Annotated in this window: 107 protein-coding genes (2 of these 107 cut by a window edge); 68 read left to right on the forward strand and 39 right to left on the reverse strand. The window is 45.9% G+C overall.

Going from position 1 to position 115,343, the window contains the following annotated elements:
* A protein-coding gene (locus AC1DE7_RS22110) for a hypothetical protein (protein ID WP_477535173.1) crosses the window boundary here: on the forward strand, positions 1–18 show its 3' portion. 681 nt of this gene lie to the left of the window's left edge; 18 of the gene's 699 nt are visible here — the last part of the coding sequence; its start codon lies off the left edge, out of view; its stop codon occupies positions 16–18.
* 162 nt (positions 19–180) lie between these two features.
* On the opposite strand, the gene AC1DE7_RS22115 is transcribed toward AC1DE7_RS22110, so the two are convergent.
* From AC1DE7_RS22115 to AC1DE7_RS22125, 3 genes are all read right to left on the reverse strand, one after another.
* Positions 181–699, reverse strand: coding sequence for a hypothetical protein (locus AC1DE7_RS22115; protein WP_076252018.1), 519 nt, complete (start codon positions 697–699; stop codon positions 181–183).
* 50 nt (positions 700–749) lie between these two features.
* Positions 750–1,523, reverse strand: coding sequence for an isocitrate lyase/PEP mutase family protein (locus tag AC1DE7_RS22120; protein ID WP_477535174.1), 774 nt, complete (start codon positions 1,521–1,523; stop codon positions 750–752).
* A 78-nt stretch (positions 1,524–1,601) separates the two neighbouring features.
* Positions 1,602–2,654 carry a bifunctional transcriptional activator/DNA repair enzyme AdaA gene (locus AC1DE7_RS22125; RefSeq protein ID WP_036611668.1) on the reverse strand — a complete coding sequence of 351 codons (1,053 nt, stop codon included), beginning with the start codon at positions 2,652–2,654 and terminating at the stop codon, positions 1,602–1,604.
* A gap of 304 nt (positions 2,655–2,958) precedes the next feature.
* Between AC1DE7_RS22125 and AC1DE7_RS22130 the strand changes: the two genes are divergently transcribed.
* Together AC1DE7_RS22130 and AC1DE7_RS22135 are read left to right on the forward strand one after the other, a co-directional pair.
* Positions 2,959–3,336 (forward strand): LysM peptidoglycan-binding domain-containing protein, encoded by a 378-nt coding sequence (locus AC1DE7_RS22130; protein WP_477535175.1) that lies wholly within the window; start codon positions 2,959–2,961, stop codon positions 3,334–3,336.
* 369 nt (positions 3,337–3,705) lie between these two features.
* On the forward strand, positions 3,706–4,281 hold the full coding sequence (locus AC1DE7_RS22135) for a hypothetical protein (protein ID WP_477535176.1): 576 nt from the start codon (positions 3,706–3,708) through the stop codon (positions 4,279–4,281).
* Positions 4,282–4,597: 316 nt separating this feature from the next.
* Here the strand turns inward: AC1DE7_RS22135 and AC1DE7_RS22140 are convergent, their stop codons facing one another.
* On the reverse strand, positions 4,598–5,515 hold the full coding sequence (locus AC1DE7_RS22140; protein ID WP_076252010.1) for a phosphatidate cytidylyltransferase: 918 nt from the start codon (positions 5,513–5,515) through the stop codon (positions 4,598–4,600).
* 96 nt (positions 5,516–5,611) lie between these two features.
* On the opposite strand from AC1DE7_RS22140, the gene AC1DE7_RS22145 reads away from it, so the two are divergent.
* Entirely contained in the window at positions 5,612–6,166 is a 555-nt protein-coding gene (locus AC1DE7_RS22145) for a hypothetical protein (protein ID WP_036671746.1), read from the forward strand.
* A gap of 91 nt (positions 6,167–6,257) precedes the next feature.
* Here the strand turns inward: AC1DE7_RS22145 and AC1DE7_RS22150 are convergent, their stop codons facing one another.
* Positions 6,258–6,719 (reverse strand): VOC family protein, encoded by a 462-nt coding sequence (locus AC1DE7_RS22150; RefSeq protein WP_477535177.1) that lies wholly within the window; start codon positions 6,717–6,719, stop codon positions 6,258–6,260.
* Positions 6,720–6,880: 161 nt separating this feature from the next.
* On the opposite strand from AC1DE7_RS22150, the gene AC1DE7_RS22155 reads away from it, so the two are divergent.
* From AC1DE7_RS22155 to AC1DE7_RS22165, 3 genes are all read left to right on the forward strand, one after another.
* Positions 6,881–7,315: an Lrp/AsnC family transcriptional regulator gene (locus AC1DE7_RS22155; protein ID WP_477535178.1), complete on the forward strand. Its 435-nt coding sequence runs from the start codon at positions 6,881–6,883 to the stop codon at positions 7,313–7,315.
* 3 nt (positions 7,316–7,318) lie between these two features.
* Positions 7,319–8,476 (forward strand): glycerate kinase family protein, encoded by a 1,158-nt coding sequence (locus AC1DE7_RS22160; protein ID WP_477535179.1) that lies wholly within the window; start codon positions 7,319–7,321, stop codon positions 8,474–8,476.
* A 503-nt stretch (positions 8,477–8,979) separates the two neighbouring features.
* Positions 8,980–12,579, forward strand: a complete 3,600-nt coding sequence (locus tag AC1DE7_RS22165) for an S-layer homology domain-containing protein (RefSeq protein WP_477535180.1) — start codon at positions 8,980–8,982, stop codon at positions 12,577–12,579.
* Positions 12,580–12,805: 226 nt separating this feature from the next.
* On the opposite strand, the gene AC1DE7_RS22170 is transcribed toward AC1DE7_RS22165, so the two are convergent.
* Positions 12,806–13,378: a GbsR/MarR family transcriptional regulator gene (locus tag AC1DE7_RS22170; RefSeq protein WP_076320388.1), complete on the reverse strand. Its 573-nt coding sequence runs from the start codon at positions 13,376–13,378 to the stop codon at positions 12,806–12,808.
* A 198-nt stretch (positions 13,379–13,576) separates the two neighbouring features.
* On the opposite strand from AC1DE7_RS22170, the gene AC1DE7_RS22175 reads away from it, so the two are divergent.
* The 7 genes from AC1DE7_RS22175 (at position 13,577) to AC1DE7_RS22205 (ending at position 20,801) form a co-directional block, all read left to right on the forward strand.
* On the forward strand, positions 13,577–14,452 hold the full coding sequence (locus AC1DE7_RS22175) for a carbohydrate ABC transporter permease (protein WP_477535181.1): 876 nt from the start codon (positions 13,577–13,579) through the stop codon (positions 14,450–14,452).
* A 59-nt stretch (positions 14,453–14,511) separates the two neighbouring features.
* A complete protein-coding gene (locus AC1DE7_RS22180; protein WP_223199815.1) occupies positions 14,512–15,357 on the forward strand; it encodes a carbohydrate ABC transporter permease in 846 nt (281 codons plus the stop codon).
* Positions 15,358–15,394: 37 nt separating this feature from the next.
* Complete coding sequence (locus AC1DE7_RS22185; RefSeq protein ID WP_477535182.1) at positions 15,395–16,768, forward strand: ABC transporter substrate-binding protein; 1,374 nt, start codon at positions 15,395–15,397, stop codon at positions 16,766–16,768.
* Positions 16,769–16,863: 95 nt separating this feature from the next.
* On the forward strand, positions 16,864–17,634 hold the full coding sequence (locus tag AC1DE7_RS22190) for an HAD family hydrolase (protein WP_477535183.1): 771 nt from the start codon (positions 16,864–16,866) through the stop codon (positions 17,632–17,634).
* Positions 17,631–17,969, forward strand: a complete 339-nt coding sequence (locus AC1DE7_RS22195) for a DMT family transporter (protein WP_083684565.1) — start codon at positions 17,631–17,633, stop codon at positions 17,967–17,969. Before AC1DE7_RS22190 ends, AC1DE7_RS22195 begins: the two co-directional genes overlap by 4 nt.
* On the forward strand, positions 17,969–19,063 hold the full coding sequence (locus AC1DE7_RS22200; RefSeq protein WP_477535184.1) for a metallophosphoesterase family protein: 1,095 nt from the start codon (positions 17,969–17,971) through the stop codon (positions 19,061–19,063). The genes AC1DE7_RS22195 and AC1DE7_RS22200 overlap by 1 nt, the downstream gene beginning before the upstream one ends.
* A 280-nt stretch (positions 19,064–19,343) precedes the next feature.
* Positions 19,344–20,801: a carboxylesterase/lipase family protein gene (locus AC1DE7_RS22205; protein WP_477535185.1), complete on the forward strand. Its 1,458-nt coding sequence runs from the start codon at positions 19,344–19,346 to the stop codon at positions 20,799–20,801.
* 160 nt (positions 20,802–20,961) lie between these two features.
* On the opposite strand, the gene AC1DE7_RS22210 is transcribed toward AC1DE7_RS22205, so the two are convergent.
* Positions 20,962–22,113, reverse strand: a complete 1,152-nt coding sequence (locus AC1DE7_RS22210; RefSeq protein WP_477535186.1) for a VanZ family protein — start codon at positions 22,111–22,113, stop codon at positions 20,962–20,964.
* A gap of 235 nt (positions 22,114–22,348) precedes the next feature.
* Here AC1DE7_RS22210 and AC1DE7_RS22215 point away from each other — a divergent pair, with 235 nt between their 5' ends.
* The 5 genes from AC1DE7_RS22215 (at position 22,349) to AC1DE7_RS22235 (ending at position 25,393) form a co-directional block, all read left to right on the forward strand.
* Positions 22,349–22,690, forward strand: coding sequence for a zinc ribbon domain-containing protein YjdM (locus AC1DE7_RS22215; protein WP_169482263.1), 342 nt, complete (start codon positions 22,349–22,351; stop codon positions 22,688–22,690).
* A gap of 148 nt (positions 22,691–22,838) precedes the next feature.
* The gene (locus AC1DE7_RS22220) at positions 22,839–23,651 is read left to right on the forward strand and encodes a class I SAM-dependent methyltransferase (protein WP_477535187.1); all 813 of its coding nucleotides are present in this window, start codon (positions 22,839–22,841) and stop codon (positions 23,649–23,651) included.
* A gap of 109 nt (positions 23,652–23,760) precedes the next feature.
* Positions 23,761–24,018 carry a hypothetical protein gene (locus AC1DE7_RS22225; protein WP_477535188.1) on the forward strand — a complete coding sequence of 86 codons (258 nt, stop codon included), beginning with the start codon at positions 23,761–23,763 and terminating at the stop codon, positions 24,016–24,018.
* Positions 24,015–24,176 carry a hypothetical protein gene (locus AC1DE7_RS22230; RefSeq protein ID WP_339787792.1) on the forward strand — a complete coding sequence of 54 codons (162 nt, stop codon included), beginning with the start codon at positions 24,015–24,017 and terminating at the stop codon, positions 24,174–24,176. Before AC1DE7_RS22225 ends, AC1DE7_RS22230 begins: the two co-directional genes overlap by 4 nt.
* Before the next feature lie 155 nt (positions 24,177–24,331).
* Positions 24,332–25,393, forward strand: coding sequence for an LLM class flavin-dependent oxidoreductase (locus tag AC1DE7_RS22235; RefSeq protein ID WP_017691578.1), 1,062 nt, complete (start codon positions 24,332–24,334; stop codon positions 25,391–25,393).
* 132 nt (positions 25,394–25,525) lie between these two features.
* On the opposite strand, the gene AC1DE7_RS22240 is transcribed toward AC1DE7_RS22235, so the two are convergent.
* The gene (locus AC1DE7_RS22240; RefSeq protein WP_315371551.1) at positions 25,526–26,185 is read right to left on the reverse strand and encodes a TetR/AcrR family transcriptional regulator; all 660 of its coding nucleotides are present in this window, start codon (positions 26,183–26,185) and stop codon (positions 25,526–25,528) included.
* Between the two features lie 249 nt (positions 26,186–26,434).
* Between AC1DE7_RS22240 and AC1DE7_RS22245 the strand changes: the two genes are divergently transcribed.
* Entirely contained in the window at positions 26,435–27,250 is an 816-nt protein-coding gene (locus AC1DE7_RS22245) for an SDR family NAD(P)-dependent oxidoreductase (protein ID WP_477535189.1), read from the forward strand.
* A gap of 22 nt (positions 27,251–27,272) precedes the next feature.
* Here the strand turns inward: AC1DE7_RS22245 and AC1DE7_RS22250 are convergent, their stop codons facing one another.
* Together AC1DE7_RS22250 and AC1DE7_RS22255 are read right to left on the reverse strand one after the other, a co-directional pair.
* Positions 27,273–28,580, reverse strand: coding sequence for a VWA domain-containing protein (locus AC1DE7_RS22250; RefSeq protein ID WP_477535190.1), 1,308 nt, complete (start codon positions 28,578–28,580; stop codon positions 27,273–27,275).
* A 104-nt stretch (positions 28,581–28,684) separates the two neighbouring features.
* Positions 28,685–29,149 (reverse strand): DUF4385 domain-containing protein, encoded by a 465-nt coding sequence (locus AC1DE7_RS22255; RefSeq protein ID WP_253441970.1) that lies wholly within the window; start codon positions 29,147–29,149, stop codon positions 28,685–28,687.
* Positions 29,150–29,368: 219 nt separating this feature from the next.
* Here AC1DE7_RS22255 and AC1DE7_RS22260 point away from each other — a divergent pair, with 219 nt between their 5' ends.
* The 7 genes from AC1DE7_RS22260 (at position 29,369) to AC1DE7_RS22290 (ending at position 35,993) form a co-directional block, all read left to right on the forward strand.
* Complete coding sequence (locus AC1DE7_RS22260) at positions 29,369–29,863, forward strand: XRE family transcriptional regulator (protein WP_477535191.1); 495 nt, start codon at positions 29,369–29,371, stop codon at positions 29,861–29,863.
* Positions 29,860–30,879 carry a carcinine hydrolase/isopenicillin-N N-acyltransferase family protein gene (locus AC1DE7_RS22265; protein ID WP_477535192.1) on the forward strand — a complete coding sequence of 340 codons (1,020 nt, stop codon included), beginning with the start codon at positions 29,860–29,862 and terminating at the stop codon, positions 30,877–30,879. The genes AC1DE7_RS22260 and AC1DE7_RS22265 overlap by 4 nt, the downstream gene beginning before the upstream one ends.
* A gap of 27 nt (positions 30,880–30,906) precedes the next feature.
* Positions 30,907–31,374: a YfbM family protein gene (locus AC1DE7_RS22270; RefSeq protein ID WP_477535193.1), complete on the forward strand. Its 468-nt coding sequence runs from the start codon at positions 30,907–30,909 to the stop codon at positions 31,372–31,374.
* 136 nt (positions 31,375–31,510) lie between these two features.
* On the forward strand, positions 31,511–31,639 hold the full coding sequence (locus tag AC1DE7_RS22275; protein WP_017691584.1) for a hypothetical protein: 129 nt from the start codon (positions 31,511–31,513) through the stop codon (positions 31,637–31,639).
* A gap of 208 nt (positions 31,640–31,847) precedes the next feature.
* A complete protein-coding gene (locus AC1DE7_RS22280) occupies positions 31,848–33,356 on the forward strand; it encodes a copper amine oxidase N-terminal domain-containing protein (protein ID WP_477535194.1) in 1,509 nt (502 codons plus the stop codon).
* Between the two features lie 244 nt (positions 33,357–33,600).
* Positions 33,601–35,064, forward strand: coding sequence for a GNAT family N-acetyltransferase (locus tag AC1DE7_RS22285; RefSeq protein WP_477535195.1), 1,464 nt, complete (start codon positions 33,601–33,603; stop codon positions 35,062–35,064).
* Between the two features lie 143 nt (positions 35,065–35,207).
* A complete protein-coding gene (locus AC1DE7_RS22290; RefSeq protein ID WP_076251972.1) occupies positions 35,208–35,993 on the forward strand; it encodes a glucose 1-dehydrogenase in 786 nt (261 codons plus the stop codon).
* A 130-nt stretch (positions 35,994–36,123) separates the two neighbouring features.
* On the opposite strand, the gene AC1DE7_RS22295 is transcribed toward AC1DE7_RS22290, so the two are convergent.
* The 3 genes from AC1DE7_RS22295 to pdxR are packed head-to-tail and all read right to left on the reverse strand — an operon-like array spanning position 36,124 to position 38,963.
* Entirely contained in the window at positions 36,124–36,582 is a 459-nt protein-coding gene (locus tag AC1DE7_RS22295; protein ID WP_477535196.1) for an N-acetyltransferase family protein, read from the reverse strand.
* Positions 36,579–37,499: a D-alanine--D-alanine ligase gene (locus AC1DE7_RS22300; protein WP_477535197.1), complete on the reverse strand. Its 921-nt coding sequence runs from the start codon at positions 37,497–37,499 to the stop codon at positions 36,579–36,581. Before AC1DE7_RS22300 ends, AC1DE7_RS22295 begins: the two co-directional genes overlap by 4 nt.
* 12 nt (positions 37,500–37,511) lie before the next feature.
* Positions 37,512–38,963 carry a MocR-like pyridoxine biosynthesis transcription factor PdxR gene (pdxR, locus tag AC1DE7_RS22305; RefSeq protein WP_477535198.1) on the reverse strand — a complete coding sequence of 484 codons (1,452 nt, stop codon included), beginning with the start codon at positions 38,961–38,963 and terminating at the stop codon, positions 37,512–37,514.
* Positions 38,964–39,636: 673 nt separating this feature from the next.
* On the opposite strand from pdxR, the gene AC1DE7_RS22310 reads away from it, so the two are divergent.
* Together AC1DE7_RS22310 and AC1DE7_RS22315 are read left to right on the forward strand one after the other, a co-directional pair.
* The gene (locus AC1DE7_RS22310; protein ID WP_036612270.1) at positions 39,637–39,993 is read left to right on the forward strand and encodes a nucleotide excision repair endonuclease; all 357 of its coding nucleotides are present in this window, start codon (positions 39,637–39,639) and stop codon (positions 39,991–39,993) included.
* Between the two features lie 208 nt (positions 39,994–40,201).
* Positions 40,202–40,948, forward strand: a complete 747-nt coding sequence (locus AC1DE7_RS22315; RefSeq protein WP_036612268.1) for a Bax inhibitor-1/YccA family protein — start codon at positions 40,202–40,204, stop codon at positions 40,946–40,948.
* Between the two features lie 168 nt (positions 40,949–41,116).
* Here the strand turns inward: AC1DE7_RS22315 and AC1DE7_RS22320 are convergent, their stop codons facing one another.
* Both AC1DE7_RS22320 and AC1DE7_RS22325 read right to left on the reverse strand, forming a co-directional pair.
* Positions 41,117–41,803: a 4'-phosphopantetheinyl transferase family protein gene (locus tag AC1DE7_RS22320; protein WP_477535199.1), complete on the reverse strand. Its 687-nt coding sequence runs from the start codon at positions 41,801–41,803 to the stop codon at positions 41,117–41,119.
* Between the two features lie 60 nt (positions 41,804–41,863).
* Complete coding sequence (locus tag AC1DE7_RS22325) at positions 41,864–42,736, reverse strand: arylamine N-acetyltransferase family protein (protein ID WP_477535200.1); 873 nt, start codon at positions 42,734–42,736, stop codon at positions 41,864–41,866.
* A gap of 283 nt (positions 42,737–43,019) precedes the next feature.
* On the opposite strand from AC1DE7_RS22325, the gene greA reads away from it, so the two are divergent.
* The 3 genes from greA (at position 43,020) to rlmN (ending at position 46,409) form a co-directional block, all read left to right on the forward strand.
* Complete coding sequence (gene greA, locus AC1DE7_RS22330) at positions 43,020–43,496, forward strand: transcription elongation factor GreA (protein ID WP_036612258.1); 477 nt, start codon at positions 43,020–43,022, stop codon at positions 43,494–43,496.
* A 283-nt stretch (positions 43,497–43,779) separates the two neighbouring features.
* Positions 43,780–45,135, forward strand: coding sequence for a sodium-dependent transporter (locus tag AC1DE7_RS22335; protein ID WP_076329216.1), 1,356 nt, complete (start codon positions 43,780–43,782; stop codon positions 45,133–45,135).
* Positions 45,136–45,314: 179 nt separating this feature from the next.
* Positions 45,315–46,409 carry a dual-specificity RNA methyltransferase RlmN gene (rlmN, locus tag AC1DE7_RS22340; RefSeq protein ID WP_100526739.1) on the forward strand — a complete coding sequence of 365 codons (1,095 nt, stop codon included), beginning with the start codon at positions 45,315–45,317 and terminating at the stop codon, positions 46,407–46,409.
* Positions 46,410–46,576: 167 nt separating this feature from the next.
* On the opposite strand, the gene AC1DE7_RS22345 is transcribed toward rlmN, so the two are convergent.
* A complete protein-coding gene (locus tag AC1DE7_RS22345; protein WP_127550267.1) occupies positions 46,577–47,017 on the reverse strand; it encodes a GNAT family N-acetyltransferase in 441 nt (146 codons plus the stop codon).
* A 158-nt stretch (positions 47,018–47,175) separates the two neighbouring features.
* Here AC1DE7_RS22345 and AC1DE7_RS22350 point away from each other — a divergent pair, with 158 nt between their 5' ends.
* The 6 genes from AC1DE7_RS22350 (at position 47,176) to AC1DE7_RS22375 (ending at position 52,130) form a co-directional block, all read left to right on the forward strand.
* Complete coding sequence (locus AC1DE7_RS22350; RefSeq protein WP_076252229.1) at positions 47,176–47,682, forward strand: MarR family winged helix-turn-helix transcriptional regulator; 507 nt, start codon at positions 47,176–47,178, stop codon at positions 47,680–47,682.
* 101 nt (positions 47,683–47,783) lie between these two features.
* Positions 47,784–48,893: a glycosyl hydrolase family 8 gene (locus AC1DE7_RS22355; protein WP_477535201.1), complete on the forward strand. Its 1,110-nt coding sequence runs from the start codon at positions 47,784–47,786 to the stop codon at positions 48,891–48,893.
* A gap of 24 nt (positions 48,894–48,917) precedes the next feature.
* Positions 48,918–49,793, forward strand: a complete 876-nt coding sequence (locus tag AC1DE7_RS22360) for a diguanylate cyclase domain-containing protein (RefSeq protein ID WP_127550375.1) — start codon at positions 48,918–48,920, stop codon at positions 49,791–49,793.
* 23 nt (positions 49,794–49,816) lie between these two features.
* Complete coding sequence (locus AC1DE7_RS22365) at positions 49,817–49,960, forward strand: hypothetical protein (RefSeq protein WP_477535247.1); 144 nt, start codon at positions 49,817–49,819, stop codon at positions 49,958–49,960.
* Complete coding sequence (locus AC1DE7_RS22370; RefSeq protein ID WP_477535202.1) at positions 49,953–51,248, forward strand: glycosyltransferase family 2 protein; 1,296 nt, start codon at positions 49,953–49,955, stop codon at positions 51,246–51,248. Before AC1DE7_RS22365 ends, AC1DE7_RS22370 begins: the two co-directional genes overlap by 8 nt.
* Positions 51,249–51,401: 153 nt before the next feature.
* Complete coding sequence (locus tag AC1DE7_RS22375; RefSeq protein ID WP_477535203.1) at positions 51,402–52,130, forward strand: class I SAM-dependent methyltransferase; 729 nt, start codon at positions 51,402–51,404, stop codon at positions 52,128–52,130.
* Positions 52,131–52,328: 198 nt separating this feature from the next.
* Here AC1DE7_RS22375 and AC1DE7_RS22380 read toward each other — a convergent pair whose 3' ends face one another.
* Together AC1DE7_RS22380 and AC1DE7_RS22385 are read right to left on the reverse strand one after the other, a co-directional pair.
* Entirely contained in the window at positions 52,329–53,111 is a 783-nt protein-coding gene (locus tag AC1DE7_RS22380) for an ABC transporter ATP-binding protein (RefSeq protein ID WP_074092755.1), read from the reverse strand.
* A 78-nt stretch (positions 53,112–53,189) separates the two neighbouring features.
* On the reverse strand, positions 53,190–54,413 hold the full coding sequence (locus AC1DE7_RS22385) for an MFS transporter (protein ID WP_477535204.1): 1,224 nt from the start codon (positions 54,411–54,413) through the stop codon (positions 53,190–53,192).
* A 117-nt stretch (positions 54,414–54,530) separates the two neighbouring features.
* Here AC1DE7_RS22385 and AC1DE7_RS22390 point away from each other — a divergent pair, with 117 nt between their 5' ends.
* The 9 genes from AC1DE7_RS22390 to AC1DE7_RS22430 all read left to right on the forward strand — a co-directional run bounded on the left by AC1DE7_RS22390 (position 54,531) and on the right by AC1DE7_RS22430 (position 66,499).
* Entirely contained in the window at positions 54,531–55,334 is an 804-nt protein-coding gene (locus AC1DE7_RS22390) for a helix-turn-helix domain-containing protein (RefSeq protein ID WP_477535205.1), read from the forward strand.
* 367 nt (positions 55,335–55,701) lie between these two features.
* Complete coding sequence (locus AC1DE7_RS22395; protein ID WP_047841090.1) at positions 55,702–56,607, forward strand: ABC transporter permease; 906 nt, start codon at positions 55,702–55,704, stop codon at positions 56,605–56,607.
* A gap of 29 nt (positions 56,608–56,636) precedes the next feature.
* Complete coding sequence (locus AC1DE7_RS22400; RefSeq protein WP_036612222.1) at positions 56,637–57,518, forward strand: carbohydrate ABC transporter permease; 882 nt, start codon at positions 56,637–56,639, stop codon at positions 57,516–57,518.
* A gap of 68 nt (positions 57,519–57,586) precedes the next feature.
* Entirely contained in the window at positions 57,587–59,182 is a 1,596-nt protein-coding gene (locus AC1DE7_RS22405) for an extracellular solute-binding protein (RefSeq protein WP_074092752.1), read from the forward strand.
* A 39-nt stretch (positions 59,183–59,221) separates the two neighbouring features.
* A complete protein-coding gene (locus AC1DE7_RS22410; protein WP_477535206.1) occupies positions 59,222–60,190 on the forward strand; it encodes a LacI family DNA-binding transcriptional regulator in 969 nt (322 codons plus the stop codon).
* Positions 60,191–60,278: 88 nt separating this feature from the next.
* Positions 60,279–61,391 carry a glycoside hydrolase family 88/105 protein gene (locus AC1DE7_RS22415; RefSeq protein WP_282319890.1) on the forward strand — a complete coding sequence of 371 codons (1,113 nt, stop codon included), beginning with the start codon at positions 60,279–60,281 and terminating at the stop codon, positions 61,389–61,391.
* Positions 61,388–62,452: a pectinesterase family protein gene (locus AC1DE7_RS22420; RefSeq protein ID WP_477535207.1), complete on the forward strand. Its 1,065-nt coding sequence runs from the start codon at positions 61,388–61,390 to the stop codon at positions 62,450–62,452. Before AC1DE7_RS22415 ends, AC1DE7_RS22420 begins: the two co-directional genes overlap by 4 nt.
* A 375-nt stretch (positions 62,453–62,827) precedes the next feature.
* Positions 62,828–64,399, forward strand: a complete 1,572-nt coding sequence (locus AC1DE7_RS22425; RefSeq protein ID WP_477535208.1) for a chitinase — start codon at positions 62,828–62,830, stop codon at positions 64,397–64,399.
* Complete coding sequence (locus AC1DE7_RS22430) at positions 64,400–66,499, forward strand: glycosyl hydrolase family 18 protein (protein ID WP_477535209.1); 2,100 nt, start codon at positions 64,400–64,402, stop codon at positions 66,497–66,499. It abuts the gene before it with no gap.
* A 154-nt stretch (positions 66,500–66,653) separates the two neighbouring features.
* Here AC1DE7_RS22430 and AC1DE7_RS22435 read toward each other — a convergent pair whose 3' ends face one another.
* A complete protein-coding gene (locus tag AC1DE7_RS22435) occupies positions 66,654–67,511 on the reverse strand; it encodes an aldo/keto reductase (RefSeq protein WP_477535210.1) in 858 nt (285 codons plus the stop codon).
* A gap of 191 nt (positions 67,512–67,702) precedes the next feature.
* Positions 67,703–68,917, reverse strand: a complete 1,215-nt coding sequence (locus AC1DE7_RS22440; protein WP_477535211.1) for an MFS transporter — start codon at positions 68,915–68,917, stop codon at positions 67,703–67,705.
* A 164-nt stretch (positions 68,918–69,081) separates the two neighbouring features.
* On the opposite strand from AC1DE7_RS22440, the gene AC1DE7_RS22445 reads away from it, so the two are divergent.
* The 3 genes from AC1DE7_RS22445 to AC1DE7_RS22455 all read left to right on the forward strand — a co-directional run bounded on the left by AC1DE7_RS22445 (position 69,082) and on the right by AC1DE7_RS22455 (position 70,747).
* Entirely contained in the window at positions 69,082–69,477 is a 396-nt protein-coding gene (locus AC1DE7_RS22445; RefSeq protein WP_017691613.1) for a winged helix-turn-helix transcriptional regulator, read from the forward strand.
* The gene (locus AC1DE7_RS22450) at positions 69,474–70,151 is read left to right on the forward strand and encodes a TIGR00266 family protein (protein ID WP_017691614.1); all 678 of its coding nucleotides are present in this window, start codon (positions 69,474–69,476) and stop codon (positions 70,149–70,151) included. Before AC1DE7_RS22445 ends, AC1DE7_RS22450 begins: the two co-directional genes overlap by 4 nt.
* A gap of 134 nt (positions 70,152–70,285) precedes the next feature.
* A complete protein-coding gene (locus AC1DE7_RS22455; RefSeq protein ID WP_036612197.1) occupies positions 70,286–70,747 on the forward strand; it encodes a MarR family winged helix-turn-helix transcriptional regulator in 462 nt (153 codons plus the stop codon).
* Between the two features lie 144 nt (positions 70,748–70,891).
* Here AC1DE7_RS22455 and AC1DE7_RS22460 read toward each other — a convergent pair whose 3' ends face one another.
* Complete coding sequence (locus AC1DE7_RS22460) at positions 70,892–71,866, reverse strand: aldo/keto reductase (RefSeq protein ID WP_405159435.1); 975 nt, start codon at positions 71,864–71,866, stop codon at positions 70,892–70,894.
* Positions 71,867–71,978: 112 nt separating this feature from the next.
* Between AC1DE7_RS22460 and AC1DE7_RS22465 the strand changes: the two genes are divergently transcribed.
* Both AC1DE7_RS22465 and AC1DE7_RS22470 read left to right on the forward strand, forming a co-directional pair.
* Positions 71,979–73,022 (forward strand): LCP family protein, encoded by a 1,044-nt coding sequence (locus AC1DE7_RS22465; protein WP_315370848.1) that lies wholly within the window; start codon positions 71,979–71,981, stop codon positions 73,020–73,022.
* Between the two features lie 189 nt (positions 73,023–73,211).
* Positions 73,212–75,800 (forward strand): DUF2339 domain-containing protein, encoded by a 2,589-nt coding sequence (locus AC1DE7_RS22470; protein WP_477535212.1) that lies wholly within the window; start codon positions 73,212–73,214, stop codon positions 75,798–75,800.
* Positions 75,801–76,179: 379 nt separating this feature from the next.
* On the opposite strand, the gene AC1DE7_RS22475 is transcribed toward AC1DE7_RS22470, so the two are convergent.
* Positions 76,180–76,335, reverse strand: coding sequence for a hypothetical protein (locus AC1DE7_RS22475; RefSeq protein WP_165980318.1), 156 nt, complete (start codon positions 76,333–76,335; stop codon positions 76,180–76,182).
* Between the two features lie 233 nt (positions 76,336–76,568).
* Between AC1DE7_RS22475 and AC1DE7_RS22480 the strand changes: the two genes are divergently transcribed.
* Together AC1DE7_RS22480 and AC1DE7_RS22485 are read left to right on the forward strand one after the other, a co-directional pair.
* Entirely contained in the window at positions 76,569–77,240 is a 672-nt protein-coding gene (locus tag AC1DE7_RS22480; RefSeq protein ID WP_477535213.1) for an FHA domain-containing protein, read from the forward strand.
* A 26-nt stretch (positions 77,241–77,266) separates the two neighbouring features.
* On the forward strand, positions 77,267–77,845 hold the full coding sequence (locus AC1DE7_RS22485; RefSeq protein WP_339284750.1) for a class I SAM-dependent methyltransferase: 579 nt from the start codon (positions 77,267–77,269) through the stop codon (positions 77,843–77,845).
* A gap of 137 nt (positions 77,846–77,982) precedes the next feature.
* Here AC1DE7_RS22485 and AC1DE7_RS22490 read toward each other — a convergent pair whose 3' ends face one another.
* The 4 genes from AC1DE7_RS22490 to AC1DE7_RS22505 all read right to left on the reverse strand — a co-directional run bounded on the left by AC1DE7_RS22490 (position 77,983) and on the right by AC1DE7_RS22505 (position 86,188).
* Complete coding sequence (locus AC1DE7_RS22490) at positions 77,983–82,017, reverse strand: S-layer homology domain-containing protein (RefSeq protein WP_477535214.1); 4,035 nt, start codon at positions 82,015–82,017, stop codon at positions 77,983–77,985.
* A gap of 339 nt (positions 82,018–82,356) precedes the next feature.
* Positions 82,357–84,669: a carbohydrate-binding domain-containing protein gene (locus AC1DE7_RS22495; protein WP_477535215.1), complete on the reverse strand. Its 2,313-nt coding sequence runs from the start codon at positions 84,667–84,669 to the stop codon at positions 82,357–82,359.
* A 27-nt stretch (positions 84,670–84,696) separates the two neighbouring features.
* Positions 84,697–85,377: a DUF4956 domain-containing protein gene (locus AC1DE7_RS22500; RefSeq protein ID WP_221819971.1), complete on the reverse strand. Its 681-nt coding sequence runs from the start codon at positions 85,375–85,377 to the stop codon at positions 84,697–84,699.
* The gene (locus AC1DE7_RS22505; protein WP_047841086.1) at positions 85,370–86,188 is read right to left on the reverse strand and encodes a polyphosphate polymerase domain-containing protein; all 819 of its coding nucleotides are present in this window, start codon (positions 86,186–86,188) and stop codon (positions 85,370–85,372) included. The genes AC1DE7_RS22500 and AC1DE7_RS22505 overlap by 8 nt, the downstream gene beginning before the upstream one ends.
* A gap of 253 nt (positions 86,189–86,441) precedes the next feature.
* Here AC1DE7_RS22505 and AC1DE7_RS22510 point away from each other — a divergent pair, with 253 nt between their 5' ends.
* From AC1DE7_RS22510 to AC1DE7_RS22520, 3 genes are all read left to right on the forward strand, one after another.
* On the forward strand, positions 86,442–87,119 hold the full coding sequence (locus AC1DE7_RS22510) for a response regulator transcription factor (RefSeq protein WP_339200076.1): 678 nt from the start codon (positions 86,442–86,444) through the stop codon (positions 87,117–87,119).
* Positions 87,119–88,468 (forward strand): sensor histidine kinase, encoded by a 1,350-nt coding sequence (locus tag AC1DE7_RS22515; RefSeq protein ID WP_477535216.1) that lies wholly within the window; start codon positions 87,119–87,121, stop codon positions 88,466–88,468. The genes AC1DE7_RS22510 and AC1DE7_RS22515 overlap by 1 nt, the downstream gene beginning before the upstream one ends.
* Positions 88,469–88,582: 114 nt before the next feature.
* The gene (locus AC1DE7_RS22520) at positions 88,583–88,894 is read left to right on the forward strand and encodes a hypothetical protein (protein WP_051447261.1); all 312 of its coding nucleotides are present in this window, start codon (positions 88,583–88,585) and stop codon (positions 88,892–88,894) included.
* A 132-nt stretch (positions 88,895–89,026) separates the two neighbouring features.
* Here AC1DE7_RS22520 and AC1DE7_RS22525 read toward each other — a convergent pair whose 3' ends face one another.
* Together AC1DE7_RS22525 and AC1DE7_RS22530 are read right to left on the reverse strand one after the other, a co-directional pair.
* On the reverse strand, positions 89,027–90,136 hold the full coding sequence (locus AC1DE7_RS22525; RefSeq protein ID WP_477535217.1) for a DEAD/DEAH box helicase family protein: 1,110 nt from the start codon (positions 90,134–90,136) through the stop codon (positions 89,027–89,029).
* On the reverse strand, positions 90,118–91,698 hold the full coding sequence (locus AC1DE7_RS22530) for an ATP-dependent nuclease (protein ID WP_477535218.1): 1,581 nt from the start codon (positions 91,696–91,698) through the stop codon (positions 90,118–90,120). Before AC1DE7_RS22530 ends, AC1DE7_RS22525 begins: the two co-directional genes overlap by 19 nt.
* Positions 91,699–91,954: 256 nt before the next feature.
* Here AC1DE7_RS22530 and AC1DE7_RS22535 point away from each other — a divergent pair, with 256 nt between their 5' ends.
* On the forward strand, positions 91,955–93,583 hold the full coding sequence (locus AC1DE7_RS22535; RefSeq protein ID WP_477535219.1) for an MORN repeat-containing protein: 1,629 nt from the start codon (positions 91,955–91,957) through the stop codon (positions 93,581–93,583).
* Positions 93,584–94,143: 560 nt separating this feature from the next.
* On the opposite strand, the gene AC1DE7_RS22540 is transcribed toward AC1DE7_RS22535, so the two are convergent.
* Positions 94,144–94,911 carry an SDR family NAD(P)-dependent oxidoreductase gene (locus tag AC1DE7_RS22540; protein WP_036612166.1) on the reverse strand — a complete coding sequence of 256 codons (768 nt, stop codon included), beginning with the start codon at positions 94,909–94,911 and terminating at the stop codon, positions 94,144–94,146.
* A 195-nt stretch (positions 94,912–95,106) separates the two neighbouring features.
* On the opposite strand from AC1DE7_RS22540, the gene AC1DE7_RS22545 reads away from it, so the two are divergent.
* On the forward strand, positions 95,107–95,745 hold the full coding sequence (locus tag AC1DE7_RS22545) for a TetR/AcrR family transcriptional regulator (RefSeq protein WP_036612163.1): 639 nt from the start codon (positions 95,107–95,109) through the stop codon (positions 95,743–95,745).
* 9 nt (positions 95,746–95,754) lie between these two features.
* Here the strand turns inward: AC1DE7_RS22545 and cobA are convergent, their stop codons facing one another.
* Genes cobA through nirB form a run of 4 tightly spaced genes read right to left on the reverse strand, consistent with a single transcriptional unit; the run spans position 95,755 to position 100,216 of the window.
* The gene (gene cobA / locus AC1DE7_RS22550; RefSeq protein ID WP_477535220.1) at positions 95,755–96,525 is read right to left on the reverse strand and encodes a uroporphyrinogen-III C-methyltransferase; all 771 of its coding nucleotides are present in this window, start codon (positions 96,523–96,525) and stop codon (positions 95,755–95,757) included.
* Positions 96,522–97,403: a formate/nitrite transporter family protein gene (locus tag AC1DE7_RS22555; RefSeq protein WP_477535221.1), complete on the reverse strand. Its 882-nt coding sequence runs from the start codon at positions 97,401–97,403 to the stop codon at positions 96,522–96,524. Before AC1DE7_RS22555 ends, cobA begins: the two co-directional genes overlap by 4 nt.
* A 37-nt stretch (positions 97,404–97,440) precedes the next feature.
* Positions 97,441–97,758, reverse strand: coding sequence for a nitrite reductase small subunit NirD (nirD, locus tag AC1DE7_RS22560; protein WP_036612155.1), 318 nt, complete (start codon positions 97,756–97,758; stop codon positions 97,441–97,443).
* Between the two features lie 16 nt (positions 97,759–97,774).
* Positions 97,775–100,216, reverse strand: coding sequence for a nitrite reductase large subunit NirB (gene nirB, locus AC1DE7_RS22565; RefSeq protein ID WP_477535222.1), 2,442 nt, complete (start codon positions 100,214–100,216; stop codon positions 97,775–97,777).
* Between the two features lie 591 nt (positions 100,217–100,807).
* Between nirB and AC1DE7_RS22570 the strand changes: the two genes are divergently transcribed.
* Both AC1DE7_RS22570 and AC1DE7_RS22575 read left to right on the forward strand, forming a co-directional pair.
* The gene (locus AC1DE7_RS22570; protein ID WP_339284741.1) at positions 100,808–101,401 is read left to right on the forward strand and encodes an ANTAR domain-containing response regulator; all 594 of its coding nucleotides are present in this window, start codon (positions 100,808–100,810) and stop codon (positions 101,399–101,401) included.
* Between the two features lie 18 nt (positions 101,402–101,419).
* The gene (locus tag AC1DE7_RS22575; protein ID WP_339284740.1) at positions 101,420–102,496 is read left to right on the forward strand and encodes an anthranilate phosphoribosyltransferase; all 1,077 of its coding nucleotides are present in this window, start codon (positions 101,420–101,422) and stop codon (positions 102,494–102,496) included.
* A gap of 41 nt (positions 102,497–102,537) precedes the next feature.
* On the opposite strand, the gene AC1DE7_RS22580 is transcribed toward AC1DE7_RS22575, so the two are convergent.
* Both AC1DE7_RS22580 and AC1DE7_RS22585 read right to left on the reverse strand, forming a co-directional pair.
* Complete coding sequence (locus AC1DE7_RS22580; RefSeq protein WP_026081401.1) at positions 102,538–103,050, reverse strand: acyl-CoA thioesterase; 513 nt, start codon at positions 103,048–103,050, stop codon at positions 102,538–102,540.
* 211 nt (positions 103,051–103,261) lie between these two features.
* Positions 103,262–103,885: an acetate uptake transporter gene (locus AC1DE7_RS22585; RefSeq protein WP_036671640.1), complete on the reverse strand. Its 624-nt coding sequence runs from the start codon at positions 103,883–103,885 to the stop codon at positions 103,262–103,264.
* 435 nt (positions 103,886–104,320) lie between these two features.
* Between AC1DE7_RS22585 and AC1DE7_RS22590 the strand changes: the two genes are divergently transcribed.
* Positions 104,321–104,497: an aspartyl-phosphate phosphatase Spo0E family protein gene (locus AC1DE7_RS22590; RefSeq protein ID WP_017691636.1), complete on the forward strand. Its 177-nt coding sequence runs from the start codon at positions 104,321–104,323 to the stop codon at positions 104,495–104,497.
* A 173-nt stretch (positions 104,498–104,670) separates the two neighbouring features.
* Here the strand turns inward: AC1DE7_RS22590 and AC1DE7_RS22595 are convergent, their stop codons facing one another.
* Positions 104,671–105,600, reverse strand: coding sequence for a response regulator (locus AC1DE7_RS22595; protein WP_100528198.1), 930 nt, complete (start codon positions 105,598–105,600; stop codon positions 104,671–104,673).
* Between the two features lie 329 nt (positions 105,601–105,929).
* On the opposite strand from AC1DE7_RS22595, the gene AC1DE7_RS22600 reads away from it, so the two are divergent.
* Positions 105,930–107,366: an alanine/glycine:cation symporter family protein gene (locus AC1DE7_RS22600; RefSeq protein ID WP_477535223.1), complete on the forward strand. Its 1,437-nt coding sequence runs from the start codon at positions 105,930–105,932 to the stop codon at positions 107,364–107,366.
* A gap of 146 nt (positions 107,367–107,512) precedes the next feature.
* Here AC1DE7_RS22600 and AC1DE7_RS22605 read toward each other — a convergent pair whose 3' ends face one another.
* Positions 107,513–108,352 (reverse strand): methyl-accepting chemotaxis protein, encoded by an 840-nt coding sequence (locus tag AC1DE7_RS22605; RefSeq protein WP_477535224.1) that lies wholly within the window; start codon positions 108,350–108,352, stop codon positions 107,513–107,515.
* A 283-nt stretch (positions 108,353–108,635) separates the two neighbouring features.
* Here AC1DE7_RS22605 and AC1DE7_RS22610 point away from each other — a divergent pair, with 283 nt between their 5' ends.
* Positions 108,636–109,328, forward strand: coding sequence for a Crp/Fnr family transcriptional regulator (locus AC1DE7_RS22610; protein WP_477535225.1), 693 nt, complete (start codon positions 108,636–108,638; stop codon positions 109,326–109,328).
* A 136-nt stretch (positions 109,329–109,464) separates the two neighbouring features.
* Here the strand turns inward: AC1DE7_RS22610 and pepT are convergent, their stop codons facing one another.
* Complete coding sequence (pepT, locus tag AC1DE7_RS22615) at positions 109,465–110,703, reverse strand: peptidase T (protein WP_477535226.1); 1,239 nt, start codon at positions 110,701–110,703, stop codon at positions 109,465–109,467.
* Between the two features lie 489 nt (positions 110,704–111,192).
* Here pepT and AC1DE7_RS22620 point away from each other — a divergent pair, with 489 nt between their 5' ends.
* Both AC1DE7_RS22620 and AC1DE7_RS22625 read left to right on the forward strand, forming a co-directional pair.
* The gene (locus AC1DE7_RS22620) at positions 111,193–111,384 is read left to right on the forward strand and encodes a tautomerase family protein (RefSeq protein WP_017691642.1); all 192 of its coding nucleotides are present in this window, start codon (positions 111,193–111,195) and stop codon (positions 111,382–111,384) included.
* Positions 111,385–111,444: 60 nt separating this feature from the next.
* Positions 111,445–112,479: an NADH:flavin oxidoreductase/NADH oxidase gene (locus tag AC1DE7_RS22625; RefSeq protein WP_017691643.1), complete on the forward strand. Its 1,035-nt coding sequence runs from the start codon at positions 111,445–111,447 to the stop codon at positions 112,477–112,479.
* Between the two features lie 274 nt (positions 112,480–112,753).
* Here the strand turns inward: AC1DE7_RS22625 and AC1DE7_RS22630 are convergent, their stop codons facing one another.
* Positions 112,754–113,521, reverse strand: a complete 768-nt coding sequence (locus AC1DE7_RS22630) for a class I SAM-dependent methyltransferase (RefSeq protein WP_036612131.1) — start codon at positions 113,519–113,521, stop codon at positions 112,754–112,756.
* A gap of 227 nt (positions 113,522–113,748) precedes the next feature.
* Here AC1DE7_RS22630 and AC1DE7_RS22635 point away from each other — a divergent pair, with 227 nt between their 5' ends.
* A complete protein-coding gene (locus AC1DE7_RS22635; protein ID WP_477535227.1) occupies positions 113,749–114,177 on the forward strand; it encodes an SRPBCC family protein in 429 nt (142 codons plus the stop codon).
* Between the two features lie 239 nt (positions 114,178–114,416).
* Positions 114,417–115,343, forward strand: partial view of an ATP-binding protein gene (locus tag AC1DE7_RS22640; RefSeq protein WP_477535228.1) — the 5' end (the start) only. Its footprint extends 2,169 nt past the window's final position; only the first 927 of its 3,096 coding nucleotides appear in the window; it begins with the start codon at positions 114,417–114,419; the stop codon falls past the right edge of the window.

The following is a 115,343-nucleotide window of genomic DNA, read 5'->3' on the forward strand; positions in this document are numbered from 1 at the left end:
AAATCCAAAAAAGACTGACAGGAAACAGTTATAAAGGAACTGGGCAAGGAATCTAAGTGAAATCATTCCGAAATCAGAAAACACGAGTGCGAACACGCCTCGTGTTTTTTGTATCATATTAAATCACTGAATATACCTATTCAACAATCTTTGTGCGGAATTCCAAATGAAGGTGCACCCTTAAGCCTGAGCCTGCGGTTTGAATCCTTCGTCTTTGAGATACTCGCCAGCTTCGCTACGCGTTTCAAAAGCCATATCCAGGTTATCACCGGAATACACATACCACATGTCATCTTCGTATTTTAAAGTCAGCGTATGTCCATCTTCATCGATCCACGTTCCGCCACCCGTAGAGATTGTAGACAATGCAGGAGCAGCAGCTTTTACTTGTTCTGGCTCTTGGAATTCAACTGCGTTGGGATTGTGAGACATCGCTTGGATCGTTTCATCTAACAAGGTGCGCAGATCTGCTTCGGAGTAATCACGAATATTGACGAATCCTTTAGCATCGGTCTCATAGTTAGGCAGTAGTCCTGCATAGATATAACCGTTTCCATTAGGGTGAATATGGAGAGCAACAATTTTTTTATCATACGCACTATCCTCGTAGTGGAAATTAACTCGACCGAGAGAAACATCTTTGCGTTGCAGTTGGGGATACGATTGTAGTACTTCAAGCTTTTGTTCCACGTTAAGCATAATTGCCTCCTGTAAATGTTCAATAGAGGTGATTATAACATGCCCTCCTGTTAATTTCCCGATAAAATGTTTCTCCCCAGTTCTTTTAGGTGTTCCATAACTTGCAGATAGGGATATGGCCCGTAACTTACACGTGCTACACCCAGTGTGGCAAGCTGTTTTGGTGAAGGCTCAGGAGACGTAACCATAACGTTAATTGGCAGCGGTGAACGCTCACACAATTCCTGAATCAGTTGGTGATCCTGCAAACCGGGTACAAACAGACCACTGGCTCCTGCATCTGCATAATGGCTCGAACGTATAAGTGCTTCCTCCAGGAGAGAGTGGTTATGGTGTTCAGGTGCATGTTGCAGAAAAATATCTGTGCGGGCGTTAATGAACAACGGGATGCCTGCCTGCTGCGCAGCTTCCCGGGCGGCGGACAATCTCGGGCATTGCTCCTCCACAGTGTACAATCCCAAGCCAGCGGGAAGTTGATCTTCCATGTTGATTCCTACAGCACCATGATCGATGACTTGCAGGATATTTTGCTTCACTTCTGACACAGACCTCCCATACCCTCCCTCTATATCGATCGTTACAGGCAGATCCACGCTCGCTGTAATCCGTGCGAGATTGGCAAGCACCAGATGGAATGACATGGCTTCACCGTCGTGTTCACCGTGGGCCGAAGCAACGGACCAGCTTCCGGTAGCAATGGCCGTTGCTCCAGCGGATTGGATGGCTTGTGCGCTTCCGGCATCCCATACATTGACCAGAACAAGTGGTTTTCCTTTCACATGGTATTGTTGGAACAACGCTGCTTTTTCTTCTAAGGTACTCATATTATGTTGACTCTCCTTTGTTATATCATGCATTCCTTTGGACATTTGATACGTACTTCATTACTTCATTTCTGTTTTTCAGCTACCCTGTTTTTGTTTCTCGTGAGTCAACAGCCAGTTTTTGCGAGTTAATCCTCCGCCGTATCCGCCCAACTCACCACTGGCATTGATTACACGGTGACATGGAATCACAATCGCAAGCTGATTGGCCCCATTCGCCTGTGCCACAGCTCGGCAAGCAGTCGGTTTTCCCAGTGCATTTGCAATCTCTTGATATGACCTCGTTTCACCAGCCGGAATGGCCAGCAACTCGTCCCACACACGCTTTTGGAATGGTGTTCCTAAACAGAACAACGGTGTGTCGAATGCTGTCCGAATACCTTGAAAGTACTCGTTTAGTTCACGCTCAATGGACTGGATGGGAGCTGTAGTGCCGGGTACAATCGCTGATTTGGTTCGTTTGCGCAGACGCTCAACTTCGCGTTCCAGACCTCTGCGGTCCACAAATTCCAGTAAATATAGCGACTCCTCATCAGCAATAGCCATCATCGGGCCGAGGCGGGTGTCAATCCAGGACGCTTTTAGGATATGTCCTTCATCGACTTGTGTAGGGGCGGCACCCATGATCCGTGAAAAGGCATCGCGGAAGCCGCTGCTTGATTCATATCCAGTAGATAATTGGCTATCAATCACGGTGCGGCCGGAGCGAATATTTTTCAGGGCAAGTCCCATGCGGCGAGCGCGAGCATATTCTACAAAGGTCATGCCGAACCGCTTCTTGAATTGTCGGCGAGCAGTGGATTCGTCGATGGAGAGGGCCTTGAAATCCTGTTCTTTCCAGCGTTTCTCCGGATTTTTCTCCACAGCTTCCACTAATATGCGAACGACATCGGATACCTGGTTAGGGTGAGAAAGTGGACGACAGCGCTGGCAAGGGCGATAAGAGGCCAGAAGTGCCTGTTGAGCCGTCTCATAGAATTCGCAGTTTTCGAATTTTGGCTTTCGCGCAGGGCATGTGGGACGACAGAACACACCTGTGGTTCGGACTCCAACATAGAATAAACCCTCGTATTCCGAATCCTTGGCCACAAGCGCCTCGTAATATTGTTCCTTCAGATCAGCAGAAATCATGGGGGCACGTCCTTACTCATTAGAATCTTTATCTATACTTATTATAGAAAAACGTTGCAGCAAGCATCGCCGAAAATCAGGCATGAATATTGGATAAATTGAATCTGATATAACATTGAAATTCGGTTGTTCAGAATTTGTTTAGAGTGCACTGGTAGTATAGACCTATCAGGATAGGGTGACTTAGGCAAAGATACCTATATAGTGAAAAAGTGAGTTGTTGATCATTCATTGTTATAGGAAAAATACATAGGTAAACATGAAATTAAAGATTAGCGGAATGAAAGTCTGGAGGTCGACTAGAATGAGATATTCTACGTACAAAAGTATTTATGAATCCGTTTATACCAAAACGTCCGAGTCCCGCACCATGTATGTCAAAGATCAATTCATGCAGCGTGTGAAGACGCCAACCTGGCTAATGAAGATCGTCACTATAACTCTAATTATAATCATAGGGTGTAGTGCTGTATTCACTGCATTTGCCGGGGATGAGCAATTGTTGTCGGGGGACCAGATCGTTGTATCTCAGGGAGATACACTGTGGGGCATTTCATTGGTACATAAACCTCAGCAGATGGACACTCGTGTGTATGTAGAAGCGATCAAGAAAGTGAACAAAATAGAGCTTAACGCCATTCAGATTGGACAAGTGTTGGTCTTGCCTGGGTTTGATCGATAAAATAAACGGTGCATGACGTCATGAACAGAGTTCTTTTTTATTCATTGAGGTGCAGTTACATACTGAATTTATTAATCATTTACATATAATGGAGCTTCATGTGGGACGATATGGTGTAGTGATTAGTAAGTGGCGTGCTATATAAGTTGAACTAAAGAATATTTACACTGACACTACGATGACAGAATAACCTTCCAATCGCTGTTATCCCCAGATTTTTTGATTCCCTTTTCTTAAAGGGAAAATCCGGGGATAAAGGCGAACGCTTCGCTTTTTCAGGTTTTTTCTGTCCTCTCCGTTATCGTGTAAATGATTAGTTCAACTGATATAGATATATGTGCTGTAGATGAAAGAAGGGAGAATTAGATGATGAAAATAAATATAAAGAAATCTGTACTTTGCATATCTGTGCTCTGTATTTCGCTATTAGTTAGTGCCTGTGGTGCCAAGAATAATAATGAATCGGTTCAGGAGCACGCCTATCCGCAATCGAAGCAACCCGTAGAGGAAGCTGGAGAAAACTCTGTTCCGAATGCGGATGCGAAGAATAACAATGACAAAGGCAGTGCCAGTGGTGATGAGGGCAAGCCGACGGCTCAATCGGAATCCACTGAACCGTCTGAGCAGATTGATATCGTCATTGACCAGTCGGAGAAACCGAGCGAGGGTAACAGCTTTGATTTTGGAATTAAACAGGTTCCGAAGGGGTATACACTAACGGAGATGCGGTGGACGTCTAACACGGTGACGATTGTGAATTCACTACAGGAAGCCATTGAACATGGTGGAAATGGAGAAGATGGCTTTTACTTTAGCGGCAATGGACAATTCTCCGGCTTTATCTATTCGGATGAGATGAAGGGCGAGCGGGGCAAAGCGACATTTGTCTTCACAAATGATGAGGGGAACGAAATCATGTCCGAGAAAGAAATTACGTTGAAGTAGCGTAGGCATATCATGAAGGCTCCATCTAGAGCCTGTTGAACAGGAAAAGCAGCCACTTGGGCTGCTTTTTTTGACATCCATGATTACAAGATCGCCGATCTATCTGTCGCTACATCTATAAAGATTGAACTGAAGATTTACACTAGAACGTAGAGGACAGAAATAACCAGAAGAAGCAAAGCGTTCGCCTTTATACCCTGATTTTCACCTTTATAAAAGTAATTAAAAAAATCGGGGGATAACAGCGATCTGAAGGTTGTTCTGTCATCGGAGTGGCAAGTGTAAAAATTACTTTTTAGTTCAATTTATATAGTTGCTACATAAAGTCAAAGAAATAACGGACCACGTGGAACATAACCGGAGAGGTATAGGTCAGGCTATCGACCCGGCTCAGGTAGCTTTTTTTGAGCGAATCGAACTTGTTGTCATCTCCAATTAACAGATCGCGCTTCAGTACAGACACCGTCAGACTACCGAAGAATCCAGCCAAACTGATCAACACCCCGATGAACAGCGAGAATTTCCAATCAAATGGCGTCAGGTAGGGATGGATGAAATAAGACGTAGCTGTCGTTACAATAAACGCACACGCGAACCCTTCCCAGGTGACAAATGGATTGGCGGTAGGCACCACTTTTCGTTTGCCCAGATAGAGAGAGACCAGATAGTGCACCACATCATTAAGCTGTGTTAGCACGACCAAGAACAGCACCAGCTTGGAGCCGTACTCCGGTGAGGCAAATGGGAAATAGGCCAGGTGGCTCAGCCCAAACACCATCAGCATTAGTCCCCATTGTGTGGAGCTGACACTGCGCAGGAAACCGACCGTACCTTTGTTAATCAGGCGTGGCAAGGGCAGCACCAGGAACACATATAGGGGAATAAACACGATAAACATGCCATACCATCCAATGTAGATCCAGTAAAACTGAACCGGAATCGCCAGATACGCCCACAGGAACAGCCTACGGTCGGCTTTGCGTGTACTGCGAATCATGGAGAAGTATTCTTTGAGTGAGAAGAATGCAAGCACCATGAGGGAGATGAGGGACACAATGGGGTTAAAAAGGGTAGCGAGGCAGAAAATCACAAACATACCCCACCAGGTTTTAATTTTTTGGCCGATGCCTGAATAGTCTTTGCTTGGCTGAAGCTTTGCAATAATTTTGTACACGATATGTATCACAAGTAAAGCTGTGAAGATTAACGTTAGTGTAAAGAGTGAACTGCTCACGTACCGATCACCTGCTTATTCAAAGTAAGATTCCATTGTAGGGTACCTATGTTATTATGAAGGAATAGTGCCAACTTGATAAGGGGAAATTTTGCTATGACAGATGAACGCTCCATCTATATCCTGCTTACGAATACAGGAACGCTGTTTACCAAGGTTATTCAGAGCTATACCCGAGCGCCATATAATCACGCATCGATCTCATTTGACCGGGAGTTGACCGAGCTGTATAGCTTCGGCCGCAAGCATCCGAGTAATCCGCTGAATGGCGGATTTGTGAAGGAAAATATTCAGACAGGTACATACAGCAAGTATCCCAATACCACATGTGTCATATACAAGCTTCAGGTGACGGATCGTGAAGTGGAAAAGATGAAACGTGTGCTGCACATCTTCATCCGAAGCCGCCAGAAATATATGTACAATCTGCTCGGCGTGATCGGCATTACACTCAAGGAACCGGTGGAGTTCAGCAACTCCTACTTCTGCTCCCAATTTGTAGCCGAGATTCTACAGCGTTCGGGAATCAAACTGTGGAACAAGCTGCCTGCGCTGGTGACACCGGATGATTTTCGCCAGAGTGAACGATTGCAATTGGTCTATGAAGGAAAGCTAAGCGAGTATACGCTGGGGAATACAGAGCAAGAGTAGGGTAGGTGTGTGTGCTGATGCTTGCCAAGGAAATCGAACCATGAAACAGCCTGCTGCCACGAATGACGAGGCAACAGGCTGTTTGTGTACTTCATATGGATGAGGATGGGGATCGGTCAAAATCAACCTCTTCAAGGAATTCGATCACTTCACCATTCGGACTGTGGACGAGCGCATTTCTAACCCGAAGTGCAGGTTCGCCAAGCGATATCCAATCCGGTTCAACGTAGGCCTTGGCTCCATAGGCGAGCGCTCGCTGATAGATATCTTCTACATCATGCACGTAAAAGGCGAAATGTAACAGTGCGCCGTGCCGGACCGCTTCAGGAGAGGTGGCAGGTTCACCCTCGGCAGGAATGACGGCTTTTGGATCAAATACCTCAATACAGGTGCGCTGATCCGGAGAGATCAGCATACATGCCTCGGTAATGTGGAAGGAAGGCAAACTCCAGGAGTGACCGACCTTGAAGCCTAATACTTTTGTATAAAACGCCAGAGTATCTTCGTAATTACGAGCCTGAATGGCTACATGTGCAAGTCCAATAACACTCACATTACATCGCTCCTTCTTCAGATTGTATTCTAAATTATAGGGTTGATATCGCATTGGAACCATACAATATCAAAGGATATAATGAGATAAAATCTAACTATTTTTAGCTAATTTATCAGGGAAACCTTATTAATTAAGTCGACGACTCGGAGGTCTTGCAAATGGAACACATGATAGATGAAATCGATCAGCAGATTATGCGCTTGTTGCAACATCATGCACGTATCCCCGTTGCACAGATCAGCAAAGAAATTAACATGTCCCAACCTTCGGTTAAGGAAAGAATTCTGAAACTGGAGGAGAGAGGTGTAATAACGGGATATTCGACCATCTATAATCTGGCCCGGTTAAACCGTGGAACCACGACGTTTATTTTGCTCAAAACAGAGCATTGCGACGAGTTGGTCAATTTCTGTGAACAGGCTATCGAAGTCACGGATGTCTATCGGATTAGCGGTGAGTATAACTACCTGATCAAGGTACAGACGGCGTCCATTGAAGAACTTGCCGAATTTCAGGATTCACTGGTGAAGCTGGGACCCTCCAAATCCCATATCAGCATGAAAAATATTATGGAAAACCGTGTTCTTCTTTAAGATATGAGAGAGACTAGAGAGAAGACATTTGTTCTGGCGCCGGATTCGTTCAAAGAAAGCATGACAGCGAAAGAAGTATGTATCGCGATGGAAAAAGGGTTGCGTAAAATATATCCGACGGCACGCTATATTCATGTACCTATGGCAGATGGTGGGGAAGGTACGGTGCAGTCCCTTGTGGACGCTTCCGGCGGCGTCCTTCACCAGCACGAGGTGAGCGGACCATTGGGGCAGACAGTCACTGCACAGTATGGCATTCTGGGTGGCGGAACAACGGCGGCCATCGAGATGGCATCGGCCAGCGGCATCCACTTGGTTACCAAGGAGACCCGGGACACGCTCCGGACGACAACCTATGGAACAGGCGAGTTGATTCGCGCATGTCTGGACCTTGGCATACGCAAGATCATCATTGGCATTGGTGGTAGTGCGACCAACGATGGTGGGGCTGGCATGGCTGAAGCGCTTGGTGCGAAGTTTCTGGATGCAGAGGGTCGTCCGCTTGCGCGTGGTGGCGGGGTTCTGGATCAGCTGGCTCAGATTGATGTATCTGGTCTGGATGAGCGTTTGCAAGAAGTGGAGTTCATTGTGGCCTGTGATGTGACCAATCCCCTATGTGGGGAGTATGGCGCATCAAGGGTGTTTGGACCACAAAAAGGGGCTACTCCAGAGATGGTTGAACAGCTGGATGCGAATCTGTCCCATTATGCAGATGTGGTGAAACAGCAGCTACACAAAGATATCCGAGATGTACAAGGAGCCGGAGCGGCTGGTGGATTGGGCGCAGGACTCTTGATTTTTACACAGGCTGTATTACGTAAAGGGATTGAGATTGTCATTGAATATACTGAGTTGCGTAAAAAGTTGATTGCTGCGGATGTGGTATTTACGGGTGAAGGCGGTATCGACTTCCAAACGAAATTTGGTAAGACCCCCTATGGTGTTGCTCGGGCAGCCAAGGAAGCAGGTAAACCTGTGATTGCACTTGCAGGTTGTTTGGGCGAAGGGATTGACACCCTCTACGCGGAAGGCATCGATGCCATATTTGGTATTGTGCCTGGAGCAGCAGATCTGGATCGACTATTGCGAGAAGGCCCGGAGAATGTGGAACGTACCGCCGAGAATATTGCAAGAGTACTGAAGTTGGGGTTACTTTCTTAGGTCAGTGACCATCTGGATCGTATAGGGTCGGATTGCGGATTGGAATGTGATGTGACAAAGACGGGATACGGGTATGCCTGATATCAGGTGATCTGTCTCTCGTCTTTTTTGCTGTGAAGTTCCATTGTGTAGTTGTCGTTCAAGTCGCTTCGTTCGCGTTATTTTTACCCTTGATGGCACAATGAAGAAATTGCACATACAGTTACGTATCTGATGACCAATATGTTCACGACGGGCAGCACATTGTATGTGGATGGCGGGTACACCTTGATTTAAGAGTCGGAGCTATATAGGTCCCGAAGAATACTTTTTTTAAAATAAAATGATGAATTTTGGCGAAAAAAGTTGAGATCTATCCTGTTTTTGTACTACAGGGTGGATCTTTTTCCTTTTATTTTCTCTTTTTGTTTAGATTCTGTTTATCGCAGTGCAATACAATAGGCCTTACGTATCAGAGGGATTGAATTTATATGTAAAAACATGAGACAGGGAGGATCAAGTACATGAATTACAGGAAAATAATTAGTTTGATGCTCATTATGGTGTTAATAGCTCCATGGTTGGCACCAGCAGGGAAGGTTAGTGCAGGTGGCTCAAGCCCTGTGCCAGGCAAAAATGGATTAATTACTGTCAAGCTTACTGATGATAATAACATAGAGGTGCGTTGGGGCGCTGGTTTCTCTGACACCACTGAAACTCGTAACCTAAAATATCAGGTCTTTGTTTCTAATACTTCTAATCTGAACAACATGACAGAGATCAGGGACAATCTAGAGTATGGAGATGAGGATTGGGTGTTGGGTTCAACATCTAATGACGATACGTTCTTCAAAATATTTCAAGGTTTAGATACCAGCGAAACGCTTTATTATAATGTGATGGTTGTAGATCAAGATGATATGGAAGCCTCCTATCAGATGAAATCATTCAATCCGAATACACTGCTGAGTCCGTTGGAGCAATTCAACGATGTTAAAGAGAGAAAAGTTTTGGATAATTACACCGATTTTATACCAGAAGTAATGGAGCTGTTTAGTAACAAAGACTTCTTAGCTGATCCCGATTTTGAATCGTTGTCTGAGGATGAGCAATATGAGATTGCAGAGTACATGTTAAAGGAGTCAAGCCCACCAGCATCTAGTAGATATGAGAGTAAGGAACAAGTCCAATATGTAGTGCAATTAGCCTTGCAAGCTCGGAATCTTCCTCGAGAAATTGGTGGACTTGACTCCAGAGAAGTCCTTGATGCATTTTTTAATAAACAAGCAGAGAGACTACAGCTACAATTTCATAACCAGGAAGAAGATAATGAGTACTATGAACGTATCCACTATTATCTTGATTCCTCTGAAATTGAAAGACGTATGGCAGCTTTCAGATATGAGGGTAAACTCACCAGAAATCTTGATATTTCACAAATACTCGATTATACAAAATCTGCATTGGAAGACACCCCTTTTATTAACAAGGTAACAACAGTAGAAGAGATGGTGAACAAGTTAATAAATATGTTAGAAATTCAAGAAGATATTGAATCGTATAATTCCAAAGAAGAAAACCAAGAAAAACCACTTGGAAAATTCCCTTTGGATGTTAGCAAATTGAATGATCTTACTTCCGAAGAACGGGAACAATTGGCTGATCTTATGCTTAGTGAAAGACCACTTGGTGGATATGCAAGTTTTGAAGAAATCCAGACTGCATTTAATAAATTTTTCCCGGATGATAACAAAAGCGATCCATTGAGTGTCTTAAATACTGCAAAGAGCAACAGTAATATAGCGGCTATGCGAATGGCTATGGAAGATCCGGATCTGGGTATTACATTACCCAATGGATACGGTGCCTTGTCTTTGCAGGTTAGAGATTTCATTGCGGGATTCCTGATTGAATATGTAAATAAAGATTACAAAAACAAAGAACAGGTCCAATATATGATTGAACTTGGTGTAATGGCACAATCTGTTTGGGAGCAGAGGGAACTCAGTGTTCTTAGGAATAAACTGGATCTGCTCGCTCAGCAATTAGTAAATGGACCTAATCACTTTAATGACCAACAGACATATGTGTTACGTAGCATTGGACAACAACATTTGGAACGTAGCAAAGTAGATAAAGGTGTACTGGCATTCAATTACTTGCATCTAGTTGCATTCGAAAGGTTGGAAGGAGTGTCTAAAGGGGATATTGTTGAGCCTGATATTGTCCTGAATCTCCTCTCTATGCCTATCGATTCATTTGAGCAAGCTACCTCTATACCGCGAATGGATCAATGGCTTGATAAGGCAATGAAAGATCAGATTAAAGGTGAAGCGTTCTTCAGCAAGTACAAATTTAATCTTAGAGGCGCTCTTGATTTATCCAAAAGAGCAGAACTTAGTCCTGAAGGCCAGAAGGAATTGGCTGAATGGGTCCTAAATGAACAAGACAGTTACGAGGATGTTGGGAATCTACAAAATGTATTTAATCGATTCTTTACGGCTCCTAATGTGAAGGGGAATGACATCAATAACACCCTAACGGGCTTGGACAGCACGATGGAGATTTCTTTTGACAATAAGCTGCACTGGATTGATGTTGCCTTCATTCAAAAAATGGACCTTAGCGGCAACAAAACGGTATGGGTTCGTTACAAAGCAATCAGCGATGAACTGCCAGGCCGCGCCGTGAAGTTTGTCTTTACACAGAATGGTGATAGCAGCACAGATAATGGCAATACGCCAACGCCTAACCCGGGTGGTAGCATAGGTGGAGGTTCGTCCACGACTACACCAGTAACGTCTACACCTGCACCAACAACGAAACAAGAGCAGATCGTGGTTGATGTTAATGGAACAAACGGTACCAACCTGACCAAAACGCCAATCACACGTACAACCGAAACCAACGGCACGATCAAAGATCTTGTGAAAATGACCGAAGCCATTGCCAAGGAATCGGTGGAAAAAGCGAAGCAATTGAATATGAACACCGCACGCATTGTTATTCCAGACACTAAAGATTCCGTGTCCGAGACACGTATTGAACTTCCTAAAGCAGCGGTAAAAGAACTAAATGATGGTTCACTGAAACTTGAAATCTCCACTGAAAATGTAGTGATCTCCGTTCCGACGAATTCCATCGCCGGATTCGATCAAGACTTATACTTCCGCGTTGTACCTTTGAAAAAAGAATCGGAGCGCAAAGAAGTCGAAGAACGTGCGAAGAAAGAGCAATTGATTCAACAAGTTGCTCCGAATACGAATGTTCGTGTACTGGCTCGTCCGGTAGAGATCGACACGAATATGCAGAGCCGCGAAGTGACACTCACGCTGCCACTGCGTGACAGTCTGCCAACTGATCCGACTGTGCGTCAGCAAGCATTGGACAACCTGGCGATCTATATCGAACACAGTGACGGCACAAAAGAATTGATTCAAGGCAAATTGGTGCAACTCGCGGATAACAGCGAAGGCATCGAATTTACCGTAACAAAATTCAGCACGTTCACCCTCGTTGTTGTGGATGGACTGAAAGCTTCACAAAGTACACACCAACCGTACATCCAAGGATTTGGTACAGATTTCCGTCCAGATGCATTCGTAACGCGTGCACAAATGGCAGCGATGCTGGCTCGTAATCTTCCAACTGAAGCAGCAAGTTCCACGAATAGCGTGAGCTACAAGGATGTATCTGCGACACACTGGGCAACAAGTGAAATTCAAAAAGCGCAATCCGCTGGCATCATGAACGGCATGAGTAACACCCAATTTGCACCGGAAGGCTCGATCACCCGTGCACAGATGGCAACGATTGCGTATCGCTGGACGCAGCAACAAGCGAGTGCAACAACCGTGAATGGTCCAGCAGTTTCCTTCACAGACGTATCCGCAGACCTGTGGGCAGCAGATGCGATTGCATACGTGCAATCGGCTGGCTTGATGGTTGGATACAACGATGGCACATTCAAACCGGATAGCAAGCTGACACGTGCGGAAGCCGTGAAAGTGTTGAATGTATTGTTCAACCGCACACCCCTAACTGGCACAGTTACGCCAACGTTCAGTGATGTACCAGATACACACTGGGCATATGCAGATATTGAAGCCGCAGCGCAAAAGTAATATTTTTAAAAGAAAAAAGGGGTCATTAACGCAGTAGCATATGGAAAAGAGAACCCCTAATGACGGATAGGATATGACGATACAATAGATAGAATAAAAAAAGAGCTGTTCCAAAAGCCATACATTGGCTAGGAACAGCTCCTTTTTGCGCTTTAGTGTGACTTAACATTGGTCTAGGTTGGTTAGCGCTTGATCACCCATTAGTTATTCTGTTCACGCAGTTGTACTACTCTTTATCGGGCGTGTGTGAAGCATTCTCGTAAAACTTACCATCCCGCAACTGATCCACGAATCCTTGTAACCAGACGTAGTATTGCTCCGCATGTTGGAGTTTGTGCAGATCACGCAGTGCATCATCTCGATCTTCAGAAGAGGTATGTTCCGAAAGGATCATTGCCGACAGGTCAGGAATGACCTCACGAATGCCTTCTAACATGACATCTACTTCCCGTTGGAGCTTGGCCCCGAAGAAATTCTGGAACGTACGATAGAAGTCGGTCTCAGCCAGATATTGATCCTGGCGCTCCTTCTTTTCCTCCAGTTTATAGATCATCTGTGATTCTGTAAGCGAACGAACCGCATAGCTCATGTTGCTCTTGCTCATATTCATCGAGTTTTTCATCTCTTCAAGTGTCATCGGTCGATCCTCAAAATACATGATGCCGTATAATTTGCCAAACGTATGATTAACCCCATATAGATCCATCGTATTGGCGATGGCCTCAATGACTCTCTCCCTCAGCGCATGCCGATCAGGTAACGAAGAATGATTCGGGTTCCCGGCGGTTTCTTTTCCCACAATGTCACCTCTGGTTTATGATAGCGTTCCCACTAGCTGCCTCATATTTTACATGACTTGCTCCAATTTTAACATAAGCCGGAATTAGAATTTTCAATACGAGTGTACAATCAATTTTGTACAGAATAAATATAAAGCTGATTATACTCAAAAATTCCCAATCATTAAAGAAAAATTGGACAGTAAGGAGTGGGGGATTTGCGTTTAAAACTATGGAGGGAGTCTGAGGCGGTACTATTCACGCTGCCAGCTCTAATCCCATTGCTGATCTTCTGGCTGGGACCTCTGGGATATATCGTTTATCTCAGTTTCACCGATTGGGACTTCATGAGCCCGGACAAGTTGTTTGTTGGTTTGGACAATTACAGTTATCTGCTGACAAACTCTGAATTCTATCGATCACTGAAAGTAACCTTGTTATTCGGACTGGGGAGTGTAATCCCAACTATTGTGGGCGGATTGGCACTTGCGATGCTCATGGATAGCAAGATCAAATCATCCGGCATCTTCCGGACATTACTCTTCTCACCTTGGGTCACCCCGACAGTTGCGGTGTCTATTGCGTGGTCCTGGATCTTCGAGCCCGAAGTGGGACTCGCTAATCTGATGCTGGGCTGGGTAGGCGTATCTCCGATCGGCTGGTTGCGTGACGCGGACTGGGCATTGGTTGCTGTTCTGATCGTCACGCTCTGGAAGTCGATTGGGTGGGCAATGGTATTTTATCTCGTTGCGCTACGAAATCTACCTTCCGATCTGCTCGAAGCAGCTTCAATCGATGGTGCAAACGGTTGGGATAAGTTCAGAAGTATCACATTGCCGCTGATCTCACCAACGACGTTTTTTCTCTCAATTATTCTTACTATCCAGTCCTTGCAAGCCTATGACCAGATCAATGTCATGACGCAGGGTGGACCGGCGGGATCAACGAGAACGTTGCTGTACATGTATTACCAGTCTGCATTCGAATCCTTTAACGTAGGTGAAGCTTCGTCCATCGCCGTTGTGATCATTCTGATCTGCGTGTTGCTCTCGGGAGTATCCTTCCTGCTTGGCAGACGTCTGGTGCACTACTAATGACAATGACATTGCCCAACAAAAAGTCTAAACGGATGAAGCGCAAGGAGTTGCAGAACGTGTCACAACCGAATTTTAAAATAAGTAAATTAATCCGCTACCTTCTGTTAGCCATTATCGCGCTGGGTACAGCCTTTCCCTTCTATTGGATGGTCATTAGCGGGTTCAAAACCAATGATGAGATCTGGCAGTTTCCGCCGACCTTCTGGCCGGAGACGTTCCTGTGGAGCAACTATGTGGATGCCTGGAATGCGGCACCATTTGCCCGTTACATCCTGAACAGTACCGGGGTAGCCTTAGCCATCTGTTTATTTCAGATCGTCAACTCCAGTATGATGGCGTACGCCCTGACACATATGAAATTCCGTCTCAAAGGTGTACTGACATCCCTGATTCTGGTGGGTTATATGATACCGAGTACGGCTGTGTATCTGCCTAGTTACTTGGTGCTTAGTGAGCTTAATCTGCTGGATTCCTACACTGGCCTGATTGTATCCAACTGTGTCAGCGTGTTCTCGATCTTCCTGATCCGGCAGGCGTTCATGCAGGTATCTCATGAATTGGTGGAAGCCGGACAACTGGACGGTGCATCCCACTTCCGGATTCTCTGGACGATTATTACGCCGCTTGTTCGCTCAAGCTTCGCCGTGATGGTGCTGATTACGTTTATTGAACAGTACAACAATTATTTCTGGCCTATGCTCATCACCAAAGACCCTGATTTACAGCTGGTATCGGCGGGTCTGCGTAGCTTCTTTGTAGAAGGCGGGGCATATGGACTTGCTTGGCCACAGATTATGGCTGCGAGTGCCTTCACCATCGCACCTCTACTTATTCTCTTCCTGTTCACCCAGAAGACGATCATGCAGAGCGTGAATATTACGGCTGGTGTTAACAAGAACTGATATGCACTACCATTCACCTAAAACGGGAGGAACAACAATGAATTGGAGTCAGGCAAGCATGACATGGAAAAAGAGATTGAGGTTGAACTGGAAGGGTGGCATGTCGCTGGTACTTGCGACCAGCTTTGCACTGCTGACCGCTTGTGGAACACAAGCACCCGCAGAATCAGGCACGACGGCTGCTGCCAGTGGAACCGAAGCTCAGGCGAAAGATCCGGTGGAGATTGAGTTCTGGTATGGTCTGGGTGGTAATCTGGGCGATAACATGAAAAAGACGATTGATGCGTTCAACGCCTCCCAGAACGAAGTCGTTGTAAAAGGGATTGTACAAGCAGATTACACGGAAACGGAACAGAAGCTGCAAGCAGCAATTGCTTCCAAGAAGGTTCCAGCCGCTGTACTCAGCTCCAATATAGACTGGGCACGCAAAGGATATTATGCACCCATGGATGAGATGATTGTAGCTGATCCGAATTTTAAGAAAGACGATTTCATTCAGACATTCCTGAACCAGGGACAGGTGGATGGAAAGCAATACTTTTTGCCAATGTACGGTACAACTCAGATCATGTATTACCGTATGGATACGTTCAAGGAGAACGGAATCGACCCAGCAACTCTGACGACATGGGAGAAGCTGGCTGAGGCGGCTGCGAAGATGAGCAAACAAGAAAATGGCAAGACCACCTTCTACGGTTGGGAACCGATGTGGGGTAGAGACAATATGATTGATGCCGTGCTGGGTAAGGGCGGACAGATTCTTAGCGACGATGGCAAAACCGTTATGATCGACTCTCCGGAATGGATCGAGACATGGGACTTGTTCCGTAAATGGATTAACGAAGACAAGATTATGGGCATTCATTATGGAGGTCAGGGCTGGGAGTACTGGTACAAAACGATTGATGATGTGATGAAAAATAAAGCAGCAGGTTATACCGGATCTAGTGGTGACCAAGGCGACTTGGACTTTAGCGTAGTCGCTGCGATGCAACAACCAGGCTGGGAAGGTATTGGTGAAGGAAAACCGGTAGCAAGTGCCATTTCGGCAGGTATTCCGTCAGCAGCGAGTCCAGAGCAACAACAGGCAGCTTATAAATGGCTTACGTATTTCTCTGAAACTTCGAACACAGCTTCATGGTCCATGAACACCGGATATATCGCAGTACGTCAATCTGCGCAACAAGATCCAGAGTTCATGAAGTTCAGTGAGGAAAATCCGCAGATCACCGTACCACTGCAACAAGCAGCTCACGCTTCGGCTCCATTCCAGGATCCAACGGGTGGCAAGATCAATGATGCATTGAAAGATGCAGCTGATCAGGTACAGATCAATAATATGCCAGCGGAACAAGCGCTGAAGGAAGCGAAAGAGAAAGCACAGAAGGAACTGGATCGTGTAACGAAATAAGAAACGTATACGGGCAGTTGACTCACGCGATAAGGGCGGTACATGCTGTACCGTCCTTTCCGTTCATACAAGATCGCAGACAAGGAGTTTAACCAATGAAAGATGAGATGTATGTGGACGGATTACCAAATCCGGTTGAAGCCGTTTTGTTTGACAAGGACGGGACATTGCTTGATTTTACGGGAATGTGGGGATTCTGGACCGATTGTGTGTTGAACGACTTCAGAAAACAGTTAGCGACTAGAGGACTCCGTATCGACACAGATGAATTCCCACAGATCTGGGGTACATTCCACGATGATCAAGGCCGAATGAATGGGTATGATGTGCGGGGCCCGCTTGCGATGGGCACGATGGATGAAGTGTATGCCGTGCTGACGTGGCATGGATATCGTGCGGGTCTCAGCTGGGCGGAATCCAAGATTATAGTCCGGGAGTGTTTGGCGCGAGCGGAGGAAGAGATGGAGCAGCATCGTCCGGCACGTCCGTTACCGGGAGTTCAAGAATTCCTTGAACAGTGCCGTAGCGAAGGTGTCGCTATGGGTGTCGTGACGGCAGATGATACACCCAGTGCAATTAAACATTTACAGTGGATGGGACTGGATTCCTTTTTTGACGTGGTGATTGGTACAGATCTGGTGGAGCGGGGCAAACCTTTTCCCGATATGCTACTGCTTGCCTGTGAACGGTTGGGTGTATCCGTGCAGTATACCGTGGTCATTGGAGATACGGACGGAGACATGGAGATGGCACGAACCGCTGGTGCGGGGTACAGGATGGGCATTGGAGAACCGGGAAAAATCCGCTTGGCGGATAGAACGATTCAATCCTTCCATGAATTGCTGAATGGTGGGCTGAATCGATGACAAACAGTCACGCCTACTTGGGCTGGGTACTGTTGGCACTGGCCATCGGGCTGGAGCTGAGCGCTACCATCTTGCTGAAAGTATCGGATGGATTCTCGCGGTTATGGCCTTCGGTGTTGATGTTTGTCTGTTATGGAGCAAGCTTTACCTTTCTCAACTTTGCAGTGAAGTATATGCCGCTGGCTGTGGCCTATGCGATCTGGTCTGGCGTGGGCATTACGCTTATTGGCGTCGTGGGGCATTACTTTTTTGGTGAACGTCTGCGGCTCACGTCGATGGTCTGGATCGGTTTTATTCTGATTGGCATTATTGGACTGAAATGGAGTGATTCTTGATGGGAAATGAACATACACCGGAGCAACCTATTGTTAGCTTCCAGGTCATTACGGACACACATGTGCGAGATGAGGCAGACCATATTCATAACCGGCATCTGGACCAAGCATTAGCCGACATAGCTACATTTAGTCAGGGGAGCAGTGGGATTATGCATGTGGGCGATGTGACGGATCGAGGTCTGCCGAGCGAATATCGTGAGTTGCAACGCATATGGAAGCAGCATGCGGAGAGTTTGCCGGACATCCGGTACACGGTAGGTAACCATGATATTGGAGCCGTGGTATGGCAAGATCCGCCGATCGTTTTGCTTGAGATGAAAGATGATGAAGTAGCCGAGTTGTTGGAGCAGGAAGCAGATATGGAGCTGGTCACTAAACAAACCGCTGCTGAATCAGCTGCACTGATTGAGAAACTATCCGGCGGGACCTATACGTTGTCTGCTGTAACTTCTGAGCAGGAGGGCCAAGACGGGGGACCGATCTCTTCAGGAGTAGACCCCATTACAGTCGCAGGGTTATGGCAGCGTCGATTAAGTGATTTTGAAGGGACAACAGGCATGAAGGGCTCTTATCACGATCACTGGATTGATGGGTATCATTATATTTTCCTGGGCACCGAGCAACCTCATCCGAAGGATTGCGATATGTCGGCCGAACAATTGGAGTGGCTGGATGCGAAATTGTCTGAGCGTGCAACGCCAGAGCACCCCATCTTCCTTTTCTTACACCAGCCGCTTATGGATACGGTGGCAGGATCGATGAAGGAACAAGGCTGGTATGGTGTGAATCAGGATGCAGAACTGAAGGCCGTTCTGGCCAAATATCCGCAAGCGATCCTCTTCTCGGGTCACACTCATTGGCAACTGGAGGCGCAGCATACGATGTACGATGGTGCAGGCCAGATGCCAACCATGTTCAATGCGTCGTCTGTAGGTTATCTCTGGACAGATCAGGATAAGCATCTGGAGGGCAGTGAAGGGCTTCATGTGGAGGTTTATAAGGATCGAGTTGTTGTGAAGGGACGGGACTTTGTCGCGGGTGAATGGATTGCGGGTGTTGAGTTTACGGTGCGTTATCCTGTAAAAGGGTAGTTATTTGGATAGTTAACGGGAAAGGGTCATGCTAAGGGTCAATGTCATTAAGATAAGTCAGACTTGATGATATTGCTCAATGGGTGGCCTTTTTGGTGTCCATCTTAAAGGTATGTATTAGATCATCCACCCCATAAAGTTCCACGTGAAACGTAGCAGGGGAGGCTAGAGTTGGGTAAAGTTGTAAATGGGTATGACTACAAACTATACTCAAATAAGTACACATGATATGCACATACTCGTTAATTTAACCTATTTACGGAGAGGAAGTAGAAGTGGCATGAGAGAACTTCAGGTTCAAACGACATATGGTACCGTTCAAGGCGAACTTTTGCACGATGCAAGCGTATGGAAAGGCATTCCTTATGCGAAACCCCCGGTAGGTGAGTTGCGTTTCAAGGCTCCGGTACAGCCCGAGTCATGGGAAGGAATCAGACAGGCCACTCAATTTGGACCTGAGAATATACAACCTCGAAATCATCAACCAGAAGGCCAGACAGAAATTCCGAATGAGTCAGAAGATAGTCTATATCTGAACATCTGGGCACCTAAGGAAAAAGGAGCAACACCACTGCCGGTCATGGTATGGATTCACGGCGGTTCCTTCGTGTCAGGTTCGGGTAGCCAGCCGATGTATGATGGCACACAGTTAGCGGTACGGGGGGACGTCATCGTTGTGACGATCAACTACCGATTAGGACCTTTGGGTTTCCTGCATATGGCTCCATTGGGTGATTCATATGTATCCAATGCAGGTCTGCTGGATCAGGTTGCGGCATTACAGTGGGTGAAGGATAATATCTCTGCTTTTGGTGGTAACCCGGATCAAGTTACGGTGTTCGGCGAATCAGCGGGCAGTATGAGTATTGCGGCACTGATGGCGATGCCAGCATCCAAAGGACTGTTCCAACGTGCCATTATGGAGAGCGGTGCTTCTCAGTTCATGCCGGCAGAGCAAGCTTCAGCGTTGCGGGAAGGGATGTTAAAGATTCTTGGGGTGGACCGGGACAACCTGCAGAAGTTAAATACAATTCCTGTAGAGCAGATTATTGCAGCCGGTGAAACGGTCAAACAGCAGAGCGGGGCAGGTATGGCATTATTGTTCCAACCTGTATTGGATGGGCATACACTGCCACAGGTGCCAATTCAGGCGGTGAGCGAAGGCTCAGCGCAGGATATTCCGGTGCTGATTGGTACGACATTGCACGAGGGTGCACTGTTCATCCAGCCACATGTACCTTTTTCAAAAGAAATCGATATGGTTCAGGGCGTAGACTTTATGACGCCAGATCTGGAGAACCGGGTAGCCATCGCGGATAGTTATCCAAAAACGGCAGATGGACAAGCCCAAGTCATGACCGATATGTTCTTCTGGCGGTCAGCGCTGCAATATGCTGCGGCACAGCAGAAGTATGCTCCGGTGTGGATGTATCGATTTGATTGGGTGATGCCGGAACATCCCCTGTTAAAAAGAGCGATTCACAGCATCGAAATGTTCTTTGTGTTTAATACACTGCATGTCCTCAAATTCATGAATGCGGAGCCCGACGAAGCTGCGGCGGCACTTGCCCTCAAGGTACAGGATGCCTGGATTTCCTTTGCCAAGAATGGCCAACCTGAAGTTGCAGGTGTGAACTGGCCTGAATATGAGCAGGATCGTGCGACACTAATCTTCAACCATGAGATTGAGGTCATACATGATCCGGATGCAGCCAAGCGAGAGCTGTTAGGGTTATAATCCAGGCTGATTATTTGAATGGATACTCTGAATAACTGCTATGCGCCCGATCAAAAGAGGACGTTCATCTCATAATGAACGTCCTCTTTTTGTAATCCGGCTGAATAATAAGCAGAACGTAAGCACTGAAGAGGTACATTGTGCCGTTATACTCCAAACATTATTTACGAGAGGCACGTGTGCGGGACACCTCATCGAAGTAGAAGGAACGTTTTCCACGGGAGAAGAGTACGATCAAGACATGAACAAAGAGTACGGCGTAGACTAACATATAGATACCGAATGTCCCCAAGGAGATCCACATTTGATAAGGCTGAAGCATAACATCCTGATGACCTGAAAAAGCATAATCGTTGACCAAGCGAATGATCGTAACGAGCAGCCATGGAACATAGAGTGCGGCAAATCTTTTGAATAACGATTCACTGGTAGGTGTGCCGGTCTGACGATTCACATAGCGGAATCGCAAGATGGCCGAGCCTGGAGTTACTCCATTTCGCACCCAAGGTATGAAGAACAGTACAATGACCATAGCAATGGATGTACTTAGCGCATCACTGATCACATCAGATGCTGTGAAGATTGATATCAGAATCGAAAGGAAGACAACAACGACTCCATCAATAATTAACGCGAGCAATTGAGGCATAGTATACACTCGGTTTTGCTCCACGATCTGTTCACTCTTCGCCTGAATGCTTGCACGTGATGGGAATAAAGCAAGCAGGATGGGCGCTGTGAAAAATCCAATGACTGCTCCCGAAGTATTCAATAACAGATCATCTACATCGAAGAGGCGGTAAGGACAATTATAATACCCGTAGAATCCGGTGATTTGAGTGATCTCGAAGAATAAGGAAAGCCCGAATCCACCAAGCAGGGCGTACTTCCAGAATGATCTCTTTTGAAAAAAATAACGGATATATACACCCAGCGGCATGAGAAGCAGGACGTTAAATAGAACTTGCAGAAAGGCTCTGCCCTGAATCATGCTGAGATAGCTGGAAGGCTGGGTCCATACAATGGGTGTTTCCTTCATGATGTCTTTGACAAAAGTGAATGGAACCAGATTGTAGTAGATCGTGTCAGCGGCTTGCTGCGCACAGGTATCTCGCGTAGCCGGAAACGGGAGAATGACGAGGCAATAGGCGGCCAGAATATAAAAGATAAATGAAAAGCTGATGCCAAACCGTGACCAGCTGAAGAAACCGTCTTTACGATACCCATAGATCAACCACGGCACCAGCAAAAACATGGCCGCAACAACAAAGATCAAAAAAGCCGTTTGCACAGGGAAAACATATGAGGACATGAGCAGGAACTCCTTTGGTTTTAAATATAATAACATTCATATAGACATTAAAATTCATGTATGTGTAGTGCGTATCTATTAGTTACATCATAAGTAGTTACCCTTAAAGTGAGGGATGCATGAACCTTAAATTTGGTTTAAATCCATCCATGCAGTGACCAAGCGTATGGAATATACCGTCGAAATCACGTATACTTGCGGGAATGCCAATCGTAGAATGGAGAGTTTAATACATATGTCTAATTTGCCTAACTGCCCCAAATGTAATTCAGAGTACACGTACGAGGATGGTAACCTGTTGGTTTGCCCAGAGTGCGCGCATGAATGGTCTTTGGAAGCAGACAATGAGAATGCAGAGGATGCAAAAGTAATCCGTGATGCCAACGGAAATGTGCTAAGTGATGGCGATACCGTTACCGTCATTAAAGATCTGAAGGTAAAAGGTAGCTCGCTCGTGGTCAAACAGGGCACGAAGGTAAAGAATATCCGCCTGATTGATGGGGATCATGATATTGATTGCAAGATTGACAGCTTGGGTGCGATGAAGCTGAAGTCTGAGTTTGTGAAAAAGATATAAGATCGAGAAATGTTCAGTTCCGCATTCAATGGGAATTGAACGTTTTTTGTTTGACAGGAAATATTTAGTAGATATATACTGGTTGGAATTTAATTTTTTTGAACATGGATGAGTAGTCTACATATAAGAAAAGGCAGGTGTCAGAGCGATGAAGAGAGATCACATTATTGAATATTATTCTGGGTTTGATGAGTGGGGTAGACTGGAGCGGGAACCAATTGAATTCATCATTAACATGCATTACATCAGGGAACATCTCCCCGCTACTGGTTGTATTCTGGATAATGGCGCAGGGCCAGGAAAGTATGCCATGGAGCTTGCGAAGCTGGGGTACAAGGTCACTTTATCGGATCTGACACCTTCCTCCGTGGATACTGCGCGGCAAAAGGCTCAGGAGTTTGGTTTGACACAACAATTCGATGGATTCCATGTTCTCGATGCGACTTCGCTCTCCGGTATGGCTGACGAGACGTACGATGCGTCCCTCATGCTGGGGCCGTTATACCATCTGCAGACAGACGAAGAGCGCACGGCTGCTGTACGGGAGCTGTACCGTGTGACCAAGCGAGGGGGCGTGGTGTTTGTAGCCATGCAAAGCCGAATGCGCATGAGTATCAATTCGCTGCAATCCCCGCAGTATTGGAAGCCAAATGATAACTTGGCAGCAATCCGTTCTTTTGTGGAAAAGGGTATATTCGATCATCAGGATCAAGGACGATTTACGGGAGCATACTATTTTAATATTCAGGACGTTACACCCTTCATGGAGCAACATGGATTTGAAACCGTTGATTTGATTGGTTCATCTAGCCTTAGAGCGATGCTTACGGACGAGCAGCAGCAATACTGGAAAGAGCGTGGCGAGTATGATGAACTCATGCAATATATGATTGAAGCCGCCAAAGACCCTTCCATATTGGGAATCTCGTCGCATCTGCTGTACATTGGGAGGAAGAAATAATAGACTTACAGGCAATGCTCTAAAAATCTATGTATTTTAGAATTTCAGCCCGTGGAATACTGTTTCCACATGATATAATATCTCTATCTAATGGTCTGGAGGTGTCACTATGCAATGGAAGGAAGTTCAGGAGCGATTCCCTAATGAGTGGGTCGTTTTTGAGGCAACCAAGGCGCATTCTAGAGAAGGCCGGCGTTATATTGAAGAGATGGCAGTGATTGATTCATTTGATGATTCTACGAAGGCACTAAAACGTTATGGTGGATTGCATCAGGAAGATCCCAGACGGGAATACTGCTTTTTTCACACTTCACGTCCAGAAGTTGTGGCAAGAGAACGATATGTTGGCATGAGAGGTCCTCGATGAAAATTTCAGATGGAACAACGATTAATGATTTTCAAGTTGAAATAGGAAATATGGATTATGGTTTGGAGATTGACGGAATTCTGGGATTTAATTTTATGAAACAGACCGGTGTTGTAATTAATGCCAACCTGATGGAACTAAGTATAGGTAAGCCATAATCGATAGAAAATAAACATAAAAGTGCCCTCTGGAAACAGAGGGTACTTGTGTTTTTCATCAAAATAGTTCAATATTAAGATACATAACAAAAGGTGATCTACTTACAATAGGTAAGATGAAAAACGGATCGCTTCATACCAGGGAGGAACAGACAATGGAAATCGGAATTAGTACATTTGTGGAGACAAATCCGGATGTAAAAACAGGAGAACTTATCAGTCATGCGCAGCGCATTCGCGATGTTGTTGAAGAGATTGTTTTGGCAGATCAGGTGGGCCTGGATGTATACGGCGTGGGGGAGCATCATCGTGCTGACTATGCGGCTTCATCACCAGCTGTCATTCTGGCGGCGGCAGCTTCACAGACAAAGAACATACGCCTGACGAGTGCGGTAACGGTGCTGTCATCGCATGATCCGGTACGGGTATATCAAGATTTCGCGACACTGGACGGCATTTCGAACGGACGTGCAGAGATTATGGCAGGGCGGGGATCATTTATCGAATCGTTCCCATTGTTTGGCTATGATCTGAACGACTACGATGAGTTATTCGACGAGAAACTCGATTTGCTGCTCAAGCTGCGTGATTCGGAAAAAGTAACCTGGGAAGGCAAACACCGTCCTTCCTTTAATAATCTGGGCATCTACCCGCGCCCGGTTCAGGAAAAACTTCCGGTATGGATTGGCAGTGGCGGTAATCAGGAATCCGTGGTTCGTGCAGGATTGCTCGGTTTGCCACTGGTGCTTGCCATTATCGGTGGCCGTCCGGTGCAATTCGCACCGCTGGTGGAACTGTACAAGAAAGCAGCTGCACATGCAGGACATGATGCTTCCAAGCTGACCGTTGCTTCTCACTCTCACGGCTTCATTGCCGATACAACAGACGAAGCCGTGGAGAAATTCTTCCCGCCAGCGCAAGCGGTCATGAACATACTGGGTCGTGAACGTGGCTGGGGACACTACAGCCGTGCTACATTTGATGCGGCGCGCAGCCTGGAAGGTGCATTGTATGTAGGTGATGTGGATACCGTAGCTCAGAAAATTATTTACCTGCGCAAAGAAGTTGGGATTACACGCTTCATGTTACACACCCCACTCGGCACAATGCCGCACAACGAGGTTATGAGAGCGATCGAACTGCTTGGTAAAGAAGTCGCTCCTATCGTGCGTAAAGAAATTGCACGTTGGGAAGCTGAGAACGAAGAGGCACGTTAATCGACTGAAACCGTTACGGAACTAGATAGAGTCAACAAAACAAAGGAGCATGCCCTAGGCGTATTAAGCCAATGGGGCTGCTCCTTTTTCGTTTATCTTCTGAAAGTATCTAAAACAGCACAGATGTAATGCTTACCCATTCGCAGATGTACTCACAAGGGAGTGTATAACCATGGACAACGTATGATCATAGAGGGTTTTGGCAGCTTCTTCGCTCTCAATATGGCCTCCCAAATACAGATGAATAACACCGTGTAAGGGAGCCCAGATCATCCGAACGGCAAGCAGGGGATCTTGCACCTGAAGCATTCCCTGTTCAATCGCTACCTCAACCAAGGCAGACACTTGTTTCAGTGCAGTTGCTGTTCCCTGTAAGGTCTCTCCATCTGGTTTGAATTCGGAAAAAGATCCTCCAAACATCAGCTGATAGAAGCTGGATTGAGAAATGCCGAAGTCCCAATAGACGTGGGCCAGATCACGGAAATATTGTTCGAACGATGCCTGCCGGGGCAGAACTTCAAAACGCTGGGCCATGAGGGAGCATCCCTCTAAATACAGATGTTTGGCTAACCCTTCTTTTTTGCCGAAGAGATTATATATGATTTTGGTGGAGCACTCCATGCGTTCAGCTACACGGCGTACTGTGACGGCTTCTGGTCCATGCTCTTGCAGTAAAGCAGCAGCAGCATGCACAATATTTTGCCGCAGATTATCCGAGTGTTGCAGTCTGGCTTCCTGAAAGGTTGTTACCGTATGTGCAGATTCCGTGGAACCCGAATTAAGATCCTTCATTGATTTCATCCTCGTAACCGTATTGTTGTTGAACAGAAACTAGGTTTCCTTTTCTTAAGGTCATTCTACTGTTTTACGCCAGATAACGTCAATTTAATCCGAGTTTAGTAAGTAAGCACCCCGTTCTAGATTCAAATTTAACAAATGCATTTGACAGCGTCATGGGTTTTGGTTACGATGATTCTATACAGAAACATTGTTTCCTAATGGAAACGAGTGTTTAAATTTTACACAGAGGATGGATGAGAGATGATAAAGGAACAGCATCAATGGGTACTTATTACAGGTGCTTCTTCAGGTATTGGGGAAATTTTTGCACTCGAGATGGCTTCTAAGGGTAAAAATATCGTGCTGGTGGCTAGAACAGAGTCCAAACTGAATCAATTGGCAGAACGTATAGAACGTACATATCAAGTAAGGGCTGAGGTAATCGTATCGGATTTGTCTCAAGTCGAGGCACCTCAGAACGTATATGAGGAATGTCAGAATCGTGGAATACACATCGATATGCTGATCAACAATGCGGGATTTGCTACCCATGGATGTTTTGAACAACTGGATGGTTCCCGGCAACAGGAGGAGATTATGTTGAACGTGCTCGCCTTGACGAACATGACGCATCTTTTCTTGCCAGGCATGTTACAGAAGAAAAATGGTGCTGTCATTAATGTATCGTCGACGGCTGCCTTTCAACCTGATCCGTATATGGCTGTGTATGGAGCGACAAAGGCATTTGTACTTTCTTTTACAGAGGCATTATACGAAGAAAACAGGAAGCGTGGCGTTCAGTTTTTGGCACTATGCCCAGGCTCAACCGAGACTTCGTTTTTTGATGTGGTGGGTGCTGATGAAGCCTCGGTGGGCAAACGTGATACACCTGAGCATGTCGTGGCCGTAGCCATGAGGGCACTGGAGTCAGGCAAACCTTATGCTGTGCCGGGGGCCAGGAATTATTGGACAGCACAGTTCACCCGCCTCATACCACGCAAGTCCATGTTGCGAATCGTAGGAAGTATGCTCCGTCCACGTTCCGAGGGTGTTAAACCAGAAAAAGTACAAGCCTGATTAGGGGTATAGGGTACAAGCTTTAGGCCAAAATGCCTTTGGCCCGAGCTTCCTTTATCCAGCCTGGAAATTCAGTGAGGAGACGATCGTACAATTCTTCATCGCTGATCTTGGAGATGTCGTCGAGAGCAAAAAAGTCAGCATTATCGATGAAACGTCCAGTCATGTCATCGAGTTTCTCGAGAATACCGTAATTGGCTTGGCCTAGGCCAACAAATTGCCAGAACAGGTTTTTGGTTGAGCTTTCGGTAATAAGCCGCATGATTTTCCCTTTTTGACTGACTCCACCATCGCTAAAAAAGATAATATACGTTGGAATCTTCACATCGGGTTCCTCGATCGTGTATTTGCGAATGACATCCTGCATCACAGGAGGTTCGTTATTGGTACCGCCTTTGCTTCCCAGCGTATATGTGCGTTCAATATAATTCTCGAAATCCCTGGCGGTGACGCTAGGTGCACGCAAGAAGTCTTTGGCGAAGAACCAGACGTCCAACTCTCCGTTATCATCAAACGCTGATGCAATCGCCAGGATACGCTCGAAGGCCTCTTGCACGATGCCTTTGCGATACAGATGGTACATGGAGCCTGATGCATCAAATACAACGGCAACACGTGCCTGTATAGGTTCAATCTTTTTCTTTTGCAGAGACAGGGTTACTTTACGCTTGAGGAGATCGATCTTGGTCAGGTTAAGCGGCGGATGAATCGTGTTTGGTACAGCAACAGGTGCCAAGACTTCTGGAGAGGCCGCTGCTACTTCAGCTTGTGCCGTGAGAAGAACCTGTTCGGCTTCCGAGGTGTCGTTACTCTCAATTTCAACACCGAATGACTCTGCCAGCGGCTGCAATCCACCAAAGAAACCTCGCCCAATCGCACGAACTTTAAACCCGTCACGATACTTATAGATTTCAATGAGAATAAGTGCTGTTTCCGCAGTGACCTGTGTGATCTCATAGGTGATCTGCTGGGAACCCGCTTGTACAATTGCCTGACATGCCTGAACATCGGCGAAAGTCCCTCCCGCATCCAGAGTAGCCGTAAACACACATTTTTCCACAGGGGCCTGCCGTAATTGATTTGTATCCAGTACAAAAGAGGATTTCAGTTCCTCTGTCTGTTGGAGAAGTACACTTTGATGGGGATCGGCCTTCTGATTATAAAATACAAAATAGTCGTCAGATGGGACCTTTCCCTCTTCGTTCACCATAAAGCAGCTAACATCCAAGGGAGAAGGAGATGAAGTACATTGAATGGTTACCTGAAGTTGAGCACATTCGTTGATACTGATATTCTGGCCTGTGTTTAAGTGGATGAACGAATCTGTCATAATCGGATGCGCCTCTCTTCTCCAATATAATGGTTGAAAATGTACAGTAACAAGATCGATTCTGAGACAAATGTTTCCATAAGTCAATCTTTACACCGTTGATCCTACGCCTCATCAGACTCGTACTTTTCCCGATGCTCCTTCTTCATCTTCACATAGTCCGGATCGGTCTTGGCGATCTCCCATTGCGCTTTGAATATGGCCGCGGCTTCTGCCTTCACCTTATCATTCTGATAGGGCAAAATTGAGCCATCCTCCTTTGAGTATTTGCGTCCTCCTTTGTGATTTGTATACCGTCTGGCCCGTGTATAACCCATCTGGAGAAATTTGCGAGCCATATCCATACCGACGAAATCTCCCTTTTTCTTATACTCCAAAAATAGCTCATAGATCTTCTCCGATGACTCCGTCGCAATCTCGGGTGTTTTGAACCGCCAGTGTGGCAGAATCTCGCCTTTGTACGGCTCTACCATCAGAACACCCTGCTCTCCCCGGCCCACGGTGTACAGCTCAGGATGTTTGCGCAGATCAAGCTCTTCATAATTGAGGCTGTAATCAAATTTTTTCATGTATACACCCTCCTTGAGATGATATGTGTTCCCGTTAACAATTGTAATCTGTACTATCGTTTACCCGGTCTTATTGAGGATGAAAATAAGTGAATAAGCGTTGTTGACATATAATATGTCTCCTGTATAATAAGCGTTGTTGACATATAATATGTCTCCTGTATAATGACATATTATATGTCAAGTTGATAAAATACATTTGTGAAGGACGTGTTGTGCATGAATCAAGTTTCATTGCCCTCGATGACGGTATTGCAGTACTTGGCTCATATTCACCAGTTATCTTACACTCAGGTGTGCAAAGAAGTAGGACTCACTCCACAGCAATTTAATGACTGGGTCAAGAAACGTCGACCAATTCCTAAGGATAGACTGCAACAACTGGCAGAATATTTTCATGTAGAACATGAAGTGCTGATTGATGGACAACATTATTTGCGGGATCTTACACCTGAGAATACAGTGGATGTACAGATCCTTTTTATTCAACAGAAGTTAGAGAGGGAAGGGGAAGAAGAGGAGAAAAAAGCCTACGAGATGAAGCTTGTCCAGTTGCTGCAGGAGAAACACAAGCAGGCTTTAATTGCGAGATTTGCAGCGATCATTGAACTGGGAGGTGAGAAAACGATCAAACATTCTGAAGAATGGCTTAGTAAAGCGGAGTCCATGGCAAATATGTCTGCACCCTTCTCACATCAGGAGGGGGAGAAATGAGCACAGCATTCGCAGTGAAATCTCAAGAGAACTTTTGGGTCTGCAAAAATCAGGATGTGATCTACGATGGAGTATATCTCTTCACAAACCAACGTGGACTGCAGAAAACTGCCTTGATCATGCCTCCATCTCTTCCTGCATCATGGACTTCAGTCTATGGGAGTCTAACCGTTTCTCAAGTAGGGAAGGAGAATCCCAATGGAGGCATAAATGAAGCAGGGCTTGTGATTGAACAGACCACGTTATGGTCGACCCACTATCCAGCTGAAGACGGCCTTCCAGTTGTAAGTGAGATTCAGTGGATACAGTATCTTTTGGATACATGCAGTACTGTAGATGAAGCATTGGAGGCAGCGGGGAGAATCCGAATAGATCAGAGCACTTCCCAGTTGCATTATTTAATCGCAGATCGCACCGGAAATTATGCAATTGTAGAGTTTCTCCAGGGTCATATGTGTGTGCATTCCGCGCCTTTGGAGGTGCCTGTAATTACAAATACCGCGTATAGTGATGCAATACGTGAACTGGAGTCAGGGCAGAATGTATGGTCACAATGGGACGATTATGAGAAGAATTCAATGGATCGGTTTTCATGTGTTGCCGACATTTATACTAATTCTGGGACATTTCTTGATAATCCAGACGCACTCTTCAAGGTACTGGCTTCTGCCAAACGCGAAGATACGGTATTTTCCTTAATCTATGATCTGCAGCGAATAGAAGTACACTTAATAACGTCAAAGTATGTAAAGCCTGTTGTTATTCGTATGATTGACTTCATCTTTGAACAATCTTCGCTTGCACAGGTGGCAAATCTGCAGTGTCGATCAGGGGAGCGAGAAGAGCTCCTATTTGAAGATTATTCAGCGGACATAAATATGGAAGCGGTTCGATCCTTTTTTCGTAATCCTCTACTGACTAGTGTGTTCAAGTGGGCTATACCTGATGAGTTGATTCAATATATGTCACAATACCCCGATTCTTTTACAACAAGCACGGTTAATGGGGAACAATAGAAGGAATTACACAGGAGGGGTAGCGGTATGGGAATGTCCGGCAGATATCTTGTGGTAACAAAGGAGCTAGTTGAATCCATCAAGTCAGGTGAGGTTAGTGTGCATGATTGTGCAGTTGATCTGGATATCGATAAAACATGGCAGATGCTGCAGTTCACGCTGAACGGTAACTTGGTAGAAGGGGAGCCGCCCTTGGGATATGTGGTGCCTCTCGCAGGTGAGCAATACGTGGGAAACTATTCGGATATGGATCTGTTTTTGCTTAGTAACGAGCAGGTGCTGGAAGCCTACATGGCATTGGAGCAGCTCACACCGGAAGAATTAAAGGAGCGGTATAGTCTGGACCAAATGATCGCTGAAGGCGTCTATCCTGTCATGGAAGATTGGGATGCGGAAGAGACATTTCAGGAGATCGTTCAGACTGTGGATGATGTCCAAGCCTTATTTCAGGCCACCGCTGCAAGTGGGAACGGGATCATCTTTTATGTTTTCTAAGTGAGCATTGAAATTATGATGGAAAATGGTTGGCCGACACTGAGGCAGGTTTGAACTACGCCTATTCGGGTTATTGATAGACACAAGGCTCAGGCCTTGATGACATGACAATCCGGTAGAAGAGAGGGAATGCGATATGACACAGGATCAGAACGAAGAGAACAAAGCGATTCAAGAGGACGAGCCGGATCAATTCGAGACTCCCGCAACTGCGGAAGATGAAGAAACGGATGAGAAACTCGCAGAAGATCAGGAGCAAGAATAACTCCCAGCATTGCACAATGAAGCAGGATGTTTTATCGAAACATACGATATGCTGAAATATAGATAGACCAGAGGTCGGACATGTTCCGGCCTTTTGGTTTATTTTTTTGCGTATCCGTTTACAAGAATTACCTATACCTTCATAATGGAAATGAACCATATTTTTCTAAGGAGGAGTTCATATTACGAATCGGAAGTTAGTCCAATGGATGGCAGTGTCACTAGTACTTTTAATGGTTGTTCTTACAGGATGTCAGGCTGTGGGTGGAGTAGACGTTGGCAAAGCAATGGCCAATGGCGCGAGTATCAAGTCCGGTGAATCCAGACAATCCATGAATATAAACATAGAACCGGCTAAGGAATTTGCTACAGAGAAAGACCTTGAAATGATCGAACTTATTAACTCCATATCCCTGGATATTGATCAAGCCAAAATGAAAGATGCGAAGACAGCATCGATCAAAGGTACACTGAGCATGGAGGGAACAAAGTTACCTTTCCACGTGTCCATGAATGAGTCCCAATTGGTCATTGATCTGGACGGAGCCCAGAAACCGCTGTACATGTCTCTGGATACGTTCCAGGATGCACAGGCGCTTCCGATGGTAGATACGAAGGCTCTGGAGAAACAACTCGAGGAAATTTCCCCGAAACTGTTCTCTTTTGTCCTGAAGCATCTGTCCAATCCGAAGAACATCTCCGTAACACCGGTACAGGAATCCGTGAATGGCGAAGCACTTAGCCTCTCCAAGCTGCATCTGGAAGTTAGTGGTGAAGAGATGCTTGCCATGGTTAAACCGTTCCTGACGAGTATTTCGAAGGATGAGCAAGGACTGAAAGATTTGATTGGCGATCTGTACGATGTGTTCTACCCTGTACTGGAAGCAGTGAATGAGGTAGAAGGTGGGGGAGATGACACGCTGAATTCGATCGTTCCTGAATCGAAAGATGAAGCCGTTGCGTCACTATATGCCATCATCAAAGTAGGACTGGACAGTATGCTGGTCAATTATGATCAGGAGCTGAACAACCTGTTGAATGAGACTCCTGAATTCAAAACGGTATTTGGCACAGAAACCAAACTGAAATTGGACTTCTATCTCGACAGCAAGCTGGATATTCGCAAGCAAAACTTTGAACTGAAAGTAGCGCTGCCTGCTTCTGAGGATCTGCCGGTGAACTCTGTAACCGTAAGTGGAGACAGTGAACAGTGGAATATCGGTGGCACAGTTGCAGTTGATGAAGTGGATGTATCGGGTGGCGTTATGGATCTGATGAAGGATGATATTACGCCTGGACAGATGCTGCGCAATTTTGATTCCAATTCACTCGCATACCAATTGCTGAAAGATGAGGCTGGGATCACGAGTAAAAGTGTAGTGCTCTTCCCGGATGATGAATACGCTGGGGCGATCACTGTTAAGAACACAACATTTGTACCGCTTCGCTACGTGTCTGAAGAATTGGATGCTGAAGTGAAATGGACCAAAGGCTCGAACCAAATCGTTGTCATTGACGACATCACTGGTGATGAGATTGTCCTGACCGTAGGTTCCAAGAAGGCAACCGTTGCTGGTAAAGAAGTAACTATGGTGGAATCCGCCTATGTAGGCAAGGACGGCAAGACGTATGTGCCGCTGCGCTTTGTGGCTGAATCCCTTGGAACTACTGTAGATAAGGAACAAGAAACAGGCTGGATTTACATTGACCGTCCTTAAGGGAGACGTTATAAGTAATCCTTAGTATGAGAGGGGATTTCAGAGTATGCCAGATTTCTCGTAATGATCGTGAAAAGAACACCGCAAAAATTCCGTTAGACCATGAACGGGATACGTGTGTCCTTTTGACCCATTACGAGGAGCTTCGGCGTTTCTGAAATGATGAAACGGATCGGGGAGTGCCTCTATTGGAGGTGCTCCTCTTTGTCGTTTCATCCTAAATAAATCCCCAGAGGTGTTGTATATGAAAAGTCAATTATTCACCCATTCAAACTCCGTTACGTTGCGTCCATTTACGCTTGAAGATCAGGCTGCCGTGTATGCATTAACCCAACAACCTGAAATCACAGATGTCCTGCCAGATTGGAAGATGACCGAGGAGCAGTTGCGCGAATTCTTACAATTTGTCGTTGGCAGTTACGAACAGTTCAACCCGGAAGATGTACGCATCCTGCTTGCTGTTGTACACAATAAAGATCAGCGTATCATTGGTTGGTGTGGCGTATTTCCAAATGAACTGCTGGATCGTGATGACCGTGAAGTGGCCTACGCCATCTCCCGGGATTACCGGAATAAAGGATATATCTCAGAGGCGGTGCATGCCCTAACAGCATATTTATTTGAGCATACCTTGCTGGATCGAATTGTGGGCATTGTGAAGCCCTTCAATCAGCCGTCACGCAAAGTTCTGGAGCATGCGGGTTTTCGTTATATCTCTCGCAGGAAACTTGTGGATCAGGAGAACTACGATTATTTTGAACTGCTTAAAGTAAAGTCCGAACCAGTGCAACCGAAGCAGGTACATTCTGAAATTCGCTTACGACGAGCAGAGCAGGAAGATGCAGTTGTACTTACAGAGATTTGCACTCGTGCTTTTGATCATGTCATAAAAGTCTGGGCGGATAATGAGAAGGATATCGATAGCAATCTATGCCCACCTGATTATTCGTCAGTTCGCATGCATCGTTACGTGATCCGTGAATGGGATTATTATGTTGTAGAATCAGATGGATGCGCTATTGGCGGAGTGAGTGTTAACGTGCTTGGACGAAAACATGCCAGGATCGATAAGATCTATATTGACCCCGTATGCCAGGGCCGTGGCGTTGGAACTCAAGTCATGAGGCTTATTGAGGCTGAATTTCCGCAGATTGAAACCTGGAAGCTGGAGACCTCAGGTCGGCAGCTGGATAATCATCATTTTTACGAAAAAATGGGATATGTTTGTATCTATGCATCTGAGGATGAGTTTGTATATGAGAAGAACAAGTCCGTTGATTCTTTTGATCCAACATGTGATGAGACATTAGCCAAGGACTCGGGTGAGTCGGTGGTTGAATATGTTCAAGCTAATCTGGACTCAGTCCGTTACAGCACCAGTAATCTGACCAATAGTCGGATTACCGACTGCAACCTGAGTGGAAGCAAATTTACCAATTTAAATATGACCAATATATTGCTAGCTGATTTACGCCTAACTGATAGCAAGATTGAATTTTGTGCTTTGGATGGCGTTCAATTCCAGGACACACATCTTGGATCTGACCGTGTACCCATGCAGTGGGCGCATTGTGATTTTGGGGGAAGTCGTTTTATCGATTGCGATCTATCTGGAGTAAAGTTGGAACAGTGTCAAGTGAACGGGATGAAGATCAACGGAGTAGAAGTAAGGGAATTACTTGCAGCCTATGAGGCTATGAAGTCCTGAGGACGAATGGCAGGGCCAGTACGGAAGCATACTAATCCGGTTGAGATGATGGCTGTAACTGTTCCCCGTTAGATTAGAGCAAATGAAGAAATGGGTATTTACGTATGGAGGATGTCAAAACAGCAAAGGGAGGTCTATGGATTATGACTGAACGATTTGCGGGTAAAGTGGTCCTGATTACAGGCGGTGGCTCCGGTCTCGGACGGTCGGCTGCTGTGGAAGTTGCACGTGAAGGGGCCAAACTTGCCCTGGTGGATGTGAACATGAAGGCGCTGGAAGAGACTAAGCGTGTGATCTCGGAAGAGGTACAGCATGCCGAATTTCTGCTAATCGAAGGTGACGTATCGGACGAAGAAGCTGTGAAGAAGTATGTTAGTGATACGGTCAATGAATTTGGGCGTATTGATGCATTTTTCAACAATGCAGGCATTGAAGGCAAGCAAAACCTGATCGAGAACTACGAGACGGAGATGTTTAATAAAGTTATCGACATCAATCTGAAGGGTGTATTTTTCGGGTTGAAGCACGTTCTACCTGTGATGAAAAAACAGGGCGAAGGCTACATCGTGAACGCGTCCTCTGTTGGAGGGATTCGCGCCGTGCCAAACCTGGTTGCCTACGGAGCGAGCAAACATGCCGTAGCCGGCATGACCAAAGACGCAGCGATTGAATACGCCGAGCACGGGATCAGCGTTAATGCAATTGCACCCGGAGCCATTCTGACAGATATGGTCATCGGTTCGTTCAAACAGATCAATCCGAATGACTGGGAGTCAGCATCCAAAGAGTTCGTGAAGGACAACCCGGCGAAGCGCTTGGGTGAACCGAAGGAAGTAGGGCGTCTCGTTGCCTTCCTGCTGTCTGGCGAAGCACCGTTTATCAATGGAGCCATTATTCCGATTGATGGTGCGCAGTCAGCCAAATATTGATCCCATAATCATCAAAAAGTATATCAATGCGGCATAGATATATACCGAAGAACGCCCTTTTTCGCCAATGTGCGGATGGGGCGTTCTTTTTGGTGTGATATTTAAGGGGGCGTATCCCGTATCCCGCAGTTTAAGTGTGCTGTAGAATCTGCGGCTTTTTGCTAAACCCGGTACTCCCGGCTGTAAAGCCCATCTGACGATAGAATTCATGTGCAGCTTCACGCTCTGGGCGATTGCCACTGTTCAGAGACAAGGAATCCACGTTATGCTTGGCTGCCCATTGCTCAGCTTCAAGAATGAGCTGACGGCCGATGCCTGAGCCCCTGAACTGGTCGTGTACAACCAATGCCAAGATGCGGCAGTGTCTTCCGTTTTTTTCATACATATAAGAAGTCTGTAATCCGATCAGTCCAACTACGCGGCCTCGTGCTTCAGCAACGAGTGTAGTAAAGTTTGCGTCCGCAGAGATATGGGTATAGCGCTCTTCCATCTCGGCGTACGTGGTGGGATAACCAAGTTGGTCCATCAGAATGACCATATCTTGCAGATCGGTAGGGGAGCTATGTCTAATCGTCACATCCAGGCTCATAATGTTGTATCCTCCTTGGGTCTTTCCTTCAACGAAAGTTCAATAATGGTATCCAGCAGCTCTGCAAAAGAAATGCCTGCAGCAGCTGCACTTTTGGGTAGCAGACTGTTACGGGTAAGACCCGGCAGCGTGTTCACTTCAAGCACATACGGCATGCCCTCCCGAATCATCATATCCACGCGAGCGTAGACGCTACATTTGAGCACCTGATAACAGGCCAAGGCCGCAGCTTCGACGCGATGGTGTAGTTCCATAGGTAATTGCACAACCTTCTCATCTGCCCCGTGGTCATCATATTTGGAGGCATAATCGAAAAACTCGGCGCTCGAACGAATGGAGATCACCGGCAACATCTTACCATCCAGAATGGCACAGGTAATCTCCTCACCTTCGATATACTGTTCAATCATGACCGTATCATCCCAGGCGAGGGCGGCCTCTACAGCAGTTGGCAGGGCGGAAGCTTCCTTCACCACTTGGGTACCGATGCTGGAACCGCCTGAATTGGGTTTGACCACCACGGGGTACGTTAATTGTTGAACAGCAATAGAGGACAGTTCCTCCATATGGCTCACTCGCAGCCATTCTCCAGTAAGTACACCTGCATGCTGCATGAGCTGTTTGGACATGTCTTTATCCATACATACACTACTTGCCAGCACACCACAGCCTGTGTAGGGAATACCCAGAGATTCTAATGTGCCTTGGACCGTACCGTCTTCGCCGTATTTGCCATGCAGGGCAAGCAGTGCCACATCGATCCCCGCTGACTTGTCGATTAGATCGCGCTTGGTATTCAGCTCGATGGGTACAACCTCGTATTTGTCTTTATTCAGGTTTGCAATCATCTCCTGTCCGGTGAGCAGGGAAATATCCCGCTCTGAAGATGTACCGCCCATAATCACGCCAACTTTCATGTGAAATCCTCCTTATCTCATTTGAGCTGCTGTCTCGCCAATGATGCGAATGCCTTTACGTATATTCTCATCGCTGACTCTGGAGAAACCCAGACGCATCGTGTTTACACCCTGACCGGGTTCCAGATAAAAGGTATCCCCTGGTGTGAACGTTACACCTTTCACTTTACAGGCTTCCAGCAGTTCACGGGTTCTGTATTCGGACGGGAACTGCACGAACAGATGCAGACCACCCGCACCGGAAATCCGGCACATTGGCAGATGCTGCTTCAGGCAACGCACAACCAATTCATATTTTCGCTTATATTCGGTGCGAGCTCGCTTCAAATATTTCTCGAAATTACCGTTGCTCAGATATTGATACAATAACGATTGGTCCAGCGTGGAGGTATGGATGCTGCGTGCCCGTTTCATACTCTCCAGATAATCAATCAGCGCCGCATCCGCAATAATCCAACCCACCCGCAGACCTGGGAACAGGACTTTGGAGAAGCTGCCCAGATACACCAGTCCATTGCCTTTGCCCATGCTGGCGATCAGGGGAGAGACATGCGAACCGGAATATCGCAATTCTTCGTTAAAACCGTCTTCAATAATCGGTACCTGATACTTGTTCATCAACCGGATGATCTCTACCCGTTTGGCAGGGGACGTCACAATCCCGGTTGGATTGTGATAGGATGGCACGAGATATGCCAGATCATATGGACTTGCCTCAAGTTCATGTTCCAGTTGCTTCAAGTCCAGGCCATCCGGCTCCATGTTCACACCGGTCAGTTGAAACTGGTGCAATTTTAGATTTTTAATCGCCGTGTGGTGCGTTGGATTCTCGCAGATCGCTTTGCCGCTTTTTTTGCGTAACGCTCCAAGCACCAGATCGAAACCTTCCGTGAATCCATTGGTGATCAGGATGTCCTTGCCACGGAGGTCGACGCCTTTGTTCTCCATATAACGTAGTAAATAGTTCATCAGCGGTCTGTATCCTTGCGCATATCCGTAATTCAGCAGTACTTCGCCTTCAAGTGACATGCGATCTAGAAAAGCCCGTTTCACGTTGTGCAGATCAAACAGCTTTTCATCCGGTGCTATGCTGGTAAACGATATTTCGCCGCGCTCTGCTCCGGAGCCATGCTTCATCAGATCGTACTGCTCTGCCTGAATGGCATACTCGCTTACCTCTGTCGTCCAGTCCAGTTTCCAGCTTGCTGCTGCCTCAGGTGTTTCGATGGAGGCACTGACGTAATTGCCCTTGCCTTTGACTGCATAGATCAGTCCCTCATCTTCAAGCTCGGCATAAGCGAGCAGGACCGTACTGCGACTAACCTTCATGAGTGTACTGAGTTCACGGGTCGAGGGCAGCTTTTGTTTGGCTTGCAGGCCGCCTTTGAGCATCAAACGCTTCATATAATCTTTGACTTGTATATATACAGGGCGGTCCTCCGTCAGTTGCAGATCGGAATACATCCCATCACTCCCTCTACTGGTATCTTGCCATATTATAAACCCCGCAGAAAGAACCACGATACCTCTGTTTCCCTGAGCGTGTGGTTGGTTGTTCGCACAAACGCAAAAAAGCCCTGGCAGTATGCCGGGGCCTGGTGGTGAAACTTGATCCATTTTCTATAGTACTGCTGCTATAATTTCTACAGTTGTATTGCATGACTAGTCTCTCTAGGATCGATAGCTATCTGACCTTCTACGTGTGTCTATTAACTTCAGTACGACTATAATTGCAGGCTTTCTAGGTGATACTTAAAATCTACAATGAATCATGAGTCTAGGTCTTTCTAGGTTTGCTTGCTGCAAGGGTCGATTAGATGATAGATCTACAATCTATAAGCTAGGGATCTTGCTAACTGTACTCTTGTCGTGATCACATAACAGAATTCAGCATGAAAAAGAGTTTCAATCATAGGGTACAATAGACGGAGGTAGATATAAAGACGTATGTCTCAGTGCCCAATTTCTTCCTCATACCCCTATAGTACCACTTTGAATCAGGGAAGTTAACCTTTTTTTTGAAATATTTGTCGTAATAGCGAAAATTGCGTGAATTGTACTTCATATAGATTGAAATGGTGTCCCTTTATAATATGTGATAGGATGTAAACCTATAGATAATGAGGAAGTGAGCCTATTGATTAATATTACCGTGCCAACACCGGATGTAACCATCACAAAGCAGGCTGATCCACAGCTTAGCCACATTTATGGATTTACTGATTTTCACCTGATTACCCGGGAACTAGGCGGGATTTTCATGTTTTACAATGCCGCTGGAGAGTTGTTATTTGTCGGGAAAGCACGTAAATTAAGACCCCGCATCAAAAAGCATTTTGAAGATACAGTATCACCAATTAAGAATCACCGCGAAGAAGTAACGAAGATTGAAGTATGCCTGGTTGAAGATCCGGTAGATCGTGAAATTTACGAAACGTATATCATCAACACGATGCGTGCGAAATACAATGTAGATAAAGTCTTGTACAAATAAGGCGCTTAAAAAAGCACATGAACATGCAATGTCTGGGACATATGTCCTAAGTGTTGCGCCAAGGGGTAAGGATGTAATCGAAGGATTGCGTCCGATCCCCTCTGGTGCCATCCCGATCTTTTCGAGGGAGTAGCTTGTAGAATTGAACCGTAGTAAGCCCAAGCTTAGTATCACAGATATACCAAATACATATGAAGAGGTGATTGTGTTGATCGGTCGTAGCGGTAACCCTACACTTAAAGACAGCACGTTTGAAAACAGAGGATATGGAGAAGATCGGTATCAGAATTACATGACGATCAACGGCACGGTGAACAAAGCGTTTATTACGCTTGTGATCCTGCTAGGCAGTGCGTTTGCAACATGGATGATGTTCTTTAACGGTCAACAAGTGATGCCGCTTGCTTATGGCGGATTAATCGTTGGTTTCATTCTGGCGCTTGTCATTTCGTTCAAACCCGTAGCGGCACCTTATCTCGTACCTGTCTATGCCGTGGCAGAAGGCCTGTTCCTGGGAGCACTCTCTGCAACCTATGAGTCCCTGTATAACGGAATTACCTTGCAGGCGGCTCTGTTGACCATGGCTGTATTCATCGCTCTGCTGGTGGCATACAAAACCAGATTGATCAAAGCTACGGAGAACTTCAAGTTGGGCGTTGTTGCTGCAACTGGCGGTATCATGATCATGTATCTGTTGAGCTTTGTACTGGGTTTCTTCGGCATTTCGATTCCTTATCTGCATGATAACAGCTTGATCGGCATCGGTATTTCGGTCGTTATCGTCATTGTGGCTGCCCTCAATCTGGTCCTTGATTTCGACTTCATCGAGGGTGGTGCTGAACGTGGTGCGCCCAAGTATATGGAGTGGTACGGTGCATTTGGATTGATGGTGACATTGGTATGGTTGTACATTGAGATCATCCGTCTGCTGGGCAAATTGCGTAGCCGGGACTAGTCCTATTCGATACGTCAGAGACGTAAACGGAGTGTGAATATAAAGCCAAAAAAGCTAACGCGTGATACTCACGTCGTTAGCTTTTTTTGATTAACATTAGCAGAATTTCCTTAATGGCGCCTCTTATAAAACTCAACTGATTCCAACTCGTTGAGGCCCGGCACCACTTTATACTAACTCTGTATACAGATCATCCAAGGTGATGATCTCGGGCTTGCTCGGCAGCTGTGCCCCAGCCGAACAGGCTGCCAGCATATGTCCATCATCCAGTCGCTGACTGATAAAGAGATATGTCCCGGCCTGTTTGCAATGCCAATCTTCCCGCTCATTGGGAAGGATGGCGAAGGAGTCCAGTGGCATGGACAACCCCATACCCACTGCCTTGATATAACTTTCCTTCAGCGTCCATAGACGGTAGAAGGTTTCCAGCCGACGATCGTCAGGCTCGGCAGCCAAGAACTGGCTCTCCTTAGGGGAGAAGAAACGCTCAGCAATCTGCATGTCAATTGGAGCTATTTTTTCCACATCCACGCCTAGTTCATCTGTACTGCCAGAGATTAGAGCAATCCAATCACCAGAATGGGAGACGTTGAATTGTACATCCGAATGGTGATTGAGTGAAGGTTTGTCGTAGGAATTACGGGTAAAAGAAAGCTCAGCAGGTCTCAGTCCAGTTAACATGCTCAAAGTCACACGAGTCAATATCTCTCCCAGCACGGAGCGATACGCGTCAGCCTGATGCACAAAACGTGAAGCCTGAGCACGTCGCTCCGTAGAAACTTGCGATAGTAATTGGTTCCAGTTCGCCTCGGGCAATACTTCTGGAACTTGGAGTACACGAATAGTTATCATCATTAATCACCTGAGGACATATTCGGCGTGGATCAGTAACTTTCCTTTATATGGAATGGACCCTCATACTTCTTGCGCTTGTTTCCATTCCGTGTGTGCAGACTGCACTCGCCCCCACATATCTTGGCATTCCAGTTCGCTGTAATTCACCAAGGGTTCATGGAATATTTCAGTTAATACGTCACGCCACTCGGTATAATTCCGGATCTCCGTTTTCCGGATTCCTTCGATATCATTTGTTTGGAGCATACATCCACGTAATTCATGACTGCGATTCTCATCCCGCTGACGAAGCAAAAATACGTTATGCCAAGGTGATTCGACTGCCCGACTGTAGAATTCATGTTTGGGAATGAACTCTTCCAGGCTGGTAATTGCTTCAGGAGCATAGTCCACACCTTCACTTGGCCCATGCGGCTCGTACTCAAGCCGCCATCCCCCAGCCACAACAGATGATGGCATCAATTGGTACGTAAACGGAGCTGAACCATAGGTTCCATAACGAAGTGGCAGAGGTTCAAAGGGCATTCCGCCGAGACCTACATCTACAATCCAGCGTTCAACTGTCGGGTCAGCATCTGGCAGAAGCACAGATAGACCGAGATGGAATGAGTTCACACGGGGTTGTTCCCCATGAGGCTGTACTCCCCCGCGATGCCAATCAACCGTATAACCCAGCGAGCGGAGAAGAACACTAAATGCACCATTTAGATGAAAGCAGTAGCCGCTGCGTCCCTGTAATATAAGCTGAATTGAATCTTGAAGACTGATTTCTGCAGGACGACCTGCAAAAATATCGATCGTTTGCCAGGATAAATATTGTACATGTGCTCGCTGGAGTTCAAATAAGAATTCCAGTGTAGGTTCCTTTATATCATCTATGCCGATCCGTTTCAGATAGGCCTGTATTTCAGTTGTATTCAATTGTCCAATCATTCTTATCACCTCACGTCATATAGTGGGCTGCATGTGGTAGTTATAAAGCTGCCCTGAGTTCATTGTAAAAGTGAACGGATGAAAACAACATCATCAGTTGAGCAGATTGTAACGGTACAATTATTGAACAAAGCCTTGAAATTCATCTCAAGAGATGGACATGGTTCTGATTTCATTGAAATACAATATATGGATGGTCTATTTCTTTTTCCGGGGTATGCTAACCCTTTGGAGTGGATATAGGTTAGAATATAGATAGATAGCAGGATTAGGAGATGGAAAAATGGCTAATGATGAAGTGATTTTGACACAGGAAGGCTTGGAAAAGCTGGAGGACGAACTGAAGGATTTGAAGACGGTGAAGCGTAAGGAATTGGCAGCTCGTCTGAAACTCGCGATCAGTTACGGTGACCTGAAGGAAAATAGTGAGTATCATTCAGCCAAAGATGATCAGGCCTTTATGGAGACCCGAATTTTGATCTTGGAGAAGATGCTGACAAAAGCAAGAGTCATTTCTTCAGACAATATAGACTCCAACAAAGTGAGCATTGGATCGACGGTGTTGCTTAATGACATTGAGTTCGCCGAGAAGATTGAATATAAAGTGGTTGGTCCTGCCGAGGCCGATGTTGCGGATAATAAAATTTCGTACGAGAGCCCGCTGGGCAAGGAGATAATGGGCAAAGAAGTGGGTAGCGTCATTCATGTCAATGCTCCGATGGGCGTTATCAAGTACGAGTTACTTCAAATTAAAGTGTAATTCAAAAAGAGAGGTGCTCCGCAGTCATCCAAATGGCTGAGGGGACACCTCTTTTTGATTCTATTGGGCTTTGAACAGTTGGGAATACGGATTTGTTGAAACTTCATACGGTTGGACTAACGGACTTTATCACATACTGTGTTTAAGGAACTTATGAGATGAAGATTTCCGTGTGTTTTATATGTAAAAAAATAACATTTCGACAAATTTCGAATTTCGAATGACCTGACAAGTTGAGTAGTATATAATTACGGGAAAACTTTAAAGTGATGGAGTAGATACGATGAATTTTAGTAAGCCTAATCTAGATCAAGACAACGCTGGCAAAGGAGAACGTTTCTCCCAAGCTGGATTTATCCTGGCGGCCATTGGTAGTTCGGTTGGTCTGGGCAACATGTGGAAATTCCCGTACATTACGGGTGAGAACGGAGGAGCTGCGTTTTTCTTGCTCTTCATCGTCTGTTTGCTGCTGATTGGTTTGCCAGTTCTTCTCGCTGAACTTGCGATTGGTCGCAGTGGCAGAGGTAGTGCAGCTACGGCTTTTATCAAAGCAGGTGGACATAAAGGTTGGCTCGCAGCCGGTTTGCTGCAAGTACTGACTCCTTTTATCATCCTCTCTTTTTATGTCATTATTGCAGGCTGGACCTTGCAATATGCAATTACGTCATTTAGTGGAACATTGTTTAACAATCCGGATTATGCCGGACAGTTCGACTCCTTCATAGGTGGCTATATGCCGATTGTATGGCAACTGGTCGCGGTCCTAATTACAGGCTGGATTGTAGCCAAAGGAGTATCCAACGGAATCGAAAAGTTCAACAAGGTACTGATTCCGGCGATGTTGGTACTGCTCATTATCCTGATGATTCGTGCAGTTACATTGCCGGGTGCAGGTGCTGGGGTATCCTTCTTCCTGAATCCGGACTTCTCGCAGCTTACAACGGAATCCGCACTGGTAGCGCTTGGACATGCCTTCTTCTCCCTGTCACTGGGGATGGGTATTCTTGTAACCTACGGTTCGTATGTGGATAAAAATCAATCTCTCGGTGCGGCAACCGTCGCCGTTGGTGCAGGTGACCTGATCTATGCATTCATTGCGGGTCTAATCATCTTCCCAACAACATTCTCGTTTGGTATTGCACCGGACCAAGGACCGTCACTGATCTTTGTGGCACTTCCGGCGGCCTTCTCAGCGATGCCACTTGGTTTCTTGTTTGGTGGCCTGTTCTTCATCCTATTGGCTATTGCGGCATTAACGTCAGCAGTATCCTTGCTGGAAGTTCCGGTGAAATATTTCATGGAACGTTTGTCCTGGAGCCGCAGTCGTGCGGTATGGGTTATATCACTCGCGGTCTTCATCGTGGGACTTCCTTCGGTGTTGTCGCTCGGCTTGCTGCCTGAATGGACGATTGGATCGAAGAGTGTGTTCGACTGGATGGACTTTGTAGCATCCAACATCCTGCTGCCTGTCGGTGGACTGCTTGTAACGATTTTTGCCGGATACTTCTGGAAAACGGCTGCGGAAGCTTCAGGCCTGCGTTCCGGATGGTTCCGGGTGTGGCTGTTCATGCTGCGTTACGTAGCTCCGATCCTGGTTCTGCTGGTTCTACTGCACACATCCGGCATCATTCACTTCTAATGGTGAAGGCCCGATAGGGTGAAATATGGTCTGTTGTGCAGATTTACCATGGATAAAACCTCTTGGAAGAAATGCAAAAGCCCTTGTTTTCCCTCGTCAATTTTGGGACAATACGGAGTAGAGGTTTTTTGGGTAGGACCGATAAGCCATATGCTTTTTTGCGAAAAGAGGATTATACAATGAACAAATCATCCATATATGGATTAACATTAGAGCAATTACGTTCCTGGCTACCGGAGCATGGGCAGAAAAAATCCCGTGCATCCCGGATCTGGGAATGGTTATATCAAGAGCGTGTTCACGATTTCCCTGCGATGACCGATGTCCGTCAGGAATGTCTGGACGTTCTCTCCGAGCATTTCACCATGAACTCGCTGAGCGAACATGTGAAGCAGGAATCGGCAGATGGTACCGTGAAGTTTCTGCTTCGGATGCAGGACGGCAACCTGATTGAGACGGTATTGATGCGGCAAAAATACGGACTTACCGTCTGTGTGACCACACAAGTGGGCTGTAACATTGGCTGTAGCTTCTGTGCGAGCGGTCTGATTAAGAAGAGCCGAGACCTGACCGCTGGAGAGATTGTGGAACAGATTATGCATGTGCAGCGACATCTGGATGCGGCGGGTCAAAACGAACGGGTAACCAACGTAGTTGTGATGGGGATTGGCGAACCATTCGACAACTTCCAGCACATGAGTGATTTCATCGAAGTTATCAAGGATCGCAAAGGATTGGCACTTGCCGCCAAACGGATAACTGTATCCACGAGCGGCCTTCCGGACAAAATCAAGGAATTTGCAGATAGCAGTCTGCAGGTTAACCTGGCGATCTCTCTGCATGCACCTAATAATGAACTGCGTACACACATCATGAAGATCAACCGGGCTTTCCCGATTGAGCAATTGATGGATGCGGTGGATTATTATCTGGCTAAAACCAACAAACGCATCATGTTTGAGTACATCCTGTTACGTGATGTTAATGATCAACGTGAGCATGCCGCGGAGCTCGCTGAACTGTTATCCAGTCGCAGAAGTATGGTCAGTGTGAACCTGATCCCATACAACCCGGTGGATGAGCACAGTCAGTATCAACGGAGTACAGAAGAGTCGATTCTCGGCTTCTATGATACGCTCAAAAAGAACAACATCAACTCCACTGTACGTATGGAACATGGTACGGATATCGATGCTGCTTGCGGACAGTTGCGCAGTAAACAAATGAAGAACAATGCTGCCGAATCCGAGCCAGACCGTCTGGCACTGGGATAAGATACAACGCGTCTGGCAAGTAAGTTAGGATACTTGGTTGTTATAATCAGTGCCTGCAATTTGTACGTGCCACCTACCGTTGTTGAGTTCGCAAATGCGTTGCCTGAATGCAAAACGCCTCTGTATATCACTGAGAAGTGATAACGGAGGCGTTTTTTGGAGTTTCATTATTTCAGTTTTTTGGTCATCAGCAGATGGGGGATGCCGTCTTCCATAAATACTTCCGACGCGGGTGCGTATCCGAGACGTTCGTAGAACCCGGAAGCTTGTACCTGTGCGTGTAGCTTGGCTTTCTCAAGACCATCAGCAACAGCCATCTGCTCCAGCTTGTCGATCAGCACACGGCCCAGGCCGTGTTTACGGTAATCAAGCATGACACAGATCCGTTCCAATTTGGCGACCTGTTCCACAATGCGCAGTCTGGAGGAAGCGGCAGGTACACCGTCTACGTAGAGCAGAATGTGGCGCGCCTCCGCGTCTAATGTATCATAAGCATCGAATTCATCCACTGCGGATACGCCTTGTTCTTCGACGAAAATAGCAGTACGAATGGCGAAGCAGGCATCGAGCAATTCCTGATTAGTAACTTCAACAATCGTTGTATTCATGAATGTTTCTCCTTTGGGTGATCGTAATGTTATCCTGACGTGATAAACTGGTACATAACAGGAATATGGAACGATTTTCGTTCCATATATACGGTTTGAGCTATGTGTTTAAAATTGAAACTAATTCAACAGTAGTTATACCATCAATTATGTTGCGAATGCAACAATTTTATAGGGGCGTGAGTGTGTTGACTGAGAAAAAAGAAGTGCTGCGTGAAATTGGTATGATTGCCCGCTGTCTGGATTCAATCAGTAATGTCGAGTTTCAGCATCTGAACCTGTCCCGTGGACAATATCTATATCTGTATCGAATCTGTGAGAATCCGGGCATTATTCCGAATCAGCTTGCTGAACTGATCAAAGTGGATCGCACGACGGCGGCCAGAGCTATTAGCAAACTCGAATCCGATGGATTCATTATTAAACAGCCAGCAATGGGTAATAAGAAGAATAAAGTGTTGTATCCCACCAAAGCTGGGCTTGAAGCATGGGAATTCATTCGTAAAGAGGGCGTGCATTCGGATCAGGTGACTCTGGATGGTCTGACGGAGGAAGAGATCGAGACCGCGGTAATGCTTCTCCGTCGAATGCGACATAATATCGAGGTGGACTGGAAATTTGTCAAAAAGGGTGGACGGCGACCCTACATGGATATTTCGGAATGAACAGAGGAACGATTCTTGACCCCTGCATCCCAGACTCTAGCCGGACCTATCTAAAGGAGAAGAGCCATTATGCCAGAGAAGCATCAGTACAGGAGGGAGTCATGAAACGAGTAAACCGGAAAAGGCTAACGTGGTGGATCATATTGGCAGTCAGTATCACGGCAGCGTTAATTATTTTTGTGAAGGAGCGGTTTGTGATGAATGAATCATCCCCTACGGTATCCTTTGTTCAAGATCATATGACTAATCCCAATGGTACAATTGCGACCTATTTGCAAGATGCTACCTCAGAGAGAGCGGACATCGTAGCAGGCAGAGAGGCTTTATCTGAGTCACTTGGTCTTTGGATGAAATATGCTGTAGCCAAGAATGATCAGGCGTTATTCGAGGAAAGCTATGAACTGTTGACCACCTATTTCCTCATGCCGCAAAAATATATTGCCTGGAAGCTGGATGCTAAAGGTGAATCTCAAGTGACAACCAACGCGCTTGGCGATGATTTTCGAATTGTTGGTGCTTTATTAAAGGCAGCAGATCAATGGAAAAAAGGAAGAGAAGCCAAACTGGAAACGGCTTCGGAAATATCCCGTACACTTTCGCAATCGGTTCAGAATAAAGGATATTATGTGGATTTTCACGATTTTGCGAGTGGTCACTCCACAGATACATTAAGCCTGGTTTATGTTGATCTCCCGTCTCTTCAATTGATGGAAAAACATCAGATGGTGGAACCGGGAACCTATGCCAAGTACGAAGCTTTGCTGAATAAGATGCCTGACGATGGATTGTTCTATCCGAAGACCTTCGATGTAGTCCATAAAAAATTTACGTATGATGATACGGTGAATCTGATTGACCAGTTGATCGTGGCGAATCATCTAACCGTGACCGACCGCAGACCGGACAAGCTCATTTCTTTTTTGAAAAAAGAGTTCAACACCCGGCATCAGCTGCCCGGACAGTATAAGCGAGAATCACGCACACCTGCCGTCTCTTATGAATCTTCCTCGGTATATGGCCTCGCCATTTTACTGGCTGTTCGTTCAGGTGATCCAAAATGGGCCAAACAGTTGTATAACCATATGACTACGTTGCGTGGTCAGGACTCTCGTTATCCAGGTGGATATGTATTTGACGGTAACACACATCTGTTTGATAATCTTTTTCCTCTGCTTGGAGAGACTGCATTACAAAATTCATTTAAGAAATAATCTACTGGAGAGAATAAACCTATGATGAGGAATAAAGCACCCATCCGTCGTATTGCATGGGGATATGCCAGTTTGATCGGATTAGCCGTGATTCAGCAGCTCGCTGTCTATCTTAAAATTTATATGAATCAGAGCTATACCACACAGGATTTTGTGTTTAGCATCGTGTCGCTTGGAGCGCTGATTCTGGGTTTTGTGATACCTGTCGGAGTGTCTGTCGTCCTCGGATTTATATATCTGGTCGCTTATTTTGTATGGCTTGTTACTTACGCGGATGTTAATGTGCTTACGTTCTCATGGTGGTTGCTCATTCCGGCTAATGCGGTTGTGGCTGCCTTTATCAAGGCAAATCTTGTGCGTAGAGCGCGTGTCATAGAGCGTCTGCAGGAGCTTAAGGGGCGTAATCCAGAGATTGATCTGGACACCTCCCTGGGTAATAAGGGTGCTCTTGCGGACACACTTGTTAAGCAAAGTAATCTGGCCAGACGTTATTCGGAGCAATATGGATTCAGCATGGCGATGTTCAAGATCGAGTTTTTGCCTTTGGTATTGGAATCACTCGGTTCCGTGCGTTATGCACAGTTCCTTATTGAACTATCCACTACCATACAGAAGCAGATTCGGTTTGAGGATTATAAATTTTTTGTGGATCGGGGAAGGTTTGTCATTATCTGCCCGATGACCAATGCGGAGTACATGCCCATTCTGAAACAACGGATCAAAAAAGCCATGATGGATCTGCAGATCATCGATAAAAGGGGAAATGAATTGCAGACGGTTATTCGAACTGGTGCGCTGGTATTCCACAAGGAACAATTCAGTAAGTATAAGGATATCGATGCAGTTATTGCGGCGCTGGAACGGAACACAGAGACGGATCTCATTGGTGAATATATCTAACGAACAGGAAGGAGAGATTTGCTGTGGACTATATGTCCTGGTTCATCCCGATCTGTATCGCCGTCAGTTCTTTATTTGCGGTAATCACGATTTGGTTAACGATTGCTACCCTTCGTTTTCGGTCAAAAGTCAATCGCAAGTACGATCGGAGGAAATTAATTGACTGATTTTATTCTGCTGTTATCGATATTCAGCATCTGGATTGCCGTATTCGAGTCGATTGTTATTATGGCAGGTGCGATTCGTTTTATTAATAAACAGGACAAAAAAGGGATTCAGATCCCTGAAAATATGGATCATTATCCAACAGTCACGGTCATGGTACCTGCGCATAACGAGGGTCTAGTCATTGTTGCGACAGTAGAGCATATTCTGTGCCTGAATTATCCGGAGGATAAAGTCCAGGTCATCGTGATCGCGGATAACTGTACAGATGATACCGCAGAGAAGCTGAGATCATTCCTCAGTCAGACCAGTTATAGGCATCGCAATGTGACGGTAATGGAGCGAAAAGGAACCGGTGGCAAGTCCGGGGCATTAAATGACGGACTGGAAATTGCCACGGGCGACTGGATCTGTATCTTCGATGCAGATGCCGCACCTGAACGGAATGCATTAATGTTTTTGACGCAAAAATCGCTGGAGAACCCTGAACAATATGGCGTGGTTTTTGGTAGAAACAAAGCACGCAACAGAGGACAGAATTTCCTCTCCAAATGCATTAATCTGGAGATCATTACTTCGCAACGTGTGTATCACACGGGTCTGTGGGAATTGTTCCAGCTTGGTTCCATCCCTGGAACGAATTACATTATCAAAACCGAGTTGATCCGGGAGATTGGCGGCTGGGATGTGACAGCCATTACAGAAGATACGGCGCTATCATTCGAGATTTTGAATCGCGGACAGTTTGTGGCACTTGCGCCGCAAGCGGAAGCCTATCAGCAGGAGCCGGAACAGCTTAGTGTATACATGAAGCAGCGCGAACGCTGGGCCAAGGGGAACTACCAGGTGGTACTGGATAATATCCATAACCTGTTTAACCGTTCCAGTTGGCGTAATAAGTTGCTGGTCATCTATTATGCCGTCAGTTATTTCTGGTTTATGCTTGCGATCATTGTATCGGATATTATATTTCTCGTGAATCTGGTCTATCGGGTCATTGCCATATTTAAACCGGAGGTAAGTTCACCGTTCCAGTTTGCCGGCGATGCATATGTGTTCCTGGTCATTGGTTGGGCACTCATGTACTTTATTTACGTGTTACAGATCAATCTGGCACTTGCCGCAGATATTGGACAAAGCAATACCCGTAATTTCATCTATGCCTGCGTGTCCTATTTCACGTATGCACAGTTGTTCATCCTGATCTCGATCAAGGCGTTCTACTCCTTGATCATGGACAAGATTCGAAAACGCGAAAGCAAATGGTACAAAACAGAACGTTTTGGCTAAGCGGCGTAAATGTTATAAGTGTAAGGCAGAAAGGCTGTTTGCTGGATAACTTCAGTAAACAGTCTTTTTGTTATAGCCAGACACATCCATATTCTGTATACTCTTACAGGCTGTAAATAGGAAGCATGCTTATCCGAAATGGAGGGTCACGGAATGAAGAAAAGAGGATCGGATTTTTACGATGATGAGGCGAACTTTGAGAAGTACATGGAACGTCGCAAGTGGCAGGAGAACGCCAATGATACATTGGAGAAGCCGGTGATGCTGGAGTTGATTGGAGATGTTGCCGGCAAGAACATACTGGACCTTGGTTGTGGAGATGCAAGGTTCGCCGCAGAATTGCTGAGTAGGGAGCGCGAAGGTGCGACGTATACGGGGATTGAGGGTTCTGTGAATATGATTCAGGCAGCTAACGAATCGGTAAAAGGATTAAATGCCCGGATTGAGCAAGCGTTCATGGAAGACTGGACCTACCCGGCCGGAGCATACGATCTGGTTATATCAAGACTGGCTGTTCACTATATTGAAGATGTGGAGAGCCTGTTCCGCAACATATACAATACTTTGAAAGAGAACGGGACATTTGTATTCTCTGTAGAACATCCTGTGATCACGTCCACACTGCAACCCTCCGGGACTCGAACGGATTGGGTGGTTGATCAGTATTTTGTAGAAGGATATCGGGAGCAGCAGTGGCTGGGCGGTTCTGTGAAAAAGATGCATCGTTCCATTGAATCGTATTTTATGGCATTACAGCGGGCAGGGTTCCGTGTAGAACATTTGCGCGAGTCAGCACCACAGCGTGCTTATTTTGTAAACGAGGAAACCTATCTGCGGAGGCAACGCATTCCACTGTTTCTGTTTTTAAGTGTGCGGAAATAGGATATTGGTAAACGTATAGATAAATAGATGAAACCGTAAAGTTATACTCATAAATTAGAAAGTTCTACACAGAAAACGGTGGATAACACTAGATATAGGAGTAAAAAGCCCGAAATCTATCCACATGTGGATAAGATATTGGGCTTTTACTGTTAAGTTTCTTCACCTATGTTACGTTTGCTGTGTATAACCCCGCAATTATGAATCCGCCGCTGCTCTGACATAGACACGTTCTCCGTGCCGATCAACTTCCACAGGTGCCTCGAAGAAGTTACTCAGCACTTCGGTGTTCATCAGATTGTTAGTTAATCCGCTATGGACTATTTCACCCCGGCGAAGCAGGAGGCTGTGACTAAAGACAGGCAATATTTCCTCGGTATGATGGGTGACATAGATGAGTGACGGGGTATCTGGACGCTGTGATAATTCACGGATGCTATCCAGCAGTCGCTCTCTTGAGAACAGATCCAGTCCATTGCAAGGCTCGTCCAGAATGAGTACCCGCGGATTGGCCATCAGTGCTCGGGCAATGAGAAGTTTCTGTTTCTCGCCTTGAGAGCAGGTACGATATTCGCGATCCCACAGGTGCTGACAACCCAGCGTTTGCATCAATTCCTGTGCCTGATCCAGATCATCATCTGACAGCTTGTCGTACAAGCCAATGGTGGCGTGTTTACCGCTGATCACGACATACTGCGTGCGGTCTGTACCGTGCAATTTCTCTTGGAGAGATGAACTGACCCAGCCAATGGATTTGCGAAGCTGTCTCAGATCCACATCCCCATATTCATGGCCTAACACGGATATCTTGCCTTCGGTCGGCCAGAGATACCCGGTGATCATGTTCAGGAGTGTTGTTTTGCCGGAGCCATTCAGGCCAAGCAACGCCCAGTGTTCACCGTCATTCACCTGCCAGCTCACATCGTTCAGCAGGGTAAGGGGTCCCCTTTTCCAAGTGACATGCTGTACATCAATAATCATGCGTTATTCCTCCCTTCTGTTATCCTCGAGTGTCCTAGATGTATTGTAGTCACAAAACGAAAGAGGTTTCAACGGTTATCACGCTGTTCTTGGTTGGTCCTTGCGCAGAAATACAGCACACACACCAAGCAGTGGCAAAAACGAACATAACTTGATAACAAACGAAATGCTGGTCACGTCAATTAAGGAACCTAACACAACTGAGCCAAGCCCAGCCGTTCCGAACGACAGGCCAAAAAACAATCCGGATACCGTTCCAATATGACGAGGAAGCAATTCCTGTGCATAAACAATGATGACGCTGAAGCCGGACATCAGGATGAGTCCAATCATCCCGCATAATACCATGGACAAGACGGGGCCCGCATAAGGTAGCATCAGGGAAAACGGTGCAGTGCCTGCAATGGAGAACCAGATCATCGGTTTGCGTCCGTAGCGGTCAGCGAGTGGGCCGCCGAGCAAGGTCCCGACCATACCTGCAAATTGCAATATAAAAAGACAAATCTGTGCCTGGGAGAGAGGCAAGCCATATGCATCGGCGTAATAGAAGGCGTAATACCCGGTCATGCCTGCAATATATACGAATTTGGAGAACAGCAGCAGGATGAGAATTCCCATTGTAAAAGCGATGAATCCCCGGCTCACAGGCCGAGCTGCTGGCCCTGCGCCGCTTGATTTTAGAGGGAGTTGCTGACGAATGCGAGTCTCGGCAAGCTTGTCTCTGTACCAACGACTGACCATAGACTGAATGAAGATGCCGATCAGGGCAAAGCCCATCAGCCATAGAAAACTACGCTGCCCATGTGGCAGCAGGATGAAGGCGACCAGTAATGGAGCAATAGCCTGTCCTGTGTTGCCTCCCACCTGGAAGATCGACTGCGCCATTCCACGTCCACGACTAGCCGCCATATGAGCCACGCGTGAGGATTCGGGGTGGAGGATGGATGAGCCTATGCCAATTAATGCTGCCGAAACAAGCAACATCCATAACTCGGAAGAAAAAGCTAAACCGAGAACACCGATCAGGGAGAATAGCATACCTCCGGGAAGCAGGATCGGCATTGGCTTGCGGTCTGACATATAACCGACCAGTGGCTGAAGGACGGATGCGGTAATATTCAGGGTGAAGGCAATCCAGCCCATCTGGGCGAAACTGAGCTGCATGGTCTGCTGGAATAGTGGGAATGCAGACGGAACCACTGTCTGCATCGCATCATTCAGCAGATGGGCGAAGCTGACTCCGGCAAGTGCCCAATTGGCTGAAGAGTTGATTTGCATTTTGCTTAAAGTGGCCTGAGCCATGGGAGATCACCTCGAATTATTTTTTTCAATGATAAAAGATGGGGGCAGATCATGTCTTTGTGAAAAGTGCTTGGAAAGTGAGCACGATTTGCTATAATGTCAGCAGGTGAGCAAACGATGGAATTAAACATGACGCTAAATGGGTTGGAATTATGGAAAGCTACCGGAGGGTTTGCGAATGAGCCGCATGTACATGACGACTGGTATCAGCTAACGCTGCCGGTCAGAGGTCAATGTCATCTGGTACAGGAACGGCATGCATACCCGCTAAAAGCAGGGATAGGGATTATTGCTCATCCCCAGACTGAGCATTATTTTGAGATAGGGTCGGATTCGGCTGTCATTGTGATTAAGTTCCGTAAACCGCCATTAGGCAGTTTCGAAGGTGTGGAGTCAAGAGGGGGGCGAGCTGAGTTTCGACCTACCCAGACTTTTGATCCTGCTGAGATCAGCAGTCTGTTTCGTGGCTGGAATTCCATTTTGTTAGATGATGTGCCTGAAATGCTGCAAGTGCAGGAAACAGAAATGGCGATCGAGACGTATCTAAGACGTATGTTGACGGGGCAGGAAAATGGAAAAAGGACTGTAAATCCCGGTACATTCATTGACCCTCATCTCCAACGAGTGTTGGATTACATTCACAGTGCCTATACAGGCCCAATGGATATTGATTCGATGGCGATGGTTGCACATCAGAGCCGGTATCATTTTATGCGTTCTTTCAAGGCTCTTACGGGAACAACACCGTATCAATATCTGCTGAATTTGCGCGTAGAAGAAGCGTCCAAGAGGCTTCGCCATACAACGGATTCAGTAACCACAATCAGTTATGAACTGGGATTTTCCAGCGTCAGTCAGTTTTACAGAGCCTTTCAGCGAGTGTATGTTATGACACCGATGGAATATCGGAATCATGTGTAGATTTTAACGGGCAGTCTCGCGCATGCGAGACTGTATTTAGTACGTTACAGCATGCCACTGATTTTTGTTGTTGCCAAACATTGAAGACTTTGCTAAGATGGGAAAAAGTTTATGTAAGCGTATACATTTAGATTAAAATTACAACGTTGTAATTATGGTTATGGCAAGTATTGAAAAGACAGAAATACGGTGTAAGGAGGACTATTCCAAGAAAATACCTCGTTTTTATGCAGATTAGTATAGGTTATTACAAAATGTGAATGAGATAAATAACAAATACGTCAGTGAAATGACGGTTCCTTTTTATTCAAAAATTCAAACGTTGTAATTATGTAGCGAAGGGGAGTGTTTCACGTTGAAAAAACGCATGTCCACGCTGTTCAGCCTGATCAGACGGGATAAATATTTGCTACTGATGTTTTCGCCTATCTTTCTGTATTACCTCATCTTCATGTACCTTCCGATGCCTGGCGTGCTGTTGGCATTTCGTAATTTCTTGCCGGGTCAGGGCATGCTCAGCGGGGAGTGGGTGGGACTGCGCTGGTTCGAACAGTTCGTGAATTCCATCTACTTCTGGCGACTGCTGCGTAACACATTTTTGCTCGCCTTCCTGCCGCTCCTGTTTGGTTTCTCCATTCCGATTTTATTCGCTGTCTGCATCGTGGAGATCAAGAACCGGACATTCAAGCGATTTGCCCAGACCGTTACGTACCTTCCTCACTTCATCTCCACTGTTGTTGTAGCTGGCATGATTATTAACTTCCTGTCACCAACAGACGGTATTGTGAACACCCTCATCGCGAGTCTTGGCATGGAAAAAGTGAACTTCATGATGGATGCGAGCTGGTTCCGTACCATCTTCACGAGTTCCGACATCTGGCAAAGTTTTGGCTTCAGCTCCATCATCTACATTGCAGCCATTATGGGGATCGACCCCGAGATGTATGATTCCGGCAAAATTGATGGCGTCAACAAATTCCAGGAGCTTTGGCACCTGACCCTACCCAGTATCAAACCAACCATCGTCATTCTTCTGCTTCTGTCGCTTGGCGGCATTATGAGTGTAGGTTTCGAGAAAGTATATCTGCTCTACAACGGAGCCACCTACGAAACGGCTGATGTCTTGTCCACCTATGTATACCGGATGGGGATTGAGGGCCAGAATTACGGCTTCGCCACAGCGGTCGGCCTGTTCAACTCCATCATCACCTTTATCCTTGTTTTTGCTGCCAATTCCATGACCCGCCGCCTGACCAAGATGTCACTCTGGTAAGACTATAACCCGGACCAAAGGAGACCTGTATGCAAAAATCGAGAAGTGACCGTTTGTTCTACGGATGTGTCTACCTGCTGACCATACTGGCGGTTGTTGTCACGTTGTATCCCTTTCTGTACGTCATTAGTATTTCATTCAGCTCGGTGGATGCCATCGACAAACAAAAAGTTGTATTGTGGCCCGTTGGGTTTACCCTGTCAGGTTACCAAATGGTACTGCAATACAAGGAGTTGTGGGTTTCGTTCTACAACACCCTCTGGTACACCGTGGTAGGCACACTGTTGAACATCGTGGCAACATGTCTTGCGGCGTTTCCATTATCCAGACAGCAGTTTTTCTTACGTCGCAAGCTGAATTTCTTCATCGCCTTCACCATGTATTTCTCGGGTGGACTCATTCCGGTCTACATGCTGATTACCTCGCTTGGGCTGTACAACACTCGCTGGGTTATGGTGTTACCTGTGCTGGTGATTACGTTTAACGTCATGATCTGCCGCTCAGCTTTCGAAGGCATTCCGAATGAAATTTTCGAAAGTGCCAGTATAGACGGGGCCAACGAGATGACGATGCTGTATCGTCTGGCGGTTCCAATCATTAAGCCAACACTGGCTGTGCTCACGCTGTACTATGCGGTATTCCACTGGAACAACTTTTTCACGGCCCTATTATATCTGGGCAAACAGGATATGCAGCCCTTACAGATGTTCCTGCGAAGAGTGCTGATCATGGCTTCGCCGGAAGTGATGCAGAAGATGGGCGGTACGATGACATCTGGTGCGCTGGCGGTCTCCTCCCTTCAGGTTCGTTATGTATCCATTGTGGTCAGCATTCTGCCTATTGTTACGATCTACCCGTTTATCCAACGGTACTTCGTTAAGGGAATTACCCTCGGAGCCGTGAAAGGATAGCTTTACTTACTTAAGTGTCATGTCATTCAAGGGAGTTCAAAATGGTTCATACCAAGGAGGAATGATGGATGAGATTTAAAGGGGCAGGAAGAAAAAGTGTAATCGCAGCGATACTGGCAATCAGCCTGGCGGGATGTAGCGGCGGAACAGGGGCGGGAACCGATGCGGGGAGCACCCCGTCCAGTTCGGAGCCAGCCTTCAATTATACCGGAGCAGGGCCGGTGACGGATCAACCGGATGCCAAGTTGTCTATTCTCGGCACCAACGCTTGGACGACCAATGTGGACTTGTCCACCGCAGCCATCGTGAAGAAAATTGAGAGCAACGCTGGTGTGACGGTGGATTGGGATCTGATTCCGCCGCAGAACTATGCGGATGCCGTCAATCCGAGGCTGGCTGCTGGTACCGGCTTGCCCGATATCGTGTACCTGCCGGATCAGGATCAACTGATGAAGTACATTAACAGCGGTCTATTCATTCCGATTAATGAACTGGTAGAGAAGTACGGCGTGAATCTCAAAAAAATATATGAAAAGTCACCTTCGGTTAAAGCCAGTTTAACAACGCCAGATGGTAAAATGTATTATATCCCGCAGCAGACGTTAACCCGCAACTACATGCCGGTATTTATGGTTAATGTGCGCTGGCTTGATAAGCTGGGATTAAGCGAGCCAACCACGCTGGATGAATTCACGGCGATGCTGCGCAAATTCAAGACAGATGACCCGAACGGCAACGGAAAAGCCGATGAGATTCCGCTATCCATGGAAGCAAAATTTGTGTCAATGGCCTTTGGCCCGGCATTTGGTCTCGACCTGTCCAACCAGTTCTATGCAGATGATCAGGGCAAAGTACATTTCAGCTATTATGAGCCTACCTATAAGGAGTACTTGACCTATCTGAACGGACTGTACAAGGAAGGTCTGCTTGGGGTGGATTATGCGAGTACCACGAGCGATCAGGTCACGTCGCGCATCTCTCAGGATGTGACGGGAGCAACGTTTAATTTTAGCTGGTATATGTCAATGGTCTACAGTCCGTTGTTCAAGGATTACAATCCGGAAGAGCCAATCATCAAAGGCATTTTACCACTGAAAGGACCGCATGGGGATCAGTTCTATGTAGGACGTACACCAGTGAGTGGCATCTTTGGCATTACACGTGATAGTAAAAATCCCGAACTTGCTTTCCGTTTCCTGGACTATGCCGTAAGTGAGGAAGCACAGACGTATTATACGTGGGGCATCAAGGATGACACGTATACGGAAGAGAATGGCGTGAAGACATTTACGGACAAAGGCAAGGACAATGAATACATCCAGAAGCTTGGCATTGGTCCGGTGAATCTGCCGAACATCCAATCCACCGATTCTGCTGATTCCGTCGTAGCCCCTTGGCATGCAAAGATGGATAAAGAACTGGAGCCGTATGTGCGCGAACCGTTCCCGTTTGTCTATGCCCTGCCGGATGAAGCGAGTGTGGAAAGCATGGCGATGCCTGACATCACGACATATGTGGAAGAGATGAACTTTAAGTTTATTAGCGGGGACGCCAGTCTGGACCAGTTTGACAGTTATATTGAGACGTTGAAAAAGATGAATATAGAGCAGGTTATTGCGGGCAGACAGGCACAATATGATCGTTATAAATCTGCACAGAAATAAGAAATAGGGCTTCAGGCGTATGAGAGGTGTTGATTGATTTTGATAACCATTAAAGACATTGCCAAACTTGCGGGGGTGAGCTATAGCACGGTATCAAAGGCGCTGAATGATGATCCCCGAATCAAACCGGCAACAAAGCAGAAGGTGCTTGCAGTCGCAGAGAAACATCAATATCGGAAAAACATGCTGGCCCGGCAGCTCTCCACAGGCAGAAGCAACATCATCGGTTTTGTGCTGGATGAGCTGAGCAATCCGTTATTCTCGAACATCTCCGGCCGTCTGCACAACGAGCTGAAGAAGCGGGGATATCAGATGATCCTGGTTGTGGCGGATGATGGCGTGGATGTCTTCAGCCAGCTGCGCGTGGACGGATGTATTCTGTGGGACTATGCACTGGACAATCGGGAGATGTTCTGGAAAAAGTTCGCAACACTCAACATGCCATGTTTTGTGCTGGGTACTGATGAAGCGCCGAACTCTCCTTACATCAAGATTGATCGCAAAGAAGGGCTGTTCAAAGCAGTGGAGCATCTGAAATCGCTGGGCCACAGCCGAATCGGATTCATCGGCAACTCCCAGCACGTCAAGCTGGAGGGTTACAGGGAAGCGTTGCAGCGTACGGGTCTGGGTTTTAACGAAGACCATGTGTTGCCAGCGCATTCCTCTTGGGAAGACGGGTATTTTGCCATACGTAATCATGCGTTTGGGGCGGATTCGCCGACAGCATTTATTGGACTGAACAACTTGGTCACCCGAGGGGCACTCCGGGCTTTACTTGAGGCAGGTTACAGTGTTCCACGCGATATCTCGTTAATCGGGTATGATGATCTGCCGGATATGCAATATGCGGAAGTGGCCTTGACTACAATTGGCCCGCCTCTGGATGAACTGGCCGTGCAGGCAGCAGAGCTGATTGTATCGTTAATCCGTGATGAACAGGTCGATGTTCCGGTAGTCATTCAGCCTAAGCTGAACCTTCGCAATTCAACGGCAATGTGTCGGCAATAAGAACAGCAACCTTTGAAGAGTGAAGCGGTTATCCGTTAGTCATACATGTATGTATTAGGTGAGTACAACATTCAAGGAGGAATTGCTTATGCAGGTACAGACACAGTTATCCTGGTCTGAGCGAATTGCAGCAACGATCATCCAGCAATGTGACGGGGACGGTTATCATGCGTTCCCTTCGGGACGATGGGCATACGTGGAAGGCATGACCTTGATGGCGATGGCACGAACCGGGCAGTATTATGGCAAGCAAGAGTATGTTGATTTTATGAAAAAACATATGGACCTGTATATCCAGCCGGACGGCTCTATTGGCACCTATACTTTGGAAGAATATAATCTGGATCAGATTAATCAGGGGAAAAATCTGTTTGCATTACTGGATGGTGCTGAAGATCAGCGTTACGCAGAAGCGGCTCATCTCCTGGTAGCACAACTTGCAGGGCAGCCCCGCACGTCGGAGGGCGGTTTCTGGCACAAAAAAATCTATCCATTCCAGATGTGGCTGGACGGCCTGTATATGTCCTCTCCCTTTTTGTCCGAGTATGCAAAGACATTTCATCGTCCCGAGTTATGGGATGAAGTTGCACATCAGATTCTGCTGATCGAACGCCAGACCCGTGATCCGCGGACCGGGCTGCTCTATCATGGCTGGGATGAATCGAAGGAGCAGGTCTGGGCAGATTCATCGACAGGGTGCTCACCACACTTCTGGAGCCGGGCGATGGGCTGGTATGCCATGGCGATTGTAGACAGCGTGGAGCATTTCCCCGTGAATCATCCAAAGCGCGGAACCATCATCGGCATCTTCGAACGGATGTGTCATGCTCTGGTACGCGTGCAGGAGCAGGAGAGCGGGTTATGGTTCCAGGTGCTGGATCAGGGCTTTCGCAAAGGCAACTATCTGGAAGCATCCGGGTCAAGCATGTTTGTATATGCACTTGCGAAGGGTGTGCGACTAAGGTATCTGGAGCCGCATTTCAGAGCTGCGGCGGAGAAGGGATGGCAGGGACTGTCCTCCAGATTGGTGGAGGAGACGGCTGACGGCGTTCGGTTAAACGGGATCTGTCATGGCGCAGGACTAAGCCTGGATCGGGATGGCTCGTACAACTACTATGTAACCGAAGCGGTTGTAAGCGATTCCTTTATGGGTGTGGCTCCGCTTCTGCTGGCAGCACTGGAAATGGAGCGACTGCCATGACGCAGCAGAGATTACCAAATACAGCATTGGAATCATCAGCTCCCTGTCTGACTGTTGCTTCAGATGGGACAGGGGATTATGTGACGATTCAGGCCGCAGTTGATGCGCTGCCGGAGAATGGCATCGGAATCGTTCCAATTCGAGTGAAGGCTGGTGTCTATCATGAGAAGCTGCATATGGAGAAGCCGGGCATCCACCTGATTGGTGAGGGGGCGGAGCAGACGATCATTACGTATGATGATCATGCACTCAAGAAGTTTCCGGACGGGTCGCCATATCATACGTTTCATTCCTATACGGCTTTCATTGGTGCCGATGATTTCACGGCAGAGGGGATTTCCTTCGTAAATGATGCCGGGCCAGGCAAGCAGGTTGGTCAGGCCCTGGCCGTTTATGTGGATGGAGACCGGGCGGCCTTTCGCCGCTGTCGTTTGATCGGTCACCAGGATACGATCTTCACCGGCCCGCTGCCGGAGCAGCCCATGGATCGCAGTTATTTTGGCGGGCCACGCGATGGTGCCGAGCGGCGTAAACTGCGGCAGTATTTCGAGGACTGTTACATCGAAGGTGATATCGATTTTATTTTTGGTTCGGCTACGGTAGTGTTTAAGGGCTGCGAGATCTTTACGAAGAATCGCCTGACTGAAGCGGAGGCTACAGATGGACAAGTGAACGGTTGGATTACCGCAGCCTCTACGCCGGAGGATGTGCGTTACGGCTATGTGTTTCTGGACTGTGATCTGACCAGCAATGCTCCGCCGCAGTCGGTGTATCTGGGCAGACCGTGGCGTCATCATGCCAAAGTCTGTTTTCTGAACTGCTGGATCGGCGCTCATGTGAAGCGGAAGGGATGGCACAACTGGAACAAGACAGATGCAGAGCAGACCGTTCAGTATGCTGAATATAACAGCGCCGGACCTGGTGCCGGATGTGTTGCTGATCGTGTGCCTTGGGCCAAAATACTGACCGAACAGGAAGCGGCCGAGTACACTATACCTCTGATTCTGTCCGGCGTGGATGAGTGGCAACCTTTGGAAGGGAGAGGGGAGCAGCGGCAGTAAGATACGCCCTCTTCTCTGCGCAATATCTAACACAGGTTTTCTTTCAAGTCTCCTAAGGAGTTGAAAGAAAACCTTTTTTGTGCGCTATATTACATTTTTCGCCCCCAATAGAACTATTTTATCCCTTATCTCTTTTGCATTTTACTGATTAAATACAGGGTGAGGATCTGTAAATTCCCTGTAAAATTTGGATGGTGCCTGCAAAAAAAGAACACGAGAGGGAAGGTCCATTTTGGTAAGGGAAGGGAGTGAAGTGACACGCAACATCAGATGGCTGAATGGGGCTGGCTCTAATCGATCACAGATCAGATTCAGATGGACAATTGAAGTTTTGTTTGCAAGGTGAACGTATCCTTAGTACAGGAGGGATTTTGCTTGAATCAAGCTGTTCGATTCCGCCCGGTCATTACATTTGCTTTGGCATTTCTTCTTCTTATTTCGTGGTTTGCACCGAGAGCCGATGCCGCCGCCCAGTGGCAGGCAGGCACCGCATACAAGAAAGGAGACCTCGTAACATATCAAAATAAAGATTATGAGTGTATCCAGGCACACACAGCTTTGACCGGATGGGAGCCCTCTGTTGTGCCCGCGTTGTGGAAATACGTGGGGGAAGGTTCGGGAGGGGAAACGCCGACGCCAGATACGGCACCACCTTCTGTTCCTGCGGGTCTGACTTCATCCTCCGTCACGAACACCTCTGCGAGTCTTTCCTGGAATGCATCCACGGATAATGTGGGCGTAGCGGGGTATGAGGTGTACCGGAACGGCGTTCTTGTGACAAGTACTTCAACTACAACAGCTGTAGTCACCGGACTGACAGCCAGCACGACTTATGCTTTTACGGTAAAAGCCAAAGATGCCGTAGGCAATATATCCGCTGCGAGTACCTCCCTCAGTGTGACAACTTCCAATGGAACATCCAATCCGGGGCCAACCGGCGGCAAATGGCTGATTGGCTACTGGCATAACTTCGACAATGGTTCAACCAATATCAGACTTCGTAACGTATCAACAGCCTATGACGTTATTAATGTCTCCTTTGCCGAACCGATTTCACATGGCAGCGGAACGCTTGCTTTTACTCCATACAATGCGACGGTAGGCGAATTCAAATCCGATATTGCCTATCTGCAAAGCCAGGGGAAAAAAGTACTTCTTTCCATGGGGGGAGCCAACGGTACCATTGAGCTCACCGATGCGACCAAGAGACAGCAGTTCGAAGATTCGTTAAAATCAATCATTTCCACGTATGGTTTCAATGGTCTAGATATCGATCTGGAAGGAAGTTCCTTGTCTCTGAATGCAGGGGATACCGATTTCCGTAGTCCAACTACACCGAAAATTGTTAACCTCATCCAAGGTGTGAAAGCGGTTAAGTCACACTTCGGCGCCAATTTCATCCTGACGGCTGCGCCGGAGACGGCCTATGTACAGGGTGGATATCTGAGCTACGGCGGCCCTTGGGGAGCTTACCTGCCAGTCATCCATGCCTTGCGTAATGACCTGACCCTGCTTCATGTGCAGCACTATAACACGGGCTCCATGGTGGGGCTGGATGGGCGCTCTTACGCTCAAGGAACAGCTGATTTCCATGTGGCCATGGTGGAGATGCTGCTTCAAGGCTTTCATGTAGGCGGCAGCATAGGCCCTTTCTTTAGTCCCTTACGACCGGATCAGATTGCCATCGGTGTACCGGCTTCCCAGCAGGCTGCTGGAGGTGGTTATACAACGCCAGCCGAGCTGCAAAAGGCACTGAATTACCTAATCAAAGGTGTGTCATACGGCGGTTCCTATACCTTGCTCCAGCCTGCGGGCTATGCGGGGATAAAAGGGATTATGACCTGGTCAATCAACTGGGATGCATATACGAATAACCAGTTTTCGAGCGCACATCGTCCGTTCCTGAACGGGCTGAGTACGCAAACGACAAAGGAGGTTGTGTATTAGATGATACATTTAAATAAACACACTGCTGTCAAGAAAACCGCGAAGTTTCTCCTGGGTCTATCCCTGCTCTTATCCGTCATTATTCCTTCTTTTGTGCTCCAACCCGCTACGGCAGCAGCTGCAGATTCTTATAAAATTGTTGGTTATTACCCGTCATGGGCTGCGTATGGGAGAAACTATAATGTAACGGATATCGACCCAACCAAAGTCACGCATATCAACTATGCGTTTGCCGATATTTGCTGGAACGGTATTCATGGAAATCCGGACCCTTCAGGCCCTAACCCGGTGACCTGGACGTGTCAGAATGAGAAGAGCCAGACGATCAATGTACCCAATGGAACGATCGTGCTTGGCGATCCATGGATTGATACCGGCAAGACATTTGCAGGGGATACGTGGGATCAGCCCATTGCAGGCAATATCAATCAGCTTAACAAGCTGAAACAGATCAATCCTAATCTGAAGACAATCATCTCCGTGGGAGGATGGACATGGTCCAACCGCTTCTCCGATGTAGCTACGACTGCTGCAACGCGAGAGGTATTTGCAAACTCTGCCGTCGACTTCCTGCGGAAATATAATTTTGACGGGGTAGATCTGGACTGGGAGTACCCGGTATCAGGCGGACTTGATGGTAACAGCAAACGTCCTGAGGATAAGCAAAATTACACACTGCTTCTGAGCAAAATCCGTGAGAAGTTGGATGCTGCCGGAGCTGTGGACGGCAAGAAGTATCTGCTTACGATTGCAAGCGGTGCATCGACGACCTATGCTGCGAATACTGAGCTTGCCAATATAGCTGCCATCGTCGACTGGATTAGTATTATGACATACGATTTTAACGGGGCCTGGCAAAAAGTCAGCGCGCATAACGCGCCGTTGAACTATGACCCTGCGGCTTCAGCTGCTGGGGTGCCGGATGCCAATACATTTAATGTGGCTGCCGGAGCACAAGGGCATTTGAATGCTGGCGTACCGGCAGCTAAACTTGTGCTTGGTGTTCCGTTCTATGGACGTGGCTGGGATGGATGCGCACAGGCAAGCAATGGCCAGTATCAGACCTGCGCGGTAGGTTCTTCCGTTGGAACATGGGAAGCAGGCTCCTTTGATTTTTATGATCTGGAGACCAACTACATTAACAAAAACGGGTACACGCGTTACTGGAATGACATTGCCAAGGTGCCATATCTCTATAATGCGACCAACAAGCGTTTTATTAGCTATGATGATGCGGAGTCTATTGGATATAAAACCGCTTATATCAAAAGCAAAGGACTCGGCGGAGCGATGTTCTGGGAACTTAGCGGTGACCGGAATAAAACACTTCAAAATAAATTGAAAGCCGATCTGCCTACCGGAGGTACAATGCCTCCAGCAGATACGACGGCGCCAAGCGTACCCGGTAATGCCCGTTCGACAGGCGTGACGGCAAACTCGGTTACACTGGCTTGGAATGCTTCAACGGATAATGTAGGGGTTACCGGTTATAACGTCTATCATGGCAGTAATCTTGCAACATCCGTCACAGGAACAACAGCAACGATCAGTGGACTTACCGCAGGTACTTCTTATACTTTCACGATCAAAGCAAAAGATGCGGCAGGCAATCTGTCTGCAGCCAGTAATATTGTAAACGTGAGCACTACGACTCAACCGGGAGGTGATACGCAAGCGCCAACTGCACCGACGAACCTGGCATCAACGGCGCAAACAACATCCAGCATAACGCTGAGCTGGGCGGCATCCACGGATAACGTGGGTGTAACGGGTTATGACGTGTACAATGGAGCGGCTCTGGCGACATCCGTGACCGGAACGACAGCAACCATCAGCGGGCTTGCAACGGATACCTCGTATACATTTACGGTAAAAGCAAAGGATGCGGCGGGTAATGGTTCTGCTGAAAGCAATGCGGTGACTGTGAAAACGGCAGCAGGAACGACAAATCCGGGCGTTTCCGCCTGGCAGGCGAATACAGCCTATACTGTAGGACAGCTGGTCACCTATAGCAACAAGACGTATAAATGTTTGCAGTCCCACACATCCTTGTCTGGGTGGGAACCATCCAATGTCCCTGCATTGTGGCAGGTTCAATAGTTAAAAAATGGATTACAACATTTTGAATTGAAACGTGCAGTGTTAGCGAGGCTTGGTTATAGGGAAGAGAACATAACGAAAAAACACCGGATACTGGTCCGGTGTTTTTTCGTTATGTTATGTCAAACCAATCAGGCTCCAAAAAGGTTATTCATTAGAAATCGAAGTTGTCCGGATCAGGTCCAACGCGTACATCTTCGTTCAGAGCACTGATCTGATCTATCTCTTCATTTGAAAGTTCAAAGTCGAAGATGGAGGAATTCTCGATAATTCGGTTTTCCTTGGTGGACTTCGGAATGGTAATGACTCCATTTTGCAGATCCCAACGCAGGATGACTTGTGCAACCGATTTGCCTTTGGCTGAAGCAATCGCCGTGAGCACTGGGTTGTCCAACAGCTGACCTTGCATCAGAGGCGACCAAGCTTCAAACTGGATACCATTCTTTTCACAGAAAGCCTTAAGCTCAACCTGAGTCAGGCGAGGGTGGTATTCCACCTGATTGACCATCGGTTTCACTTTGGTATCCTGCATCAGGTCTTCGAGATGATGAATCTGGAAGTTGCTTACGCCAATAGCCTTAATGCGGCCGGCTGCGTACAGTTCCTCGATTGCTTTCCAGGCTGCTTTGTATTTGCCTGCCTTAGGCCAGTGAATCAGATACAGGTCAAGGTATTCCAGTCCCAGTTTGTTCAATGTGGTATCAAAAGCGGCAAGTGTCTCTTCATATCCAAGGTCTGCATTCCATACTTTAGATGTAACAAACAGTTCTTCGCGTTTCAGGTTGTTTTCTTGCAAAGCTTCTGCAATCGCTTGTCCAACACCGGCTTCATTGCCGTATATTGCAGCAGTATCAATGCTGCGGTATCCATGTTTAATCGCATTTTTCACGGCTTCAATCAGTTCAGATCCTTCTTCTACCTTAAATACCCCAAGTCCGAACCAAGGCATAGAAACACCGTTATGCAGAGTTACTGTGGATTGTAAATGTTGTGCGGTTTGAGCTGTTGTCATGAGATTTCCTCCTTAAAGTGTGTAAAAATCAGTCATATTAAGCTGAATTTTTGTTGTTTTATCATACAAAATTAAATCATAGTAGATCAAATTGGGTTCAACGTATTATAATAAAATACCATATGAAACCGGTTCCCCTCGAAGGCTGGAACTGATATATATAAGAGTGAGACCTATGGTCGGAATGGAAATTAGAACGAAACTTTCTCCATTTCGACTGATGCATGTTGATCCTTACTTTCCAGCGTTTTAGCCCATGCGGTCAGGATTACAGCTACGAGAACCATCAAGGCCCCGACCCATGTCGTGTGAATTAAACCGATGGAATCATTGATCACTCCACCCAAATAGGCACCTATAGCGATCCCTGCATTAAATGCGGCGATGTTAAAGGCTGAGGCTACATCCTTGGCCTGTGGTGCATATCGTTCAGCCAAGGTTACAACGTACATCTGAAGACCAGGCACATTCATGAAGGCGAGCAGGCCCATACCCATAATGGTGAGTATTGCTGCCAACTTAAACGGGACGGTGAAGTACATTACGCCGAGAATGATGGTCTGAATGATGAACATATAGAAGAGCGCCTTGAGCGGGTTGCGATTGGCTGCTTTGCCGCCGATGATGTTGCCAACAGCGATGGCGATTCCGTACAACAATACGATGAACGCTACTGTTTTCTCGGAATATCCGCTAATATCATGCAACAACGGGGACAGATACGTAAAGACAACAAATGTTCCTCCGTACCCAACAGCAGTGATGGCAAAAGCAAGCAGCAAGCGTCCACCTGTAACGAGCTTCAGCTGATCCCGAAATGCCGTCCGTGTTCCTCGCTTCAACGTGGATGGCACGAGTATCAGGTTACCGATCATTGCAACGATGCCAACCACAACAATCAGGATAAAGGCAGCGCGCCAGCCCCAATGTTGGCCGATGAGTGTACCGAGAGGTACACCGGTTACTGTGGCAATGGTAAGACCGGAGAACATGATGGCAATAGCACTCGCCCTACGGTTGGCAGGCACCAGATCGGCTGCAATCGTGGAGCCAATGGACATGAACACCCCGTGTGCCAGAGCGGATACTACTCGTGCAATGAGTAACATGGTGATGCCCGTCGATAGTGCAGCCATCGTGTTACCCGCAATGAAGACAATCATGATGGCAAGCAATAGCGTTTTGCGTGATATGGTAGACGTCAGTGAGGTCAGAACAGGAGCCCCAAAGGTAACGCCTAATGCATATAAAGTAACGGTCAGTCCCGCTGTAGTTACGGAAATGCCCAGGTCATCTGCAATGAGGGGCAGTAGCCCAACGCTGATAAACTCTGTGGTACCGATCGCGAATGCACTAATGGCCAGCGCAAGCAATGCCCATGTGCTGCGTTTTGAATCTTGTAACATTTCTTGCTCAACTCCCCAGAATGTAGATTTACGTACCGGCAAATGCTATTATGAGTTATTCGGTATAGATTGAATAGTACGTACTTTTTAGTACCCTACGTACTTTTTGGTGCCTATACAGCATGCGACGGATGTAATTCAATTCATCAGGGAGGAAGCAAGTTATGGTTAGAAAAAAATATAACATCTCGGTTGAAGCTACCTTAGAGGTGATCGGTGGCAAGTGGAAATGCGTCATTCTCTGTCATCTGACACATGGGAAAAGACGAACCAGTGATCTCAAGCGTATTATGCCCGCAATTACACAAAAAATGTTAACACAGCAACTGAGAGAGCTTGAAAACGACGGAATCGTAAACCGCATCGTATATAATCAGGTCCCTCCCAAAGTAGAATACGAATTGAGTGATTACGGGAGAAGTCTTGAACCGATTCTCAATGCGCTCTGCAATTGGGGAGATCAACATATTGTGAAGGAATACGGAGACAAATCAGCAGTTCTGGAAGATAATGGACTCAATGATTTTAACTCTGACAATAGGGAGCTGGTGCAACCGTGAACTATGAGATTTTATATGATGGTGCTTTTGCGATGCTCAAAGTACATTTGCAACGGGGAGAGCGGTTCAAGGCCGAGAGTGGTGCGATGGTATCTATGACTCCTACGGTTGAACTAAAGGGTTCAGCAGAAGGTGGGATGTTTGCCGGGTTCGGTCGGATGCTGAGCGGGGAGAAGTTTTTCTTTCAGGAACTGACGGCTGCGGGCGGGTCGGCAGAGATTCTGCTCTCACCTTCAAGTATGGGCGATGTAGAAGCTGTTGAATTGGACGGTTCCTATTCACTCTATGTGCAGAAAGACGGGTTTCTGGCAGGAACCGAGGGCATTCAGGTGAATACCAAAATGCAAAACCTGAAAAAAGGTCTCTTTTCGGGAGAAGGTTTCTTCATTATTGAGATCAGCGGACGTGGAACTGTATTTCTGTCTTCCTATGGTGCCATCCATGCGATTAATCTGGCAGCAGGTGAAGAAATGATCGTCGATAACGCCCATTTGGTGGCTTGGCCTCATTATGTAGATTACCGTATTGAGAAAGCTTCACAGGGCTGGTTATCCAGTGTTACAAGTGGAGAAGGACTGGTATGTAGGTTCCGGGGAGAAGGAACTATTCTTATACAGAGCCGCAATCCGCAAGGATTCGGACAATGGGTGAAGCAGTTTATCCCTGCGCGCTAATTATTTTTTTGAGAAAGAACACACAGAGTTGCAACGGATATGTTTCCATCATCGTTATATGAATAATGGATTTACTTCATTGACTGACGGGTATATATTCTGTTGCATAAGGTCGCACATCATGGAGGTATGAGATGACAAGCTCACGGTATAAAAACGCACAAGAAAGTCCGGGATATCTGTTATGGCAGGTTACAGCCATGTGGCAAAAGGAAGTACGCAGGGTGCTGGAGCCCCTCGAACTGACACAACCTCAATTTGTATTATTGCACGCCTGTTTATGGCTCAATGAACACGATGAGGAAGGCAAGGGAGTGACTCAGGTTCAAATTGCTCAGTTTGCCAAGGTGGATGTTAACGTGACTTCTCAGGTTCTACGTGCGCTTGAAAAAAGGGGATTAATTACCCGCGCTCGTCATCAGACAGATACGCGTGCCAATATTATCACAACAACGGAAGAAGGAACCCGATTGGCTGTGGAGGGAATCCATCTGGTCGAGGAATCGGACAAGGCATTTTTCGAAACTTTGGATGAACGTAAGGGAGAGTATTTGGAAATCATGCAGGAGTTTCTTCGCCAAAAAACAGAGAGTTGATCCGTAATATATCTTTTTTTAATGTATTAAACTACAGAATGTAGTGGAACTGGAAAATTTTCTGATTATTAATAATTATAGCACCTCTGTAAAATACAAATAGACCTCCTGACTTCAACTTGTCGGAAGGTCTATTTGGGTTGCTCAATCGATTCGATAGGACGCAAACGGCTCGCGGCGACGGAAAGAGTCACTAATCTGGTCCAGATCGGCCAACAGCTCATCGGGCAGTGACATGTCCAGACTAGCCAGATTATGTTCCAGCTGTTCGGTGCGTGTAGCGCCCACAATTACTGTGGATACAGCTGGACGTGTCAGTAGCCATGCGAGTGACAGCACACTCGGGGAGCATCCATATGAGGCAGCTTTAGCACTCACTTGTTCACTCAGTTGGATATTATGCTCCAGCAGGAAACGGTTGAAGGACGGATCGGTGTCTGCTCTGGAACCAGAAGGCACACGGGTCTGTCCGTTATATTTACCTGTCAGAATACCACCTGCCAGCGGGAAATACGGGATAATGCCTACACCCTGATCGAGACACATCGGCACCAGTTCCAACTCAGGCGTACGGTCTGCCAGGGAGTAGCTGGTTTGGGTGGAGATGAAGCGCACATAACCTTTCTGTTCACTGATGCCCAGAGCTTTCATCAGCTCCCAGGCTGCGTAGTTGGAGGCTCCGATGTAACGGACTTTGCCGGAAGTGACCATATCATCCAGTGTGCGCAGTGTCTCATCCAGTGGTGTATGCGGATCAAAAGTATGGATCTGGTACAGATCCACATAATCCGTTTGCAGGCGACGCAGGCTATGTTCCAGCTCTTGTTGCAGATGGTAGCGGGAGGAACCCCGCCCATGAGGACCATCATGCCGGGGTAATCCGGCTTTGGTAGCAAGCACCGCGTTTTCCCGTCGACCTGTGAGGGCCTGTCCAATGATGCGTTCCGATTCCGTGCCTGCGTAGATATTGGCGGTATCGATAAAGTTGATGCCCTGATCCATCGCTGCATGAATAATGCGGGTAGAAGCTGCTTCATCCGCGCGTTTGCCAAACGCATTGGTGCCGAGCCCCAGTGCCGACACACGCAAACCACTATGGCCCAAACGTCGATATTCCATCATTCATCGCTCCTTCTCTATTCATTTATGTATAGCAGATTATAACGTAATCTATTGAAAACGTGTTATTAATATAGTTAAATGAATCTAAGAACCCGTTATTAAAGGAGATATGATGGAAAACAGTGCTGCACATTTAACAAGACGGAAGCCGAAGAACCCGAAGAAGAAATGGAAGAAACCATTGATCATCACCCTAAGTGTGCTGCTTGTGTTGGGAGGACTCGGATTTATCTATCGAAAGCAACTCGTCGTGTTTGCCTTTAATTTATTCGCTTCAGCTACGGTGAGGGAAGCCTTGGATGACTCCTTTGTACCAGCTGGCGATAAGGATGCTCCTGTCGTGGAACATACGGACCCATTCTCGTTGTTACTGCTAGGGATTGACCAACGGGATAACGAACCAAGCCGTTCGGATACCATCATCTATTCCGTCGTGCGTCCAGAAGACAATAAAGTGCTACTGCTGTCCATTCCACGTGATTCCTATACCGAGATTGTCGGCCGGGATGTGAAGTCAAAGATTAACTCAGCGTATGCCCATGGTGAAGCCAAGATGGCAATGGATACGGTGGAGAATTTGCTGGGGAACAAAGTGAATTTCTATGCCGCGATTAATTTCAACGGGCTCAAGGATATTGTTGATGCGGTTGGTGGTGTGGAACTGCCGATCAAGAAAAATATCGAGAACAAGCTCAAAATTCATGAGAAGCTGTTTGTTGAAGCGAATAAACCAATCTATAGCGGCGAAGAAGCGCTTGGATATGTGCGTTACCGGGAAGATTCCGATTTCAATCGGACGATGCGTCACCGGATTTTCTTAAGTGCCTTCATGAATCGTGCGCTGGAGGTCAAAAATCTGACCAAGATCCCGGATGTAATCCAGATTGCCGGATCGAATTTTACAACCAATATGACCTCGGACTTTATCGTAAAATTTGCCGAGTCCTTATATATGAAAGATAGCATACCAACGATCAGCAATTACATGCTGAAGGGTGAGGGTGCAACGCGCAGTGGCACATGGTACTACGATCTGTCGGAGGACGATCTGCAATATGTGCGTGGCATGATCGCCAGTTGGCTGGACCCGGATGCGACCGAGATAATTGAGCCCGAGTCAGCGGACCAATCGGAGACGAGTGATGCGGCATAAGCATCCATTCTTGTGCAAATGCTCATATGAATATAAGTCGGGAGAAGCGGTTGCTTCCCGGCTTTTTTGCGTTTGAGATCCTACGGATGAAATATTGCACAGATATATCTAATGTTTAAACCTCTTTTTATGGCATACATATAGTAAAATATAGGGAAAAGATTAAACATCAACCAACGGAGGAAGCTCATGAAGGAGTTTAAGGATCGGCTTCAACAGGTTCAGGAGCAACAGAAACAGCTGGCGAAGGAGTATCACGCCTTGCTCCAGGAGTACCAGTCCGATGACCTGATCGTTAAGAATGAACAGTTACAGGAACAGTATGAAGCTCACAAGCTCAAGCTGCAACAGCTCGAACTTCGCTCACGCAAGATGGAAGAAGAGAATGCACGTCTTCGCATGGCGTTATCCGAACAGATGCTGGATGAGAAGCTGAATCTGATCCGGGTATCGCGGGAGAAGATGGAGACCTATTTTCAAGGGAAAACAGCAGTACATAATGATCGAATTGCATTCCATGAGCATCGAACCAAATCCAATCTAAACGCGCTGTACAACCAGGCAGCACAGGAGTTGCAAGAGGAATCCGATGAGGTGAAGGAGAGGATTGCTTACCTTGCGGCAGAGGTGAATGAGCGCATTGAATCGCACAGACGAGCCGTACGGGATAGAGAAGAGGCTCTGCGTGGGCACATGGAACGTGGATATGAGGATATGGCGGAGGAAGGGTTGAGCGAAGAGACTATTCAACGCCGGATCAAGCAGAATCGCATGGAGATGAAGATTGGACTCAGCTGGATCAACAAAGTAGCCATCTTGCTCCTCATTCTGGGGGTTGGAGCAGCGTTCCGTTACTCGTACTCCACTTGGTTTAATGACGAGATGAAGAGCGGAGCCTTTTTCCTGCTCGGTGCACTGATGCTCGCTGGAGGAGAGTGGCTGTTCCGCCGGAAAAGGCAGACGTTTGCGATGGGGTTGCTCGGCGGTGGGATATCCGTGTTGTTCGGCTCCGTCTTCTATAGTTACTTTTTACTGCATATTATCGGGTTATATACGGGACTTGCCCTGTCTGTATTGGTATCGGCAATCTCCGTATTGTTGTCCTTGAGATACCAGTCGAAGACCATCTGTTCACTAGGTTTGGTGGGTGGATATCTTCCGTTATTCTCCTACATGTTCTCGTTCGGGCTTGAGGGCCCTGCTGTCTATGTAGCCATGATCTATCTGCTTCTCTTAAACGGCATTATTGTGTTTATATCATTCGGCAAACGGTGGCCGGTGGTGCACTATATCAGTTTCCTGTTCAACACACCATCCATGCTCATCCTCTTATGGCTGTCGCCAAGTGAGAAGATTGGCATGTTGTATTCCATTGTGACGTTTGCATTATATCTGGGCATTACGCTGGCATATCCATTCAAACACCGAATGAAGTTAACCTGGTGGGATTTCGCTCTACTCGCCATGAATACGAGCATTAGTTGTCTGATATTATATGTGTTATTCGATGTGGCGGGTTGGAATGATGCTCAGGGCTTGCTGGCGTTAATCTTCTGCGTGGTGTATCTGGGCCTCGCACGATTCGTCCAGCGCCATATGGCTCAGGAGAAACAGACGATTCTGCTCTTTTATGTCACTTCCCTGACGTTCGCCATTCTGATTATTCCGTTCCAATTCGGGGCCAAGTGGTTATCGATGGGCTGGTTGATCGAGGGGGTTCTGTTGGTTACGCTTGGACATCTGAAACGGCTCAAGTCGGTGGAACGTGCCGGATGGGGCATTGTTCTTCTATGTCTAATCACTTTTGTGTACTATGATCTGCTGGCGCTATTCTTCATCGGGGAACGTTCTTACTTCATGTTAAAATACTCCAGTATCACGCTGGGAACCTTGCTTATTACACTGTATTATGCCTGGGCTGTTCACAGCAACTCATCTTCCAGAGAGAGATTCAATTACAGCACGCTGGAGCTGGGTTTCCTGAACGGATTCAAGTATGTGACACTTGCGAATCTGTGGTTATACGTGCTGTATGAGTCGAATGAATTGTATACCAGAGCTGTCGATGGGACGTTCCTGTTATACATGTTCTACAAGTTGCTCATGTTCGCAGCGCTCACCATTGCGTTAGCCTATGGACTGAACAAGGTCAAGTTGCTGCGCGACCGATTCGTGCAGGTGTACACCACCTTCCTGAATGCCGTTGGCTGCTGTATTGCACTGGCTGTAACCTTAACCATGCCAGCGCTTCAGCCGGAAGTTCAGCAGCATACAGCGGCAGAAGTTGTTGGTTTGCTGGTGCTGATTATCTTTAACGTAGGGGTATTCTTTGCAGGAAGGGATCTGCTAATTGCAGGCATCCGCGGGCAGTTCAAGAGCATTGAATGGTACCCGGTTATCGCAGGGGTGTATCTGCTGGGTGTCATCACCGTCTTCCTGACGATTCAGTTCCAATGGGGAGATGTGGGGCTGATGTTCAGCCTGATCTATCTGCTGCTCGCGATTCTCTATATTGCCTATGGATTCCGTAGAAAATATGTCATGATTCGGCGTCTCGGCCTTGGCCTAACGTTGTTCGCTACGGGGAAGATGGTGTTCTATGATGTGGGGATGCTCACCTCGGGCAGCAAAATCTTTGCCTATTTCAGCTTCGGCGTTCTATTGCTTGGGATCTCTTACCTGTATCAGAAGGTGTCCAGCCGGATGGAGGAAGTACAGTCCAGAGTGACAGCGAAGCCTGACGACGAGCCGACTGTGCCGGAGGAAGACCAAGATTAATTTGGGTTTTGAACGACTGTAGTGACCTTTGGGATCATATGGGGAGGGATTCTTAAGATGGGATTCGACCTGAAAGTTATGCTTTGGCAACTGTTATGGCTTGCTGGCCCTATAGCTCTTGTCGTGCATGGCTGGAGGAAATTCGGCGCGAGAAAGAAGCGGCAATGACGTGAGTGTGGGTGAGATGGCGGGAATGTCCGCTGTCCACTTCACTTCGCTTTGGGAAATAAGTCGTGTAATATAGATTTTTTGGATTAAAATGAGGCTCCGGGCTGCTGTGAACAGCAATCTGGGGCCTTATTGATGTTAGTCTATGGCTTAGCCTAATATGACATTCGTGAAACGTTTTACGCAGAGATCACGTTATAATAGAGTAGACTTAGGGTTGGATCTTCATTTGTAACCATGAGGTTTCGGAAGCCGATGTGCCTTTCAGTGATTCTCCGCCATCATCATTCATACGGGAGAGCACGGTTAATGTCATGGACAGGGCAAAGGCGAGCAACACGTATATGAAAATATTTTTTTTGTTCATAGGAAGGTACCTCTCTTGTTGAATGAGCTAAAGTAGACATCCGGCCGCCATGAGAAAAAAAGCACAACGTCTGGTATAGTAGAGTAAGTAGAACCGAACATAAATCGTTCCTGTATACCACTATATTGAACTATAGCGGTGCAAACAATGGAACAAATCTGATGATCTTATCATTATTGTTATGAAATGTTTATAGAGATCGAGTGAGTGATCATTGAAGGTGGGAGAATAATATGCGGGAGACGGCAAAAATCGTCATTCGTACGCCAGGACAGGAAAGTGACGGCTCATTCGCTTATGTAAGCCAAGGTCGCTCCATTACGGTGGGACGTTACACAGGCGGAAGTGAATTGGACTTGTCTGTTTATAATCAGATGATATCGAAGCGGCATTGCCGCATTCATTATGATGTACAGCAACAGTTATGGATCGAAGATCTGGATAGCAAAAATGGAACCGAACTGAACGGGCATCGCCTCGTTCCCTATGAGAAATATCCGTTTGGCGAGGGCGATAGCCTGACGTTGGTCAACGGCCTGATCCAGCTTCGCACGGAAGGTGATCTTGGAGAGACGAGGGAATATCGGGTGTCGGACTTGCTGGGTGAGGGCGTACGTTTACTGGATCACCTGCAAACCGTGCAGATCGGTGAAGTGGAGATTCCGCTGTCCAAGAAGGAGTATCAGCTGTTCAAGCTGCTGTATAGTCAACTGGACCACTTTGTGACCCGAGAGCAGATTGTGGCTCAGGTGTGGCCGGAGCGGAGCATGCTGGAGAGTGAAGCGGTAGGGATCGACGAGATTAACTCGCTAATCTATCGGACGAATCGCAAGCTGGGTGTACACTTTACCATCAAGTCCGTTTATAAAAAAGGTGTATATATGAAGTCTCATGTGCCGGAATGAATGAGTGATAACAAAGGGATGAGTTCATGTTCATCATTTACCTGATTCCATGGCTTATTGCCGTGGTGACATTGATATGTGTCATATCCATCGTACTTGTCAGTTGGAAAAACGGGATTTCCCCGATGCCCACATCCGGCCACGTCAGACAGGTGGTCATTCAAGAGGTGAACCGCATTCCAGGTTACGGGGATGTGCTCGAAGCAGGCTCTGGATGGGGCACACTGGGATTGGATGTTGTAAGGCATTGCCCAGGCAAAAGGCTGACCGGGATTGAGAATTCGAGAATTCCCTTATGGTCTTCCCAAATAATTGCCTATCTCAGTGTTCGCTTACGTCGAGCCAAGGGAAACAAGCTCTCTCTCAAGGGAAGGCTGCGCTTCATGCGCGGAGACATCTACACCAGTTCCTATGAACATGCAGATTGTGTAATTTGTTATCTGTTCCCGGGAGCCATGACCCGGCTTCTGGACAAGTTCAGTCGAGAGCTTCCGCCGGGTGCCAAGGTGATTAGTGTCTGTTTTGCGCTGCCAGGAAAAGAACCGCTACGTACCATTACATGCCGGGATGCTTTACGAACCAAGGTGTATGTGTATGCATTTTGAGGAAAAGAAAGTGTGAATAATAATACTTGTGATCAAGGTTACTTTGGTTTTACAAAGAATCTTGGTTAATGAACCATTTTATTTTGCAAAAAAAGAAGCAACGAGTGATGAACTCGTCGCTTCTTTTCTTTTGCTTCTTAGGGTTGCTTCGTTACTGGAATGTAATCAAAATCTGGTATCAACGCACCAGCTTTATCCGTTATTTGCGCTTGGTCTTCTTGATTCAATTTCACATATTTTAGCTGGATACTATTCCCCTGATCCACAGCTTGTTTGAATTTCCAGGAGTATTGATCATCGAGATTAATATAGAGTTGATTTTTTGAATTCCAATTGAGTGATAGGATATAACCACGAAGTTTAAATTCTTCGCCGTCCACATTCAATGTCAAACCATCGGCTGTACCGGATGAACTGTCCAATTGGAAACCATCCGCAAAGGATAAAAGAACTTTACCGCTCGATTGAGAATAACTTGCTGTTGGAGTTCCTGAATCAGGAAGTTGAGCAATTGATCCATATACTAACTCTGCTGGATAGGCGTCCTTCGCCCAATCTGTTATCCCATTCGTATTAAACTTAAGCTCCCCATCCCCCTCGGCGAGTGGAGTGTTAAATTTAAGGGTATACGTCATCTCAGTTGAACCATAACTGTATCTTACCATGTCCGGGTAGTAATTCTCATCTGCAATTTGAACCGTAAAACGAGACTTTAACGTATCGAAGTTAATACTAGGATTCTCGTAGGGATCCCAGCCTGGTTCAAGATCCGCCAGTAGTGTGCGGCGATCAGAGCTTAATGTAGCTGAAATGAATTTTGGACTTAGTGATACGATAGAGTTATTCGTGTAACTTAACGCTTTATTTTTGGCATCACTGATATCCTTTATGGCTGAGCCGTTATAACTTACCTTTAAGTTAGCCAAATCACCTTCGGTAATCCCACTGACATTAAGCTTCACGTAAGATGGTTGTATTCCTGATGCTTTAGTAGAGTTAACTATACTTACGGACTGCACTTGACCTTTATTTAATGAAAAATCTAGTGCAGTAGGAATGCTGTCAGAATCAAGTTTCTCATCGTAGTAGATATAGATGGAATCCAGTGCATCATTAATGTACTTGGAAGACACTACAGGCGGTTGAGTATCCAAACTGTCCAGAACGGCTTTATCAAATTGAATTCTGGTTACAGCACTAGAGGTATAATTTTTAGTCGAATCCACAATTGCAAATTCTACTTTTGCCTCTGATTTGTTGGTATTGGTAATGTTGACCCCGGTATCAAAATCCTGGACTTCATTGACTTGATCCGCACCCAATTGGAAGTATGGCCATGAATTCACATAAATAATCATATTTTCGCCGGAATGTCCCCCGATAACTGATTTTACATCAGATTTAAATGATCCATTGATAACATTGACGACCATATAAACTTCGGCAGGTGATTTCAGGGCGTATTTAACATGAATTTTTCCGTTTTTAATGTAAGCTTGTGGATATCCATCTACAAAATATGGATCAATGAATCCGTCAATGCTCACCTGATCTGTTCCGATTGCTCTGACTGTTAAATCGTATTCATGTGTGCCTATAGCGTTACCGCTAAGTACTGCCTTCAATTTTACAAATTTATCTTCATTTTCGTTTCTTTTAACTTCGCCACTGTTTGTAATTGTTGTTTCATCATTTGATGACCAGTTGATGGAAACACCAGGATAGGCATCAAGAGCAGAAGGTAATGACAAGTTCCCTACAATATTGTTCTTGTTCGAATTCGATCCTAGGAAGATCTTTTCCAGTTCGGCAAAGACTTCTTCTGCGCTTACTAGTTTCTGAACAGGTCCAAAAGCTGCACTGAGTGCAGAGCCGCTCACTTGAATTTCATCCGCTGAAACGTACACCCGAATATATTTACCGCTGTTAGCTTCCGTTATAGTATAGGTGGACGATGTTGCTTCGTTGATTACATCGTACGGCCCGTTTTCATAATCAGACTGATACCATTGATAAGAGATTTCTTCATTATCAGGTAAGCCTGCATATTCAACTGTTCCTGTAGTCAACTCAGATCCAATGGTGATATCTCCTGTTATGTTTCCAATAGAGTTCACGGTAACTGTCCCGTTAGGTCGATATGTCACTGTCATTGACGTATCCGAATAGCCCTCTTGCGAGATAATTAAATTATGTTTTTCAATACGTTCAGGTTGATTCACGTTCAGCTTCAACAGAAAGCTGCTTTCGTTCTCTTGTTTAAGCCCAACCCCATACTCTGGCGTGTACATCTGCCCATCCAGTGTCACTTGCACATCGGAAACATTAGTTAGTGGGTGACCACTTTCATCAACTAATGACACTACAGTATAAACGGATGAGGTGGCAGTTCCTTGCAAAGGTTGCAAAGCAGTAACGGCGACGTCATAATGATGAGATTTAATCATCGACCTGCCTGCATTAACAATGGAGATGTTTTCGCTATTCTCCTTTGTATCATTATCAATTTCAGTGTCATCATTAGCCGTTAGTTGATCGTATTTAGACAGTTGGATGCCTAGAGTGGGTTTTGTAACGGTGACGGTAACAGCGGAAGTAAATCCTCCGTCAACCGTCGTTGCAATAACGGTTGCTTCCCCCGCACGCAGAGCGGTAATTAAACCAGTATCGGACACGCTTATAACATCAGAACGATCCTCTGCTACTTTCCAAATAACTTTGGAATTAGTAGCATTCTGTGGTGTTACTGTTGCAGAAAGCTGCTGAGTTTGACCGGTTACCAGAGAAACCGAAGCAGGGGAAACGTTGACACCTGTCACAGCAATAGTATGGTTTCCACTTCCTGGTGTAGATCCACCTGAATTTCCTGAGTTACCTGAATTACCGCCAACGGGTGTATTTCCACTTCCTGTTGATCCTGAACTTGTACCTGTACCTGTACCTGTGCTTGGTGTCGTTGTACCGACAGGTGATGTAGGTGCTGTACCATTAACTAAAACACTGGATTGACCGGAGGTTTTAGCAATGTTGACATTACCCGTGATCCTTGTGTCTGCTTCAGCAGTAAATTCCTTGATTGATCCAGCTGCTGTAATTTGAACATTTGGAGCATGATTGACTACTTTGTTAAAATTACCATCCAGTTTAATTTCTTGGCCTGCCAAAAGATCAGCAGGGATTTCGATGGTTTCAAAACCTCCGCCAGTAAGGTCTTTCGTAACAACTAATGCACCACTCTCCAGGAAAGTTAAAGAAACGGATGTGTTGCCTGTTGCCAATATACGTACTCGTCCATTGTATTTATTAACAACAAGAGCTCCTTGTACATCTACATTATTAAAGATAATGGAATGTTCGCCACCACCTTGGACATGGACGTTTCCTTTAATTATCACATTATCCAAAGTGACTTCGCCTTCTCCGACACCTTGGGTCACATATAAGTCGCCAGAGATCGTCATATCTTTCAGAGTTACATCTGGCGTATTAACCACAACGTTACCTTGCACATCATTTGAATATGTTCCCTTTGTAGTAATAAGGGTTTGGATCAGGCGATCAAACAAAGTAACAGCTTCCGCACGAGTAAGACTCTCTTGTGGATTGAATGAACCGTCAGGTCTTCCACTAATGACGGATACGGATACTAATTTTTGTACTGAATCTTTTGCCCATTCAGCAATCTTATCACTATCGTTAAACGTGACAGGGTTTTGGCTATCTTTCGTTTGGAAAGCACCAACTATGAGTACCGCTGCTTCTTGGCGTGTAATCGTTTGGTTAGGTAATGCCTTTCCATCAATACCATTCAATACTCCTGCTTTATTCAGCTTAACCATGGCATCGTAATACCATTGCTCTGCATTTAAATCCGAGAAATTATTGCTACCTTGTTCTATGTATTTCATAATACTGTTGATCATCTTGGAGAACTCGGCTCTTGTCACCGGCGCATTGGGTCTGAAATTACCGTTGTACCCTCGGATAATGCCATAACCGTTCCACTCTTCAATAGCTTGTTGACCCCAGTGCCCTGAAACGTCTTTCAATGTGCTTGCTGTTTCTCCAGGCAAATTACTGTTTGTCGCACCAAAAGCAGGTACTGCGCTTGACAAAAGCATAGCAATAGCCAGACCTGTGCTAACCACTTTTTTTGAAATTGTTTTCCTCATTACATGTACTCCTTCGTTAATAAATGAATTGGATAAATCTAAGAGTTTCTTTCTAAAATCTAAAGATATAGTTCATGTGTCCTGGTTCTAATTTCCTTAAAAATTACTATCATGTAGTAAAAAAGACATAATTATTTTATATTATCTCGTTACTTAACTAAAAACAATAAAAACCTATTAATATTTTCTAATCTTTGTAGTTTGTTCCGAACATGGGGTTTCCAATTAGTTAAAAAACCAGTACTTAAATGACTTCTAAAGTCATTTAAGTACTGGTTACTTGATAAGCTAGGTATTCAGGGCAAGGCATGACATGAACACTTAGCTTATTCATTTCAGTTATTTTGTCGAATCTGTAATACCTGTAGTGCCAGTGCTGTCAGAGGTTGTACCGGATTGGGATCTGTTTCTGCCGCCTCCAAATCCGCCTTGTCCACCGCCACCAGGACCGCCCATACCTGTATTGGCAGTGGTTACACCAGATTCATTCACCCAAGTCACATTACTAGTCGATTGGAAGGCAACCACTTGAGTTCCACCACTATAGGTACCGTCTGTATAGAGTCCATCCACCGCTTTACCTGTAGACGTACCACCGGAGTAGATCACGTATGAACCATCTTTCGCAAGATCCGGGGAGCTGACAACCACGGTTTGATAATCTTTTGCTGGTGCAAACGTCAGAATGTTGTTGCCTTCGCTATCTTGTACATGTACAAGTGTTCCAGCTTTTTGCGTTGCAGGGAATGTCATCACAATGGTATTTTGCGTAGACGCATCGGATGTTCCTTGTGCCATACCCGAGCTGCCAGCAGCTACCAAGTATCCACCACTGATTTCAAATGTGCCGTCATAATCCAATGCTCCGTTGCCGCTATTCGTCGGTCCGTTCACAATAACCGTTCCGCCAGTCATGTTAATGGAACCATTGGAATCCAGCCCGTCACCACCTGCGTTCACGGTGAGGGAACCGCCGTTAATGTGGAACTCGTTATTGCTTGCTGCTGCACCACCCATACCGCCCGGTCCACGTCCTTGCTGATTAGCAGCTGTACCTTGGGATGCCTGATCGGTAGTTGATGTTGTGCCTGTCGTTTCGGTTACAGAGATGTTCGATGTCGTTGTTGCATCGGTTGCTGTAGTCACGCTATCTGTACTTGCCGCTGGATTCGTAGCTGTTTCCGTCTCGCCACCTGCAGCATTTACGCCATCATCGGATGCCGTTACATCTACATCCCCATCGTTCAGGGTGATCATTGCACCTTCAATTCCTTCATAGCTCTTCGCAATGGTGATGGTTCCACCGTTGATCGTAAGGGCCTGATCGGCATGAATGCCGTCATCACCAGATTCAATGTTGAATGTTCCGTCGTTGACGGTCACGTTATTGTTGCTGTGCAGGGAATCATCCATGGAATCAATGGTATACGTACCTCCATTAACCGTAAGATCTGTACCTGCTTTGAGTGCTTTGGCACTTGTGGACTCCGTTGCTGTTGTAGCTGTGTCAGCATCGGCATTGTTATCCGTTGTTGTTGTGTTGGCAGAGTTGGATGCTGCTGCGCCGTTTGTATTAGCACCTGCATTCGTACCGCTGTTATTAGGCATCTCCGGCATATCTGCAGGAGGTTCGCCATCCGGTGGTGTGCCCATATCCGTAGGAGGTGTGCCGCCACCCCATCCACCGCCACCGCCGCCGCCAAATGGACCTTCTTCTACTTTGGCTGGTGCATTGGCGCTACCGCCGCCCGTTACAATGTTGTATGTGCCGCCATCCGTAACAAGTGCGGTTTCAGCTTGAATGCCATCATTGCCACTTTGGATATCGAAAGTACCTCCTGCGATAGCAACGTAACCTTTGGTGGTATCTGTGTCATTGGTTGATTTAATGCCGTCGCCTTCGGCTTCAATGGTAATCGTACCCGCTTGGATAGCGACCATATCTTTACCTTTGATGCCGTCATCGGCTGCTTTGACACTGATGTTACCACTAATGATCTTCAGATCATCCTTGCTCGTAATACCTTCATTATAGTTACCTGTGACGGTCAATTGACCTGCACCGTTGAATGTAAGATCTGCTTTGCTGAAGATTGCAGCATCGGGCTCGTCTGTCGTAGCATCGGCGTACACATATGTTTTACCATCCGATACGGTGTTTTTGGTTCCTTTTTCGAGCGTAATTACCGCTTTACCAGCCTTCTGAATGTAGATCGCGGCACTGTCGTTATCATGGATGGTTGCTCCGTTTAATACGAGATGTACAGTACCCTTATCGGCAACGTTAACCACGATCTGTCCATCCGTTAGCTCACCGCTAAGTACATAAGTGCCTGCTTCCGAGATGGTTACCGAACCATTCGCGGCTTTAGCGCCCGAACCGGTCACCGTTGCAGTTGTTCCGTTCAACTTAATCGCTGTGGAATCCGCCTCACTCCAAATAATGTTGGTATCGTCAGCATCCAGAGAGACCAGATCTGCATATTTTACTGAAGTTTGCTCGCTGACAGATACCGTTTTGGTTATTCCTGTCGTTGACGTTGCGGCATTGGCCGTTGTGCTTGTGGTTGCTGGTGAACTGCATGCTGCGAGCAGGCTGGTAATCATGGCGATGGACCAAAGTTTGCTACCTGTTATTATGTTTTTCTTCATATTAGATCGTTCCCTTCGAATTATAAATTAATATTCCGTTGTTGGACTCATGGTTAACGAGATATCCAGGTTGCCGTTCCGGGTACGGATCGCATCGAGGAATTCCTTTTGGCTAACACTTTCATGAATGGTTACACTGTAGACCAGCTCATACAGACTGCCGAGTTCGGTCGTTCTGATTTTTTTCAGATCAAAAGGTACGTTGAATGTATGGAACACTTCATTAAGTGCTTCTTCATAACTCAAGTTCTCAGGGATGGTAACTTTCAGCGTTTTCAGCTGACTTTTCTTGCCACCAAAGTTGAAGCGACTCAGGACAAACATCAGTACACACAGGATAATGGTGAACAGCACCGCGTATCCAAAAGCGCCTACACCGCAGGCAAGACCGGAAGCCATCGTGAACAATACATAAGCAATGTCCTTTGGATCACCAGGGGCACTTCGGAATCGGATGATCGAGAAGGCACCTGCCAAGCTGAATGCTCGTGCGATGTTGCTGCCGATGAGCAGGATGATGATGGCGACAATGACGGGCAGAACAACCATCGTTAAGGTGAAGCTCTGAGAGTATGTGTTTTGGTTAGTTTTCATGTAGGTAAGGCTGATGACCAATCCCAGAATGATGGCAAGACCAATGGTGATGACTGCGTTGTTAAACGTCAGGTTGGTATCGGTTAGGGCTGAACTGAATAGTGAATCAAGCATATAGGACACGCTCTCTTTCTATAATCGTTTTATCTTGTTCTATGGATGGGTTGAAATCGGTACCTGGCACAAGAATGCGCTCCGTCTGGTAATTCAGGTTGGTTGTTCTCGCCAGGTGTCTGAACTCGTTGCCGTATTTGGAGAATCCGGTGCGGTAGAGACCATGCTCACAAAGCAGTTGCGATAGCCATAGCGGAACGGTTTTCTCGGCTTTCACTTCCATCAGCCAACGACCGTCCTTCACCAGCGGTTCACCGTAATCTCCCTGTTCCAGCTTCAGATCGTATCTGCGGCTGCGAATGTTGGTGTCAAAGGTAATGCGGAGATCGCGGCTGTTCTTGTCGAAGAGTGCTTTGCGTTCATACGCCAGATACACTTTCGGTTCCAGATCGTATACCCGAAGGAAATATTTGATCTCTTCGACAACTTGTTTGTTCATGTAATCCGCGAGCTCTGGCGCCTGTCCCGAACGGACAAATTCATATGCTTCATCCAGCTTCAAAGCTGTTCTGCGCTTGTTCACCAGGCCAAATACTTTCTTTTTGATCTCCAGATACACTTTGGCGTTCTCTTCAGGGATTCCATAAGCCCGCAGTCTCAGCTTCTCCTTGTATTTTGGTTTGGAGAGACTGGCTCGAATCAGTGAATCCTGCGGAGTGTCGAAGTACAGGTTGCTGATGGAGTAGTACTCATGTTTCTTGTTGTAGGCATCCAGCTCCATGTATTTCAGCAGGTCATTGTAGAAATGTGCGTACTGCTCATCCGTCAGAAGATACTTGCTCTCATATCGGTTGAATACTTCAATCGCCATGTGGGACTCATTCCTTTCGTCGGTGGGTTGTATGTTTTGTTGCATCGTGTATTGCTTCCATGTCTGTATCTTAGAGCCCCAACCTTGAATGAATCTTAAATGGTTTTACATTGCGTTAACATTTTTTTACCTTCCTATAATAGTGCGCATACACAAAATGAATTAAGATTGATTCAAGGTTTGATTGATAGAATAAGAACATATAAAACAAGTCCATTGAGAGAAATAATTCAAGCAGAGGAATGAATAGATGATGAGAATATTAATTGCGGAAGATGAGGTTCATTTGGCAGAGGCTGTATCGCAGATTTTGAAAAAAAACAACTACTCCGTGGACATGGTCCACGACGGCAGATCAGGACTCGATTATGCGCAGAGCGGTATCTACGACCTGTTACTACTCGACATCATGATGCCGGAGATGGACGGGATCACCGTCCTGAGGAAACTCCGCAGTGAAGGGAATCATACACCTGTCATTCTGCTTACGGCGAAAGGTGAATTATCGGACAAAGTCACAGGCCTCGATTATGGTGCCGATGATTATATCGCCAAGCCCTTCGCCACAGAGGAATTGCTGGCCCGAATTCGAGCAGCCTTAAGACGGAAGGGAGAAGTGGTTCCCGAGGATGGACTGAAGTTTGGCGACATTGAGCTGAATACAACTCAACTGAAGCTGAGCGTACAGGGTAAGGAGATTAAGCTGAATCTGAAGGAGAATGAACTGTTGGAGCTGTTGATTGCCCGCAAACAGGCGATTACCTCCAAAGAGCAGATTATTGAGAAGTTATGGGGATTTGATTCGGAAGTGGAGTATAACAATGTGGAAGTATATATCTCTTTTTTACGCAAAAAATTAACCTTCTTGAACTCTGCCGTCCGTATTAACACGATTCGGGGTGTCGGGTATGTGCTTGAGGTGACGTCCTGATGTTCAAGAAACTTCGAAATCGATTCTTGATCGTGAATCTGGTGTCCATCTCCATTATGATGCTGGTGGCATTTGCGACGATCTATACGATTACTTATCAGAATGTGCAACGTGAGACCAATATGGAGTTGTACAAGGTGTCTGATTTCTATCACAGTCCTTATAATTCATCCAAGATGCCACGTGGGGAAGGGCAGGGTTCCGGTACAGGGGGTAGTACAGGCTCTGGTTCAAGTTCTGGTTCAGATTCGTTTCCTTCCGATACCATGGGTGGTGATAATGGAGGACCGGGGGGTGATCCCAACTCACCTCCGGCACGTTCCGTGTCGTTCATGATCAAGACGGATGACCAGTGGAAGATTACGGATACGCATTCCCGATTTGATATGGAAGATACGTTCTACACCGAGGCACTGCAAAAGGTTGACCAAGATAAAGTTGGTGATTCGGAACGGCAGACGGGACAATTTGCGCTGGATGGAACGGACTGGGCCTATGTGGTTGATCCGAGCGGTGACGGGCATATGATTGTATTTATTGATGTGACGGCACAACAAGGCATTCTGACGAATCTGATTTATACCTTTGCTGTTGTCGGACTGGTGATGTTGATTGTGATTTACTTCCTGAGCCGTTATTTTGCGAATCGCTCCATTGCACCAGTCAGAGAAGCGTTTGAGAAGCAAAAACAATTCATCGGTGATGCTTCACATGAGCTGAAGACACCTCTGGCGATCATCAATACCAATGCTGATGTATTGCTCGCGAATCAGGAGGATACCATAGCGAACCAGGCGAAGTGGCTTCATTATATCAAGTCGGAAACCGAGCGCATGACCGGACTTACGAATGATCTGCTCTATCTGACACAGATGGATGACTCACGCTCCACGATGATTCATGCGAAGTTTAATATGAGTGATGCGGTGGAGAGTATTATTTTGCCGATGGAGGCCGTTATTTTTGAGAAAAACATTTCCCTCGACTACAACATTGAGCCGAATCTTACGGTTCATGGGAACAGTGAGCAGATCAAACAGGTCATTCTGATCCTGCTCGATAATGCGGTGAAGTATTCCGGTCCAAAAGGCGCCGTAAACGTCACCCTCCAGAAACAGAATAATGATGTCGTGCTGGCCGTATCCAATACAGGTGAAGGCATTGAACCGGAACATCTGGATCGGATCTTTGATCGATTCTATCGTACGGATTCGTCAAGAGCCCGCAAGCATGGTGGGCATGGTCTGGGGCTGGCGATTGCTCGTTCCATTGTGGATCAGCACAAAGGAGAGCTATACGCTCGAAGTGTAGTCGGAGAGGGTGCTACATTTTACGTGCGGTTGTCGTAAGGGCGGAGTGATGGGCGAGCTCCACACTAATCCTTCGCTCCCGCTCTATAATCGTTTTCAGGCATAAGTTCTGCCTGTAATGGGTTAACCTATGCTACAATGGCAACAGTATGTATGAATCAAGGAGATGAACTGAACGTGGCAGAAGCAAACGCAATTAATGAACAAGAAATGATGCAATATATTGCAGATAAAACGAAGGCAAGCCAGGAGAATATCGCCCTTGTGTTGAAGCATGAGCAAGCGTACATCAACAAGGCGCACGAAAATTCCAAAGGTAACGATGTGGATATTGACGGCGATGATCTGGCTGACTATATCCTTAGTCGTAAAGATGTGAAGCTGGATGAGTTGACCGTGGAAAGCATCCTGGATGCGGAGATGGACTACTTGATGGACAAGGGTCACGCGGGATACGTGGATTAATAATTCGAAACAAAAGTTAAGCAATGTAAATAGTCATTAAGTTTTTATAAAGACTTAATGACGTTGTAGCAGTTAATATTTTTGGGATATCTTCAGTGACCAAATTTAGCTGTGTGTTAAGTTGCCAAAGATTCAAATCAAAGTATATTTTGATTTGAATCTTTTAAAGTCTTTCTCTTTAATGAAATAAAGTTCATTCGTTGCTCTTGTCATGGCTACATAGAGAGGATTTATTTGATTTGGCGTAAAATCCGTACAGGAGAAATCATGCTCAAATAAAAATTCGAATTTCTTAGTTAAGATAATACAAGATTTAGTGTATGTATCACCTTTAGAATATCCCCAATTTATTGTAGGTGAACACGTATAATTTCGACTGTTATTGAAAAATAGCTTAGTAATACTTGAGTCCTCAAGTACTTTCAATATTTTCGACTCATCAACCAATAGCTCGTAGTGCCCCTTTATTGTACTGCATGATTCTATATTGATTTTTAGCTTCTCATTAATAAAATTACAAATTTCGATAGGAACACGTTTACTTTGAATTAAAGTTGTCTCATCTATAGTTGCTTTAAAAAGAGATTTATACTCATCTCTGGATATATAAGATTTATTTTTCTTTTGAAATGGTTTTGTAGAAGTGAAATTAGATTTGCTAACAGAATGTTGATGGAAATCACCTACAGAAAATAGAGTTAAGTCTTTCTGTTTCATCATCGTTAGCAGTAGATCAAAATCTTTACCCATGAAATCTTGAAGTTCATCAAAATAGATAAGATCACAGTATTTATTTAGGCGTTTAAAAATAATATCTTTTACTCCTTTTGATTGAGCTAATACTAGGCCAGACATTCTTGATGAGTAGTATTTTCTATTATATATGTAGTGTCTATAATCATTCTGATTATAATATTTGAAGTTTTGTTTTCCCTGTATTCTTTGAGGCTCAGGTTCTTTAAAAATTTCTACTCCAGTAGATATAATTGTTTTATTGCCGATCTGTAGGATAGGTTCGAAGGGTTTCAGTAGCCATCTGTATACAAAACTTGAAAAGGTCAACACTTGTGTATTGTGTGGAATTATTCCATGGTGCTTTTTTTTTATTTCATTTTTTATGTTAGTGACATTTTGCTTGGTGTAAGTAATGATCAGGTTTCTTAAAGCTGGATTTAAGTGATTTGCTATATAGTATGTCTTTCCTGATCCTGCTGTTGCTAGCATTATTTTAGAATTATCCATTTGATCCCCTCCTGGATATAATCTGGTAAGACTATATTTGATTTGTATTCACTTTCTTCAGTAATCCGTAGTGCAGTCTCCGTTTTATTTTTTAGCATATAAGCTAAATTTTTATCAATCTTGGAGCCTCTAAATTTTGGTTTTGTACCAGGTTTAATACTCGAGATAGATTTTAACGCTGATAAGTTTTTATTAAATAGACAAACCTCGAATGTAAACTCATCAATAGAATCAGAGCATAAAACTAGAATATTTTCATTTTTAGAGCTGATATCTTTAACGTGCTCGATAGTCTCTATATCACCATCATTATCAGTAAGAATTAACAAGGAATTACCAATTTTTTTAGTTAATTCTACATAATGCTTATATGTGATGCCTCCTGCCGACAAAATTTCAACGTTATTCTCTTCTAGAGTATATCCAAAAGAGTTTTTTACAAGTTGAGGTAGTAAAATATACTCACTATTTCCTTCTACTAAAATTATTTTTTTTGCTAATATGAAGTTTAATAGTTGCATATTATCAGTTTTCATAAAATATTCGGCTGTATCCTCTGGAATTTTTTTGAGAGAACTATACGATCCCTCAGTTAACCATATGGTGTTTCTTATATTCAATCTACTTACGATAAGGGGGTTGTGAGTAGTGATAATTATTTGTGCTTGTCCACACATGCTTTCTATATCTTTTATTAACTTTCTTGTATTAAGATAACTCAAGTGGTTTTCTGGTTCTTCTAATAAAATTAAATCGTTTTGGATTTCTAAAGCAATCTCTGTTTTTATTAAATTTTCTTTCCCTTTTCCTTTATTTTGTATGGACACTCCATCACTTTTTAAATCAAGGAGATTTTCTAGAATGGTTTTATTTTCATCAATCCCGAAACTATACTCTTTAATCGTAAGTTGATCCGTATAGTCGCTAACAAAACTTTGGATACTTCGCTTGAAACTATAGGAGAGGTTTTGTCTCGCTGCAACACCTACGTTATTATTAAAAATTTTCTTTGAATAGGAATCAAATAGATTATTCTTTCTGATCGAATTATCAATAAGTACGTTCTTTAATGGCGATTTCTTGTTAATATATTTTCTTCCAGAAAAAGTGGTCCATTCTGCGATATAATAGTCCGTGGGTATGATGGTTCCATCGTAATTTCCATCATAAAGGCTCTCTATGAGTTCGCGATAACTTTCATCAAATCTGTATGTAAAATTAATTCCATTTTTTAAAGAGGGAGCTGAAGATGAATGAATACCATTAAAATACTCTGAATCTATATTTGTGTCTTCATTGAAGTATAGTTCTATTTCAATTGAAGGAAGAGTATCAATTGAAGGGGAGTTTTTATATTCCTTAACCAATTGATTATTAAAATATCTATCTACATTTATTAATGAATTAAAGATTCGCTGGTTAAGTACAACATCTATGGCTTCTAATATGGTGCTTTTACCGGCTTCATTTTCGCCTATCAATACATTAATATTCTTATTTAATTCTATCTCAAAGTATTTGAATTTCTTGAATCCCTTAATTATGATCCGTTCTATATACATAGGTACCCCCTGGAGAAATGAAGATTTTTTTGTGAAGTATTTGAAAATAGAAATTGAGTGATTAGCAATAATATATTCGCTTGAGAATCGTAGTTTCCTCTAATTATTTTATTTACTTAAGTCTTCAAGCGAAATTTGCTACCTCACGTATTGAGTGGTTTAAGAAAGAATTGCACGTCTTTTTAAGAAAAGTATACAGAGAATGAGAATATTTCAGTGTATGTAAAAACAATGAAGGAATGAGGTATTGTAAACAGTGACTTTTCCCAAGAAATTTTGGATACTAACAATCTCAATTTTATTAATTCCAATTATTTTAATGGTTTTTTTTTCATTTTTATTATTCGGGGATATCACGCAAATAAAGGATATCATATCGGGGAATAGAAATAATCTTACTTTTGGTCCAGATGGATACCCTACTCTTTCTGAAGTCATAAATTTTTTGATTACAGGATATTCAATTATTATAACTGCTATATTTAGTTTTGTTATTTGGAAGACTAGTGTTCGGAGCTACGAGGTTGCAGAGGCGGTAAAATCACTAGAAGAAAAGAGAGATATGGAGTCTATTAGACAGAGTGCATTAATCGTATATTATGAGTTGTTAACTGGTTTTACAAATCTTAGGGATTTATATATTAGTATTATATTAGAAAATAAAGCACCTAACCCAAATAGGTTATTCTTTTCCGAAGATTGGGTGAAAAACATCTCCTTATTAAGAGATCGGCTTGACGCCAACGAAATTAATGAGATTCATAGACTGTATAATAAATTTCTCACAATAAAGGGACTTCTAGAAACAGATTCAGAATCAGAAAAGGTAAAATTACGAAAGTATATTGGAGAAACTATGAGTCAAACATTTACAAGCTTCTTATCGAAGGAATTTACTAAAAATGAATTCGGAAGTGTAACAAAATATCTGGAAATTGATTACTTTATTATCCTTTCTAAAATTAGGTTTGCTTCATATGCTAAAGTGAAAATTGAGAACAAGTACAATGCTGGAGAATCAATAATTTCAATTAACAAGGAACTATTTTATGTAGGTTCAATCTCCGATAATTTATTTGATGGTTATGGGATATTACATACAGATGATGGTTTACCTAAATATGAAGGTGTTTTTAAAAATGGAAGATTTGTAAGTGGTAAGGCTAAAGAATACTATGATTCAGGTGAAATTCTATATGAAATTGAATATAAGGATGGAGTAAAAAGAAGAGGATATATGGCAAAGCTTAATAGCGATACTCAGAAAGTACCTTATTACTTTAATGGTGAGTTTGAGGATGATGAAATTGTAGATGGAATAGTAACACTTTTTAGAGCAGATCATTCAATATACTATGAAGGCGGGATTAAAAGTAGGAAATATTCAGGTTATGGGATTCGTTATGAGAATGGGAAAAAGCTTTATGAAGGTACATTTAAAGAAGGTCATATTACACAAGGGGTGAAATTTACTGATCCTGTATTTGAAGGAGAATTTAAACAGGGAAAACCTTGGAATGGGTCTGTGAAAGGACTGTCAGATAATTTATTTGTTCGTAAATTTTATGGTCAGTTAGTTAATGGACAACCTTATAAGGGCGAAGGTTTAATTTTCCAAAAAAATCATAAGGGTGATACTCGTGATTATCTAGAGGTTTTAGAAGATTCTAAGAAATTGTTTTATGATGAAATAGTTTTTATTGATGAGACGGAAATTAATGATCGTGAGGAACGACAACAAGATGAAATAAATAAAAATTCGCGGGAATCATATGGTATTTGGGATGATTTTATAAAGGCTGATTGGGTTGAGGGAAATGTCAAAGAAAGAGAAGATAAGGAAGGGAATAAAGTGGTATATTTCAATGCAAATTCTAAAGTATGAAGGGTATACAACATATTAATCTCATCTTATATATGGACTTGCTGATTAATTTTATGGTACACACTATAATGAAAGTTAGTAATTAATTGTGTTCAAAATAGAGCAAACGTGATCCGTGTTTATGGGCAAGTATGTAACAAATCTGAGCGATGCTATTTGGACAAATATCGAGCGATATTCTAACGAAACCTAGAAAAGTTATTTCCAGTCTGCTAGGAGTTTTCGGAGCATTTTAGCATTTCAGCCTATTTATCATCTCTGAGGTTCACTAGTTCGGAAAATCGGCTACTAGAAGGCCTCTCGGGTTTGTTAGGATCCTGTCAGAGTGCAACGGGGCATTGAATAACTGTCGTATTACAGTTTCAATAGTATTGGAATATTTTCTCATATGTAGCTACTGAACTGCAATCCAAAAAAGACCTCAACTCCACAATACTGTGGTGTTGAGGCCTTTTTTAGATTGTAGCGACCAGGCATCCCTTCGGGAACACCTGTCGGTATAACTTTGCTAAGGATGGACTTGAAGTTCTATCGGACCCGATCCTACAGTTTACAGCTTCTTATTGACCAACCATACCGCCATCTACGGTGTAAAGGGAAGCTGTTACATAAGATGCTTCTTCGGACAACAGGAAGTTCATCACCGCAGCGACTTCTTCCGGTTCGCCATAACGGCCCATTGGAATGCTGGACACGGTTGCTGATTGATAATCTTCCACGTTACCGGAATTAGCTTCGATCTGACGCATCATACGTGTGTTGATTGTGCCTGGCAATACAGCGTTAACCCGGATATTATAAGGTGCCAATTCATTTGCAGCGGTACGAGTGAGACCAACTACGGCATGTTTGGACATAATATATGGAGATACAGCAGGTGCACCCATCAGACCCGCGAGGGAAGAGGTATTAAGAATCGCACCGGATTTTTGTTTTTTCATCACTGGAATGACATTTTGCAGACCCAGGAATACTCCACGAATGTTGACGTTATATACGGTGTCGAGTGCTTCAACACTCAGGTCTTCGATCAGCCCTGTTGGACCTTCAATTCCGGCATTGTTGGCAAAATAATCGATTCGGCCAAAAGCATCCAATGCTTTTTGCACATAGTTTTTCACGTCTGCTTCTTGGGATACGTTCGCTTTTACGGCGATGACGTGCTCTTTGTCGAGGTTCAGATCAGTAATTGTCTGCTGGATGGCTTCTTCATTCAGGTCCACCAGAACCAAATTGATTTTGCGCTCAGCAAGGCGGCGTGCCAATTCTTTACCAATGCCCCCGGCTGCTCCTGTAATTACGGCTGTATGTGTATAAGATGTACTCATGAACTATCCGCTCCTTATTCATTATTGGCAGGTATTTCTCAAAAAAAGTTTCAACCTGTCGTCTATCTTTCCTGTCTCAATGTTAAGATATACATAGCAATGTGACAATAATCATTGACATCGCATATGTCAGCTATCGGACAGAGGTGTAAGCGGTGTTCATTTATATTACAATAATGAACAAAGGAGGCGAAAATGTTGATCATTGAACATCCTCAGGACCGGAGAGCACGAAGAACGCAGGATGCGATCATCGCTGCGGCGGTTTCTTTGATATTAGAAAAGGGAGCGGATGCCCTCACAATCCGGGATATTACGGAACGGGCGGATTACAACCGGGGAACCTTCTATTTACATTTTCCCGGCAAACCGGAGTTGTTGCAGTTCATTCTGGATGATTTCATGCAGGGAGTAGGCCGAGCTTATGCAGAACCATACGCACAGCTCAAAGAAGTGGACATGACTGCATTGCTACCATCCACGATGCCTGTATTCGAATATATTGAAGCCCATCAGGATATCTTTCGTGCATTAATAACGATGCATTCAGATATGAGCTCTCGGCTATGCAATATGTTTAGAACGTATCTAACCGAAGATTTTGTATTGGTGACCGAGGATAGTGAGTGGACGATTAATTACGACATCATGTTAAGTTATCTGGTATCTGCAACAGTAGGGGTAATCATGCATTGGGCGGAGATTGGATTCAAGTATTCTGCGCATTATATGGGAGAGCAGCTTACGGCGCTGATTAACATCAAACCGACCCGTCTGCTGATTGAACCAGGGCAGAAGGGTCGGACTATTCACGAGCGTATGCTGTTAGATTAAAGTACCGAATTATCCGGTCATGGAGGCATTAGCGGCCTGTTGCATCTGAAGCAGTTGTTCGCGGATCAGGACGGACTCGCCGATCATGATTAATGCCGGATTATTCACTTGATGGGACTTGGCGAGGGAATGGAGTTCGGCAAGTGTGCCGGTAATAATCCGTTCCTCCGAGGTGGTTCCCCGTTCGATTAAAGCCGCAGGGGTGTGTCCACTTTTGCCATGGTGAAGCAATTCATGTTGAATCTGGGGCAGTTGGCTAATGCCCATGTAGATGACTAGTGTATCCACACTATGGGCGAGCAGATCCCAGCGGACCGAAGATACACTTCCATCACTGCCGGTTCCGGTGACACATGCGAAGGATGAAGCAATCCCGCGATGAGTTAACGGAATAAGGGATGAAGCGGATGTACCTACAGCTGAAGTGATGCCAGGAATGATATCAAATGCAATCCCTGCTTCCGCCAGCACAAGCGCTTCTTCACCACCACGGCCAAAGATAAACGGATCGCCACCCTTGAGTCTTACAACTTGTTTACCTTCCGCTGCATGAGCAGCCAGCATCCGTCCAATCATCTCCTGGCTCATGGAATGAAGGCCTGGAGCCTTGCCGCAGTAGATGCGGAGTGCTCCTTCGCGAGCCTCAGCGAGCAATTGATCATTCACAAGCCGATCATACATAATGACATCTGCGGACTGAATACGTTTCAGGGCTTTTACCGTAATCAGATCCGGATCTCCAGGACCAGCGCCAACAATACTAACCAGGCCCTGGCTCATGATCGTGTCCCCAATTTCGGTGCAGCATCAGAACTTGCCAATCCTGAACGACCACCCTGAATGGTTGCCAGTTTCGTCGATAGTTTCACCGGATTCCCCCAGTGGTGTGCAGCATATAGACCGAGGCCTGTAAATACAGCTCCGCCAATGAGGTTACCCAACAACACCGGGATCTGATTCCATAGCCACCAGTCAGCCATAGTGACCTGTGCACCGAGCATCATGCCTGCCGGGATGACAAACATATTTACCACAGCATGCTCAAATCCCTGAGCGAAAAATATGGTAATGGGCAGCCACATCGCTACGATTTTGCCCAGTGTAGAAGTGGACGTCATTGCCATCACTGCCCCGAGTGTGACCATCCAGTTACATAGAATGGCTTTGATGATGACCAGTACAATGCCAGCCCCACCCAAGTGCTGATACCCCAATGTTTTGGTTTCACTGTTCTGGATCAGCGTTTGAATTAGAGGGTTGCTCATATCCGTACCCATCTTGGTAATGGTCAGGCCGTATAAGAGAGCATAGAATGCACATCCGAGCAGATGTCCTGTGATCACCCAGAAATAATTTCGGAGCATATCCATCCATGTAATTCTGCGTTTCAACACTGCGAGTGGAAGCATCGCAAAGTTTCCTGTCACCAATTCGAGACCCAGCAGAATAATGATGACAAATCCCGCCGGGAATATCAGTGCACCTGCCAAACCAACGGAAGTTTGAGATACAGCGGTATATGCCAGTGTGGTTGCAAAAGCAAGGATAGCCCCCGCCAGAAAACCGCGGATCAGCATCTGTACCCGATTCATTCTGGCTTTGCTCTCACCAGCTTCGACCATTGATTGCAGCACTTCTGCAGGTTTAACAAAATCCATAGCGCACGCCTCCTTGATGTCAGGGTATCTCTAGCCTTTAACCCGCAATTGTGATGAAGATTTCTCCACTGTTGCCGTCCACTTCTGTTTTGTAGGTATTCAAGCAGCCTTCATCCGGCTCGTGTACCTTACCGTTACGCAGATCAATCTTCCAATCATGCAAAGGACAATGAACCGCTGTCCCGCACACCATGCCTTCCGACAGCTTGCCGCCCTTGTGAGGGCAGCGATTCTCGACGGCGTGCAGACTTCCGTCGCTCAGTTTGAAGACTGCAATTTCGGTATCCTGTATCAGGAAGGTCCGTGCTCCCTTTTCATCAATATCTGCAAGGTGTCCAATCCGGAATTTGTTCATCGCTGTTCCTCCTCTTCTAGTGGGTTACCGGCTCGGCACCGGACAGTGGGGTGAAGTTTTTACGTAATTTCTCGTCTTGTATGATTTCTTTCCAAGGATCAACCGTGTGACCCAGTGTAACTTCCAGACGTTCAACCAGAGCGAGACGTACATCCCGATCCGCTAATGCTTCCTTCACATGATCCAGACCAACCCGTTCAATCCAAGCCGCTGTTCTCTCATTCCATTTTGCGTTCTCTCTATAATATTGCAGGTAAGAGTAAGTCCACTCTTCCACTTCCGCATCGGTCTTCACCGTACACAGCAACTCGGCTGCACGAACCTTGACTCCCGCGTTACCGCCAACATGAATCTCCCAAGCGCCATCAATGGCAACAACACCCAGATCCTTGATGGTCGCTTCAGCACAGTTCCGCGGACATCCGGAGACAGCGAGTTTCACTTTGGCTGGAGCCACCATCTTGTCGAGTTTTTTCTCCAGACGAATACCCATCTCAATGGAATCTTGTGTGCCGAATCGGCAGAACGTATTACCTACACAAGTCTTCACCGTACGAAGCGCCTTGCCATAACCAAAACCGGAAGGCATATCGAGTTCCTCCCAGATCTTCGGCAGGTTCTCTTTCTGTACACCGAGCAGATCGAGTCGTTGCCCACCCGTGAATTTCACCAACGGCACATCGTATTTCTCTGCAACAGTTGCAATCTTGATCAATTCCGCCGGGGAAGTGACACCACCATAGATCCGTGGAATAACGGAGTAGGTACCGTCTTTCTGGATATTGGCGTGATAACGTTCATTGGTGAATTTGGATACACGCTCATCTGTGTATTCAGCCGGCCAGATCATCCCGAGATAATAGTTGAGGGAAGGGCGGCACTTGGAGCAACCTTCCGGTTCATTCCAACCGAGAACATTCATGACTTCCTTGACGCTTTTGAGTCCCATCTCCTTGATCTGTGCAACAATCTCATCCCGATCATAGGGTGTACAGCCACAGATGCCTTCTTTAGCCTGTTCACCTACATTATCACCGGCATAATATGTGAGCAGGTTTTCGATAATAGGTTTGCACCCACCGCAAGAAGCGGAAGCTTTGGTACAGGATTTGATTGCACCGAGTGTATTACAGCCTTTATTCAGAACGGCGTCTCCAATGGAAGCTTTGGTCACACCGTTACAACCACAGACGATCTCGTCATCCGGCATACTCGCCATTCGTTCTGCGACAGATGGACCCGAGCCTGAACCACCGGAAGGTACACCGAGCAAAATTTCTTTCTCCCGACCACTGATGTTCTCACCACTCTTAATGAGGGAAAACAGCGATGCGCCATCCGTGGTATCCCCGAACAATACAGCTCCGATCAGCTGTCCGTCTTTGATCACCATCTTTTTGTACACACCATCAACGTCATCCTGAATACGAATGCTGCGAGTGTCCGCAGCGTCTTTGAATTGTCCGGCAGAGAATACGTCCACACCGGATACTTTCAGTTTGGTAGAAGTGACTGAACCTTCGTATCCTTCGGTTGCCGCGCCAGCCAGGCGTTTTGCGAGCACCATACCTTGTTCATATAATGGAGCAACCAGTCCGTAGGCAATACCGCGGTGTTCTGCACATTCGCCGACGGCAGATATACTAGGGATGCTGGTATGCATATAATCATCTACAATGACTCCACGATTCACATCGAGGCCGGTATTGCGAGCCAGTTCAATCTGAGGGCGAATCCCGACAGCCATGACAACCAGATCCGCTTCAAGCACCGTTTGATCAGTAAAACGAATGGCTTTTACTCGTTGTTTGCCTGTGATTTCTTCGGTATGTTTGTTCAAAAGGAACTTCATGCCCTGTTCTTCAAGCTCCCGCTGGAGCATCAGACCTGCCGGCAAATCTAGGTTCCGGTCCATCAGATGACCGTTAATATGGATGACTGTGACGTCCATGCCCAGATTGAGCAGCCCCCGCGCTGCTTCCAGTCCTAGCAATCCACCTCCAATGACGGCAGCTTTGCGATACTTTTGTGATGCTGCCATCATGGTCTCGCAGTCTTTAATATCGCGGAAACCGATCACGCCTTCCTTGTTAGCGCCGGGAAGAGGGAGGATGAACGCTTGTGAACCGGTTGCCATAATCAGCTCATCATAGGCTGCGCGTACACCATTTTGAGATACAACTTCCTTGTGCTTGGTATCGATCTGAACGACCGGGTCACCCGGGTACACCCGAATGCCGTTATCTTCGTACCAGCTCCACTCATTGATTACGATATCCTCGATGGATGTTCCGCCAGCCAGTACGGAAGATAACATGATCCGGTTGTAGTTGGGATGCGGCTCTGCGCCGAAGACTGTAATTTCATAAGCGTGTGGAGCAAGCTTAAGGATATGTTCGATTGTGCGGATTCCCGCCATGCCATTGCCGACCAGCACCAGTTTTTTCGTTGTACTCATTATGATTAGCCCCCTTAGGTCCATTCTGCAAAATGCCTCAAAACCTTGTCTCTAAAATCGAAAAAGCCTGTTATGCCTCGGAGGACTGCGCATATACATACGCATCCCTTGCTCCGAGATTGCAAAACAGGCTTCATTGCCGTTTCAACCAGCTACGCCGTTGTAACTGTGATCGATTCAAATATGGAGTTGTTATGGCTTAACTATAAAAGATCGATCTATTCATGTCAATATAGTTAACATAAAAAAGTATTTGAAATTTAAAGTTAATTATGTTTACATGAGTTTATTGGAATATCGAATGGACGACGAAGTTTTACGAGTATATCTTCTTAGTTTGAAGGATTTTAGATAACGTTAGCACGCTGGATACGATAAATACTGTAGAAAAGGTGCCATGTATAGTGTTTCACCCTTTTTTATTGCAACATGATGAGGCATGAAAAGATCATTCTAATGTTAAAAATAAGACGCATAATCGTCACTACTTAATTTTTGTTAGGTAATGTAACATGTTTATTGATTTCATGTATTAACGTCTTAAATGATGTGGACTCTGATTATACGCAAATAGGGAGGGATTGATCCATCATGCGATCTTTATTGGTCATCCATGTTCAACCAACGATAGCAGCCTCATCCGATGCAATCCCTCTGACACCGGAGAGGCTGCTGGGAGCAAACGGGTACCATGTACAGGTGGCGGGCAGTGAAGCGGAAGCGGTGAAGCTAGCTCGTGCGGCCGAAGCGTCCATTTTGCATCTGTCGCTGGCTGATGTGGAGTACTGGGTGAACTGCCTGGGAAAGGGGAAGTCGGATTCACCGCTGCTTTGGTGGTGCGCGCCAGATACAGCCTCTTCCTCCGCAGAATCCTGCGAGGTCGAAACTTCATTTGATGGAATACTTACACCATCCATGACTGGGCCCGAGATTCACTGGACTCTTCACTTTGCAGCCCGGCGCTACATGGAACGCAAACAGTGGGAGCAGGAACGGAAGCAGTTGCAATCCAGGCTGGAGGATCGGAAGTGGATTGATATGGCGAAGGCTATTCTTAGTGATCTGAAGCAGATTTCAGAGGCCGAAGCCTATGACCTGTTACGCAAGAAAGCGATGGATGAACGAAAACGAATGGTCGATGTAGCCACAGCGATTGTGAAGGCCCATCAACTGCTCCAGTCTTAATTGGAAGGAGGATTCTCCATGGATATGTCTCAGATACTCCGAGAGGTCGGACGTGGGAAACGAGGCTCACGTGATCTGAATTATGCAGAAGCACTGACCGTAGCAGAGAAAATCCTGAAACAGGAGGTTTCCCCTGCCCAGACGGCTGCGTTTCTAATGGCTGAACGTATGAAAATGGAAAACGTCGAGGAACTGGAAGCTTTTGTTCATGCTTGTCGTAACGGTGCGGAACGTTTCTCCATATTTCAGGATGGATTGGACTGTGCGGGCCCTTATGATGGACGGACAAAGTCGTTCATGGCCACGTTTCCGGTTGCATTTGTACTCGCGGCGGCCGGGTTGCCGGTGACTTTGCATGGGAGTGACCCTTTACCACCCAAATGGGGAGTTACGCTGTCGGTTCTGTTAAAGGAAGCAGGAATTGATACACGTAAAATGGATCGGGAAGATGCACGGAGCGCTGCATTGCGTTCGGGTGTCATGTACGTATCCTCCGAGGATTGGTGCGAACCTCTTCGTAAGCTTCGTCCGTTACGGGAAGAGTTGGGTTTTCGAACGGTGTTTAACACAGCGGAGAAACTGATTGATTATAACCATTCACCGTATTTGGTGTTTGGTGTGTTTCATAATACCTTTCTGGATCGGATTGCGAAGTTGCTCACCCGGTTTAACTACCGTCGTGCTTATGTTGTACAGGGGATGGAAGGTTCTGAGGATCTGTATATTGATCGGCCAACCCGCGTATACGCCGTGGAAGACGGTGATATGAAGCTGGAACTGGTTGATCCTGCAGCCTATGAACTGGATATGCCCGTGCCGGAGCTGGTCTGGACGGCTGCGAAGCAGCTTGAAGTGGCGGAAAGCGTGTTAAGCGGTGATGGTCATATTGCTTTTGTGAATCAGGTCTTGTTAAATGGAGGTTTCCGCTTATACGCGGCGGGGCGTGTCAATTCCATCGAAGAGGGCATATACACTTGTCAGGGCTTGCTGGAGAGCGGTGCAGCGTATCGCATCTATCAGCAGTGGTGTGTCTCCATGGGTGGTGAACTGCCGGATAGCAGAGCGGTGTCCATCTATCCGGCATCTTCCAGATAATGTAATGCTAGTGTTCAATCTTGTTATTGTTTAGCGTGTTTTTATTCCCAAGGATAAGTAACGGTCAGGAAGTCAGCGAATTTCTTGCTCTCTTCCCGCCGTTGTTTCCTCATGGCCGCCCGATCCGGAGCGGTCTCGTATAGTTTCTTCTCTTCTTCCGTCTCCGGGATAATGCGGGGTACGATCAGTTTGCGATTATTTTCGTCCAGGGCCACAAATGTCAGAAATGCAGTCGCTGCAATTTTCTTTTCTCCGGTCTTCAGATCCTCTCGAATCACTTTCACAAAAATCTCCATGGAACTTCGTCCTGTCCAGGACGCGAACGATTCAAGTGTAACCGAATCCGTTGGATTAATCGGGTACAGGAAATCGACAGAGTCGGTTGAAGCCGTTACAGTATTGACCCGGCATAGCTTGGAAGCGGCGATGGATGCAATATCATCGATGTAGGACATCAGCTTGCCACCGAACAGGGTATTATGATTGTTGACATCGGTTGGGAACACCCGTGCCGTCTTGAAACAACGTGTTTCGCGTACATATTTTTTCTCCACCTGATCCATCTCCGTTGGTTTCGGTATCTCTCTCATGTTTTTTCCTCCTGACAGTATGGCTGCTGTGACATTTCATTTCAGGTGTTGCAGGGTCTGTTTATAATCTGTTATCCCTAGTATAGGTGTCAGTCAGATACATATTCAAATGAAGTTGGACTGCAAAAAAAACCGCCAGGCGCGGACCGGCGCGCTGGCGGTTTACTGCTGTATATTAAGCCTTGGGTTTGAAAATGCCGGACGGTTTGCCGATCGGCAAGAACGCATAACCGAAGTGAGCGTTCAGTACCGAAGCACCTGTACCATACAGGGACACAATTCCGATCGCCAGTTCAGCGTATGCTGCAATGGTGTGGAAAATGTGAGGAGCTACGCCGAAAGCGTCAAAGGTCAAGCCAAGGAACAGGAAGTCAATCAGAATGAAGATGATAAGCAATACTTTATTCGCTTCAATAGCACCAATCGTCATGAACAGGGTGAATACGAGGTATCCGGCAAAAGCAAATCCGAGCTGCTTACCATCGGCCTGTTCAGCGAGAGTGGAGCCAAATACGCCCATTTTGATCATCCAGTTGGCAGCCATGGCAAACCAGAAGAATGCGTACGCGCCAAAAGCTGTTGTGCCAAAGGTATTGTTGCGTTTGGAATCTTGAATACATGCGAATAACTGGGCAAAGGCACCCAGGAAGATCGCCCAAGGAATAGCGTAGCTAAGTCCTTCTGTAATGCCAAGCTTTTGGGAAGAAGCGACCAGGGTTACGATAGCCAACCCAAATAATCCCATTGCGCTGGGATCGGCGTTAACAATTTTGACTTTAGTCTGTGAATCGGTCTGCATGGTGATGATAAGCCTCCAATAATATCAAATCAGGATCAATGGCCGTCGTTGGCCGTCCTCTACATTACATCATTTGTATCCGCCGGGTCCGGACACACACATCGCCCTATTGTACCTGAATGACCCCATTATGGAAAGGGATTTTATTACCTTTTGAACCAATAGACTTTTTGTTTTTTCAATATACACATTTACGACACAATCCGTTCTGGCCGTGAATGATGAGGCCAGACGTTAGAATCCAACCCTCGGTGTTACCACTAAAATTGCGTCATATCAGCCATTTTCGGATAAGCTCTAGTGTGATAAAATAATCTTTATCAAAATTTGGAGAAGAATACAAAACATCCTTGTCTCCTATGCCATATGTTAATCCAACTATAGATTGACAGGAAAAACTAAAATGGTTCACAGAATAAGGAGGTATCAGGGGTCATGGTTATGAGTTTGGATTTGAAAAATAAAATAGAGAAGGCCAGACATAACCTTCATATGCTGGTAGAGCATAACAAGGGTGGTCTTGGGCATCCCGATGTGATTCGGCAGTCTATGGCATTGGACGAATTGATTAATGAGTATAACCGAATTAGCCGAAACCATTCACGGGCTTGAACCCAAAGCGATTTTAATTTTATACACGGAACAAATCACATAGATTGTAACGCTTGATCGTACAGACGGGCATGAATATAGCCGGTGTGGACAGCCTCAGTTGAAAAGGCTGTATCCTACCGGTGTAATATTCATGCCCGTTTGTTTTTGCATCGTATCCATTATGCATCTGTTTAATGCAGTAATCGTTTGGCTTCCAAGTATAGAACCTGTACGAATTTTTTCGTATTAATGCGTGTCTGGGACAAGGAAGGCTCCACATTGTTTTGTAGCTCCAGCATTTTCTTACGAATTTCGGTAAAATCGAAAAATTTGGATGCATAGTTCTCGAACTTAGGATGTGTATAATCGGTTAATCCCAGAGAAACCACATGGCTCAGAGTCTGGAAGATGGCCCTGCGAACACGTTGTTCCGATGCCTTGATCTCCTTGTTCACCTCTGCGAGAGAGGCATCTTCTCCCAGTTTACGAATCGCTACATTCTGGAAGATGTCTTTGAGGGATGGGAACGTATAGGGGGACAGCTTATGTTCATCTGTCTCTACCTGCTCCAGATATTCCAGCATGTCCAGCAGATCCCTGCTGCCCGCTTCGCCGATCATGCCCATCTCGGACAGCAGGAAATGTCCTGCAGTCGTGATTGTTTTGTCCGGAACCGGAGCCGCAGCACGTTCGGTAGAATTCAAACCGGACAATCCCTGCAATGTCCGCTGGATATCTGCGATGGACTGCTGCATCCGAAGCCTTTCGCTCACCAGCCGCAGAACAGATAGAATCTCCAACCGGTTAATCGGCTTCGTAATATAATATTCAATCCCTAGTGAATAGGCTTCTCCGATCATATTTTTCGACTCGATCTGGGAGATCATGACGATCTTGCCCTCAAACCTTCCTTCAAGCGCTCGCACAGTCTGAATCCCGTCTCGTTGGGGCATCAGCAGATCAATCAGCAGTACGTCCACCTTATGCAGTTCCAACAGTTCCGCGTGAATATGTGCTCCGTCCTCAGCTTCCCCGGCAATATCGCCCAGGCCTTCATCCTCAATAATATCCATCAACATGGAACGAACGCCAGGATCATCATCCACGATAAAATAACGCATGTCAGTCATTCCCTTTCTCTGCGAATGGTGTGATTGATAAATCTATGGTAAAGGCGGTTAACGCCGCGATGAACTCTCGTTCCAGTGTAATCGTTCCTTTCCTTCTTGCATAGAACCTGACATGTCAGGTTAAATGACAATGATTGGGCGATCAAAGCCCGTTTTTAAAATAAATGTAGGAATTGCATGTAGGTATTTGTCGATTTCCGTAGATGTTCTTGTAGTATAAGTAACATCCCGAAGTCCGGGGCTAGTGTTGTGCAGAATGGTACAAACTTTTCCCGTAACCATCTCTGTGCTTGAAATACACCATAAAAAGGGGCATACCGATGGAGCAAACAATACAAGATATTGTCGTCATTTTCAATGATTTTCTATGGTCCAAAGTGTTAATTATATTATTGGTAGTATGTGGTATATACTTCACCACCAAGACCCGATTCATGCAATTCCGTATGATTGGAGATATGGTAAAGGTGCTTCGAGAGCCAAAAAGCAAGGAACCAGGCAAAATTTCACCTTTTCAGGCGTTCTGTATTAGTATGGCGGCCCGTGTAGGTACAGGGAATATTACCGGTATTGCACTGGCGATCGCACTGGGGGGACCTGGGGCTATATTCTGGATGTGGATCATTGCAATTATCGGGTCAGCCTCCAGTTTTGTGGAGAGTACGCTGGCTCAGATCTATAAAGTGAAGGATAAGGGCGGATTCCGCGGCGGTCCGGCGTATTATATGGAACGTGGGTTGGGCAAACGCTGGATGGGGATTTTATTTGCCATTCTCATTACGCTTTCATTTGGTTTGGTCTTTAATGCGGTGCAGTCTAACACGATTACCGTTGCATTTCAGAACTCATTTGGCACGGATCGGTTAACGGTGGGTATCATTATGGCTGTGATATTTGCAGGAATTATCATGGGCGGTGTCAAACGAATTGCAAAAGCATCGGAATACATCGTTGTTGTACTGGCTGTATTGTACATTGGGGTAGCGGCTTTTGTGGCGCTGGCGAATATTACCCAGCTTCCGGCCATGATTGCGTTGATCGTCAAAAATGCCTTCGGCATCGAACAGGTGGCTGGCGGAACGTTGGGCGCTGCACTGATGAACGGTGTGAAACGCGGATTGTTCTCCAATGAGGCGGGCATGGGTAGCGCCCCGAATGCTGCTGCAACGGCGGATACAACACATCCGGTGAAACAGGGACTTATTCAGGCGTTTGGCGTGCTGACAGATACGTTAGTGATATGTACAAGCACAGCCATGATTATTTTGCTATCCGGGGTATACAAAGGTTCCAATCTCGGAGGCATTGAATTAACTCAGGCTGCATTAAGTGTACATATTGGTTCATGGGCATCGGGATTCCTGGCGGTTATGGTGTTCCTGTTTGCCTTCAGTACACTAATCGGAAATTATTACTATGGAGAAACCAACATTGAGTTTATCAAATCCAACAAAGTTTGGCTGTGGGTATACCGCATTTGCGTTATCGCAATGGTGGTGTTTGGTGCGGTAGCCAAAGTACAGCTGGTATGGGATTTGGCTGACCTGTTCATGGGGCTCATGGTGGTGGTCAACCTGATTGCAATTCTGATGCTGTCCAAGGTGACTTTCGAAGCGTTGAAGGACTACAAAAAACAGAAGGCTGAAGGTCGTGATCCCGTCTTTACCCGGGACCGGATTCATATTCCGGGTAAAGTGGAATGCTGGCAGTCGGAAGAAGAAGTTATCGGAGATAAATCAATACATGTAGCCAATTAAGATTTTATCTGAACGTAGTTGGTTATATAAAATGGGCACAACAAACAACAGGACTTGGATTATCCATCATGGGCAACCCGAGTCCTGTTTGTTGCATATAAAATGTATCTTTGCACTAGCCAAAGTTCATCAAAGATATATTTTGATTAATTTTTAACGGAATAGCTGATCAGTTGTTCGGACAGAGCTTTCATTCGCTCCCCTGTTTCATTAAGCTGCTCAATCACATCCGTAAAGGAGGATACAAGCGTTGCTTGTTCCTGTGAAGAGGCTGCAATCTGGGAGACTTCAACTTCCATCTGTTTGATGACCTGTTGTACATCTCTCAGACTAGTATCGATGTCACTTGTAGCTTGTTTGGCATCCACAGAGAGTTTGCGTACTTCGGAAGCAACCACACCGAAGCCGGCACCAGCTTCACCAACGCGAGCGGCTTCAATAGCGGCATTCAGGCCAAGCAAGTTGGTTTGCTCAGAGATTTCACGAATGAACCCGGCTACTTTGTTGATTTGGGAAGAGTTCTGAACAGCAAGTCTGGTGTTCTGCAAGATCTGCTCACTGGTTGCTTGCAGTTCTTCGGCATGAGCGGCGACATGTTGCACCATATCAACGAGGTTACCATTGATGGTTTGATTTTCTTGTATAATGTCTTCAAGTTGGTTCTGGTTAGATTGGTCGTAAGATACACAGAAAACAGCAACAACTCTCTGGTGATCATCAAAGATCGGAATGTTCAAAACATCCAGTTCAATACCATAAACTTCCTTGGAGAGAGTAGCAAGGGTTGCTTCTCTTCCGTTTTTTAAGATGGCAAAGTTTTGATACGATTCCAAGAGTGACATTCCTTTTTCAAAACCAAGATCAAATTTATCTGTCATAATGACATCTAATACTTTTTCGTGATCGTAAAGAGTTAAACTAGCTGGTTCTCTGAGGATCAGGCTGATATAAGGCATTACTTTAAGCAGGGCATCTACAACGTTCATGGAAGAGGACCATCCTTTCAATATTTGAATGTATTATTTTTAACGATCTATGGAATGCTCTATCTTTCATCGGACGGAAATGACTTTTCGTGAACGGCATTTTGCATGAAAGAATGAACATTTTATGATTAAATTTTAAAATATTTCCCATCTAAAATGATTTATTGGATATAAGTGTTAGTTGTAACTATTTTTATATCAAGATATTTGTACGAATGTATATCAATTATGGGACATATGTCCTTTTACATACGTTATATACGACAACGGAGGGGAAGTCGGAATGAAAGAAATTATGGACTTTGGGCTTGTGCGGCAACTTGCCCGTGAGCATGGGTTGGATCAGGTGCTGGACGAGCCTGCGCTCGCTGAGTTGCGACTACTTGAGGCTGCGAAGGGCGAGATGATATGTGCCAAAGGTGAACGACCCGAGCGGTTATATTTTCTCGTGCAGGGCAAGCTCAAGATCTATACCACCCTGCCTAACGGCAAGTCTCTGTTACTTCGTTTCAGTACACCCCTTGCGCTTGTGGGAGATTTGGAACTGGTAAATGGCAAGGAGGCTATGAATACGGTAGAGTCTGTGAGCAAAAGCCTGCTGCTGGGTATCAGCTATCGCGCTCTCCAGAATACGTATGCAGAGAACCCTAAGTTTCTCCACTTTATGCTGAGTCAAGTTACGCACAAATTGTATACCTTTTCCAACCTGTCGAGTCTGAATATGTTATATCCAGTCGAGAGCCGATTTGCCAGCTATCTGTTGTCCACAATGGGCCAGGACGAGCCTTCTTCGGAAGAGATCCAGACCTCCAAGCTCACCGAACTGGCCGATATGCTGGGCACCAGCTATAGACATCTTAATAGAGTTGTTCAAGATCTGTGTAATCGAGATATTATTCGCAAAGTGCAGCGAAAGCTAGTGATCTGTGATCTGGAACAGTTGCGTGTCATCGCAGGAGGCAATATATATGAGTGATAGTATTTTAAAAGTAAGACCAAGCCTGTATATCTAAGCGACATGACGCGACACAATAAAATACAATACGGCACAACAAAGAGCACCCTCACGAATAAACCAAGGGGTGCTCTTTTTGCTCTGCACTTCAAGTGAATTAGATATCTCCGCGTTCTTCGAACAATTGAGCGATCTCTACAATAACATGGGTGGCCTTCACCATATTGTCTACCGATACATATTCGAATTTGCCGTGGTAGTTCTCACCACCAGTGAAGATATTTGGTGTTGGCATGCCCATATAGGATAGCTGGGAACCATCTGTTCCTCCCCGGATGGGGCGAATAACAGGTTCGATGTCCAGTCGGGTCATGGCTTCATGGGCAATGTCGACGATCTGGCGTACGGGTTCAATTTTCTCACGCATGTTATAGTACTGGTCATTCAATTCAACCGTGATGCTTTTCTCTCCGTACTTGGTCTTCAGTTCGTTCGCGATATTCAATAGATTTGTTTTGCGCTCTTCAAACTTCTCCCGGTCGAAATCACGGATGATGTAACTCATTTTCGTCAGCTCAACGTCACCCTCCAGAGACAACAGATGATAGAAACCATCATAACCGTCTGTGAATTCAGGAGCTTCCTCCACAGGCAGGCGTCGATTCAATTCCATCGCAATTTTCAGAGAGTTCACCATCTTATCCTTCGCTGTTCCGGGATGCACATTGGTGCCTCGTACGGTAATTTTGGCGGCAGCTGCGTTAAAGCTCTCGTATTCCAGCTCACCAAGTGGTCCACCGTCGACTGTGTAAGCATATTTGGCTCCAAAAGCAGCTACGTCAAACTTGTGTGGTCCACGGCCAATCTCTTCATCCGGGGTAAAAGCAACCCGAATCTTACCGTGTTTCACTTCCGGGTGCTCAATCAGATAGGCCATCGCGGTCATAATCTCGGCTATGCCTGCTTTATTGTCTGCACCAAGCAATGTTGTACCATCGGTTGTGATCAGGGTGTGGCCTTTATACTCGTGCAGTTCCGGGAAATCCTTGTTGGACAGTACGACATCCAGCTCCGAGTTCAGCACAATGTCAGCACCATCATAGTTATCGATAACCTGTGGTTTGACATTTTTGCCAGTAAAGTCGGTCGCTGTATCGAGGTGAGCCAGGAAACCAATTACAGGAACATCCTTGTCGGTATTGGATGGCAGTGTAGCCATGACATAACCGTTCTCATCCATCGTCACATCTTGCAGACCAATGGAGGTACATTCCTCGACGAGCAGTTTGCCCAAGGCTAGTTGGCCGGGTGTGGAAGGGCATGTCTCGCTATTTTCATCGGATTGGGTATCCATCTGAACATAAGTACTCAGTCTTTGAATTAATATATCTTTCATCTATTATCGCTCCCTAGCTTGAGTAGTATATAAGTTGAGCTACTTGTTTTACACTGATCCACTACGAGGCCAGAATAACCTTCTGATCGCTGTTATCCCCAGATTTTTTTGATCCACTTTTACAAAGGTGAAAATCTGAGGATAGCGTATGCTTTCGATACAGCTTTCTTTCAGAAAACTTTTAGGCGAAGTGTATGCTTTCGAAGTAGCTTTCTTGGAGAAAGCTTTTAGCTTCGCTTCTACAGGTTATTTCTGCCCTCTCCGTTATCGTGTAACCGTTAGTCACAACTTATGTAAATTGGGTATAGTAATTATTGTGGTTCTCTACGGTTATCATATCATGTTTTGCAGTCATTTCCAGAATGGGGCAAAACCGAAATAGGAGGATGACTAGGTATCAAAAAGGGTACTAGGTCACAAAAATGTACGTACTTGTATTTCTATAACTGAGGTTCATAATAAATGATGAAGAAAGGATGTGTTCAAGACATGCCATTTATCACGGTTAAGGTACTGGAAGGCAAGTCGGTCGAGCAGAAACGTCAGTTGATTGAACGTATGACTCAGGTGGCCTGTGAGACACTGGATGTTGATCCGAGCAAAGTCTTTATCTTCATTGAGGATTTGGAGAAGGACAATTACGGCAAGAACGGAAAACTGTTTTCGGACTTAGACAAATAAGTAAGGGTTCATATATATCTTCATATATATCATGATCATGGAACAGGAGATGTAACATTAATGACTGAACAATTATTTTCGCCCTATCAATTCAAGAGCCTGCAATTAAATAACCGTGTCGTCATGGCACCAATGTGCCAATATTCTGTCACTGCGAAGGATGGCATTCCGAACGATTGGCATCAGGTTCACTATGTGAGCCGTGCGGTTGGAGGAACAGGACTGATTGTAATCGAGATGACCGATGTAGATCCGGATGGACGTATTACCGACAATGACTTGGGGATATGGTCAGATGAGCATGTGCCGGCCTTCACCAAACTTGTAGATGGAATTCATGCCTACGGCTCCAAAGTAGCTATTCAGATCGCACATGCGGGACGAAAAGCAGAGGATGCACCGCAGCCGGTTGCCCCATCGGTAGTTACATTCCCGGGAGAAAAGTACAAGGAACCACGCGCGTTAAGTACGGAAGAAGTAGAAGCTATGGTGCAAAAGTTCGCAGACGGTGTTCGCCGCGCAGTGCAGGCTGGAGTAGATACCATTGAGCTGCACGGTGCACATGGATACCTGATCCACCAGTTCCATTCCCCGCTGATGAACCATCGTGAGGATGTATATGGGCAGGATCTGTCCCGTTTTGGCGTTGAGGTCATTCGTGCAGTGAAAAAAGAAATGCCAGCAGATATGCCGCTGATTTTGCGGATTTCGGCTGTAGAATACGCGGATGGTGGATACGATATCGACCACACCATCAATATCGCTCGTGCCTACCAAGATGCAGGCGTGGACATGTTCCATATCAGTTCAGGTGGCGAAGGTCCTTCCGGACAGCGGAAACCGGGGAACTATCCGGGGTATCAGGTACCGTTTGCCCGTCGTTTCCGTGAAGAACTGAACGTTCCTGTAATCGCAGTGGGTATGCTGGAGGATGCAGCATTGGCTCAGGCGGTGATTGGCAACGGCGATGCGGATCTGGTCGCGGTTGGTAGAGGCATGCTGCGTGACCCGTACTGGGCGAACCATGCGGCTCTGGAACTGGGTGTCAGCAAGGATCAAGCTGCCATTGCAGAGCAATATTCTCGTGGATACTAACTTGCAATAACATTTACACCTACCACTCCGATGACAGAATAACCTTCCAATCGCTGTTATCCCCAGATTTTTTTGATTCACTATTTCAAAGGTGAAAATCTGAGGATAAAGGCGAACGCTCCGCTTCTTCAGGCTATTTCTGCCCTCTGCGTTCTCATGTAAATGTTATTGCAAATTTTATATAGTAAAATAGGCCACAGCAGGGGATAACCTTTGCTGTGGCCTAATTTTTTTATAGTGAGAAGCATCAGCATATCCATCCAATTACGGATGGTTACGCTCTTCGAGTTGCTTCATATACGAATTTTTGATTGGACTGCGTGGGTGGTTGATCCGGGTTAAAGTCGGCGTACACTTTAATGTCAGAGAAACCAATGTGTTCGAGAATTAGGCGTAACTCTTCTATGCCGTACCAACGTAGAGTGAGTTGTTGCAGCTCCGTAGCAACAAGAGCACCCTGATGCCATTGTTCGTAGCGAATCAGACTTACTTTATATTGGTGTAGAAGGTTCACTTCAATGGTTTTCACTTCTACCGTGATCGTATCACCATCGGGTAATGAAACGGTTGATGTTTCTACAGAAGAGGGTTGTGTCACATCGGGCAGAAACAGATCAAACACGAGCCTGCCGCCGGGTTCTAAATGCTGAAATAGATTACGTAATGCGTTAATCGACGCCTGTCTGTCTTGAATGAGGAGCAGAGAACCTCCGGGAATGATAATTGCCTCGTATCGATATGGAAGGTCAAGCTTCTCCAGATCGGCAACGAACAGCTCAGGCATGGGTAATGCCCGCTCCATACAACGAGAACGGCAAGAGTCAATCATATCCATTGAATAATCAATTCCATCCACCTTCAAGCCTGCTTCAAGCAAAGGAATGAGCACTCGGCCTGATCCTGACATGGCTTCAAGGATACGTCCATTGCAGCGCTGAAGATAATGGCGATAGAATTCAATGTCTCCTCCCAAGGAGTGTCCCACAGGTTTCGTGAGATCATAAACGGCGGTGCATAATGGACCGTAATAACTGAATGACATAGTATAGGTATCCCCCACATGTAAATGTATTAAAATAAAAACGTGGAAGGGGAATGAGCAGGATTATCCCTTCCGGCAACGGTTGGAATTGGATTTTTCAGAGCAGACTATCATAGGAATCACGCACCTTTTATGTAATATGTTCCAATTATAGGGTGGGGATAAAGCGGAGGTCAACTTCTATTCGGGTAGTTATACGAAATGAAATGTATAAGGAGGTGATTCGAATGGATTCATCATCAAGTTCATCAAGTGCAATGCCAGATATCCGGCAGGAACTGGTGCTCCATGCACCTGTAGAGAAGGTGTGGGAAATGGTCTCGACCGAGCAGGGACTGAAAACCTGGTTCATGCCAGGCAATCTGGAACCCGTGGAAGGTCACGAGTTTATAATGGAAGCAGGCCCCTTCGGCCAATCACCCTGTCAGGTGACGGAAGTTCTTCCGCTGCACAAGCTGTCATTCCGCTGGGGGAAGGACTGGACGTTGACGTTCCAACTGAATGAACAGCCCGAAGGTACGGATTTTATACTGATTCACAGCGGTTGGGATGCGGATAAACTGACCGAGTTTGGACAGGCCCACGCTATCGTACGCGAACGTATGGAACAGGGATGGGCCGGAATCGTTCAGAAGCTTGCCCAAGTTGTTAAATAAATCTTCATTCAATCAACCCCAGGTCATTTCGCCCGTTCTTTCCGGTGAAATTCGGCCTGGGGTTCCTTGGTGTACCAAGAGCTGGCGGAAAAGATAGAAATCCTTCAAATTATAACGAATTTGACCGATTATGATACGGAAACTATTTCCGTGAGCACCAGAAACGTGTAACATGAATTATAGTAATAAATCGACAAAATTAGACGTCTCTCGCCATTGTGGATGGAAGGAATACATAGATGAGAAAACACTGGATTATGCTGACCATAAGCTTCATATGTATTGTCATTGTTCCACTGGGTTGGATCGCCCAGACGTTAATTAGCGAGCGGATTAACCCTCAAGCTTCAGATGGGAAAATTGACCTGACCCAATGGGACTTTGATCGCAAGGGTGCAGCGTCTCTAAAGGGTATCTGGGATTTCTACCCTGGGCAGTTGCTGAGCCCGGCAGATATTGAAGCAAGTGTATCTGGTCGCAAGCCATTGCCGGCTTCCTCTGGCACTCAGGTTCCGGCCCGATGGAACAAATCTCTGGGGCAAGCGCATGGGTATGGAACCTATCATTTGCAAGTCCAGCTTACACCCCGGACGATGAAAAATGATTATGGTATACGCACACAGAATATACGCATGGCCCACCGGGTATTTATCGATGGGAAAGAGATTGGCGGCAAAGGCCTGCCAGGAAAGACCAAGGCAGCAGATATACAATTAAATCTACCCTTTACAGGATTCACGTCCATTGAGGGCAATACGGCTGACATTATCATACAAGTATCAAATTATAGTTACTCGTCTGGGGGCATTGTAGCGCCCATTTTGTTTGGAGACGAGCATAGTATTCTGAAAAGCCAGCAACAAGGTTGGCTCAAGGATCTGATGGCCTTATTTGGTTTTATCTTGCCAGCCGCCTTTTTTCTACTTCTGTTCAGATTACGACGTACGGAGAAGGAGCTTCGTTTTCTCGGATTATTCAGCCTTTCTGGTGCGGTGTACGCTCTGACACATGGGGAGAAGTTACTGGGTACGTTTGTACCGTTCCTGACCAATAATGAGATACTTCGGATTCAGCTCCTTAGTTCAGCCTTTGCCTATTATTTTTTGCTTCGGTATATGGATGCCCGTGTACCAGGAGCAGTTCATCAGTGGTTTGTTCGTCTGGCT

The organism is Paenibacillus sp. 10L310, from assembly GCF_056395745.1.

Coding starts and splice junctions, on each gene's coding strand:
- AC1DE7_RS22195 (WP_083684565.1), top strand. CDS start 17,631: ATGACAAACAGTCACGCCTACTTGGGCTGGGTACTGTTGGCACTGGCC.
- AC1DE7_RS22625 (WP_017691643.1), top strand. CDS start 111,445: ATGACTGAACAATTATTTTCGCCCTATCAATTCAAGAGCCTGCAATTA.
- AC1DE7_RS22260 (WP_477535191.1), top strand. CDS start 29,369: ATGAATCAAGTTTCATTGCCCTCGATGACGGTATTGCAGTACTTGGCT.
- AC1DE7_RS22115 (WP_076252018.1), bottom strand. CDS start 699: ATGCTTAACGTGGAACAAAAGCTTGAAGTACTACAATCGTATCCCCAA.
- AC1DE7_RS22190 (WP_477535183.1), top strand. CDS start 16,864: ATGAAAGATGAGATGTATGTGGACGGATTACCAAATCCGGTTGAAGCC.
- AC1DE7_RS22605 (WP_477535224.1), bottom strand. CDS start 108,352: ATGAACGTTGTAGATGCCCTGCTTAAAGTAATGCCTTATATCAGCCTG.
- AC1DE7_RS22235 (WP_017691578.1), top strand. CDS start 24,332: ATGGAAATCGGAATTAGTACATTTGTGGAGACAAATCCGGATGTAAAA.
- AC1DE7_RS22475 (WP_165980318.1), bottom strand. CDS start 76,335: ATGAACAAAAAAAATATTTTCATATACGTGTTGCTCGCCTTTGCCCTG.
- AC1DE7_RS22215 (WP_169482263.1), top strand. CDS start 22,349: ATGTCTAATTTGCCTAACTGCCCCAAATGTAATTCAGAGTACACGTAC.
- AC1DE7_RS22490 (WP_477535214.1), bottom strand. CDS start 82,017: ATGAGGAAAACAATTTCAAAAAAAGTGGTTAGCACAGGTCTGGCTATT.
- AC1DE7_RS22130 (WP_477535175.1), top strand. CDS start 2,959: ATGAGATATTCTACGTACAAAAGTATTTATGAATCCGTTTATACCAAA.
- AC1DE7_RS22145 (WP_036671746.1), top strand. CDS start 5,612: ATGACAGATGAACGCTCCATCTATATCCTGCTTACGAATACAGGAACG.
- AC1DE7_RS22320 (WP_477535199.1), bottom strand. CDS start 41,803: ATGATGATAACTATTCGTGTACTCCAAGTTCCAGAAGTATTGCCCGAG.
- AC1DE7_RS22465 (WP_315370848.1), top strand. CDS start 71,979: ATGATGGAAAACAGTGCTGCACATTTAACAAGACGGAAGCCGAAGAAC.
- AC1DE7_RS22280 (WP_477535194.1), top strand. CDS start 31,848: ATGGCAGTGTCACTAGTACTTTTAATGGTTGTTCTTACAGGATGTCAG.
- AC1DE7_RS22210 (WP_477535186.1), bottom strand. CDS start 22,113: ATGTCCTCATATGTTTTCCCTGTGCAAACGGCTTTTTTGATCTTTGTT.
- AC1DE7_RS22270 (WP_477535193.1), top strand. CDS start 30,907: ATGGGAATGTCCGGCAGATATCTTGTGGTAACAAAGGAGCTAGTTGAA.
- AC1DE7_RS22430 (WP_477535209.1), top strand. CDS start 64,400: ATGATACATTTAAATAAACACACTGCTGTCAAGAAAACCGCGAAGTTT.
- AC1DE7_RS22385 (WP_477535204.1), bottom strand. CDS start 54,413: ATGGCTCAGGCCACTTTAAGCAAAATGCAAATCAACTCTTCAGCCAAT.
- AC1DE7_RS22295 (WP_477535196.1), bottom strand. CDS start 36,582: ATGAGCCTGGATGTGACGATTAGACATAGCTCCCCTACCGATCTGCAA.
- AC1DE7_RS22380 (WP_074092755.1), bottom strand. CDS start 53,111: ATGATTATTGATGTACAGCATGTCACTTGGAAAAGGGGACCCCTTACC.
- AC1DE7_RS22185 (WP_477535182.1), top strand. CDS start 15,395: ATGAATTGGAGTCAGGCAAGCATGACATGGAAAAAGAGATTGAGGTTG.
- AC1DE7_RS22300 (WP_477535197.1), bottom strand. CDS start 37,499: ATGAAAGTTGGCGTGATTATGGGCGGTACATCTTCAGAGCGGGATATT.
- AC1DE7_RS22205 (WP_477535185.1), top strand. CDS start 19,344: ATGAGAGAACTTCAGGTTCAAACGACATATGGTACCGTTCAAGGCGAA.
- AC1DE7_RS22635 (WP_477535227.1), top strand. CDS start 113,749: ATGGATTCATCATCAAGTTCATCAAGTGCAATGCCAGATATCCGGCAG.
- AC1DE7_RS22585 (WP_036671640.1), bottom strand. CDS start 103,885: ATGCAGACCGATTCACAGACTAAAGTCAAAATTGTTAACGCCGATCCC.
- AC1DE7_RS22470 (WP_477535212.1), top strand. CDS start 73,212: ATGAAGGAGTTTAAGGATCGGCTTCAACAGGTTCAGGAGCAACAGAAA.
- AC1DE7_RS22595 (WP_100528198.1), bottom strand. CDS start 105,600: ATGCGTTATTTTATCGTGGATGATGATCCTGGCGTTCGTTCCATGTTG.
- AC1DE7_RS22395 (WP_047841090.1), top strand. CDS start 55,702: ATGTCCACGCTGTTCAGCCTGATCAGACGGGATAAATATTTGCTACTG.
- AC1DE7_RS22325 (WP_477535200.1), bottom strand. CDS start 42,736: ATGATTGGACAATTGAATACAACTGAAATACAGGCCTATCTGAAACGG.
- cobA (WP_477535220.1), bottom strand. CDS start 96,525: ATGAGCCAGGGCCTGGTTAGTATTGTTGGCGCTGGTCCTGGAGATCCG.
- AC1DE7_RS22515 (WP_477535216.1), top strand. CDS start 87,119: ATGTTCAAGAAACTTCGAAATCGATTCTTGATCGTGAATCTGGTGTCC.
- AC1DE7_RS22590 (WP_017691636.1), top strand. CDS start 104,321: ATGGTTATGAGTTTGGATTTGAAAAATAAAATAGAGAAGGCCAGACAT.
- AC1DE7_RS22220 (WP_477535187.1), top strand. CDS start 22,839: ATGAAGAGAGATCACATTATTGAATATTATTCTGGGTTTGATGAGTGG.
- AC1DE7_RS22120 (WP_477535174.1), bottom strand. CDS start 1,523: ATGAGTACCTTAGAAGAAAAAGCAGCGTTGTTCCAACAATACCATGTG.
- AC1DE7_RS22400 (WP_036612222.1), top strand. CDS start 56,637: ATGCAAAAATCGAGAAGTGACCGTTTGTTCTACGGATGTGTCTACCTG.
- AC1DE7_RS22570 (WP_339284741.1), top strand. CDS start 100,808: ATGCGATCTTTATTGGTCATCCATGTTCAACCAACGATAGCAGCCTCA.
- AC1DE7_RS22420 (WP_477535207.1), top strand. CDS start 61,388: ATGACGCAGCAGAGATTACCAAATACAGCATTGGAATCATCAGCTCCC.
- AC1DE7_RS22555 (WP_477535221.1), bottom strand. CDS start 97,403: ATGGATTTTGTTAAACCTGCAGAAGTGCTGCAATCAATGGTCGAAGCT.
- AC1DE7_RS22255 (WP_253441970.1), bottom strand. CDS start 29,149: ATGAAAAAATTTGATTACAGCCTCAATTATGAAGAGCTTGATCTGCGC.
- AC1DE7_RS22250 (WP_477535190.1), bottom strand. CDS start 28,580: ATGACAGATTCGTTCATCCACTTAAACACAGGCCAGAATATCAGTATC.
- AC1DE7_RS22435 (WP_477535210.1), bottom strand. CDS start 67,511: ATGACAACAGCTCAAACCGCACAACATTTACAATCCACAGTAACTCTG.
- AC1DE7_RS22405 (WP_074092752.1), top strand. CDS start 57,587: ATGAGATTTAAAGGGGCAGGAAGAAAAAGTGTAATCGCAGCGATACTG.
- AC1DE7_RS22460 (WP_405159435.1), bottom strand. CDS start 71,866: ATGGAATATCGACGTTTGGGCCATAGTGGTTTGCGTGTGTCGGCACTG.
- AC1DE7_RS22360 (WP_127550375.1), top strand. CDS start 48,918: ATGAGGAATAAAGCACCCATCCGTCGTATTGCATGGGGATATGCCAGT.
- AC1DE7_RS22375 (WP_477535203.1), top strand. CDS start 51,402: ATGAAGAAAAGAGGATCGGATTTTTACGATGATGAGGCGAACTTTGAG.
- AC1DE7_RS22630 (WP_036612131.1), bottom strand. CDS start 113,521: ATGTCATTCAGTTATTACGGTCCATTATGCACCGCCGTTTATGATCTC.
- nirB (WP_477535222.1), bottom strand. CDS start 100,216: ATGAGTACAACGAAAAAACTGGTGCTGGTCGGCAATGGCATGGCGGGA.
- AC1DE7_RS22445 (WP_017691613.1), top strand. CDS start 69,082: ATGGTTAGAAAAAAATATAACATCTCGGTTGAAGCTACCTTAGAGGTG.
- AC1DE7_RS22540 (WP_036612166.1), bottom strand. CDS start 94,911: ATGAGTACATCTTATACACATACAGCCGTAATTACAGGAGCAGCCGGG.
- AC1DE7_RS22135 (WP_477535176.1), top strand. CDS start 3,706: ATGAAAATAAATATAAAGAAATCTGTACTTTGCATATCTGTGCTCTGT.
- AC1DE7_RS22525 (WP_477535217.1), bottom strand. CDS start 90,136: ATGGATAATTCTAAAATAATGCTAGCAACAGCAGGATCAGGAAAGACA.
- AC1DE7_RS22390 (WP_477535205.1), top strand. CDS start 54,531: ATGGAATTAAACATGACGCTAAATGGGTTGGAATTATGGAAAGCTACC.
- AC1DE7_RS22520 (WP_051447261.1), top strand. CDS start 88,583: ATGAATCAAGGAGATGAACTGAACGTGGCAGAAGCAAACGCAATTAAT.
- AC1DE7_RS22600 (WP_477535223.1), top strand. CDS start 105,930: ATGGAGCAAACAATACAAGATATTGTCGTCATTTTCAATGATTTTCTA.
- AC1DE7_RS22290 (WP_076251972.1), top strand. CDS start 35,208: ATGACTGAACGATTTGCGGGTAAAGTGGTCCTGATTACAGGCGGTGGC.
- AC1DE7_RS22500 (WP_221819971.1), bottom strand. CDS start 85,377: ATGCTTGATTCACTATTCAGTTCAGCCCTAACCGATACCAACCTGACG.
- AC1DE7_RS22230 (WP_339787792.1), top strand. CDS start 24,015: ATGAAAATTTCAGATGGAACAACGATTAATGATTTTCAAGTTGAAATA.
- AC1DE7_RS22455 (WP_036612197.1), top strand. CDS start 70,286: ATGACAAGCTCACGGTATAAAAACGCACAAGAAAGTCCGGGATATCTG.
- AC1DE7_RS22265 (WP_477535192.1), top strand. CDS start 29,860: ATGAGCACAGCATTCGCAGTGAAATCTCAAGAGAACTTTTGGGTCTGC.
- AC1DE7_RS22200 (WP_477535184.1), top strand. CDS start 17,969: ATGGGAAATGAACATACACCGGAGCAACCTATTGTTAGCTTCCAGGTC.
- AC1DE7_RS22155 (WP_477535178.1), top strand. CDS start 6,881: ATGGAACACATGATAGATGAAATCGATCAGCAGATTATGCGCTTGTTG.
- rlmN (WP_100526739.1), top strand. CDS start 45,315: ATGAACAAATCATCCATATATGGATTAACATTAGAGCAATTACGTTCC.
- AC1DE7_RS22355 (WP_477535201.1), top strand. CDS start 47,784: ATGAAACGAGTAAACCGGAAAAGGCTAACGTGGTGGATCATATTGGCA.
- pdxR (WP_477535198.1), bottom strand. CDS start 38,963: ATGTATTCCGATCTGCAACTGACGGAGGACCGCCCTGTATATATACAA.
- AC1DE7_RS22545 (WP_036612163.1), top strand. CDS start 95,107: ATGTTGATCATTGAACATCCTCAGGACCGGAGAGCACGAAGAACGCAG.
- AC1DE7_RS22160 (WP_477535179.1), top strand. CDS start 7,319: ATGAGAGAGACTAGAGAGAAGACATTTGTTCTGGCGCCGGATTCGTTC.
- AC1DE7_RS22335 (WP_076329216.1), top strand. CDS start 43,780: ATGAATTTTAGTAAGCCTAATCTAGATCAAGACAACGCTGGCAAAGGA.
- AC1DE7_RS22575 (WP_339284740.1), top strand. CDS start 101,420: ATGGATATGTCTCAGATACTCCGAGAGGTCGGACGTGGGAAACGAGGC.
- AC1DE7_RS22505 (WP_047841086.1), bottom strand. CDS start 86,188: ATGGCGATTGAAGTATTCAACCGATATGAGAGCAAGTATCTTCTGACG.
- AC1DE7_RS22350 (WP_076252229.1), top strand. CDS start 47,176: ATGCAACAATTTTATAGGGGCGTGAGTGTGTTGACTGAGAAAAAAGAA.
- AC1DE7_RS22165 (WP_477535180.1), top strand. CDS start 8,980: ATGAATTACAGGAAAATAATTAGTTTGATGCTCATTATGGTGTTAATA.
- AC1DE7_RS22415 (WP_282319890.1), top strand. CDS start 60,279: ATGCAGGTACAGACACAGTTATCCTGGTCTGAGCGAATTGCAGCAACG.
- AC1DE7_RS22275 (WP_017691584.1), top strand. CDS start 31,511: ATGACACAGGATCAGAACGAAGAGAACAAAGCGATTCAAGAGGACGAG.
- AC1DE7_RS22285 (WP_477535195.1), top strand. CDS start 33,601: ATGAAAAGTCAATTATTCACCCATTCAAACTCCGTTACGTTGCGTCCA.
- nirD (WP_036612155.1), bottom strand. CDS start 97,758: ATGAACAAATTCCGGATTGGACACCTTGCAGATATTGATGAAAAGGGA.
- AC1DE7_RS22495 (WP_477535215.1), bottom strand. CDS start 84,669: ATGAAGAAAAACATAATAACAGGTAGCAAACTTTGGTCCATCGCCATG.
- AC1DE7_RS22245 (WP_477535189.1), top strand. CDS start 26,435: ATGATAAAGGAACAGCATCAATGGGTACTTATTACAGGTGCTTCTTCA.
- AC1DE7_RS22620 (WP_017691642.1), top strand. CDS start 111,193: ATGCCATTTATCACGGTTAAGGTACTGGAAGGCAAGTCGGTCGAGCAG.
- greA (WP_036612258.1), top strand. CDS start 43,020: ATGGCTAATGATGAAGTGATTTTGACACAGGAAGGCTTGGAAAAGCTG.
- AC1DE7_RS22345 (WP_127550267.1), bottom strand. CDS start 47,017: ATGAATACAACGATTGTTGAAGTTACTAATCAGGAATTGCTCGATGCC.
- AC1DE7_RS22225 (WP_477535188.1), top strand. CDS start 23,761: ATGCAATGGAAGGAAGTTCAGGAGCGATTCCCTAATGAGTGGGTCGTT.
- AC1DE7_RS22610 (WP_477535225.1), top strand. CDS start 108,636: ATGAAAGAAATTATGGACTTTGGGCTTGTGCGGCAACTTGCCCGTGAG.
- AC1DE7_RS22530 (WP_477535218.1), bottom strand. CDS start 91,698: ATGTATATAGAACGGATCATAATTAAGGGATTCAAGAAATTCAAATAC.
- AC1DE7_RS22485 (WP_339284750.1), top strand. CDS start 77,267: ATGTTCATCATTTACCTGATTCCATGGCTTATTGCCGTGGTGACATTG.
- pepT (WP_477535226.1), bottom strand. CDS start 110,703: ATGAAAGATATATTAATTCAAAGACTGAGTACTTATGTTCAGATGGAT.
- AC1DE7_RS22125 (WP_036611668.1), bottom strand. CDS start 2,654: ATGATTTCTGCTGATCTGAAGGAACAATATTACGAGGCGCTTGTGGCC.
- AC1DE7_RS22440 (WP_477535211.1), bottom strand. CDS start 68,917: ATGTTACAAGATTCAAAACGCAGCACATGGGCATTGCTTGCGCTGGCC.
- AC1DE7_RS22510 (WP_339200076.1), top strand. CDS start 86,442: ATGAGAATATTAATTGCGGAAGATGAGGTTCATTTGGCAGAGGCTGTA.
- AC1DE7_RS22240 (WP_315371551.1), bottom strand. CDS start 26,185: ATGAAGGATCTTAATTCGGGTTCCACGGAATCTGCACATACGGTAACA.
- AC1DE7_RS22480 (WP_477535213.1), top strand. CDS start 76,569: ATGCGGGAGACGGCAAAAATCGTCATTCGTACGCCAGGACAGGAAAGT.